Annotated in this window: 92 protein-coding genes and 4 pseudogenes; 42 read left to right on the top strand and 54 right to left on the bottom strand. The window is 71.7% G+C overall.

Going from position 1 to position 108,220, the window contains the following annotated elements:
* From JS756_RS27685 to glgB, 3 genes are all read left to right on the top strand, one after another.
* The coding region (locus tag JS756_RS27685) for an alpha-glucosidase C-terminal domain-containing protein (protein ID WP_205385947.1) at window positions 1-212 on the top strand (212 nt) is incomplete at its 5' end.
* A 91-nt stretch (window positions 213-303) separates the two neighbouring features.
* Complete coding sequence (locus JS756_RS27680) at window positions 304-1,710, top strand: maltokinase N-terminal cap-like domain-containing protein (protein WP_205385946.1); 1,407 nt, start codon at window positions 304-306, stop codon at window positions 1,708-1,710.
* 27 nt (window positions 1,711-1,737) lie between these two features.
* Window positions 1,738-4,287: a 1,4-alpha-glucan branching enzyme gene (gene glgB / locus JS756_RS27675; protein ID WP_205385945.1), complete on the top strand. Its 2,550-nt coding sequence runs from the start codon at window positions 1,738-1,740 to the stop codon at window positions 4,285-4,287.
* 366 nt (window positions 4,288-4,653) lie between these two features.
* Here the strand turns inward: glgB and JS756_RS27670 are convergent, their stop codons facing one another.
* The 4 genes from JS756_RS27670 to JS756_RS27655 form a co-directional block, all read right to left on the bottom strand.
* Window positions 4,654-6,945, bottom strand: a complete 2,292-nt coding sequence (locus tag JS756_RS27670; RefSeq protein WP_205385957.1) for a HelD family protein — start codon at window positions 6,943-6,945, stop codon at window positions 4,654-4,656.
* Between the two features lie 132 nt (window positions 6,946-7,077).
* Window positions 7,078-7,410: a thioredoxin gene (trxA, locus tag JS756_RS27665; RefSeq protein WP_307791104.1), complete on the bottom strand. Its 333-nt coding sequence runs from the start codon at window positions 7,408-7,410 to the stop codon at window positions 7,078-7,080.
* The gene (locus JS756_RS27660) at window positions 7,407-7,835 is read right to left on the bottom strand and encodes a MerR family transcriptional regulator (protein ID WP_205385944.1); all 429 of its coding nucleotides are present in this window, start codon (window positions 7,833-7,835) and stop codon (window positions 7,407-7,409) included. Before JS756_RS27660 ends, trxA begins: the two co-directional genes overlap by 4 nt.
* A 200-nt stretch (window positions 7,836-8,035) precedes the next feature.
* Complete coding sequence (locus JS756_RS27655; protein WP_205385943.1) at window positions 8,036-9,709, bottom strand: MFS transporter; 1,674 nt, start codon at window positions 9,707-9,709, stop codon at window positions 8,036-8,038.
* A 119-nt stretch (window positions 9,710-9,828) separates the two neighbouring features.
* Between JS756_RS27655 and JS756_RS27650 the strand changes: the two genes are divergently transcribed.
* Complete coding sequence (locus JS756_RS27650) at window positions 9,829-10,458, top strand: TetR/AcrR family transcriptional regulator (protein ID WP_205385942.1); 630 nt, start codon at window positions 9,829-9,831, stop codon at window positions 10,456-10,458.
* 96 nt (window positions 10,459-10,554) lie between these two features.
* Here the strand turns inward: JS756_RS27650 and JS756_RS27645 are convergent, their stop codons facing one another.
* Window positions 10,555-12,006: a cation:dicarboxylate symporter family transporter gene (locus JS756_RS27645; protein WP_205385955.1), complete on the bottom strand. Its 1,452-nt coding sequence runs from the start codon at window positions 12,004-12,006 to the stop codon at window positions 10,555-10,557.
* Window positions 12,007-12,128: 122 nt separating this feature from the next.
* Here JS756_RS27645 and JS756_RS27640 point away from each other — a divergent pair, with 122 nt between their 5' ends.
* Both JS756_RS27640 and JS756_RS27635 read left to right on the top strand, forming a co-directional pair.
* Complete coding sequence (locus tag JS756_RS27640; protein ID WP_205385941.1) at window positions 12,129-13,751, top strand: sensor histidine kinase; 1,623 nt, start codon at window positions 12,129-12,131, stop codon at window positions 13,749-13,751.
* Entirely contained in the window at window positions 13,748-14,464 is a 717-nt protein-coding gene (locus tag JS756_RS27635; RefSeq protein WP_307791103.1) for a response regulator, read from the top strand. The genes JS756_RS27640 and JS756_RS27635 overlap by 4 nt, the downstream gene beginning before the upstream one ends.
* Before the next feature lie 291 nt (window positions 14,465-14,755).
* Here JS756_RS27635 and JS756_RS27630 read toward each other — a convergent pair whose 3' ends face one another.
* On the bottom strand, window positions 14,756-15,181 hold the full coding sequence (locus tag JS756_RS27630) for a hypothetical protein (RefSeq protein ID WP_205385940.1): 426 nt from the start codon (window positions 15,179-15,181) through the stop codon (window positions 14,756-14,758).
* Window positions 15,182-15,551: 370 nt separating this feature from the next.
* Here JS756_RS27630 and JS756_RS27625 point away from each other — a divergent pair, with 370 nt between their 5' ends.
* Window positions 15,552-15,941 (top strand): hypothetical protein, encoded by a 390-nt coding sequence (locus tag JS756_RS27625; RefSeq protein WP_205385939.1) that lies wholly within the window; start codon window positions 15,552-15,554, stop codon window positions 15,939-15,941.
* 257 nt (window positions 15,942-16,198) lie between these two features.
* Here JS756_RS27625 and JS756_RS27620 read toward each other — a convergent pair whose 3' ends face one another.
* Complete coding sequence (locus JS756_RS27620; protein WP_240204449.1) at window positions 16,199-16,705, bottom strand: ATP-binding protein; 507 nt, start codon at window positions 16,703-16,705, stop codon at window positions 16,199-16,201.
* A 292-nt stretch (window positions 16,706-16,997) separates the two neighbouring features.
* On the opposite strand from JS756_RS27620, the gene JS756_RS27615 reads away from it, so the two are divergent.
* The 3 genes from JS756_RS27615 (at window position 16,998) to JS756_RS27605 (ending at window position 18,981) form a co-directional block, all read left to right on the top strand.
* Complete coding sequence (locus JS756_RS27615; protein WP_205385938.1) at window positions 16,998-17,852, top strand: helix-turn-helix domain-containing protein; 855 nt, start codon at window positions 16,998-17,000, stop codon at window positions 17,850-17,852.
* Between the two features lie 16 nt (window positions 17,853-17,868).
* Window positions 17,869-18,060, top strand: coding sequence for a hypothetical protein (locus tag JS756_RS27610; RefSeq protein WP_205385937.1), 192 nt, complete (start codon window positions 17,869-17,871; stop codon window positions 18,058-18,060).
* 204 nt (window positions 18,061-18,264) lie between these two features.
* On the top strand, window positions 18,265-18,981 hold the full coding sequence (locus tag JS756_RS27605) for a helix-turn-helix domain-containing protein (protein ID WP_205385936.1): 717 nt from the start codon (window positions 18,265-18,267) through the stop codon (window positions 18,979-18,981).
* Window positions 18,982-19,164: 183 nt separating this feature from the next.
* On the opposite strand, the gene JS756_RS27600 is transcribed toward JS756_RS27605, so the two are convergent.
* Window positions 19,165-20,190, bottom strand: a complete 1,026-nt coding sequence (locus tag JS756_RS27600) for an ATP-dependent 6-phosphofructokinase (protein WP_205385935.1) — start codon at window positions 20,188-20,190, stop codon at window positions 19,165-19,167.
* Window positions 20,191-20,424: 234 nt separating this feature from the next.
* Here JS756_RS27600 and pta point away from each other — a divergent pair, with 234 nt between their 5' ends.
* The 12 genes and pseudogenes from pta (at window position 20,425) to JS756_RS27540 (ending at window position 36,331) form a co-directional block, all read left to right on the top strand.
* Window positions 20,425-22,545, top strand: coding sequence for a phosphate acetyltransferase (gene pta, locus JS756_RS27595; RefSeq protein WP_205385934.1), 2,121 nt, complete (start codon window positions 20,425-20,427; stop codon window positions 22,543-22,545).
* 74 nt (window positions 22,546-22,619) lie between these two features.
* Window positions 22,620-23,810, top strand: a complete 1,191-nt coding sequence (locus JS756_RS27590; protein WP_205385952.1) for an acetate kinase — start codon at window positions 22,620-22,622, stop codon at window positions 23,808-23,810.
* An 83-nt stretch (window positions 23,811-23,893) separates the two neighbouring features.
* Entirely contained in the window at window positions 23,894-25,324 is a 1,431-nt protein-coding gene (pyk, locus tag JS756_RS27585) for a pyruvate kinase (protein WP_205385933.1), read from the top strand.
* 779 nt (window positions 25,325-26,103) lie between these two features.
* Window positions 26,104-30,834: a ricin-type beta-trefoil lectin domain protein gene (locus JS756_RS27580; RefSeq protein ID WP_438817348.1), complete on the top strand. Its 4,731-nt coding sequence runs from the start codon at window positions 26,104-26,106 to the stop codon at window positions 30,832-30,834.
* A 3-nt stretch (window positions 30,835-30,837) separates the two neighbouring features.
* On the top strand, window positions 30,838-31,503 hold the full coding sequence (locus JS756_RS27575) for a hypothetical protein (RefSeq protein WP_205385931.1): 666 nt from the start codon (window positions 30,838-30,840) through the stop codon (window positions 31,501-31,503).
* Window positions 31,504-31,805: 302 nt separating this feature from the next.
* A complete protein-coding gene (locus JS756_RS27570; protein WP_205385930.1) occupies window positions 31,806-32,021 on the top strand; it encodes a hypothetical protein in 216 nt (71 codons plus the stop codon).
* A gap of 76 nt (window positions 32,022-32,097) precedes the next feature.
* A complete protein-coding gene (locus tag JS756_RS27565) occupies window positions 32,098-32,268 on the top strand; it encodes a hypothetical protein (protein ID WP_205385929.1) in 171 nt (56 codons plus the stop codon).
* 404 nt (window positions 32,269-32,672) lie between these two features.
* Window positions 32,673-32,771: pseudogene (locus tag JS756_RS37050) on the top strand (helix-turn-helix domain-containing protein); the annotation flags it as partial.
* A gap of 234 nt (window positions 32,772-33,005) precedes the next feature.
* Window positions 33,006-34,164: pseudogene (locus JS756_RS27555) on the top strand (virulence factor); the annotation flags it as partial.
* A 134-nt stretch (window positions 34,165-34,298) separates the two neighbouring features.
* Window positions 34,299-35,045 (top strand): immunity protein CdiI family protein, encoded by a 747-nt coding sequence (locus JS756_RS38850; protein WP_205385951.1) that lies wholly within the window; start codon window positions 34,299-34,301, stop codon window positions 35,043-35,045.
* A gap of 76 nt (window positions 35,046-35,121) precedes the next feature.
* Complete coding sequence (locus JS756_RS27545; protein WP_205385928.1) at window positions 35,122-36,072, top strand: hypothetical protein; 951 nt, start codon at window positions 35,122-35,124, stop codon at window positions 36,070-36,072.
* Window positions 36,073-36,136: 64 nt separating this feature from the next.
* A complete protein-coding gene (locus tag JS756_RS27540) occupies window positions 36,137-36,331 on the top strand; it encodes a hypothetical protein (RefSeq protein WP_205385927.1) in 195 nt (64 codons plus the stop codon).
* 105 nt (window positions 36,332-36,436) lie between these two features.
* On the opposite strand, the gene JS756_RS27535 is transcribed toward JS756_RS27540, so the two are convergent.
* From JS756_RS27535 to JS756_RS27520, 4 genes are all read right to left on the bottom strand, one after another.
* Complete coding sequence (locus JS756_RS27535) at window positions 36,437-37,846, bottom strand: hypothetical protein (protein WP_205385926.1); 1,410 nt, start codon at window positions 37,844-37,846, stop codon at window positions 36,437-36,439.
* Window positions 37,836-38,516, bottom strand: a complete 681-nt coding sequence (locus JS756_RS27530) for a DUF6114 domain-containing protein (protein ID WP_205385925.1) — start codon at window positions 38,514-38,516, stop codon at window positions 37,836-37,838. Before JS756_RS27530 ends, JS756_RS27535 begins: the two co-directional genes overlap by 11 nt.
* A gap of 135 nt (window positions 38,517-38,651) precedes the next feature.
* On the bottom strand, window positions 38,652-39,296 hold the full coding sequence (locus tag JS756_RS27525) for a DUF6230 family protein (protein ID WP_205385924.1): 645 nt from the start codon (window positions 39,294-39,296) through the stop codon (window positions 38,652-38,654).
* 714 nt (window positions 39,297-40,010) lie between these two features.
* On the bottom strand, window positions 40,011-40,982 hold the full coding sequence (locus tag JS756_RS27520) for a tetratricopeptide repeat protein (RefSeq protein ID WP_205385923.1): 972 nt from the start codon (window positions 40,980-40,982) through the stop codon (window positions 40,011-40,013).
* Window positions 40,983-41,227: 245 nt separating this feature from the next.
* Here JS756_RS27520 and JS756_RS27515 point away from each other — a divergent pair, with 245 nt between their 5' ends.
* Window positions 41,228-41,854 carry a TetR/AcrR family transcriptional regulator gene (locus JS756_RS27515; protein ID WP_205385922.1) on the top strand — a complete coding sequence of 209 codons (627 nt, stop codon included), beginning with the start codon at window positions 41,228-41,230 and terminating at the stop codon, window positions 41,852-41,854.
* A gap of 35 nt (window positions 41,855-41,889) precedes the next feature.
* Here the strand turns inward: JS756_RS27515 and JS756_RS27510 are convergent, their stop codons facing one another.
* From JS756_RS27510 to JS756_RS27470, 9 genes are all read right to left on the bottom strand, one after another.
* Window positions 41,890-42,204, bottom strand: a complete 315-nt coding sequence (locus tag JS756_RS27510) for a hypothetical protein (protein ID WP_205385921.1) — start codon at window positions 42,202-42,204, stop codon at window positions 41,890-41,892.
* A gap of 176 nt (window positions 42,205-42,380) precedes the next feature.
* Window positions 42,381-44,081: a coenzyme B12-dependent isobutyryl-CoA mutase large subunit gene (icmA, locus tag JS756_RS27505; protein WP_205385920.1), complete on the bottom strand. Its 1,701-nt coding sequence runs from the start codon at window positions 44,079-44,081 to the stop codon at window positions 42,381-42,383.
* A gap of 120 nt (window positions 44,082-44,201) precedes the next feature.
* Window positions 44,202-44,540 (bottom strand): DUF3817 domain-containing protein, encoded by a 339-nt coding sequence (locus JS756_RS27500; RefSeq protein ID WP_205385919.1) that lies wholly within the window; start codon window positions 44,538-44,540, stop codon window positions 44,202-44,204.
* Between the two features lie 280 nt (window positions 44,541-44,820).
* On the bottom strand, window positions 44,821-45,330 hold the full coding sequence (locus JS756_RS27495; protein WP_205385918.1) for a MarR family winged helix-turn-helix transcriptional regulator: 510 nt from the start codon (window positions 45,328-45,330) through the stop codon (window positions 44,821-44,823).
* A gap of 476 nt (window positions 45,331-45,806) precedes the next feature.
* Window positions 45,807-46,457, bottom strand: a complete 651-nt coding sequence (locus JS756_RS27490) for a TetR/AcrR family transcriptional regulator (protein WP_205385917.1) — start codon at window positions 46,455-46,457, stop codon at window positions 45,807-45,809.
* Window positions 46,454-47,134, bottom strand: a complete 681-nt coding sequence (locus JS756_RS27485; protein WP_205385916.1) for a DUF4166 domain-containing protein — start codon at window positions 47,132-47,134, stop codon at window positions 46,454-46,456. Before JS756_RS27485 ends, JS756_RS27490 begins: the two co-directional genes overlap by 4 nt.
* Window positions 47,131-47,883, bottom strand: coding sequence for a hypothetical protein (locus JS756_RS27480; protein ID WP_205385915.1), 753 nt, complete (start codon window positions 47,881-47,883; stop codon window positions 47,131-47,133). Before JS756_RS27480 ends, JS756_RS27485 begins: the two co-directional genes overlap by 4 nt.
* A gap of 255 nt (window positions 47,884-48,138) precedes the next feature.
* Window positions 48,139-48,432 (bottom strand): MTH1187 family thiamine-binding protein, encoded by a 294-nt coding sequence (locus JS756_RS27475; RefSeq protein WP_205385914.1) that lies wholly within the window; start codon window positions 48,430-48,432, stop codon window positions 48,139-48,141.
* Window positions 48,429-48,776, bottom strand: a complete 348-nt coding sequence (locus tag JS756_RS27470) for a DUF3817 domain-containing protein (RefSeq protein WP_205385913.1) — start codon at window positions 48,774-48,776, stop codon at window positions 48,429-48,431. The genes JS756_RS27475 and JS756_RS27470 overlap by 4 nt, the downstream gene beginning before the upstream one ends.
* Window positions 48,777-49,014: 238 nt before the next feature.
* Here JS756_RS27470 and JS756_RS27465 point away from each other — a divergent pair, with 238 nt between their 5' ends.
* The 4 genes from JS756_RS27465 (at window position 49,015) to JS756_RS27450 (ending at window position 51,671) form a co-directional block, all read left to right on the top strand.
* Entirely contained in the window at window positions 49,015-49,647 is a 633-nt protein-coding gene (locus JS756_RS27465) for an AIM24 family protein (protein WP_205385950.1), read from the top strand.
* A 1-nt stretch (window position 49,648) separates the two neighbouring features.
* Window positions 49,649-50,299, top strand: a complete 651-nt coding sequence (locus JS756_RS27460) for an AIM24 family protein (RefSeq protein ID WP_205385912.1) — start codon at window positions 49,649-49,651, stop codon at window positions 50,297-50,299.
* The gene (locus JS756_RS27455) at window positions 50,296-51,102 is read left to right on the top strand and encodes an AIM24 family protein (RefSeq protein WP_205385911.1); all 807 of its coding nucleotides are present in this window, start codon (window positions 50,296-50,298) and stop codon (window positions 51,100-51,102) included. Before JS756_RS27460 ends, JS756_RS27455 begins: the two co-directional genes overlap by 4 nt.
* 92 nt (window positions 51,103-51,194) lie before the next feature.
* Window positions 51,195-51,671, top strand: a complete 477-nt coding sequence (locus tag JS756_RS27450) for a MarR family winged helix-turn-helix transcriptional regulator (RefSeq protein ID WP_205385910.1) — start codon at window positions 51,195-51,197, stop codon at window positions 51,669-51,671.
* A 408-nt stretch (window positions 51,672-52,079) separates the two neighbouring features.
* Here JS756_RS27450 and meaB read toward each other — a convergent pair whose 3' ends face one another.
* Window positions 52,080-53,036, bottom strand: a complete 957-nt coding sequence (meaB, locus tag JS756_RS27445) for a methylmalonyl Co-A mutase-associated GTPase MeaB (protein ID WP_205385909.1) — start codon at window positions 53,034-53,036, stop codon at window positions 52,080-52,082.
* A 69-nt stretch (window positions 53,037-53,105) separates the two neighbouring features.
* Window positions 53,106-54,305: an acetyl-CoA C-acetyltransferase gene (locus tag JS756_RS27440; protein ID WP_205385908.1), complete on the bottom strand. Its 1,200-nt coding sequence runs from the start codon at window positions 54,303-54,305 to the stop codon at window positions 53,106-53,108.
* A 149-nt stretch (window positions 54,306-54,454) separates the two neighbouring features.
* Between JS756_RS27440 and mce the strand changes: the two genes are divergently transcribed.
* The 7 genes from mce (at window position 54,455) to JS756_RS27405 (ending at window position 64,449) form a co-directional block, all read left to right on the top strand.
* On the top strand, window positions 54,455-54,895 hold the full coding sequence (gene mce, locus JS756_RS27435) for a methylmalonyl-CoA epimerase (RefSeq protein ID WP_205385907.1): 441 nt from the start codon (window positions 54,455-54,457) through the stop codon (window positions 54,893-54,895).
* 211 nt (window positions 54,896-55,106) lie between these two features.
* The gene (scy, locus tag JS756_RS27430; protein WP_205385906.1) at window positions 55,107-59,207 is read left to right on the top strand and encodes a polarized growth protein Scy; all 4,101 of its coding nucleotides are present in this window, start codon (window positions 55,107-55,109) and stop codon (window positions 59,205-59,207) included.
* 183 nt (window positions 59,208-59,390) lie between these two features.
* A complete protein-coding gene (locus JS756_RS27425; RefSeq protein WP_205385905.1) occupies window positions 59,391-60,329 on the top strand; it encodes a coiled-coil domain-containing protein in 939 nt (312 codons plus the stop codon).
* Between the two features lie 145 nt (window positions 60,330-60,474).
* A complete protein-coding gene (locus JS756_RS27420; RefSeq protein WP_205385904.1) occupies window positions 60,475-61,425 on the top strand; it encodes an ABC transporter ATP-binding protein in 951 nt (316 codons plus the stop codon).
* A gap of 3 nt (window positions 61,426-61,428) precedes the next feature.
* A complete protein-coding gene (locus JS756_RS27415; RefSeq protein WP_205385903.1) occupies window positions 61,429-62,199 on the top strand; it encodes an ABC transporter permease in 771 nt (256 codons plus the stop codon).
* A 127-nt stretch (window positions 62,200-62,326) separates the two neighbouring features.
* Window positions 62,327-63,580, top strand: coding sequence for an ABC transporter ATP-binding protein (locus JS756_RS27410; RefSeq protein ID WP_205385902.1), 1,254 nt, complete (start codon window positions 62,327-62,329; stop codon window positions 63,578-63,580).
* On the top strand, window positions 63,577-64,449 hold the full coding sequence (locus JS756_RS27405) for an ABC transporter permease (protein ID WP_205385901.1): 873 nt from the start codon (window positions 63,577-63,579) through the stop codon (window positions 64,447-64,449). The genes JS756_RS27410 and JS756_RS27405 overlap by 4 nt, the downstream gene beginning before the upstream one ends.
* 218 nt (window positions 64,450-64,667) lie before the next feature.
* Here the strand turns inward: JS756_RS27405 and JS756_RS27400 are convergent, their stop codons facing one another.
* Window positions 64,668-65,000, bottom strand: a complete 333-nt coding sequence (locus JS756_RS27400; protein WP_205385900.1) for an Rv1322 family protein — start codon at window positions 64,998-65,000, stop codon at window positions 64,668-64,670.
* 232 nt (window positions 65,001-65,232) lie between these two features.
* Here JS756_RS27400 and JS756_RS27395 point away from each other — a divergent pair, with 232 nt between their 5' ends.
* Window positions 65,233-66,261: an LLM class flavin-dependent oxidoreductase gene (locus JS756_RS27395; protein ID WP_205385899.1), complete on the top strand. Its 1,029-nt coding sequence runs from the start codon at window positions 65,233-65,235 to the stop codon at window positions 66,259-66,261.
* Between the two features lie 83 nt (window positions 66,262-66,344).
* Here JS756_RS27395 and JS756_RS27390 read toward each other — a convergent pair whose 3' ends face one another.
* Complete coding sequence (locus JS756_RS27390) at window positions 66,345-66,737, bottom strand: SCO5389 family protein (RefSeq protein ID WP_205385898.1); 393 nt, start codon at window positions 66,735-66,737, stop codon at window positions 66,345-66,347.
* Between the two features lie 307 nt (window positions 66,738-67,044).
* Between JS756_RS27390 and nucS the strand changes: the two genes are divergently transcribed.
* Window positions 67,045-67,716: an endonuclease NucS gene (gene nucS / locus JS756_RS27385; RefSeq protein ID WP_205385897.1), complete on the top strand. Its 672-nt coding sequence runs from the start codon at window positions 67,045-67,047 to the stop codon at window positions 67,714-67,716.
* A gap of 106 nt (window positions 67,717-67,822) precedes the next feature.
* Here nucS and JS756_RS27380 read toward each other — a convergent pair whose 3' ends face one another.
* The 3 genes from JS756_RS27380 to JS756_RS27370 form a co-directional block, all read right to left on the bottom strand.
* Complete coding sequence (locus JS756_RS27380) at window positions 67,823-70,459, bottom strand: ATP-binding protein (RefSeq protein ID WP_205385896.1); 2,637 nt, start codon at window positions 70,457-70,459, stop codon at window positions 67,823-67,825.
* 234 nt (window positions 70,460-70,693) lie between these two features.
* On the bottom strand, window positions 70,694-71,017 hold the full coding sequence (locus JS756_RS27375; RefSeq protein ID WP_205385895.1) for an STAS domain-containing protein: 324 nt from the start codon (window positions 71,015-71,017) through the stop codon (window positions 70,694-70,696).
* 178 nt (window positions 71,018-71,195) lie between these two features.
* Complete coding sequence (locus JS756_RS27370; protein WP_205385894.1) at window positions 71,196-72,044, bottom strand: 3-hydroxyacyl-CoA dehydrogenase family protein; 849 nt, start codon at window positions 72,042-72,044, stop codon at window positions 71,196-71,198.
* Window positions 72,045-73,141: 1,097 nt separating this feature from the next.
* Between JS756_RS27370 and JS756_RS27365 the strand changes: the two genes are divergently transcribed.
* Entirely contained in the window at window positions 73,142-74,392 is a 1,251-nt protein-coding gene (locus JS756_RS27365) for a peptidoglycan recognition protein family protein (RefSeq protein ID WP_205385893.1), read from the top strand.
* Here the strand turns inward: JS756_RS27365 and JS756_RS27360 are convergent.
* On the bottom strand, window positions 74,350-74,781 hold the full coding sequence (locus JS756_RS27360) for a hypothetical protein (protein ID WP_240204447.1): 432 nt from the start codon (window positions 74,779-74,781) through the stop codon (window positions 74,350-74,352). The genes JS756_RS27365 and JS756_RS27360 overlap by 43 nt on opposite strands.
* A gap of 603 nt (window positions 74,782-75,384) precedes the next feature.
* Here JS756_RS27360 and JS756_RS27355 point away from each other — a divergent pair.
* The 5 genes and pseudogenes from JS756_RS27355 to JS756_RS27340 all read left to right on the top strand — a co-directional run bounded on the left by JS756_RS27355 (window position 75,385) and on the right by JS756_RS27340 (window position 80,030).
* A complete protein-coding gene (locus tag JS756_RS27355) occupies window positions 75,385-76,395 on the top strand; it encodes a L,D-transpeptidase family protein (RefSeq protein ID WP_307791099.1) in 1,011 nt (336 codons plus the stop codon).
* Between the two features lie 96 nt (window positions 76,396-76,491).
* Window positions 76,492-77,064, top strand: a complete 573-nt coding sequence (locus tag JS756_RS27350) for a cob(I)yrinic acid a,c-diamide adenosyltransferase (RefSeq protein WP_205385891.1) — start codon at window positions 76,492-76,494, stop codon at window positions 77,062-77,064.
* 168 nt (window positions 77,065-77,232) lie between these two features.
* Window positions 77,233-77,508 (top strand): annotated as a pseudogene (locus JS756_RS37045) (ATP-binding protein); the annotation flags it as partial.
* A pseudogene (locus JS756_RS27345) lies at window positions 77,454-78,091 on the top strand (response regulator). The pseudogenes JS756_RS37045 and JS756_RS27345, both read left to right, overlap by 55 nt.
* A gap of 115 nt (window positions 78,092-78,206) precedes the next feature.
* Window positions 78,207-80,030, top strand: coding sequence for a glycoside hydrolase family 18 chitinase (locus tag JS756_RS27340; protein WP_205385890.1), 1,824 nt, complete (start codon window positions 78,207-78,209; stop codon window positions 80,028-80,030).
* A 156-nt stretch (window positions 80,031-80,186) separates the two neighbouring features.
* Here the strand turns inward: JS756_RS27340 and JS756_RS27335 are convergent, their stop codons facing one another.
* The 25 genes from JS756_RS27335 to nrtL form a co-directional block, all read right to left on the bottom strand.
* Window positions 80,187-80,633, bottom strand: a complete 447-nt coding sequence (locus JS756_RS27335) for a DUF2550 domain-containing protein (RefSeq protein ID WP_205385889.1) — start codon at window positions 80,631-80,633, stop codon at window positions 80,187-80,189.
* 148 nt (window positions 80,634-80,781) lie between these two features.
* Entirely contained in the window at window positions 80,782-81,156 is a 375-nt protein-coding gene (locus JS756_RS27330) for a F0F1 ATP synthase subunit epsilon (protein ID WP_037680582.1), read from the bottom strand.
* Between the two features lie 120 nt (window positions 81,157-81,276).
* Window positions 81,277-82,725 carry a F0F1 ATP synthase subunit beta gene (gene atpD, locus JS756_RS27325; RefSeq protein ID WP_205385888.1) on the bottom strand — a complete coding sequence of 483 codons (1,449 nt, stop codon included), beginning with the start codon at window positions 82,723-82,725 and terminating at the stop codon, window positions 81,277-81,279.
* On the bottom strand, window positions 82,725-83,642 hold the full coding sequence (locus JS756_RS27320) for a F0F1 ATP synthase subunit gamma (RefSeq protein ID WP_205385887.1): 918 nt from the start codon (window positions 83,640-83,642) through the stop codon (window positions 82,725-82,727). The genes atpD and JS756_RS27320 overlap by 1 nt, the downstream gene beginning before the upstream one ends.
* Window positions 83,643-83,663: 21 nt before the next feature.
* Window positions 83,664-85,253 carry a F0F1 ATP synthase subunit alpha gene (atpA, locus tag JS756_RS27315; protein WP_205385886.1) on the bottom strand — a complete coding sequence of 530 codons (1,590 nt, stop codon included), beginning with the start codon at window positions 85,251-85,253 and terminating at the stop codon, window positions 83,664-83,666.
* Window positions 85,254-85,401: 148 nt separating this feature from the next.
* Complete coding sequence (locus JS756_RS27310; protein ID WP_205385885.1) at window positions 85,402-86,217, bottom strand: F0F1 ATP synthase subunit delta; 816 nt, start codon at window positions 86,215-86,217, stop codon at window positions 85,402-85,404.
* Window positions 86,214-86,771 (bottom strand): F0F1 ATP synthase subunit B, encoded by a 558-nt coding sequence (locus JS756_RS27305; protein ID WP_205385884.1) that lies wholly within the window; start codon window positions 86,769-86,771, stop codon window positions 86,214-86,216. The genes JS756_RS27310 and JS756_RS27305 overlap by 4 nt, the downstream gene beginning before the upstream one ends.
* A gap of 40 nt (window positions 86,772-86,811) precedes the next feature.
* Window positions 86,812-87,048 carry an ATP synthase subunit C-like protein gene (locus JS756_RS27300; protein ID WP_205385883.1) on the bottom strand — a complete coding sequence of 79 codons (237 nt, stop codon included), beginning with the start codon at window positions 87,046-87,048 and terminating at the stop codon, window positions 86,812-86,814.
* A 70-nt stretch (window positions 87,049-87,118) separates the two neighbouring features.
* Entirely contained in the window at window positions 87,119-87,937 is an 819-nt protein-coding gene (gene atpB, locus JS756_RS27295; RefSeq protein ID WP_498063053.1) for a F0F1 ATP synthase subunit A, read from the bottom strand.
* Between the two features lie 225 nt (window positions 87,938-88,162).
* Window positions 88,163-88,600 (bottom strand): Cg1360 family ATP-synthase-associated protein, encoded by a 438-nt coding sequence (locus JS756_RS27290; protein ID WP_205385882.1) that lies wholly within the window; start codon window positions 88,598-88,600, stop codon window positions 88,163-88,165.
* Window positions 88,601-88,900: 300 nt separating this feature from the next.
* Window positions 88,901-90,232 (bottom strand): MraY family glycosyltransferase, encoded by a 1,332-nt coding sequence (locus JS756_RS27285; RefSeq protein ID WP_205385881.1) that lies wholly within the window; start codon window positions 90,230-90,232, stop codon window positions 88,901-88,903.
* Window positions 90,233-90,396: 164 nt separating this feature from the next.
* Window positions 90,397-91,647 (bottom strand): serine hydroxymethyltransferase, encoded by a 1,251-nt coding sequence (gene glyA / locus JS756_RS27280; RefSeq protein WP_205385880.1) that lies wholly within the window; start codon window positions 91,645-91,647, stop codon window positions 90,397-90,399.
* 430 nt (window positions 91,648-92,077) lie between these two features.
* On the bottom strand, window positions 92,078-92,755 hold the full coding sequence (locus tag JS756_RS27275; RefSeq protein WP_205385879.1) for an arsenate reductase/protein-tyrosine-phosphatase family protein: 678 nt from the start codon (window positions 92,753-92,755) through the stop codon (window positions 92,078-92,080).
* Window positions 92,752-93,399, bottom strand: a complete 648-nt coding sequence (locus tag JS756_RS27270) for an L-threonylcarbamoyladenylate synthase (RefSeq protein ID WP_205385878.1) — start codon at window positions 93,397-93,399, stop codon at window positions 92,752-92,754. The genes JS756_RS27275 and JS756_RS27270 overlap by 4 nt, the downstream gene beginning before the upstream one ends.
* Before the next feature lie 52 nt (window positions 93,400-93,451).
* Entirely contained in the window at window positions 93,452-94,297 is an 846-nt protein-coding gene (prmC, locus tag JS756_RS27265; RefSeq protein ID WP_205385877.1) for a peptide chain release factor N(5)-glutamine methyltransferase, read from the bottom strand.
* Between the two features lie 31 nt (window positions 94,298-94,328).
* Window positions 94,329-95,396: a peptide chain release factor 1 gene (gene prfA, locus JS756_RS27260; RefSeq protein WP_205385876.1), complete on the bottom strand. Its 1,068-nt coding sequence runs from the start codon at window positions 95,394-95,396 to the stop codon at window positions 94,329-94,331.
* A gap of 108 nt (window positions 95,397-95,504) precedes the next feature.
* Window positions 95,505-95,729 (bottom strand): 50S ribosomal protein L31, encoded by a 225-nt coding sequence (rpmE, locus tag JS756_RS27255; RefSeq protein WP_031039396.1) that lies wholly within the window; start codon window positions 95,727-95,729, stop codon window positions 95,505-95,507.
* 122 nt (window positions 95,730-95,851) lie between these two features.
* A complete protein-coding gene (locus tag JS756_RS27250) occupies window positions 95,852-96,976 on the bottom strand; it encodes an LCP family protein (protein ID WP_205385875.1) in 1,125 nt (374 codons plus the stop codon).
* 257 nt (window positions 96,977-97,233) lie between these two features.
* Window positions 97,234-99,027, bottom strand: a complete 1,794-nt coding sequence (locus JS756_RS27245) for a trypsin-like serine protease (protein WP_205385874.1) — start codon at window positions 99,025-99,027, stop codon at window positions 97,234-97,236.
* A 223-nt stretch (window positions 99,028-99,250) separates the two neighbouring features.
* Window positions 99,251-101,251: a transcription termination factor Rho gene (gene rho / locus JS756_RS27240; protein WP_205385873.1), complete on the bottom strand. Its 2,001-nt coding sequence runs from the start codon at window positions 101,249-101,251 to the stop codon at window positions 99,251-99,253.
* Between the two features lie 400 nt (window positions 101,252-101,651).
* Window positions 101,652-102,569 carry a homoserine kinase gene (gene thrB / locus JS756_RS27235; RefSeq protein WP_205385872.1) on the bottom strand — a complete coding sequence of 306 codons (918 nt, stop codon included), beginning with the start codon at window positions 102,567-102,569 and terminating at the stop codon, window positions 101,652-101,654.
* Window positions 102,570-102,880: 311 nt separating this feature from the next.
* Window positions 102,881-103,939 (bottom strand): threonine synthase, encoded by a 1,059-nt coding sequence (thrC, locus tag JS756_RS27230; protein WP_205385871.1) that lies wholly within the window; start codon window positions 103,937-103,939, stop codon window positions 102,881-102,883.
* A 6-nt stretch (window positions 103,940-103,945) separates the two neighbouring features.
* Window positions 103,946-105,238 carry a homoserine dehydrogenase gene (locus tag JS756_RS27225; RefSeq protein WP_205385870.1) on the bottom strand — a complete coding sequence of 431 codons (1,293 nt, stop codon included), beginning with the start codon at window positions 105,236-105,238 and terminating at the stop codon, window positions 103,946-103,948.
* A 168-nt stretch (window positions 105,239-105,406) separates the two neighbouring features.
* On the bottom strand, window positions 105,407-106,798 hold the full coding sequence (gene lysA, locus JS756_RS27220) for a diaminopimelate decarboxylase (protein WP_205385869.1): 1,392 nt from the start codon (window positions 106,796-106,798) through the stop codon (window positions 105,407-105,409).
* A gap of 19 nt (window positions 106,799-106,817) precedes the next feature.
* The gene (gene nrtL / locus JS756_RS27215; protein ID WP_205385868.1) at window positions 106,818-107,792 is read right to left on the bottom strand and encodes an ArgS-related anticodon-binding protein NrtL; all 975 of its coding nucleotides are present in this window, start codon (window positions 107,790-107,792) and stop codon (window positions 106,818-106,820) included.
* Window positions 107,793-108,220: the final 428 nt, after the last annotated feature.

Genomic DNA, 108,220 nt, shown 5'->3' with positions numbered 1-108,220 from the left:
TGCGCGAGTACGAGGACGACCTCGTCCTGTGCGTCCACAACTTCTCCCGCTTCGCCCAACCCACCGAACTCGACCTGCGCACCTTCAACGGCCGCCACCCGGTCGAACTCTTCGGCGGAGTGCGGTTTCCGGCCATCGGCGATCTGCCCTACTTGCTGACCCTGGCCGGGCACGGCTTCTACTGGTTCCGGCTCCGCAAGGACGCCCCCTAGGAACCCGGGGCGGGGCGGTTTCCCCCGTCCCGCCCGGGGCACGCATGAGTAAACCCCGACGGCCTTCCCTCGGGGAAAGGACGTGACGCCCATGGCGGAAACGGTCACACTCTCGGGCACTGCCAGCCGCGGTCTCCTCGCATCGCTGGATCCCCTGCTGCGGGAGTGGATGCCGCGGCAGCGCTGGTTCGCGGGCAAGGGACGACCGGTCACCGGGTTCTCGCTGGTGGCAGCCACGGAGCTGCTGCCGCTCGGCGGGCGGCTGGGCCTGTACCACCTGCTGGTGCGCGCCCATCAGCCCGCCGTCCCGCTGCCGGCCACGGCCCCCCGTCCCGCGGACTGCTACCAGCTGCTCATAGGGGTGCGCGAGGCGCTGCCGCCCCGGCTGGCGCCCGCGCTGATCGGGCACGTGAGCGAGGGCCCGCTCGCCGGAAGCACGGTGTACGACGCCCTGTACGACCCCCGGCCCGCCGAGGTGCTCCTGGAGGCGATGCGCTCCCGGGCACGCATCGGCGGGCTTCGCTTCGACCGGGAGCCGGGCCGCAGGATACGCCCGGGCCTGGTGCCCCGCCTGATGACCGCCGAACAGTCGAACTCGTCCGTCGTCTACGGCGACACGTTCGTCCTCAAGCTGCTCCGCCGGGTGGTTCCGGGCGTCAACCCCGACCTGGAGCTTCCGCTCGCCCTGGCCCGCGAGGGCTGCGCCCGGGTGCCCGCGCCCGCCGCCTGGATGCAGGCCGAGGTGCACGGGGAATCGTACGTCCTCGGTGTGCTGCAGCCCTTCCTGCAGGGCGCCACCGACGGCTGGGAGCTGGCGCTGCGGGAGCTGGCCAAGGGCGAGGACTTCGGCGCCGACGCGCGGGCGCTGGGGCGCGCGACCGCGGAGGTGCACACGGCGCTGGCCCGCGCCCTGCCCCGCGTCACGCTGGGCCACGCCCAGCTGGAATCGCTGGTCGGCGGCATGATCGAGCGACTGGAGGCGGCGGCGCACACGGTGCCGGCCCTGCGGCCGTACGCGCCGGGGCTGCGCACGGCGTTCGAGGCGGTGGCCGACCTGGCCGCCGAGGGCCGCAGTGTCACCGCCCAGCGCATCCACGGCGACCTGCACCTGGGTCAGTGCCTGCGGGCGCCCTCCGGGGAGTGGTCGCTGATCGACTTCGAGGGGGAGCCGGCCCGCCCACTGGCCGAACGGCGGATGCCGCAGCCGGTGGTGCGGGACGTCGCCGGGATGCTCCGTTCCTTCGACTACGCGGCGCACTCGGTGCACCCGGCCGACCCGGAGTGGGCCCGGACCTGCCGGGCGGAGTACTGCACCGGGTACGGCGAGGTGAGCGGCAGCGACCCGCGCACCGACCCCGTACTGCTGCGGGCCTTCGAGACGGACAAGGCGATCTACGAGGTCGTCTACGAGGCCCGGCACCGCCCCGACTGGCTCGCCGTGCCGATGGCGGCGATCGAGAGTTACGCCGACCTGGGCACGGCATCCGATCCGATCTGACCCACCTTCGCCGAGGAGGCTCCCCCCGTGACCCCCCGCCCCCCGTCCAGCGGTCCGGATCCGAAGAAGACGGCAGAGGAGGACAGCGCAGACAAGAGCGCGCTGCAGAAGACGCCTGCGAAGAAGGCGGCGCAGAAGGCGGCGACCGCGAAGAAGACGGTGGCGAAGACCGCGGCCGAGAGGACCGCGGCGAAGAAGGCAGCGGCGAAGAAGACGGTGCCGGAGGCGGCCGCGGGGAAGAAGAAGACAGCGGCGAAGAAGGCCGCGCCCGCCCGGAGGACCGCGCCGAAGGGCAGCACCGGGAGGGCCGCGCCCGCGGCGAGGACCCCGGCGCGCCCGGCGCCGGCGCCCGTGGCACCACTCGGCCCTGCGGGCCCGGCCGCCGTCGCCGTGTCCCCCGCGCTGGACGCCGCCGACCGCGAGCGGCTGCTCGCCGGCACGCACCACGCACCGCACTCCGTCCTCGGGGCGCACCCGGTGCCCGGCGGAGTGGTCTTCCGGGCGTTCCGGCCGTACGCGCTGAGCGTCACGGTGGTCGCCGGAGAGCTGCGGGCCCGGCTGCACGACGACGGGGACGGATTCTTCTCGGGCCTGCTGCCCCTGCGGGAGATACCGGAGTACCGGCTGCTCGTGGCATACGAGGGGGCGGAGCTGGACACCGAGGACATGTACCGGTTCCTGCCGACGCTGGGCGAGCTGGACCTGCATCTGATCGGTGAGGGGCGGCACGAGCAGCTGTGGCGGGTCCTCGGAGCGCATCCGATGACGCACCAGGGGGCGACCGGCACCCGCTTCTCGGTGTGGGCGCCCAACGCGCGGGGGGTGCGGGTGGCCGGCACCTTCAACTACTGGGACGGCACGGGCTGGCCGATGCGCTCCCTGGGCTCGACCGGGGTGTGGGAGCTGTTCGCGCCCGGGGTCGGCGAGGGCGAGCTGTACAAGTTCGAGATCACCCGGCCGGACGGCTCCCGGACGCTGCGCGCCGACCCGCTGGCCCGCCGCTCCCAGGCACCGCCGGACACGGCGTCCGTCGTGACGTCCTCGCAGTACGAGTGGGGTGACGGGGAGTGGCTGGAGCGGCGCGCGGACCGCCCCGCTCACGAGGCGCCGTTCTCGGTGTACGAGGTGCATCTGCCGTCCTGGCGACCGGGACTGACCTACCGCCAGCTGGCCGAGCAGCTGCCCGCCTACGTCAGGGACCTGGGCTTCACCCATGTCGAGCTGATGCCGGTGGCCGAGCATCCCTTCGGCGGCTCCTGGGGCTACCAGGTCACCGGGTTCTACGCGCCGACGGCCCGGATGGGTGCCCCGGACGACTTCCGGTACCTGGTGGACCGGCTGCACCGGGCGGGCATCGGGGTGCTGATGGACTGGGTGCCCGCACACTTCCCACGGGACGACTGGGCGCTGGCGGAGTTCGACGGGCGTCCGCTGTACGAGCACGAGGACCCGCTGCGGTCGGCGCACCCCGACTGGGGGACCCTGGAGTTCGACTTCGGCCGGCGCGAGGTGCGCAACTTCCTCGTGGCCAACGCCGTGTACTGGTGCGAGGAGTTCCACATCGACGGGCTGCGCGTGGACGCGGTGGCGTCCATGCTGTACCTGGACTACTCGCGGGAACCGGGCCAGTGGCTGCCCAACGAGCACGGCGGCCGGGAGAACCTGGACGCGGTGGCCTTCCTCCAGGAGATGAACGCCACCGTCTACCGCCGGGTCCCCGGTGTCGTGACGGTCGCGGAGGAGTCGACGGCCTGGGACGGCGTCACCCGGGCCACCCACCACATGGGACCGAGCGGCTTCGGCGGGCTCGGGTTCGGGCTGAAGTGGAACATGGGCTGGATGCACGACTCGCTGCAGTACATGAGCCACGAGCCGGTGCACCGCCGGTACCACCACCACGAGATGACGTTCTCGATGGTGTACGCCTACAGCGAGAACTATGTGCTGCCGATCTCCCACGACGAGGTCGTCCACGGCAAGCGGTCGCTGGTGTCGAAGATGCCGGGCGACTGGTGGCAGCAGCGTGCCGACCACCGCGCCTACCTCGGCTTCATGTGGGCCCACCCCGGCAAGCAGCTGCTGTTCATGGGGCAGGAGTTCGCGCAGGGCGCCGAGTGGTCGGAGGCGCACGGGCCCGACTGGTGGCTGCTGGACCCGCACTACGGGGCGGAGGCCGACCACCGGGGCGTCCGCGATCTGGTGCGGGACCTGAACGCGGTGTACCGCGGCACGCCCGCCCTGTGGGAGCGCGATGCCCACCCCGACGGCTTCCAGTGGGTCGTCGGGGACGCCGTCGAGGACAACGTCTTCGCGTTCCTGCGGTACGACGCCGAGGGCACGCCGCTGCTGGCGGTCAGCAACTTCTCCCCCGTCGTCCGCCACGACTACCGCCTCGGCGTCCCCGACGACGTCCCGGCCTGGCACGAGGTCGTCAACACCGACGCCGTACGCTACGGCGGCAGCGGTGTCGGACTGCCCGACCCGGTCAAACCGGAGGCCCAGGGGTGGCACGGCCGTCCGGCGAGCATCCGGCTGACCCTGCCGCCGCTGGCGACGGTCTGGCTGCGCCCGGCGTGACGGCGGTGGCACCCGGGGCTTGACGTCCCCGGGCGCCGAGGGACTCCCGGCGCCCGGGGGCGGGAAGCGGCGGGCCGGTGCGCCGCCCGTAGGGCCGCGCACCGAGCCGGGGCCCGGACGCGGTCCGCCCGGCCGGCTCGGCCACGCCCGTCGTCCGCCGTCCGCCGTCCGCCGCCTGAAAGGGTGCACCGTGGCACGCGGCGCTCCCCCGGGCCCCCGGCCGGGAGACGGAACGGCGCGGTGCGGTGCGAAGCGCGGCCAGGCCCGGAGGCCTGCGCCCCGGAGCCGTCCGCCGCCCGTCTTCCGGGCCCCTGGGCGCCGTCCGGCCCAACCGAGCCCCGCGGTCGCATGCGCCGCGGGACGTCGTCAGGCCCGCCCGGCGTCCTGTTCGGCCAGCGCGTCGGAGAGCGCCTTCGGCAGCTCCCGCCGGTGGACCACGCCCAGCCGCTGGGTGGCGCGGGTGAGGGCCACGTACAGGTCGCTGGTGCCGTACTCGGCAGGCTCGACGACGAGCACCGAGTCGAACTCCAGGCCCTTGGACTGGCGGGGGTCGAGGAGGACGACCGTCCGCGTCAGGTCGGGCTCGGCCCCCGCCGTGACGCCGTCCAGGCGGGCGGCCAGCGCGCGGTGCAGGGCGCGCGGGGCGATCACCGCGAGCCGTCCCTCGGCGGGGGTCAGTTCGGCCACCGCCTCGGCGACCGCGCGGGGAAGGTCGTCCGCGGCGCGCGCCCAGGGCGTCACGCCGGTGGAGCGGACGGAGCCGGGCGGTTCGAAGTCCGGGTGCTCGGCCCGCACGACCGCCGCCGCGAGCTCCATGATCTCGGCGGGGGTGCGGTAGTTGACGCCGAGCCGGGCGTGGGCCCAGCGGTCCTCCACATGGGGGTGGAGGATGTCCGCCCAGGAGCCGGCACCGGCCGCGTCCGCGGTCTGCACGGGGTCGCCGACCAGGGTCATCGAGCGGGTGGGGCTGCGCCGCATGAGCAGCCGCCAGGCCATCGGCGCCAGCTCCTGCGCCTCGTCGACGATGATGTGCCCGAACGCCCAGGTGCGGTCGGCCGCGGCGCGTTCGGCGGCGCTGCGGTGGTCGTCCTCCTGCTGGCGTTCGGCGAAGCGTTCGGCGTCGATGACGTCGTGCGCCGACAGCACCTCCGAGTCCTCGTCGTCCTTGTCGTCGAACTCGTAGGTGCGGGAGGCGTAGGAGACGTCCAGCACGCCCTGCGCGTAGGCGACCTGGGTCTCGCGTTCCCGTTCGGCTCGGGCCCTGGCCGGCCGGTCGTCCTCGCCGAGCAGTTCGGCGGCCTCGTCCAGCAGCGGCACGTCCGCGGTGGTCCACGCCCGGGTCACCGGACGGCGGACGGCCGCGGCGTCCTCGGCGCAGAGGTACCCGTCGGGGTCGGCGAGGAAGCCGGCGACGAGCAGCTGCGGGGTCAGGGGCGGCCACAACCGGTCGATGGCGTCCCACACGTGGGGGTTGTCGGCCAGTTCGTCGCGGATCTGTGTGATGTCGGCGGCGTCCAGCAGACTCGTCCCGTCGTAGGGGTCGGTGCCGACGCGCTCGGCGTACAGGTCGGTGAGCGTGTTGAGGATGTGGCCCTCGAAGTGCTCGCGGGCCGCGTTGTGCGGCAGGCCCGTGGCGCGGGTCCGCTCGCGGGCCACGCGTACCAGTCCGTCGTCGAGCATGAGGACCTCCCGGTCGTGCTCGACGGTGAGGACCGGATCGGGCAGCGTCTGCCGGTCGCGCACGACCGTGGCGAGCACCTCCGCCATCGCGGCGCGGCCCTTGACCGCCGCCGCCGCGGGGGTGTCCGCGGCGGTGGCCCGCACGCCGGGGAACAGTTCGCCGACGGTGGCCAGCAGTACGCCGGTCTCGCCCAGGGACGGCAGCACCTCGCCGATGTAGCCGAGGAAGGCCGGATTGGGGCCGACGATCAGCACGGCCCGCTTGGCCAGCAGGTCGCGGTGCTCGTACAGGAGGTAGGCGGCGCGGTGCAGGGCGACCGCCGTCTTGCCGGTGCCCGGTCCGCCCTCGACCACGAGCACGCCGCGGTGCGGGGCGCGGATGATCTCGTCCTGCTCGGCCTGGATGGTCTGCACGATGTCGCCCATGCGGCCGGTGCGCGCCGAGTCGAGGGCCGCGAGCAGCACGGCGTCGCCGGTCGGGTCCTCGTGGCCGGTCCGCTCCCGGTCGCCCAGGTCGAGGATCTCGTCGTGCAGCACGGTGACGGTGCGGCCGTCGGTGGAGATGTGCCGGCGGCGCCGGAGGCCGAGCGGGGTGTGGCCGGTGGCCAGGTAGAAGGGCCGGGCCACGTCGGCACGCCAGTCGATCAGGACGGGGGTGCGGGCGGCGTCGTCGGCGCGCAGTCCGATCCTTCCGATGTGGTGGCTTTCACCGCCGGTGAGGTCGATGCGGCCGAAGCACAGGGAGCCGTCCACCGCGTTCAGCGCGGCCAGCAGACCCGAGCGCTCGGCGACCAGGATGTCCCGCTCCAGTCTCGCCTGCATCGGCTTGTCGCCCTGGGCGAGCGCCCTCGCGACGGAGTCCTCGGTGTCGCCGCGCAGGGCGTCCACCCGCGCGTACAACCCGTCGATGAATTCCTGTTCGCGGCGCAATTCATCGTCCGGAAATTCGGTGTTTGACAATTCCACTCCCGCCCGGATATACTCTGCTTCACCAGCACTTCTTCGCGCCCGAATACCGGAAGTAGCGAAACGTCGAATATACGCAGAGAAATCCCCCGAGCGCAATTGCTCGGGGGATTTCTCGTGTGCGGGCCCCGCACGCGGGTGGGGTCACAGCACGTCCGACAGCTCCTGGAGCAGCCTGCGCTTGGGCCGGGCGCCCACCATCGACTTCACGGGCTCGCCCGCACGGAAGACCATGAAGGTCGGCATCGACAGCACCCGGTAGGCGTTGGTGGTCTCCGGGTTGGTGTCCACGTCCAACTGGACCACCTTCAGCCGCTCCCCCTCCTCGGCGGCCACGGCGCTGAGCACCGGGCCCATCTGCCGGCACGGCGGGCACCAGTCGGCGGTGAACTCCACCAGCACCGGCCGGTCCGCCCCGAGCACCTCGGCCTCGAAGTCCGCGTCGGTCACCTCGTCCACTCCCGCCGCCTTGATCACAGTCCCTGCCCTCCCAGTTCGCACGTCGGCTCCGGACCTCCCGGAACCAGCGCGTCGGCGGCCAGCGCGTCCCTCGCCCGCTCGGCCCGCTCCAGCTGTGCGGCGACCGTGGCCCGCACGCCCCGCAGCTCGCCGATGAGCGAGTCCAGCTCGGCCAGCTTGCGGCGGTAGACCGTGAGCGAGGCCGGGCACGTGTCCCCCTCGGCGTGCCCGGCGCGCAGGCATTCCACGAAGGGCCGGGTCTCCTCCAGCTCGAACCCGAAGTCCCGCAGCGTCCGGATCTGCTCCAGGAGCTTCAGGTCCCGCTCGTCGTAGGTGCGGTGCCCCTTGCCGTCGCGCCGTGCGGGCAGCAGGCCCCGTGCCTCGTAGTACCGCAGCGTCCGGGTGGTGGTCCCGGCCCGTGCGGCCAGTTCGCCGATGCGCATGTCCTCGACGGTAGGTCCTGACGTGGGCGTCAAGGCAAGAGCGGCGGCAGGGGCTCGTACCGGACGGATTCGCTCGGCTCGACCCGCCGTCGGCCGGGACGGGCGCCCGCCACGCCTCCGGGGGCCGTACCGCACCTCGCGGCGCGGTACGGCCCCCGAGCCCGGCAGCGGCGGGCGGGTTCCCGGCGGGCTCGGCCGGGTCAGAGCGCCCCGCTGAGCTCGGGCTCCCGCGCCTCGACGGGTTCCTCCGCCCTCACCCGCTCCTTGCGCGGCAGCAGCAGGGCGACGATCACCGTGCCGGCGCCGAGGACGACGGCGCCGACCAGACTGGTGTGGGCGACGGCGTCGGAGAAGGAGGAGCCGACGGCGTCGGCCATCTGACGGGCGCCCTGGGCGAGTTGGTCGGCCTGGGCCTTGAGCTGGGCGGCCTGCTGCGGGTCGCCCGCCTGCGCCGCCTGCTCGGCGGCCTGCCGGGCCTTGTCGCCGATGCCCTGCGCGACGGCGTACCCGGCGCCGACGGAGTCCTGCGCGGTGCTCAGTGCCGAGGCCGGCAGCTTGCCGCCCTGTGTGGCGTCGGCGAGGTGGTCGGAGTAGGACGTCCCCAGCAGCGAGCCGAGGATGGCGATGCCGAGCGAGCCGCCGAGTTCCAGCGAGGTGTCGTTCACCGCGCCGCCGACGCCCAGTTCGGACTCGGGGAAGGAGCCCATGATCGCGTCCGTGCAGGGCGAGAGCGCGAGCCCGATGGCCAGGCCCAGCACGACCAGCGGCGGCACGAAGTCGCCGTACGACGATCCCGCGTCCACGCGGGTCAGCAGCGCCAGCGCGGCCGTGCCGCCGACCATGCCCGCGCTGACCGTCCACTTCATGCCGACGCGCGGGGTGAGGTAACCGGTCAGCGCCGAGCCGACGAAGACGGCGCCGGCCAGGGGCAGCATGCGCAGGCCGGTGTCCAGGGCGTCGTAGCCGAGGACGAACTGCAGGTGCTGGGTGAGGTAGTAGAAGGCGCCGAAGACGGCCAGGAAGAACAGGGCAACGGCGAGGTTGGACCCGGCGAAGCGGCGGCCGGTGAACCGGCGGACGTCCAGGACGGGGCGCGGGTGGCGCAGCTCCCACAGGACGAAGGCGACCAGGCCGACGCCCGCGACGGCTGCGGCGCCGATCGCCTTGCCGTTCCAGCCGAAGTGCGGCCCCTCGATGATCATGTAGACCAGCGCGCCGATCCAGGCCACGGACAGCAGGCCGCCGACGTAGTCGATGCGGTCGTGGTGGGCCGCCCTGGACGGTGGGACGAGCACGAGGGTGCCGACGACGGCGAGCGCGGCCACCGGCACGTTGATCAGGAACGTCGAGGACCAGCCGTGGTTCTCCAGGAGGGCGCCCGCGACCAGCGGTCCGGCGGCGATGGCGAGTCCGGCGGTGGCGGTCCACAGGGTGATGGCCTTGGCACGCTCGGCGCGCGGGAAGGTCGCCGCGAGCAGGGAGAGCGTGGCGGGCATGATCAGGGCCGCTCCGACGCCCATCACGGCACGGGCGGCGATGACGGCCGTGGAGCTGTCGGCGAGGTAGCCGGCGACGGCACCGCCCCCGAAGACCACGAGGCCGAGGATCAGCGCCCCGCGGCGGCTGTACTTGTCGCCGATGGCGCCGAGCAGCAGCATCAGCGCGGCGTAGGGGACGGTGTAGCCGTCGATGACCCACTGGAGGTCGGCGCTGGACAGGCCGAGGTCCCGGGTCATGTCGGGCGCGGCGACGGTGAGGGCGGTGTTCGCCATCACGATGATCAGCAGGCTCAGACAGAGCACGAGCAGGGCCCACCAGCGCCGCCGGTAGGGGCCCTCCGTCCGCTCGACCGGTTCGGTCACGACGAGTCGCATGGTCAGGGATCGCCTTCCTCGACGAACAAGCACACCTCATTTGCACAGCAGCGTGCAAATGCACAACAATGTGCAAGGTACGTCGTTGCACAGCGCTGTGCAAGTCGATGGAGGGCAGAATGGCCGTCATGACCACGGGTAACACCACGGGTAGTCCCTCGCGCGCCGATGCCAACCGCCGCCGCATCCTCGACGTGGCCCTCACGGAGCTGCTGCGCGACCCGGATGCGTCCATGGACCAGATCGCGCGCGCCGCGGGCGTCGTACGACGGACCGTGTACGGCCACTTCCCGAGTCGAGAGGCGCTGATCAGCACGCTGGTCGACGAGGCGGTGGAGGCGTTGGCGGCGGCGCACGCGGCGGGCCGCGAGGGGGTGGAGGACCCCGCGGAGGCGGTGGCCCGGTCGGTGCTCGCGGTGTGGGCGATCGCCGACCGCTACCGACTGCTGGTGGCACTGGCCCAGCGCACGGTCACCATGCAGGGCATCCGCGAGCGCCTGGCCCCGGTGCGGCACAACAGCGTCCGCATCCTGCAACGCGGCCTGGACCGAGGCGTCTTCACCTCGCCGCTACCGGCGCCGGCGCTGGCGTACGTGCACGAGCAGGTGCTGTTCGCGCTGATGGAGGCCGTGAACGACGGCCTGCTGGCGACCCGGGAGGCGGGCCGCTCGGCCGCGGTCACGGTGCTCACCACGGCGGGCGTGCCCACCCCCGCGGCCACCGCGCTGGTGGCCGAGCTGAGCGCGTAGGAACGGCCGGGACGACGGCCGGACGCCCGGCCCCGGTTCAGGCGGGGCCGGGCGTCCGGAGTGTGGCGCCGTCCGGCGCGGGGGCGTGGATCGGGCTCAGGCCGGGGCCAGTTCCTTGTCGCCGCCCTCCGGCCGCTCCGGCAGGCCGGCCTCCGACGCCGGCGCGTTCCCGCCGGCGCTCCCGGTCTCGGTCTCGGTCTCGTCGAGCAGGGTCTTCTCGTCGAAGGGCAGTTCGCCGGCGAGGACCTGCCGGACCCGGTCCTTGTCGATCTCCTTCGTCCACGTGCCGACCAGTACCGTGGCCACGGCGTTGCCGGCGAAGTTGGTCAGGGCGCGGGCCTCGCTCATGAAGCGGTCGATGCCGACGATCAGCCCGATTCCGTCCACCAGGGCCGGCTTGTGCGACTGGAGCCCGCCGGCCAGGGTCGCCAGGCCCGCGCCGGTGACGCCCGCCGCGCCCTTCGAGGCGACCAGCAGGAACAGCAGCAGCGGGATCTGCTCGCCGACCGACATCGGTGTGCCCATGGCGTCGGCGATGAACAGGGAGGCCATGGTCATGTAGATCATGGTGCCGTCGAGGTTGAAGGAGTAGCCGGTCGGGACGGTGATGCCGACCACCGGCTTGCTGACGCCCAGGTGCTCCATCTTCGCGATCAGGCGCGGCAGCGCGGACTCGGAGGAGGACGTGGACAGGATCAGCAGGAACTCGCGGGCCAGGTACCGGAACAGGGTGACGACGTTCAGGCCGGCGACGATCCGCAGCAGCGCGCCGAGCACGACGAACACGAAGAGGAAGCAGGTGGCGTAGAAACCGAGCATCAGCACGGCCAGGCTCTTGAGCGCCTCCAGGCCGGCCGAGCCGACGACCGCCGCCATGGCGCCGAACGCGCCGATCGGCGCCGCCCACATGATCATGGCGAGCACGCGGAAGACGAGTCGCTGGATGTGCTCGACACCGCGCAGGACCGGCTGCCCGGCCCTGCCCATGGCCTGCAGCGCGAACCCGCACAACAGCGCGATCAGCAGCGTCTGCAGCACCTCGCCCTCGGTGAACGCCGAGACGATCGTCGTCGGGACGATCCCGAGCAGGAACTCCGTGGTGTCCTTCGCCCCCGCGTCGACCTGCGCGTGCCCCACGTTCTTGACCGCGTCGGTGACCGCGAGTCCGCTGCCCGGCTCCAGGATGTTGCCGACGACGAGACCGATGCCGAGCGCGACCAGCGACATGGCGAGGAAGTAGCCCAGGGCGATCCCGCCGACGGCGCCCACCTTGGCCGCCTTCCGCACGGAGCCGATGCCCAGCACGATCGTGCAGAAGATGATCGGCGAGATCATCATCTTGATCAGGTTCACGAAGCCCTTGCCGAGCGGCTTGAGCTGGACGGCGAAGTCGGGCGCGGCCAGGCCGACGACGACGCCGAGGGCGACCGCGAGGATCACCGCGATGTACAGATAGTGGGTGCGGTCCCGCTTCCCAGCGGGACCGGCAGGTGCCGTTTCGGGGGTACTGGCGGCCACGGCTGCCCTCCTTGACGTCTTCGTCGGCATGACCGGCGTGCGGCTCACGTCCGGATCGGTGGGGGGAATGCAGGGACTATCTCCCGCCGTGTGAGGGCGGTCACCCTTCCGTTCATTGAGTTCACGCCGGAGCGGAGAGGCACACTGACGGCATGCGCCTCCCGCCCCTCCCCCGACCCCGCAGCCTGGCGGGACAGCTGTTCGCCATGCAGGCCGTACTGATCACGGTCGTCGTGGCGGGGTACGCGCTGTTCACGTACATCAGCGACCGCAGCCAGGCGGAGGCCGCCGCGGGCCGCCAGGCCAGGGCGGTCGCCCGCACCGTCGCGGACTCCCCGTCGGTGCACGCCGCGATCCGCACCGCCGACCCGACCGGCCGGCTCCAGCCGTACGCGCTGCGGGTCATGCACGACACCGGCGTCGACTTCATCACGATCATGGATCCCCAGGGGATCCGCTGGACCCACCCCGACCCGCAGCGGATAGGCGGCCACTTCCTCGGCCACATCGGACGGTCGCAGAACGGCGAGACCTTCACCGAGACCTACACCGGCACCCTCGGCCCGTCCGTCCGCGCCGTCACCCCGATCGAGGACGGCGGCCGGATCGTCGGACTGGTCAGCGCCGGAATCAAGGTCGAGGCGATCAGCGCCCGGCTGCAGGACCAGGTGACGGCCCTGTTCGGCGTCGCGGCGGGCGCCCTGGTGCTGGGCGCCGTCGGGACGTACGTGGTCAACGCCCGGCTGCGCCGCCACACCCACGGCATGAACGCCGCCGAGCTCAGCCGCATGCACGACTACCACCAGGCCGCCCTGCACGCCGTACGCGAGGGGCTGCTGCTGCTCGACGGGCAGTACCGTGTGGCGCTGATCAACGACGGCGGACAGGAGCTGCTGGGGGTGACGGGCGACGTGGTGAGCCGATCGGTGGCGGACCTCGGGCTGCCGGCGCCCCTGACGGGCGTGCTGCTGTCGTCCGAGCCGCGCGTGGACGAGGTGCACCTCACCGCGGACCGGGTGGTGGCCGTCAACACCTCCCCGGTGTCCGGCGGGGAGCGCCGCGGCACCATAGTGACCCTGCGGGACGTGACCGAACTCCAGTCCCTGATGGGCGAGCTGGACTCCGAACGCGGCTTCACCCAGGCGCTGCGCTCCCAGGCCCACGAGGCGGCGAACCGCCTGCACACCGTGGTGTCGCTGATCGAACTGGGCCGCGCCGAGGAGGCGGTGGAGTTCGCCACCGCGGAACTGGAACTGGCCCAGGCCCTCACCGACCAGGTGGTCGCCGCGGTGGGCGAACCGGTGCTGGCCGCCCTCCTGCTGGGCAAGACGGCGCAGGCGAACGAGCGGGGCGTGGAGCTGGTCGTGTCCGGGGACAGCCGCCTCGACGACGGCGTGCTGCCGGAGCACCTTCCGGCCCGGGACCTGGTGACCCTCCTCGGCAACCTCGTCGACAACGCCGTGGACGCGGCGCAGGGCAGTGTCCCGGCGCGGGTGACGGTGACGGCCTACACCGAGGGGGACGCGGAGCTGGTTCTGCGGGTCGCCGACTCCGGTCCGGGTGTGGCCCCCGCCCACTCCGACGCCGTCTTCCGGCGCGGCTTCTCCACCAAACCGGCCGGCCCCGGCGGACGGGGCCTCGGCCTGGCCCTGGTCCGGCAGACCGTGCAGCGCCACGAGGGCGCGCTGTCGGTGGCGCGGTCCGCAGACGGCGGCGCGGAGTTCGAGGTGCGGCTGCCGCTGCGGGTGGGCGCGGTGTCCGGAGGCGGCGCGTGACGGCGAGCGGCGCGGGGGGCACGCAGCCGCCGATCCGGGTGCTGATCGTCGAGGACGACCCGGTCGCCGCGGACGCGCACGTCATGTACGTCGGCCGGGTGCCGGGCTTCGTCGCCGTCGGCACCGCGCGCACCGGAGCGGAGGCGCGCAGGGCGCTGGAGCGCACGCCGGTCGACCTGCTGCTCCTGGACCTGCACCTGCCGGACGTGCACGGCCTGCAGCTGGCACGGTCGCTGCGGGCCGCCGGGTACCACACGGACGTGATCGCGGTGACCTCGGCGCGCGACCTGGCCGTGGTGCGGGAGGGCGTGTCGCTGGGCGTCGTGCAGTACGTCCTGAAGCCGTTCACCTTCGCCACCCTGCGGGACCGGCTCGTCCGGTACGCCGAGTTCCGCGGCGCCGCGGGCGAGGCGAGCGGCCAGGACGAGGTGGACCGTGCGCTGGCCGCGTTGCGGGCACCGGGCCCTGCGGCCCTGCCCAAGGGGCTGAGCGCGCCGACCCTGGAGCGGGTCACGGGGGCCCTGCGGGAGGCGGAGACCGGGCTCACCGCGGCCGGCGTGGCCGAGGCGGTCGGCATCTCCCGCATCACGGCCCGGCGGTACCTGGAGCACCTGGTGGACGCGGGAAGGGCCGGCCGGGAACCGATCTACGGCCAGGTGGGCAGACCGGAGCTGGTGTACCGGTGGGTGCCGGGGACGGGCCGGGGGCGGTAGGCGGGCGGGGCCGTCGATGGCGGCGGCGCGGGCGCCGCGGCCGGCCGGTGGTCGCGGTCGGCAACTTCGCCGCGGGCGGCGGCCGCGGGGGCCTCGGCACGCAGGGGCCGCCGACAGCGGCGGAGGCGGGGACTCGCTCCGGCGACTCGGTCGGGGGCACCGGCTCGGGTGAAGGCGCCCGAAGCCGCGTCGGCATAGCACCGGCACCACCGAACTCCCGGCACGACTCACACCCTCGAACCCGCCCTCCCCCGCGACACCGTGGGCGACGGCGCCGGGCGGCCGAGCCCGTCAGCAGTCGGTGACTCCCGGAACGCTGACTTCGTAGGTGTTCAGCATCCGGACGGTGCGTTCCCACGTCGCCTTCCGCATGTAGGGGAAGGCTTTCTGGAAGGGCACGTCCTCACCCAGGAGAGCCTCGATGACCTGGAAGTAGACGGCCTCCCTGAGGGGTGAGCTCGGGCTGGTGATGAGCTGTTCCGTGTAGTCGAAACAACGCTGCAGCAGACCGGAGTCCGGGGACTCCGACCTCAGCTGGGGAATGATGATCGGATCCGCGAGCGCCGCGGTCAGCAGATCGAACATGTCCACCCAAGGGTGGTCGGTCCTGACCGCATCGGCTGCCGGCATCTCGTACAACTCGGAGATGTAGTCGGCCGACTCGGGAACCATGGCGAGGAGGAGAGCCGGGGCGTCCTCCGTGCAAAGCTCATTCATGGCGGGTTGAGGCTCGTTTCTGGTGGGTGGTGGCCAATCCAAGGGAGCCTGCCACGTACCTCAGAGGGCAGGCCCCGGATCACGTCGGTTCGACGTTGCTTCAGCGGCGCACGACCGCCCGCGTGGGGCCAGGTGCAACCGGGCTCGGCGCGTGCCGACGTCCCCCGTCGTCGCCGCTGTCATCCGCTTGGATCCACTTGGATCGGAGGGTTCTCGGGACGGTCGTAGGGATCTCGGCCGTCGCTGACGCCGAGCGGGTCGAAGACGTCCTTGAACAACTCCCACGCGCCTCGTTTCCACGCGTATCTTGGACACCCTCGTTCTCGTCTCCGCAGGCACGCCCCTTGGACCACGCCACCAGGAGGAACCAGTGTCATACCCGCAACTACTCACCCCCGAGGAGAAGCTCGCCGACGCGAAGAAGCTGTCGAACCTCCCGCGTATCGTCGTGATCTGCGGCTCCACCCGCTTCATGACCGAGATGAACGAGGCCGATCTGCGGGAGACCAAAGCCGGAAAGATCGTCGTCAAACCGGGCTGTGACATGAAGTCGCCGCACGAACTTTGGTCCGATCCTGTCGAGGCCGAGGCGCTGAAGGTTCGACTCGACGATCTGCACCGGGCGAAGATCCGGCTCGCTGATGAGGTGCTCGTAGTCGGCGACTACATCGGAGACAGCACCCGAGCCGAAATCGCCTACGCCCGGTCGCTGGGCAGGCCCGTGCGGTTCACGCACCCCGAAGTCGACCCTGGCGCCTGACCGCCCGCTGCCACCTCGACAACCAGGGCCGACAGCCCGCCGCCTGACCGTCTCGCGGTGGCTTCGGCCGCCGCCCACCCCACACCCTCCGCAGGCATCCCTTGGAATTGATCATCCAGGGGATGGGCTGACAGCAGCGGCGCCGGGCGGCCGCAGGGTCACGGCGCCGACCCGCCCACGGCCCGCAGATGGTGCCACCGCCTGCCTTCCCGCATCACCGGACCGGAACTTCCGCACGGCGAGGCCGGATCAGACGCTCACACCCGCCCCGACCCCGCGTACCCCCGAGCCCCCCGCCACGGCACCACCGCCCACATCCGCGTCCCGCCCCCGGGTTCACGCGCCTCCCCGAACCCCCAGTCCCCCTCGCAGGCCCGCACCACGCACCCGAGGACCCTCAGAGCGGCGCGGCGCCGTGCGTCGCAGGCCCCGGCGAGGCGGGGATGGGAGTGCCGGGCATGCCCCTCGTGGACGACGACCCGCAGCTCCCCGTCCCGATACCGCAGGGACAAGTACATCTCGCTTCCGGACGTGAACCGGCAGGCGCAGGCGGCCAGTTCGCCCACCACCTGCACCACCGCGTCCGTCACGTCGGCCAGCCCGTGCGCCCGGAGCGCGACCCGCACGGCCGCGCGGGCGACACGGGGACCGGCCGGCCCGGCGGGCAGCGTGAAGCTGTACGCGAGCGTGCCGGGGGACGGCAGCGGCATCGTGCGTTCGTCGGTGGAGATCGGACAGGCCGAGACGGCCACGGGTGCGGACATGGGGACCCCTTCGCTTGTTCCTGGCGTGCGTGATGCCGAACGAGCCGACGGCTCGGCGGCGGCCGGTGGCCTGTCTCCCCGGCGCGGGCCCGCCCTCCCCGGGGAAGGAGGACGCGGGCAGGCTCGCGCGATGCACTTCCGGCGGCCTCACGCCGTAAGCGGCTCATCACCGACTGTAGAGACAGATGTGGCACTCGTGCCACCTTCTACCTTGAATTGCCCCTTTCGGATTGGACCGGCGCCATCCGCGCGATGCAGACTGGCCCCGATCCGAAGGGGAGAAGGGGCACCGATGCCGACCAGGCCCGCGCCAACGGAACGTCAGAAGCGCCTGGGCGCTGAACTGCGCAGGATGCGACTCGACGCCGGGCGGACCACGGAGTACGCCGCCGGACTGCTGGGACTGGACCGCACCAAGGTGTCCAACATGGAGTCCGGAATCCGTGGCGCCTCACCGGAACGTATTCGAACGCTGGCCAGCAATTACGAGTGCGCGGACGAGGCGTACATCGAGGCGCTGGTCGCCATGGCCGACACGCGTAAACGGTGCTGGTGGCATCAGTTCAGGGGAGCGCTGCCGCAAGGACTCCTGGACGTAGCCGAATTGGAGTGGTTCGCCACGCGGCTCCGGAGCTACCAGACGGTACATGTCCCGGGACTGCTCCAACTCGGGGCGTATGCCCGCGCCGTCTTCGCCGCCGCGCTGCCGCCGCTACCCCCGTCAGAGGTCGAACTCCGCGTCGTACAACGACTGCGGCGGCAACAGGTACTCGACCGCGACCCCGGACCCGTCGACTACGTCGCGTACCTCCACGAGTGGGCACTGCGCATGCAGTTCGGCGGGCGCCGCGCCATGCGGGAGCAGCTACTGCACCTCTGCGACGCCTCAGAGCGACCCAACGTCGAGATCCGCGTCCTCCCCGTCGAGGTGGGGGCCTTCCCCGGTGCGGGGCACGCGGTCCTCTACGCCCATGGTGCCGTCCCCCAGCTCGACACCGTGCAGCTCGACTCCGCGCACGGCGGGGAGTTCACTCATTCCGAGGCCCAGCTGACCAAATACCGTTCACACATGGACTGGTGGCACGCGCACACGCTGGGCTCCGAGCGCTCCCGGGACCTGATCCGCTCCATCGCCCACCAGCTCTGAACCGGAAGGAAGCACGATGATCGACATCACGTGGGAAGAACCCTTCTGCGCCGAAGGCAACAACTGCTTCCGGATAGGCACCGACCCCGCCGGCAACGCCTACATCGCGGTCTCCGGCCAGGAGGACCGTCCGCTCGCCGACTCCCGCGACGCGCTCCGCGCGCTCGTCCGGGACATCAAGGCCGGCAAGGTCGACCATCTCCTGTAGGGCGCCCCGCACGCAGGCACTGCGGCAGGCGGCGAGGCACGAGCGGCTTCGTGGCCGGGTCAGGCCGGCCCGCCGCGCCCCGCTCCCCCGCGTCCGCCCCCGCCCTGCCCCGCCCAAGGCGCACAACCTACGGAACCGTAGGTTCCTACAATCCGTGATCCTGGCAGAACGCCCCGTAGTACTCACCGTGTCCCCACCCCTACGTTGTGGCAGGTGCACCAGAGCTCAGCTCCACCGAACCAGCCCGGCCCCCCGTTCAACGCCCCGGCCGCCCGCCGACTCCGCGCCGCCCTCGGCATGGGGCCCGAGCACGTGGCCCACGGCATGCGCGTGTCGTACGGGCTGACGTACGTCACCCCGGACCTCGTCGTCGCCTGGGAGCGCGGCATCGCCCAGCCCGGGAACCCCGAACTCACCGCGCTCGCGGGCGTGCTGTGGTGCGCTCCGGGTGAACTCATCGGCCGTCCGCGCTCGCTGCGCGAGCACCGCATCGCGGCCGGTGTGGCGCCGGAGGACGTGGCCCGCGCGGCCGGCATGGATCTGCGCTCGTATCTGCGGATGGAGGAGAGCGACCAGTGGCGCGGCAACGAGCGCCAGGCGGCGGCCCTCTCCCAGGTGCTGCGGCTGTCGCTGCCGGACTTCGTGGCGGTCACGGGGCGCGAGCAGCGGCTGGCCGAACTGCTGCGCAGCGCGGCGACCACGCGCTGGCAGGGGTACGTGAAGCCGGTCGGCAAGGTGGCGCCGGTGGCCCGGGGTGTGCTGGAGCAGGTGCTCCAGGGGTTGCACGAGGACTACCAGGGCCACATGGCCGCCACCCTCAGCTGGGGTGGCGGCAGCAGCGAGGCCAGCGAGTCCGGCCGGGTCTTCCTCGACCGGATCGTGGAGAACTTCTGGACGGCGGTCCGGCAGCGGACCGGCTGAGCGGTCCGGGTGAGGAAACGGCTGAGCGGTCCGGGGGAGGGACCACCGCGGTCCGGCAGCGCCTCCCAGAAGGCGCGGGGAACGGCGCGCCCGGCCACGACGGTGCCGCGGACGACGGACGACGGCCCGTCGCGGCACTGCGGGCGGAGCCCTCGGCGGGGCCGCGCGGCCGCGGACTGCGGCCTAGAAGACCGACTCGGCCTCGTCCATCCGGTCCTTCGGCACGGTCTTCAGCTCGGTCACGGCCTCCGCGAGCGGCACCATCACGATGTCGGTGCCGCGCAGGGCGGTCATCCGGCCGAACTCGCCGCGGTGCGCGGCCTCGACGGCGTGCCAGCCGAAGCGGGTGGCGAGGACGCGGTCGTACGCGGTGGGCGTGCCGCCGCGCTGGACGTGGCCGAGGATGACCGGCTTGGCCTCCTTGCCGAGGCGGCGCTCCAGCTCGTGGGCGAGGGCGGTGCCGATGCCCAGGAAGCGCTCGTGGCCGAACTTGTCGATCTCGCCCTTGCCGTAGTCCATGGTGCCGTCGGCGGGGTGGGCGCCCTCGGCGACGCAGACGACGGCGAACTTCTTGCCCCGGGCGAACCGCTCTTCGACCATCTTGACCAGATCCGCGGGGTCGAAGGGACGTTCCGGCAGGCAGATGCCGTGGGCGCCGGCGGCCATGCCGGACTCCAGGGCGATCCATCCGGCGTGCCGGCCCATGACCTCGACGACCATCACGCGCTGGTGGGACTCGGCGGTGGTCTTCAGGCGGTCCATCGCCTCGGTGGCGACGCCCACGGCCGTGTCGAAGCCGAAGGTGCGGTCGGTGGAGGAGATGTCGTTGTCGATCGTCTTCGGCACGCCGACGACGGGCAGGCCCGCGTCGGAGAGCATGCGTGCCGCGGTCAACGTGCCCTCGCCGCCGATCGGGATGAGGGCGTCGATGCCGAAGTCGCGAACGATGTCGGAGGCGTTCTCGCAGGCCTCGCGAAGCCGGTCGCGCTCCAGGCGGGAGGAGCCGAGAACGGTGCCGCCGCGGGCCAGGATGCCGCTGACCGCGTTGAGGTCGAGGGTGCGGTAGCGGCCGTCGAGGAGGCCGGCGTACCCGTCCTCGAAGCCGATGACCTCGTCGCCGTACTGGGCGACCGCGCGGTGCACGACCGACCGGATCACGGCGTTCAGGCCGGGGCAGTCGCCGCCTGCGGTGAGAACTCCGATGCGCATCGTGCTGTGTCTCCTGCTCGCTGTGGGTACCGGTGAGCCTGCCGCCGATTCTTTCACGTCCCGCAGGCCGGTGGCGCGCACCGCTCCTGGCGGGTGCCATATCTAGCGACAGGGGTATTGTCAAGAGGGTTCAGCTCACCTCGGTGGGCGATTTTTGTGAGCCTGCGTACCGGCGAAGCCGCCGTCCCCCCACACCGAACCGTCGAACCGTCCGAGAAGAAGTGGAGAGCCCGCGTGACGCGCAGCGTGTACGTGACCGGTATCGATCGCGGCGACGGCCGCCAGGTCGTCGAGCTGGGGATCATGGAGCTTCTGACCCGGCACGTGGACCGTGTGGGGGTGTTCCGTCCGCTGGTCCACGACGGGCCCGACCGGCTTTTCGAGCTGCTGCGGGCCCGGTACCGGCTCGCACAGGACCCGGTGACCGTCTACGGCATGGACTACGCGGAGGCGTCCGCGCTGCAGGCCGAGCGTGGGACGGACGAGCTGGTGTCCACCCTCGTCGACCGGTTCCACCTGGTGGCGCGGGACTACGACGTCGTCCTCGTCCTCGGCACCGACTACGCCGACACCCAGCTCCCGGACGAGCTGGCGATGAACGCGCGGCTCGCCAACGAGTTCGCGGCGTCGGTGATCCCGGTGGTCGGCGGGCGCAAGCAGAGCGCGGAGGCGGTGCTCGCCGAGACCCGCAACGCCTACCGGGCCTACGACGGCCTGGGCTGCGACGTGCTGGCCATGGTCACCAACCGGGTCGCCCGCGAGGACCGCGACCATATCGCGGAGCGGCTCGCCGACCGGTTGCCGGTCCCCTGCTACGTGCTGCCGGACGAACCCGCCCTGTCCGCGCCGACCGTCGCGCAGATCACCCAGGCGCTGGACGCCGAGGTGCTGCTCGGCGACGACTCCGGGCTGGCCCGGGACGCGCTCGACTTCGTCTTCGGCGGCGCCATGCTGCCGAACCTGCTCAACGCCCTGACCCCGGGCTGCATGGTCGTCACCCCGGGCGACCGCGCCGACCTCGTGGTGGGTGCGCTGGCCGCGCACAGCGCCGGCACCCCGCCGATAGCCGGCGTGCTGCTCACCCTGAACGAGCGGCCCAGCGACGGGGTCCTCACCCTCGCCGCGCGCCTCGCCCCCGGCACCCCGGTGCTGTCGGTGAGAGGCCTGAGCTTTCCGACCGCCGAGCAGTTGTTCGCCCTGGAGGGCAAGCTGAACGCGGCCACCCCGCGCAAGGCGGAGACCGCGCTCGGCCTGTTCGAACGACACGTCGACACCGGCGACCTGCTCAAGCGGGTCTCCGCGCCGAGCAGCGACCGGGTCACCCCGATGATGTTCGAGCACAAGCTCCTGGAGCAGGCCCGCGTCGACAAGCGCAGGGTCGTGCTGCCGGAGGGCACCGAGGAGCGCGTGCTGCACGCCGCCGAGGTACTGCTGCGCCGGGGGGTCTGCGACCTGACGCTGCTCGGGCCTGAGGACCAGATCCGCAAGAAGGCCGCCGACCTGGGCATCGACCTCGGCGACACGCGGATCGTCGACCCGGCCGTGTCGGAACTGCGGGACGCCTTCGCCGAGCGGTACGCCAAACTGCGCGCCCACAAGGGCGTGACGGTGGAACTGGCCTACGACGTCGTCTCCGACGTGAACTACTTCGGCACGTTGATGGTGCAGGAGGGCCTGGCCGACGGCATGGTGTCGGGGTCGGTGCACTCCACGGCCGCCACGATCCGCCCGGCCTTCGAGATCATCAGGACCCGGCCCGGGGGCGCCGCACCGGGCGGGGCGTCGATCGTGTCGTCCGTGTTCTTCATGTGCCTGGCCGAGAAGGTGCTCGTCTACGGCGACTGCGCGGTCAACCCCGATCCGGACGCCGAGCAGCTCGCCGACATCGCCATCCAGTCGGCGGCGACGGCCGAGCAGTTCGGTGTGGAGCCGCGGATCGCGATGCTGTCGTACTCCACCGGGGACTCCGGCTCCGGCGCCGACGTGGACAAGGTGCGCGAGGCCACCGAGCTGGTCCGGCTGCGGCGGCCCGACCTCAAGATCGAGGGGCCCATCCAGTACGACGCCGCCGTGGAGCCGACGGTCGCGGCGACCAAGCTGCCCGGTTCCGAGGTCGCCGGGCAGGCCACCGTGCTGATCTTCCCCGACCTGAACACCGGCAACAACACCTACAAGGCCGTGCAGCGCTCGGCCGGCGCGATCGCCGTCGGCCCGGTCCTCCAGGGCCTGCGCAAGCCGGTCAACGACCTGTCCCGGGGCGCGCTGGTCCAGGACATCGTCAACACCGTCGCCATCACGGCGATCCAGGCCCAGTCCCCCACCCCGTCCCCGACCGACAAGGCGACCCAGCAGTGACCGCCCAGCAGCCCTCCACCCCCGCCACCGCCGCGTCCGACGGGCCGCACCGCCCGCCCGCCTCACGGGTCCTCGTGCTCAACTCCGGCTCGTCGTCGGTGAAGTACCAGCTGCTCGACATGCGCGACAGCAGCCGGCTGGCGGTGGGGCTCGTCGAGCGGATCGGCGAGCAGACCTCCCGTCTGAAGCACACCCCGCTCGCCGCGGGCGGCGACAGCCGCGAGGTCACCGGCCCGATCGCCGACCACGACGCCGCACTGAAGGCCGTCGCCGAGGAACTGGCCAAGGACGGCCTGGGCCTGGACTCCCCCGAGCTGGCGGCCATCGGCCACCGGGTGGTGCACGGCGGCAGGCGGTTCACCGAGCCGACGATCATCGACGACGCGGTGCTGGCGGAGATCGAGCGGCTGATCCCGGTCGCCCCGCTGCACAACCCGGCCAACCTGACCGGCATCCGCACCGCGCAGGCCCTGCGTCCTGACCTGCCGCAGGTCGCCGTCTTCGACACCGCGTTCCACACGACGATGCCGGAGTCGGCGGCCCGCTACGCCATCGACGTCGAGACCGCCGACCGGTACCGCGTGCGCCGGTACGGCTTCCACGGGACCTCGCACGCGTACGTCTCCCGGGCGACGGCGAAGCTGCTCGGCAAGGCACCCGAGGACGTGAACGTCATCGTGCTGCACCTGGGCAACGGGGCGTCGGCGTCCGCGGTCAGGAAGGGCCGGTGCGTGGACACCTCCATGGGGCTGACGCCGCTGGAGGGGCTTGTGATGGGCACCCGCTCGGGGGACATGGACCCGGCCGTCATCTTCCATTTGATGCGCGTTGGCGGAATGTCCGCCGACGCGATCGACACTCTCCTCAACAAGAGGAGCGGACTGATCGGCCTGTGCGGGGACAACGACATGCGGGAGATCCGGCGCCGGATCGACGAGGGCGACGAACAGGCGCGGCTGGCCTTCGACATCTACATTCACCGGCTGAAGAAGTACATCGGCGCCTATTGCGCCGTGCTCGGCACCGTGGACGCCGTCGCGTTCACCGCCGGGGTCGGCGAGAACGCGGCGCCGGTGCGGGAGGCGGCCGTGGCGGGCCTGGAGGGGCTGGGACTGGCGGTCGACGCCGAGCTGAACGCCGTCCGCGGCGACGCGCCGCGCCTGATCTCGCCGGAGCACGCGCGGGTCGCCGTGGCCGTGGTACCGACGGACGAGGAACTGGAGATCGCGACTCAGACCTACGCGCTGGTCGGAAAGAACAACTGAGCCCAACTGAGCGGGCACTTCCTCATTTGTACTTTCCACCAGACGGAATATTCCGGAGCGAAACAAACCGATAGGATCGCCCCATGCGCCGTTCGAAAATCGTCTGTACTCTCGGCCCCGCGGTCGACTCCCACGAGCAGCTCGTCGCGCTGATCGAGGCCGGCATGAACGTGGCCCGCTTCAACTTCAGCCACGGCACTCACGCCGAGCACCAGGGCCGCTACGACCGTGTCCGCGCCGCGTCCAAGGAGACCGGCCGCGCCATCGGCGTCCTCGCCGACCTGCAGGGCCCGAAGATCCGCCTGGAGACCTTCGCCGAGGGTCCGGTCGAGCTGGAGCGCGGTGACGAGTTCGTCATCACGACCGAGGACGTACCGGGCGACAAGCAGATCTGCGGGACCACGTACAAGGGCCTGCCCGGCGACGTCACCAAGGGCGACCAGATCCTCATCAACGACGGCAACGTCGAGCTGAAGGTCACCGAGGTCGACGGCCCGCGGGTGCGGACGATCGTCATCGAGGGCGGTGTCGTCTCCGACCACAAGGGCATCAACCTGCCCGGCGCGGCCGTGAACGTGCCCGCGCTCAGCGACAAGGACGTCGAGGACCTCCGCTTCGCCCTCCGCATGGGCTGCGACCTGGTCGCCCTGTCCTTCGTCCGCGACGCCAAGGACGTCCACGACGTGCACCGCGTCATGGACGAGGAGGGCCGCCGCGTCCCGGTCGTCGCCAAGGTGGAGAAGCCGCAGGCGGTCGAGAACATGACGGACGTCGTCATGGCGTTCGACGGCGTGATGGTGGCCCGCGGCGACCTGGCCGTCGAGTACCCGCTCGAAAAGGTCCCCATGGTGCAGAAGCGCCTGATCGAGCTGTGCCGGCGCAACGCCAAGCCGGTGATCGTCGCGACCCAGATGATGGAGTCGATGATCACCAACTCGCGTCCGACCCGCGCCGAGGCCTCCGACGTGGCCAACGCGATCCTGGACGGTGCCGACGCGGTCATGCTGTCCGCCGAGTCGAGCGTGGGCGCGTACCCGATCGAGACGGTCAAGACGATGTCGAAGATCGTCTCCGCGGCCGAGGAGGAGCTGCTGAGCAAGGGCCTGCAGCCGCTGGTGCCGGGCAAGAAGCCGCGCACCCAGGGCGGCTCGGTGGCCCGCGCGGCCTGCGAGATCGCCGACTTCCTCGGCGGCAAGGGCCTGGTCGCCTTCACCAAGTCCGGTGACACCGCCCGCCGGCTGTCCCGCTACCGGGCCACGCAGCCGATCCTCGCCTTCACCACCGACGAGGGCACCCGCAACCAGCTGGCTCTCAGCTGGGGCGTGGAGTCGCACGTCGTGCCCTTCGTCAACACCACCGACGAGATGGTCGACCTGGTCGACCAGGAGGTCATGAAGCTCAACCGCTTCGACGAGGGCGACGTCCTGATCATCACGGCCGGCTCCCCGCCCGGCGTGCCCGGCACCACCAACATGGTCCGGGTCCACCACCTGGGCAGCGGCGAACGGGACTGACCCCGACGACTCCGCCACGGCTTCCGCGCACCACCGAGGGCACCCCTTCCGAGGGGTGCCCTCGGTGGTGTGCGGCACCGGCGCGGCGGCCCCCTCCCCTCACGCACGAAGAAGGGCCGAGCGCCCCCGCCGACCCGACGGGGTGGTGCAGTCCCACGTCGCGGGTCGACACCGCCGCAGCCTCGTCGGCGAGGCGGGCCGGGGGCGACCAGCCTTCGGCCGCTGTGACCTCGGTCTCATGGTGACGTTGCGTGCGCGGAGTGGAACTCGCGTGAAGTGGTCCTTCACAGGGTTTGCACAGCCGCCGTCCGGTCGCCGTCGTGACCGTCGGTAACTACTGCTAGGAGAAACGCTCTTGCTCTGTGGATCTCCGGTGTGCCTAGGGTGGTGACCGCTCCCGGACGGACCTGACCAGTCCGTACGTGTCCGGGTGCACGACCGAGCGGCGTACCGGGGGGAAGCGCCACGCACCATCACCGTGCCCGAGACCTCGCGGGCCCGGTCGCCTCTCTCCCGTCTGCGCTGCGAACCACCTCTTCTTGCAGAGGAGAGGGATACGCGTGTCGCATAGAGGACGCGTAGCGAAACGGGGCAGAACTCCCGGGTGGGCGAGGAGGTTGACGGCTCCGGTCGTCTCCCTCGCCTCGATCGCCTTGATTGCCACCGCCGTACATCCGGAGCCGGTCACCGGCCAGAACCCGCGCACCGCCCCGGTCGCCGATTCGTATGACGGCTTCGACGCCGGGAGTGCGGAGCAGGTCCGGCAGGATCAGTGCCTGATGGCCGGTGTGCTGCGCAGGGGCGGGCCGCACATGTTCGCGATCGGGCAGAAGGCTTTGGGCCAGCCCCCGTTGCCCGCCGACGAACTGCATGCGCTGGCCGACCGCCAGTACTGGAACGACACACCGCTGAGCAAGGCGTTCGAGGAGGACCGGGACGGCTGGGACGAGAAGGCTGCCAAGCTCGGTGCCCGCAAGGATGTGTGGCAGGAGGCGCTGAGCGGCCTGGAGACCCCCGGCGGCTACACCGTCGCCGGTTTCCATCGGCCGCCCGGCTCGCCGAACGACGGCAAGGAGGACTTCTTCACCCAGACGGGGTTGGGTCCGTGGATCGGTCAGCGCTGGTGGACTGCCGAGGACTCCTACTACGCCGACCCGACGACGAAGGCGGACGACAAGACCAAGGCGGCGTTCCTGGCGCTGGGTACCAAGCTCTACGGCGGCAAGGACGACTGGTCGCCGGGGGGTGTTCCGTACGAGGAGTGGCGCGGGTGGCAGGACTACGTCACCTCCGGTCATCGTGTGTGGGCGGATGACGCCCGGATCTTCCTGGGTTCCGGGGGGTTCCCGAAGGCCGCTCCCCGGCCGGGGACGTTGCCGTTCCGGGTCGCGGTGGAGGACCTCAAGGCCCGCTTCGCCGGCTGCAACTGGCACAACCCGGTCGATCCCGACAAGGTGCTGGGCAAGGAGGTCAGGGCGGCCTCCGAGGAGTGGCAGAGCGAGGTCGCGGACCAGGCCACGCAGCGCAAGTGGATCCTGGCTGCGAACAGGAAGGCCACCGATGCGCTGGCCGCGGGTGCGCAGAATCTGGGTGAGGCGATCGCGCAGTCCTGGATCGCCGACCACCTGACGCACTGGCTGGACTACTGGTCACCGGGCGGGGCCGGCTGGCTGGGCGACGCGCCGGTGGTGATGGAGTTCCACGCCGCCAAGGGCAAGTGCCTGGACGTGGAGGGCAACAACCCGAACAACGGCACGCCGGTGCAGATCCACACCTGCAACGGGACCGCAGCGCAGAAGTGGGTCGTCTACGGTGACGACTCGGGTCTGCACGTGCGCAGTGTGGGCACGCAGAAGTGTCTGGACGTGCGGGGCAACAACGCGGCGAACGGCACGAAGATCGAGATCTGGTCGTGCAAGAACAACCCGCCGCAGACGTGGAAGTTCAGCCTGAACGGCACCACCAGCCTCAAGAACGTCGGTACCGGCAAATGCCTCGACGTCCACACCTACGACCAGGGCTACAACGCGTGGCTGTGGGGCTGCAACGGCACCGGCCCGCAGCAGCTCGACGTCAAACCGACCGGCCACAACGGCACCGATGGGCTGGGCTACCCGGACAAGGCCCAGTTCACCAAGGCCAACACGGGCATCACCCGGACCCAGGCGGCGGCGAAGAAGCAGCTCGACCTGATCAACGCCCAGGTCAAGGTCGCCGACCAGGCGGTCAAGGACACCGACGCCAACCTCGCCGAGGCCTACCGCAAGGCCGACGCCAGAGGGGTCCCCCGAGGCCGCGGCCTGATCGTCGGCATGCAGAAGGCGCAGGTCACCAAGGCGTCCGCGGCGGCCCTGCACGCGATGGCGAAGGCCGCCGAGACCGCCTACCAGGCGACGAAGGCGTCCGCCGGGGACAGCACCACCGTCGCCGACCGGGCCAAGGCGCAGGCCGCGGCCAGCAAGGCCGCGTTCCGTCGCGCCGCCGCGCAGGAAGCCGACGCGCAGGCCAAGGCCGCCGCCGACGCCGCCGCCCACCAGGCCGAGACCGCCAAGGACCAGGCGGGCATCGCCAAGGCGAAACTCGCCGACGCCACCCAGGCGGAAGCCGACGCCAAGGCCGCCGCGGCCACCGCGCACGCCAAACGACTGGCCGCCGAGGCCCAGGAGAAGACGGCGAAGGCGCAGAAGGCCACCGCCGCGGCGAAACAGGCCGAGGCCGCCCAGCACAAGAAGAACGCCCAAGCGCAGGCCACGGCGGCGCAGCAGGCGCAGACCAGGGCCGAGCAGGCGCAGGCGACCGCCGCCACCAGGCGCGGCGAGGCGGAGAAGGCCGCCGACCATGCCAGGGCCAAGCGCGACGACGCCTGGGACGCCGAGCAGAAGGCGGACGCGGCCCGCGCCAAGGCCGATGCGAAGGCCGCCTACGCCGACTCGCTGGACGCCTCGGACGCCGCCACCGCCGCCCGCGAGGCGGCCGACGCCGCCGACGCGGCAGCCACCACCGCCGAGACGGCCGCGGGCAAGGCCCGCACCGAGGCCGACGCCGCCACCAAGGCCGCGGCGGACGCGGACGCCGCCGCCACCCGCGCCGAAGCAGCAGCGAAACGCGCCCGCTCCGACGCCGACGCGGCCCAGGCCGCCAAACTGAAGACGGACGCGGCGGTAGCGACCGCCACCAGCGCCGCCGCCGACGCGATCAAGGCCGCCCAGACGTCCGCGACCTCGGCACGCACCGCCGTCCACCTCGCCGACGAGGCCGAACAGCACGCCAAGACCGCCACCACGCAAGCCGACGGCGCGAAGGCCGAGGCCGCCAAGGCCCTGACCGCCTCCGCCCAGGCCGCCGGCCACGCCTACATCACCGCCCAAGCCGCCGACGACGCCCGCCACTCCGCCGCGCAGGTCGCCGCACCGGCCAACGACGCCGTCGAACTCGGCTCCCCCTACGCGGACACCGACAGCGCGGCCGGACTGGCGGTCCTGACCGGCCAGGCCTCGAAGACGATCGCCGAGCAACAGCTCGCCGTCGCCCAGGCCCACGCCGACAACGCCGCCCAGGCCGCCTCCGCGGCCCAGGCCCTCGCCGACAAGGCCACCGGAGACACCAAGGCCGCCTACACCGCCGCCGCCTCCGCAGCCCGGCACGCGGTCGACGCCCGCAAGTCCGCCAAGGCGGCGCTCGGCTACGCGGCCGACGCCGCCGACTACGCCGCCCAAGCCTCCGACTCCCTCACCCGCACCCTCGACTACCAGCACAAAGCCTCAGCCGACGCAGACGCCGCCGACAAGGCCGCCACCGGCGCCGAAGGCTACGCGAAGCAGGCCCGCGACTCGGCCGACCAGGCGGCAACGGACGCGGCCGCGGCCCGAGAAGCGGCAGCCGCAGCCGAACAGGCCGCCAAGGACGCCCGCGCCGCAGCCAAGCAGGCTGACGCCGACGCCACCGCCGCCGAACAAGCCGCCAAGGACGCCGCGAAATACGCCGAGGAAGCCCAGGAAGCAGCCGAAAAGGCGGAACGAGCGAAGGCCAACCAACAGGTCAGCAGCGGCGCGGGCACCGGCATCGGCGGCGTGTTCTACGTCGTCGACGAGGACACCATCGAGATCACCGAGGCCAAGCAGCTCAACGACTGCGTCATCGACATCGGCCTCACGGGCTGCAAGGTCTCCTTCGATGTGACGTTCGACGTCAAGGTCGACTTCTACCTGTGCACCAACGCCGACGTACCGGCGACCGAGTCGGGCTGCCCGGTGGAGGACACCCTGCACCTCAGCAGGGAACCCTTCAAGGGGCTGCAGAAGAAGGTCACCCAGTACTTCAGCAAGCTCGACCTGATCAAGCAGACCGTCGTCTACCAGATCCTCAAGGCAGTACTCGTCCAGGACTTCGTCGACTGCTGGCACGGCAGCGTCAGTGGCTGCGCCTGGGCGGCAAGCAACTTCATCCCCGGCAAGGCGTTCGGCAAGGTCGCCGAGGCGATGCGCGCCCTGGACGCGGCGCTGCGCACCGGCGTGGGGGTTCGCGACGCGCTTAGGGCCCTGAAGGCCCTGGAGGAGATCGACCCCGCGACCATCGCCAGGATCGAGGGCACGGTCAACACGTACGAGGACGTGCTCGCCGCCTGCCGGGTGAACAGCTTCCCGGGTGACACCCGGGTGCTGATGGCGGACGGCAGCCACAAGGCGATCCGGGACGTACGGACCGGTGATCTGGTTCTCGCCGACGCCCCCCAGACCGGGCGCGGAAGCGCGCAGCCGGTGACCGACACGTTCCGGCACCGGACCACGCTCCTGGTGGACGTCACCCTGGCCGACGGTGCCCTCACCAGCACGGCGGGCCACCGCCTCTGGGTGGACGGCGATGGCTGGACCCGGGTGTCCGAGCTCCGAGCGGGCGACCGGCTCCGCACCCCGGACGGCACGCGGCACACGGTGAGGTCACTGCGGACGCGGAGCGACCTCGCGCCCCGTGAGGTGTTCGACCTGTCGATCGACGGGCTGCACAGCTTCTACGTCGGTACCGCGGGCGCCCGGTCGTATGACGTCCTTGTCCACAACTGCACAGACATCCTGGCGGACGAGGACATCGCAGGTGCCCACACCCTGCGGGAGCATGTGCGGAAGACCGACGAGGAGATGGTGCGGAAGGCGCTGGACACGCCGGGCGGTGTGGCGACGCGGTGGGCTGACGAAGCAACCGCCGCACGCGCCGTCGACCAGGCCATGAAGGAGTGGATCAAGAACCCGAAGAACGCGCAGAAGCTGGAGGACTGGAAGGTCCGGCAGGCCCAGCGCATCGGGAAGAAAATCGGCTTCGACCCGAACAGGGATCTTCTGCCCGTCACCTGGACGCTGAAAGACGAAGGATCCTTGGGCACCAAGTGGGTGAAGGACGGTGACCGGGCGCGCACGTCCCCCGCCGGGAACAAGGTGGTGATCAAGCTGAAGTACGTGGGGAAGATGCACAAGCCGACCAAGTACGTCGTCTACACCTCCTTCCCGGAAGGCTGACGCGTGACAGAGGACATCGGGCTGTCGTGGATGGCCGCACAGTGCGACGATCTGGAGGACCTTCCTCCGGACGAACTCGACTGCCTGGCCGAACACGGGCCCGTCGCGGCGACGCTGCGTATCGCCGCGCGGTCGGTGACGGACCTGGACCGGTCGGGGGCCCTGCGATTCGGGCAGGATGTGCGGCGTCTGTCGCAGTCGCCTCTCTCGGACGGAACACTTCGCACGGTGTGGGTGGGAGCCACCGATCATGTCTTCGATCCCGCGAAGGACGGCGTGCGGGCCCGTGACTGGCTCGGGTTGCTCGAGGAGGCATGGCTGTCGGCGGAACGGCGTGCGCACCCCGCGTTCGTTCCGCCCGCCGCCGCCCCGGTTACGGACTGCGAGTCGCGGCGGGCCGTACTCCGCGCGATGTGCCCGCTTGCCGACGGCCTGACGGACGCGGCCGAGAAGCACGTCTATCCGCTGCCGCTCCCCGGTCTGGTCCCCGCACTGGAACAGGTCGTCGTCCACGCCTGCGCCGATCTGGGCTACAGGCTGTTCCTGCGCGCTCTGAAGGCGTACTTCGTACTGATCGACAAGACGAGTCATGACGCGTTCATCGTGCTCGGGAGGCGGTTCGGCTATCCGGCGTTGCTGGTGGAGGACAACCTCAACTACCAGGAGTGATCCAGGGCGCTGTGAGGGGCCGGGGGACACGGGGACATGTCTTCCGGCCCCTCTCGGCGCCGGCCAGCCGGCCGCACCGTCCCCAGCCGCGCGTGCAGGCCCCGCGACAGGGAGAGGGGAGGACAGCTCGCCAAGCAGGCACATTCCCGTGAGCGGAGTCCGCCTTTGCCGGTGCGTCGGAAGGTGGACGGTCGGTGGCCGGACCCGGGCCTTGGCCGGCGTGCCGTCTCGGGTGCGGCTGCGGCCTGCATATCCTCGGCAGCGACGGCACGGCGAGGCGCACGGCACGGCGGAGGAGACGAGTGGCCCACGAAGAGCAAGGTGAGCCCGAGACCCCTTCCCTACGCGGGCTCCTCGCCTTCGACGACCGGGACACCCTGCGCCTGCTGCGCGCACCGCGCACGCACGACGTTCCCGTGACGCGGCTCGCGATCGGCCTCGACGACCTCGAGGCAGCGGCCGGCCGGGAAGAACCGGAAGGTTCGGGAACAATCCGAAGGCAGAGAGGGGCCGGGTGACCGAGGAGGCCTCGGTGGTCTTGAGGAGTCGGGTGGCCGCCCGGCCGCGGGAACGTCCGGCACACTGCTGCTCGCGGTGGGGGCCGCCGCCGAGGGGGCCACGGTGTGCGAGGCCGCGCGGCGCGGCGCGGGGGCACTGGTGCTCGCCGACGCACCGTCCGACGCGGGCGAGAACTGGGCGGGAGTGCTGGCGGCTGTGGAGCGGACCGGGATCGGACTGCTGGCGCGTGCCCCGGGCACCGACTGATCGCGCGCCGCCGAACTGGTCCGCTCGTACCTGTCGTTCGCGCATGCCGGAACCGCGGGCGGCGCCGCCGGCAACGGAGTGGACGCGCCGGCCGCGTTCGCCGCTCGGGTGGCCGACTACGTGGGCGGCTCGATCACCGTCGAGGACACCCAGCTGCCGGTGCTGGCCCATTCCGCGACCGGCCCCGGAGCGGACCCGCTGCGGCGCACGACCATCCTGGGCGGGCGCGTGCCCGCGGAGCGCATCGCCGAGCTGCGGCGCAGCGGGCTGCTGCGCGCGCTGTGGACTTCCGAAGACGTCATCCACCGGCCGGCCGACGACGGCAGCCCGGAGCGCTTGGTGGTCGCAGTCCGCAGTGGCCAGGAGGTACTCGGGTCGATCTGGGTGGCGGCCGACGGCGGTGGATGCGCACCCTCGTCGCGTACCTCGACACCGGCGGCGACACCGCGACGGCGGCCCGACGGCTCGTGCTGCACCCCAACACGCTCCGCTACCGGCTGCGCAGGATCCGCGAACGTCACCGGGTCGACCTGGAGGCCCCGGACACCCGCCTGCTGGTGACGCCGGCGGCCCGCCTGCTGCCGCCGACCGCGGGGGTCGGCTCCGGCGCGGGCGCCGGGACGGGGACGGGCGCCGGGACGGGGACGGGCGCCACCGAGGAGCAGGGACGCCGGGCGGACAGTGGTGCCGCGGCGACCGGGTACCGCGGTACGGGTCGCGGCAGGGTAGCGGGTGAGGCGGAGAAGGCCGCCGACCATGCCAGGGCCAAGCGCGACGACGCCTGGGACGCCGAGCAGAAGGCGGACGCGGCCCGCGCCAAGGCCGATGCGAAGGCCGCCTACGCCGACTCGCTGGACGCCTCGGACGCCGCCACCGCCGCCCGCGAGGCGGCCGACGCCGCCGACGCGGCAGCCACCACCGCCGAGACGGCCGCGGGCAAGGCCCGCACCGAGGCCGACGCCGCCACCAAGGCCGCGGCGGACGCGGACGCCGCCGCCACCCGCGCCGAAGCAGCAGCGAAACGCGCCCGCTCCGACGCCGACGCGGCCCAGGCCGCCAAACTGAAGACGGACGCGGCGGTAGCGACCGCCACCAGCGCCGCCGCCGACGCGATCAAGGCCGCCCAGTCGTCCGCGACCTCGGCACGCACCGCCGTCCACCTCGCCGACGAGGCCGAACAGCACGCCAAGACCGCCACCACGCAAGCCGACGGCGCGAAGGCCGAGGCCGCCAAGGCCCTGACCGCCTCCGCCCAGGCCGCCGGCCACGCCTACATCACCGCCCAAGCCGCCGACGACGCCCGCCACTCCGCCGCGCAGGTCGCCGCACCGGCCAACGACGCCGTCGAACTCGGCTCCCCCTACGCGGACACCGACAGCGCGGCCGGACTGGCGGTCCTGACCGGCCAGGCCTCGAAGACGATCGCCGAGCAACAGCTCGCCGTCGCCCAGGCCCACGCCGACAACGCCGCCCAGGCCGCCTCCGCGGCCCAGGCCCTCGCCGACAAGGCCACCGGAGACACCAAGGCCGCCTACACCGCCGCCGCCTCCGCAGCCCGGCACGCGGTCGACGCCCGCAAGTCCGCCAAGGCGGCGCTCGGCTACGCGGCCGACGCCGCCGACTACGCCGCCCAAGCCTCCGACTCCCTCACCCGCACCCTCGACTACCAGCACAAAGCCTCAGCCGACGCAGACGCCGCCGACAAGGCCGCCACCGGCGCCGAAGGCTACGCGAAGCAGGCCCGCGACTCGGCCGACCAGGCGGCAACGGACGCGGCCGCGGCCCGAGAAGCGGCAGCCGCAGCCGAACAGGCCGCCAAGGACGCCCGCGCCGCAGCCAAGCAGGCTGACGCCGACGCCACCGCCGCCGAACAAGCCGCCAAGGACGCCGCGAAAGACGGCCCTGACCGAGGGGACGAGGGTAGGCACCAGCAAGGGAAGGCCGATCGTCGAAGTCGTCTTCCAGGGCAAGACCCAGCGCCTGGCCATTACTGTGGGCGACAACGGATTCGTGGTAGGAGCAAACCCTGTATGACCGGTGAAGAACCGCAGCATCTGCTGGTGCAGGCCCGGGGTGAGCCGTCCCCGCTGTACCAGCCGCCCGAAGGCGGCTGGTGGGAGGAGGACGTCGTCGCGTTCACCGTCAACGTCCCGCTGCAAGATGCTGCCCTCGGTCTGCCCGAGGACCTCTCCGACGAGCTCCGCTCCTGGTCGTTGTCCTACCCACCCGGGGCGTTCATCTCCCGACCGGACCTGCGGAAGCACGTCACGCGAGGCTTGATCGCCGCGCAGCGTCTGGCCCGGTACCTCGGCCCGTCCTGGGTGGTCCGCTACTGGGACGAACGCCATCGTACGGTGAAGTGGGTGTGCTGGGGCTGCGACCGCCTGCACTGGGAACGCGACAGCCACGGCACCCCGCCGCACCCGGTCGGCATCACGGTGGAGGGCGAGTTCAAGTTCGGTCCGCTGCGCTCCGACGGTTTCGGCGACTTCTTCCCTGATGACCCTGCCGCCGCTCTGGACCTGTCCGACGACCTCGCCGCCGCCCTGTACCGGTGGGCACAGGACATCGACACCACGCTGAACCTGGAGTTGCGGGACCGGGAGGACGGCAAGTACGACGCCGAATGGCAGCGGTTGTTCCAGGAGGGAATGGACCTGGCGCGGCAAGTCGCACACGAGCTCGGTCCGGCTCGGAAGGTGACCTACAAAGGCCTGGCCCATGGGGGTCTCACCGCACTGACGTCGGTCACCTGGCAGGGTGACCGGCAACTGTAGACACGCGCCGACCTTGACCGGCGGAGCGGGGAGCGTATGCAGGTCCCGCTCCGCCGGTGTCAAGGGCACGACACGGATGCCCGGCACCTCATCGCGGCCGACGATGCGCCGCGCCGATACCAGAACGTCGCAGCAAAGAGGTTCCGATGTGAAAGTCGTGTCCCTGCCCGGCGGCAAGGAGCCGGAGGGGTTCAACTGGTTCGCCACTGGTGCTCTGTTCAGCGAGGCAGCCGCATTCATCATGCAGCGCGTTCAGGACGAGCACGCAAGAGCGGAAGTAGTCGGCAGCATGCAGTCGGGCTACGTCTTTTGGGAAGATCTGCCGGAACCGGACCTCACAGGCGTTCTGACCGCTCTGCGTGACGAATTCCCGTCGTTCGTCGATTCCGTCGTCTACCCACCGCAGGCCGCCCTGGCCATGGACCACCCGGAGATCTTCATCGCGCGCGCCAAGTCGCTCGCTTACCTGGCAGGTCGAAGTCTCACCCTCCGCGACACTCCCGGGGCGGCGCCGCCCGAGAGCGGCGGGCAGGTCGAGGAGGTATCCGCGCGGGTCGCAGCGGGGGTGCCGCTGCGGGGACACGCAAGGTACGAGGCACCCGGCGGGATCGACTTCCACTGCGCGGCCGAGGACCGCGCTGAAAAGCTTGCACGGGCGGGCTCGGACGGGTCGGTCAGCGTGTGCATCGGTACACTCCGCCTGGAGACGGGCGTCACCACTCACCAGCTGCTCTATGCAAGGGGATACAGCCCGCGTTCCGCTTGGGGCGCGTCGTCTCTGCCCGCCCCGGATGCAGCACCGGGAGCCGTGTTCCTCCTCCCGGAGCGCACCCTGGTGCCCGGTGCCCCGGTCGAGGTCGCCGGGGGCGAGCAGTGGGGGGCCGACTACGACGCGCGGACGGGATGGCTCAGGGTGGGGGCGCGGCGCGGCCGGAGCGGCGACCTCGTCCGGGTCGCCGACGACACCGTGGTCGAGGTGGTGGACGGATTCCTCGCCTCCGTCTGGCTGTACCTCCCGTCGGCCTGACGTCTGTGCCGCGGATGACCGCTTCCGCGGCACAGGCGGGGCCGGCGACGCTCCGTTCGGTGCCGTGGCGACCGGCCTCGTTCGCGCCCTGGAGCGGGTGGTCACCGACTGCTGCGCGGACCTCGGCCACCGGCTGTTTCTCCGCGCAATGAAGGCGTACCACGTGCCAGCCGACAGGCCGCGCCTCGTCGCACTCGGTGAACGGTTCGGCTATCCGCAGTGGGTCGTACCCGAAGGGCTCGACGACCGGACCGGCTGACGCTGAACCCGATCGGCCGCCCCAGGACGGTACGCGGCTGAGGGCGCCCCCTGCAGGGGGCGCCCTCAGCTCTTGTGCGGCTCCCGAACGGGTCTGCGGGAATGCTCAGTCGGTGGTGTAGACGTGCATGCCGGGCACGGTCAGCGTCCCGCCGAACTGGGCGGCCTGGACGACCTTCACATGGGTGAAGTAGATCAGCGGGATGTTCAGCGGCGGCGGGTTGTCCGGGCTGAACGTGATGGGTATCAGACCGAAGAGGTTGCCGGAGATGCTCTGGGTGTACATCACCGTGGAGCCCTGGCGGATGGTGGACGTCGACCCCTTGGAAGCCTGCACGTGGTAGGTCTTGCCGGACTGCTTGTCCTTGACCGTCTGGTGCAGGTCGCCGATGTCGGTGCCGTTGTTGATGACGTACTTCAGGACCTTCTTCGTCGTCCCGTTGGCCGTCCGCACCTCGACGATGCCCTGGTAGTCGGCGCCCTTCAGCAGCAGCGAGCTGGCGTCCAGGTACCACGGGTCGTCGGCCACGAGGATCTTGTTGTCGACGCCGCTGAGGGCGTCGGTCGCCGCCTCGCAGTCGGCCGGGACCGGGGTGGAACTCGCCGACGGGCTCGGGGACGCGGCGACCGCGGGCGCCTCGGTGGTGCCCGGGGTCGTCTCCGCCGCCTTCTGGGTGGTGCCCTGGGCGGCGTCCCGGACCGTGTCGGTCACCTTGCCGGCCGTCTTCCCGGTCGCGCCGGAGGCTCCGGACGAACCGGAGGTAGCGCCGCCGCCTTCGGTACCGGAACCCGCGGTGTCCGTGGCACCGCCCGATCCGGTCGCGGCGGAGGCGGTCGGCGTGGGAGTCGCGGTGGGCTCCGGGCTCGATGCCTCGGTGCCGCCGCCTCCGCCGGTGAAGACCCCGGATATCGCGTCGCCGAGAGCCTCCAGCAGGCCCTTGTCGGTCTCGGACGGCGACGGGGCGGGCGTCGGCGCGACGGTGGCGGTCTCCGCCGTCTTCGCCGTGTCCGTACCCGTCCCGGTGGAGCCGGAGCCGGACCCCTCGGAGGTGGGGGACGAGGAGGACGTCGCGGTCGGCGTGGGCTGGGCGCTGTCGCCGGAACCTGAATCCGGCGAAGAGGCCCCGCCCGAACCGGAGTCCGACGACGGCGTCTGCTGTGCGGAGTCCTGCGCGCCCGGGCCCGCCTCGGCACCGGAGGTGCCCGCCGAGGCGGAGGGCTCCGGAGTGGTGGAGGCGTCCTGCCCGCCGCCGTCCAGGGCCGCCACACAGTCCTGGTACTCGTCGGCCAACTCCGAGGACTGCGCCGAGGAGGGGTTGTTGTCGGCCATGGCCAGCGAGGCCGTGAAGCCCATTCCCATCAGCACGGCGGTCGGCATCGCGACCGAGGCGATGGCTCGCCCGGCCGGCATGTGGAACCTGGTGAACAGCGGCTTCTTGGGTGCCGCGTGGCGCGGCCCGGTTCTCACACGGGACGCGTCCGCGTCCACCTCGTGAGTCACCTCGTCAGCCGGCACTGTGCCTCCCGTTCGCCCCGTTGCCCGGGCTCGTTCCTGACAGATCGTTGGGTGCGTTCCCCTCGTCCGCCGGCTGCGGGACCGCGGCGTCCGGGGCGGCAGGCGCCGTGGCCGCGTCACCCTCGGTCGCGGTGGCCTCCTGCGCCGGGGCCTCGCCCGCAGGGGCGCCCTCCTGCGGCGCGGGGGCCTCGCCCGTGGGGGCGGCGGTCTCCTGCTGCGGTGCCGGGGCGGCCTCCGCGGGCGCGGCGGCGACCTCGGCGGACTCCTCCGCGGGCGGCGCACCCGGTGCCCAGGCGACGGCCATCGCGCCACCGATGAGGGCGAACAGGAAACCGACGACGAAACCGCCGAAGTTGGACACGGGGATCGACACCAGGGCCAGCAGGATCGCCGCGACGCCCGCGAAGACGCGGATGTGCATCTGGACCCAGAGGCTGACGCCGAGGACGACGAGCAGCACGCCGATGATGAGAGAGCCCGCGCCGGCGGTGGTCGACATCGCCAGCGTCAGGTGCCCGAACTGCAGGTGCGCGTAAGGGAAGTACATGATCGGCACGCCACCGAACATGACGAACAGTCCGGCCCAGAACGGCCGCGTGCCCCGCCAGGCGCGGAACTGCAGCCTCCAGCGATGGGGCTGGCTCAATGCGGCAGGAGTCTCGGCGCTCATGGAAAACAGCTCCCTGGTGCGGCGTTGCTGTGGTGAGGGGTGGTTCTGCGGTGGTGGTGTGGGGGGTGTGTGAAAGCACGCGGAGAGCGCGCGGGCGGGGGGCGCCTGAGCATCCCCCCGCCCGTCACCGAGTGCCTAGTAGCACTCGTGGGTGCCCGTCTGGAGCTTCATCTTCAGACCCGGCAGCTTGAAGGTTCCGGCGGTGGTCGCCCACGCCGTCTGCTGCACACCGGTCAGGTGGGCCTTCTCGGCCTGCTGGGCGAAGCCGTAGGGGTTGGCCTGCTCGCTGCCGCCCTTCATGCCCGGACCCTGGCTGATGTCCTTGCCGGCCACGCCGATGTCCATGTTCGTGAACTCGGCGTCCGCGTTCAGATCCTCGACATCGATGTAGAGGTTCTTGGCGTAGACCTGCTTGGCCTGGTCGGTGCTGTCACCCGCCGTCAGCATCAGGCTGACGGATCCCAGCAGGGGGATGTTCGGGGTGACCACGGACTGGCACATCTTCTGGATGTGGGCCTCGTCGAAGACCGACACCGCGACCGGGTGCGCCGTCTTCTCACCGGTGAGGGTGTACCCCTGGTCGATGGCTCCGTACTGCGAGAAGCCAGTGCCGTTCAGGTCCTCCGCCGTGACCTTGAACGACTGACCCGACACGCTGAAGGACGCGGCGAGCGCGCCCTGCGCGAGGGCGACGCCTATCGCGGCCGTCGCGGCGACGCTGGGCACCATGACCACAGCGAACCGCTTCCATCTGGTCCCGCCACGCACCTGGGACTCCATATTTCCTCCTTCTCGGACGTACATCTCCTGACCGCCTGGCCCCAGTCGGCGGCTCAGCCGGGCAGGGATGGGAGAAGTGCTACGTCCTCGGGAAGGAGAGCGCCCGTACTCGAAGGCGCACAACGCACCCGAATCACCGGCGATCACCCCCGAGCGACAACCACTGGTCGCGCCTGACACGCATCACGCACAACCTTGCGGACAGGCTTCGCCTGGTTGGACGAAGACCCCCCTGTCCTAGAGACGGCGCCACTGCCGCCGGCTCTGCTCGGTGGGGACCCTGGAACTCCCGTGGCCCGACCGGCTGTCGGGTGGTGGGAACGGACCGAGCGTGGCCGATCGTGGTGCATTCTGGCCGCCCGCACAAGGGGGTTCGTTACTCGCTAGTAACGGCTGGATCACCGGCCGACGACCCACTGACCCCGGGTGACGACGCACCGTGCCGCTTCGGGGGTGGACAAAGTCATTGACCGCTGGACATAACCCGACAGAGGAACGGCTCCGACTTACTCGCAGTAACAGCGGTCGCGATTACCAAGATTTGGCAAAGCGCGACCGCGTTGAAGGCATCTCGCCGAAATCTTTCACTCGGGCACCACGTGCCCGAGTGATCGACGGCCGGTCGGAAACGGGGCTCTCACCCCGCTCGGAACAGGTCTTCCGCCCCGCTCGGAACAGGCCTTCCGCCCCGCTCGGAACGGGTCTTCGGCCCGCTCAGAACAGTGCGCGTGCCAGTGCCCGCCGAGCCGCCGTCACGCGTGGATCCTCGGATCCCACGACCTCGAACAGCTCCAGGAGCCGCAGGCGCACGGCGTTCCGGTCGTCGCCCGCCGTGCGCTGCACGGTCTCGATCAGCCGCCCGAAGGCGTCCTCGACATGCCCCCCGACCAGGTCCAGGTCGGCGGCGGTGATCTGTGCCTGCACGTCGGCCGGCTTCTCGGCGGCCTCCTTGCGCACCTGCTGCGAATCCACGCCCTGCACCCGCTGGAGCAACTCGGCCTGGGCGAGACCGAGTCGGGCCTCGGGGTGAGTCGGGTCCTCGGCGAGCACGTTCTTGTACGCCTGGACGGCACCGCCCAGGTCACCGGCGTCCAGTGCCTGCGCGGCGGCGTTCAGCACCGCCTCGTGCGGGCCGGCCGGGGCGGCCTGCGGGGCAGGAGCACCCGGTTCGGCGTCCGGGTCGACGGTCAGACCGGTCAGACCGAAGCGCTGCTCGCCCACCTGGATCAGCTGGTCGAGCGTCTGGCGGATCTCCGTCTCGGCGGCGACCCCCTGGAAGAGCGGGAGCGCCTGGCCGGCGACCACCGCGAAAACGGCCGGGATGCCCTGGATCCCGAACTGCTGCATCAGCATCTGGTTGGCGTCTACGTCGATCTTGGCAAGCAGGAACCGCCCGTTGTACTCGACGGCGAGCCGCTCCAGGACAGGGCTCAACTGCTTGCAGGGCTGGCACCATTCGGCCCAGAAGTCGATGACGACGGGCACTTCGGCCGAGCGCTGGACGACCTCGCGCTCGAAGCCGGCCTCGTCGACGTCGATGACGAGATCGGCGGGCGACACCGCGCCGACCCCGCCCTGCCGGGCGGCTTCGGCGCGCGCCTGCTCCGCCTTGGCCTTGGCCTCCTGGGCCGCCTTCACCGCGGCGAGGTCGACGACGCCGCTCATGGACATGTTCCGTGGCTGCATGCGTCTATCCTCCCCCGTTCCCGCCCATGCACGAAAAGCGCCGTCGAAGCGGGCTTGACGGCGTGCTGTCGGCGCCGGGTCCCCACCCGCGCCTGTGGTCGTCGCCCGTGTACGTCCGTCACGAGCTTTCGCTACGAGTCGTAGCGTAATGCCAGTCGGCATCCTGTCCACACCGCCCCCCGGTGATCTCGCTCACGGTCACCCGCCGACCACGGGTTTCGGTCACCGGCGGATATCGTCGAGGCATGCAGAGCCGCAGCCCCGCCGCCAGCCGCCCCGGGCGCCCCCGCAGTGCCGCCGCGGACACCGCGATCCTGGCCGCGACCCGGGCCGCGCTGGTGGAGCTGGGCTGGTCCAAGCTCACCCTGGGGGACGTGGCGACGCGGGCGGGCGTGGCGAAGACGACCCTGTACCGCCGCTGGTCGGGCAAGAACGAGCTGGTGGTCGACGCGGTCGCGGAGCTCTTCGACGAACTGGAACTGCCCGACCGGGGCAGCCTGGCCGCCGACATCGAGGGCGTGGTCCTGCAGTTCGCCGCGATCCTGGCCCGCCCGGAGGCCAGAAGCGGCCTGATGGCCGTGGTCGCGGAGTCGACCCGCGACGACGCGCTGCGGGAACGGATCCGCGAATCGATCGTCGAGCGCCAGAAGGGGCTGGTCCTCGCCGGGCGCGCCCGCGCCCAGAGCCGCGGTGAGCTGCCCCCCGAGACCGATCCCGCAGAGGCGGCCCGCACCGCCGACCTGATCTTCGATGTGGTGGCGGGCGCCGTGGTGCACCGCGCCCTGGTGAGCGCCGAGCCCGTCGACGCGGAGTGGGCCCAGGGCTTCACCCAGCTCCTGCTGGGCGGGCTGGCGGCGTCCGCGTCGACCTGATCCGCCGCCTCCGCCGGTGCCGTGGCCGGACTGGTTCACCGGCTCGCGGCGCCCGGAACGGCCTCGGAAGGGCCCCAGGTACCGGTGCCGTTCGTCACCGGGGAGGACGTGGAGCCGCCGTCGCGGACCTGCCACTCGACCGGCTGGTCGACCTCGTGCGTCAGCAGGAACAGTCCCTGCACGCCGGGGTCGTCCTCGTCGGCGGCCGGCAGAGCGGCGATGCCCGACAGCTGGTCGCGCAGCCAGGGCGCCTCCGCCTCCTGGAGGTCGCCGCCGTAGAGAGCGGCGCGGCGGTTGCCGGACGCGCCGAGCACGACGGGCGCGCGCGTCGTCCGCCCGGCTCCTCCCACCTGCGTGCGTCACCCTCCGTCGACGCCACTCGCCGATCGGAAGCGCGTCGGGGGCGCGGGACCCCGGGGCGACCGTTCGGTGAAGTTCCCGTCACCGGCGCACCGCGAGAGGGCGAAGCACCGGTTCGTACACCTGGCGGCAAGGTGCCCGACACCGGTGCGACGCCCGCCGCGTCTCAGAAGCCCGCCGGCTCCGTGTACACGCCCCATTCGTCACGCAGCACTCCGCAGATCTCGCCGAGCGTGGCCTCGGCGCGGACGGCGTCGAGCATGGGCTCGATCATGTTGCCGCCCTCCCGGGCGGCCACCAGCATCGCGTCCAGGGCGGTCCGCACCCGGGTGTCGTCCCGCCGCGCCTTGCGCTCGGCGAGCGCCCGCACCTGCTCCCGCTCCACCTCGTGGCTGACCCGGAGGATCTCCAGGTCCCCGGTGACCGATCCGGTGTGGACGTTGACGCCGACGACCCTCTTGTCGCCCTTCTCCAGGGACTGCTGGTAGCGGAAGGCGGACTCGGCGATCTCGCCGGTGAACCAGCCGTCCTCGATGCCGCGCAGGATCCCGGAGGTGATCGGCCCGATGGGGTGCTGCCCGTCGGGGTGGGCCCGCAGTCCCCGCTCCTTGATCTGGTCGAAGATCTTCTCGGCGTCGGCCTCGATGCGGTCCGTCAACTGCTCGATGTACCAGGAACCGCCGAGCGGGTCGGCGACGTTGCCGACGCCGGTCTCCTCCATCAGCACCTGCTGGGTACGCAGGGCGATCTCGGCGGCCTGCTCGCTGGGCAGCGCCAGGGTCTCGTCGAGGGCGTTGGTGTGCAGGGAGTTGGTGCCGCCCAGCACCGCGGCGAGCGCCTCGACGGCCGTGCGCACCACGTTGTTGTAGGGCTGCTGGGCGGTCAGTGAGACACCGGCGGTCTGGGTGTGGAAGCGCAGCCACTGCGCCTTGTCGCTCTTCGCGCCGTAGACGTCCCGCATCCAGCGGGCCCAGATCCTGCGGGCCGCGCGGAACTTGGCGATCTCCTCGAAGAAGTCCACGTGCGCGTCGAAGAAGAAGGACAGGCCGGGCGCGAAGACGTCCACGTCCAGGCCGCGGCTGAGGCCCAGCTCCACGTACCCGAAACCGTCGGCCAGGGTGTACGCCAGCTCCTGTGCGGCCGTCGCACCGGCCTCGCGGATGTGGTAGCCGGAGACGGAGAGCGGCTTGTAGGCGGGGATGGCGGCGCTGGTGTGCTCCATCAGGTCGCCGATGAGCCGCAGGTGCGGCTCGGGCTGGAAGAGCCACTCCTTCTGGGCGATGTATTCCTTGAAGATGTCGGTCTGGAGGGTCCCGTTGAGCACCCCCGGATCGACGCCCTGCCGCTCGGCGGCGACGAGGTACATGCAGAAGACGGGCACGGCGGGCCCGCTGATGGTCATGGAGGTGGTGACGTCCCCGAGGGGGATGTCCCGGAACAGCACCTCCATGTCGGCGGCGGAGTCGATGGCGACACCGCAGTGCCCGACCTCGCCGAGCGAGCGGGGGTCGTCGGAGTCGCGGCCCATGAGCGTCGGCATGTCGAAGGCGACGGACAGGCCGCCACCGCCGTTGCCGAGGATCATCTTGTAGCGCTCGTTGGTCTGCTCGGCGTTGCCGAACCCGGCGAACTGGCGGATGGTCCACGTACGCCCCCGGTAGCCGGTCGGATACAGACCGCGGGTGAAGGGGTACTCACCGGGCCAGCCGATCCGGTCGAAGCCCTCGTACGTGTCCCCGGGCCGGGGCCCGTACACCGGCTCCACGGGGTCTCCGGAGAGCGTGGTGAAGTCAGCGTCGCGCTTGCGTGCGGCGTCGTACCGGGCCTGCCAGCGGCGGCGGCCCTCCTCGATGGCGTCAGCGTCCATACCACCGAATTTACTTGGACGTCCTAGTAAATGTCGACGGTTGACAGCGGTCAATCGGGAGCCGGGGCCCGAACGGGTGAGGAGACCGCCGTACGCGCCTGGCGTACGGCGGTACGGCGGCTACGCCTCGGCGACCGCGGGCGCACTCTGCGCGACCGTGGCCTCCAGCTCGTGGCTGACCCGGCGCTCGACGAAGAAGGCGGCGGTCGGGATCGTCCCGGCCAGCAGCACCCACAGCTGCTTCTTCACCGGCCACTTCGCCTTGGAGCCGAGGTCGAAGGCGAAGATCAGGTAGATGACGTAGAGCCAGCCGTGCGCGATGCCGACGACGCTCGTGAAACCGTCGGCGCCGTTCACGTCCAGGAGGTACTTGGCGATGACGCCCAGCGTGAGCAGGACGAGTAGCACACCGGTCACGTAGGCCATGACGCGGTAGCGCGTCAGCACGCTCTTCTTCATGCGTACGAGCGTAACCGGGCGTTCCGGGAGATCTTGCCGGGGGTCGGCCCGGGGCCGGCCGGGGGAACGGCCCTGCACCCGGGAGGAGCGGATCCGGGGAGAAGCAGGGCCCCCGAGAAGCCACGGCCGGGGAGCGGCCGGTGCCCGGAGGATGCCGGGGCGACCGGGGGGAAGCCGGAAGGCTCGGGCCGGGCGGCCGCCGGGCCCGAGCCCGCCCCGGGGGAGCCGGCCCGGCCCGCTCGATCCCGACCCGGGTCGACCCCGGGGCCGATGCGGTGGTTCAGTCCTCGTCGAAGTCGTTCGCCGCGACCCGGAGCGGGCGCAGCAGGGCGAAGATCTCCCCGCACTCCTCGGCGTCGTAGGCGCCCAGGCCGAAGTCCATGGCCATCAGGTCCCGGGTGGCGGCCTCGACCACCTCGCGCCCCTTGCCGGTGATGGAGGCGAGGGTGCCGCGGCCGTCGTTGGGGTTGGGGCGCTTGCCCACCAGGCCCGACCGCACCAGGCGGTCGACGGTGTTCGTCACGGAGGTGGGGTGGACCATGAGGCGCTCGCCGATCTTGGACATCGGCAGCTCCCCCTCCTTGGAGAAGGTGAGCAGCACCAGCGCCTCGTAGCGCGCGAACGTCAGCCCGTAGGGCTTCACCACCGCGTCGACCTCGGCGAGCAGGATCTGGTGCGCCCGCATGATCGAGGTGATCGCGGCCATGGACGGCACGTTCCCCCAGCGCTGCTTCCAGAGCTCGTCGGCGCGGGCGATGGGGTCGAAGGGAAGACTGAGCGGCTTCGGCACGCCCTCGACCTTACCGGCCGGTCACATGCTGGTCAGCCCTGTCTCGCCTTTCGGTCCCCCGGGCTTCGGATCCGCAGGGTCCCGGCTCGGCGGTCCTGCCCGCGAGGGGCACCGCGGGGGTCGCGTGCTCCCGGCAGCCTGCACGCCCTCGCGCGCCCCAGGGGTCCCGCATCGCCCGGGCCGCTCCGGGCAAGGGCGGGCGCGGTACTCCCCCGGTGCTGCACGGAGTCTCCGCGCAGCCTGGCGGCGCGGGGCCCGGGCACATGCTCGGCGCGACGGCCCGCCGCGCGCCCAGCGCGCGCCCGGCGCGACGGATCGTCGTTCCAGCGCGGGACGACCGCCTCGGACCACGGCGAGCCGGGATCGGGCGGCGCCGGAACCGGCAGGGCGGGAACCGGCGGGGCGGCACGTCCGGGCCGGGCCGCCCCCTGCCCGGCGCGCGGGCACGTCCGGGCCGCGCCCGGCCGCGCCGCGGACTACCGGCGGCCGGATCTGCGCAGGTGGTGCCGCACCGCCCGCTGGGCGACGGGCCCCAGTTCCTCCAGCGCCGCGACGAGCGCCCCCAGCTGGTCCAGGGCGTCGAGGGCCGCGCCCGCCCCGGCGACGTCCACCTGCTCGTACAGCTCGATCCCGACGAACGACGCGGCCACCGCACGGGCCAGCCCCGCCGGATCGGCGCACTCCGACAGGGGCGTGCCCACCAGCACGCGCCGCAGCACCTTCTCGATCTCGGCGATCCACAGATCGAGCCCCGCCGCGGTGGCCGGGCCGACCGCCGCGTGCGTGGGCGCACCGGCCAGCAGCTGGCCGAGGAGGGAGACGTGCCCGTCGGCGCGCTCCTGCTCGTGGATCTCTCGTCCTACGGCGAGGAGTTCGGACAGCGAGGAGACCGCGGCGAGCCGGGGCCGGTACGCCGCCACCGCCTGCTCCGCCCCGTACCGGCAGGCCGCCGCGAGGAGTGCGTCCACCGAGCCGAAGTGGTAGAACACCAGCGCCTGATTGACCCCGGCCGCCGCCGCCACCGTCCGTGCCGACGTCTTCGCGATGCCCTGCTCGGTGAGCGTGCGCAGCGCGCCCTCCAGCAACTTGGTCTTGGTCTCCAGGGACTTCGCGGTCTCGGGGCTCACGTGCGCGACTCCTCCCGCACCGGACGCAGCCCCGCCCGCACGCCGCAGCGCCGTACGTCGGTGTAGGACGCGGTGAAGGAGCCCTCGTACCCGAACAGCGGCCCGAAGCGGCGGTTGACGACCCGCACCCGGATCCGGAAGCGGCCGGCGGTGTCGTCGTACGACTCGCGCACCTCGGCCGTCGCGCCGATCAGTTCGGGCACCCGCACGTCCACCCTGCCCTCCCGGAAGCGGTGTTCGCCGGAGCGGATGAGCAGGGAGCCGTCGGGTTCGGCCCGGAGGTACAGGTCGCTGGCGAGGTGCTGGTGGGTGCCGAGATAGTCGACGATGCGGTCGCCTCGGGGTCCGAGCACCATCTGGGCGTCGAACCGGCAGGCACGGCCGGGTAGTTGGAAGGTACGCACGAAGGTCACCGTCTCACGCCCGAAGGAGTCGGCGTACGGCACGTTCTCGATGGTGAAGGGGACGTGCCGCCCGGTGCGCGGGACGAGGATGTTGCGGGTGGCGCCCAGGGCGAGGAACGGCTTCACGAAGGCGGGCCCGTGCCAGATCCGGTCCATCACGCCCCGGCCCGTGCAGGCCTCGCCGCTCTCCAGGCCGACGGAGAAGCGGCGCCGCAACTGCGGGTGGAGGCGGTCGAAGCCGTCACCCAGCACGGTTCGGAAGATCGAGTTCATCGCGGCGTCTCCAGGGTGCGCAGCAGGCGCGGCGCGCGCACGCGGGTCGGCGGGCGGCGCAGGCAGCGGCGGGCGGCGGGGGTGCAGGGCAGAGGGGAGGCGAGGAGCGCCGCGCAGAGGGCGGCGGCCAGCAGCAGCGGGCACAGGTAGGCCGTGGACGCCGCGAAGGGGCCGAGCAGGGACAGCGCGGAGCCCGTGACCAGGCCGGCGCAGCAGCCGGTGACGACGAGGGCACGCACCAGCAGTTCCAGCAGCCAGTTCAGCCGGGCCCGCTCGGGGGTGATGCCGCGCTCCAGCCACAACCGCAGCCGGTCGAACGACCAGGCAGTGGCCCAGCCCATCAGGGGGCGGAACAGCCATCGGTCGGCGTGGGCGCCGAAGCGGCCCCAGCGGGGGCGGTAGTCGTAGCCGGTGAGGAACCGGATGCCGTCGCCGTCGGGGACGTAGCGCCAGTAGCCGCTGCCCTCCGCGAGCAGCGAGAGCGGGTGCGGGCAGACGAACCGCAGGGCGGAGGTGCGGGTGCCGTCCGGGCGCTCCTTCTCACCGGCCGACACCCCGGTCCCGGCGATGGTCAGCAGGGGCAGCACGCGGGTGGCGTAGCGGAAGCGCTGCGGTTCGCCCGCCGCGCACGGAAGGTGGGCGATCTCGGTGAAGCGCAGGTCCCAGCGTTGGTGCCGGTCCGGTTCCTGTGTGTGCGACCACAGATCGTCGAGGTCGGCACGGATCCGTGCCTCGATGTAGAGCCCCATGTGTTCCCCCAGCCGAGCCCGGCGTTTGAGCGATCGCTCAAATCATCTGACCAGGACGGTACACGGATTTGAGCGATCGCTCAAAGGCGAGGGACGGAAAAACCCCGGCCCGTACGGGACCGGGGTTGTCGACGGCACGGCCGGCGCCGGTCCGGCCGAGCGGCCGCCGGAGCAGCCGACGGCGATCGGACCGGGGAGCCGGCAGGGATCCGGCAGAGCAGCCGGCGGGGCTGCCCGGCGAAGGGGCCCTGGCGCCTATTCGGCGAGGTGGCGCTCGATGGTCTCCACCTTGGAGGTGAGACCGTTCGCCACTCCGGGGCGGATGTCGGCCTTGAGGACGAGCGACACCCGCGGGGCGCGCTCCTCCACGGCGGCGACGGCCCGCCGGACGACGTCCATGACCTCGTCCCACTCCCCCTCGATCGAGGTGAACATGGCGTCCGTGCGGTTCGGCAGACCGGACTCCCGCACGACGCGCACCGCGTCGGCGACGTACTCGCCCACGTCCTCCCCGACCCCCAGCGGCGTGACGGAGAATGCGACGATCATGCGCTGACGGCCCCTTCCTCCCGGCGGGCGCGGGAGGCGATCACCGCGTCCTCGGCCTCGCGCCTGAGCCTGCGCTCGGCGAAGAAGCCGCCGGTGGGCAGGACCGAGAGCACGAAGTAGAGGGCGGCGGTCCGCAGATCCCACCGGGCACGGTTCCAGGCGTCGGCCCAGAAGATCACGTAGAGGACGAACAGGACACCGTGGACCGCGCCCATGACGGGCACCGCATTGAAGTCGGTGGTCCGCTTCAGCACCGAGCAGACGAGCAGGATGAGGAAGGAGACCGCCTCGGGAGCGGAGACCAGGCGGAGGCGGCGGAGGGCGGAGGCTGTCTTGATGTCCACGGATCACCTTCGGTGGGAGGTTCGTCGTCAGCGGTCCGCCGATTTGTGAACGGACGCACAAGCGTGCGTCCATTGTGGCAAACGGTGGCCCCGGAAGGCGCTCAGGGTCTGCTCCGGGGGTCCGACCGAGGTCCGGTCGGGGTGGACTCGGGGTCCGGTCGGGGTCCGGTCGGGGTCGGCCTCCGCCTCCGGGCCCTGTCCCCTGACGTCGCCCGGCGGCTACCTTCACCACGTGGCGATGTTCCGACTGCAGGGCAGCAAGGTGCTCGCCGTCGACATGACCGGGGATGCCGTCAAGGCGAAGAACGGCTCGATGGTCGCGTACGACGGGCAGATGGCCTTCAAGAAACTGACGGGTGGCGGTGAGGGCCTGAGGGGGATGGTGACCCGGCGGCTCACCGGCGAGCAGATGACGCTGATGGAGGTGAGGGGGCAGGGGACCTGCTGGTTCGCGGACCGCGCGTCCGAGATCAACCTCGTGAGCCTGCGCGGCGAGAGACTGCACGTGGAGTCGAGCAACCTGCTGGCGACCGACAGCGGGCTGAGGACGGGCACGACCTTCACCGGGCTCCGCGGCGCCTCCCAGGGCAACGGCCTCTTCACGACGACCGTCGAGGGGCACGGCCAGGCGGCGATCATGTCGGACGGGCCGGCGGTGGTGCTGAAGGTGAGCGGGCGGTACCCGCTGACCGTCGACCCGGGGGCTTACGTCGCCCACCAGGGCGAACTGCGGCAGTCCTTCCAGTCCGGCGTGACCTTCCGCACACTCCTCGGGGAGGGCGGCGGCGAGGCGTTCCAGATCCGGTTCGAGGGGGAGGGCCTGGTGTACGTACAGCCGAGCGAGCGGAACACGATCGCGGGGGACCTCTGACATGGCCTTCCGCGAGATCAACTCGAAAATGGTGGAGGCCGCGGTCGTCCCCGGGCAGCGCCTGTTCAGTCAGCGCGGCGCGATGCTCGCGTACCGGGGCGAGGTGTCCTTCACCCCCAGCATCCAGGGCGGCCAGGGCGGGGTCATGTCGATGATCGGGCGCCGGGTCGCCGGTGAGGCGACGCCGCTGATGACCGTGGAGGGCAGCGGCACCGTGCTCTTCGGGCACGGCGGCCATCACGTGCAGGTCATCCACCTCGCGGGCGACACGCTGTATGTGGAGGCCGACCGCCTGCTCGCCTTCGAGGGCACGCTCCGGCAGGGCACGATGTTCCTGGGCGCTCAGGGCGGCGTCATGGGCATGGTCCGGGGGCAGGTCACCGGCCAGGGGCTGTTCACCACCACCCTCGACGGTCACGGCGCGGTCGCCGTGATGGCGCACGGCGGCGTCCTGGAGATCCCCATCACCCCTCAGCGGCCGGTCCACGTCGATCCGCAGGCCTACGTCGCCCACCACGGCGACGTACGCAACAAGCTCTCCACCGCCCTCGGCTGGCGGGACCTGGTGGGCCGCGGCTCCGGCGAGGCCTTCCAACTGGAGCTCAGCGGCAGCGGCGCGGTGTACGTCCAGGCCTCGGAGGAGAAGCTGTGAGCACCCCCTACGACCCCTCCGGCGCCGGCCCCAGGGTCCTCGACCCCGCAAGCTTGCCGGTCGACGACAACGTGAACGCGTACACCTTCTGCGTGGAGCTCAAGGGGAACCAGTGGTTCCTGCAGAAGGGGAAGATGATCGCCTACTACGGCTCCATCGATTTCAACGGCGTCGGGCACGGCCGACTGGACCGTCTCGTCCGCACGTCCTTCCATTCGCCACTGCACGCGAGCGACTGGGTGGTGGCCGAGGGCTCGGGCAAGATGCTGCTGGCCGACCGGGCCTTCGACGTGAACTCCTATGACCTGGACGAGGGCAACCTGACCATTCGCTCGGGCAATCTCCTCGCTTTTCAGCCAAGTCTCGCGCTCAAGCAATCGATCGTGCCGGGTTTTCTCACACTGATCGGAACCGGAAAGTTCGTGGCCGCATCAAACGGACCGGTGGTGTTCATGGAGCCACCGATCCGGGTGGATCCGCAGGCGCTCGTCGGCTGGGCCGACTGCCCCTCGCCCTGCCACCACTACGACCACGGCTACCTGACGGGCGTCATGGGCGGTCTACGTGCGATGACGGGCCTCGGCGGAGCCTCCGGCGAGGAGCATCAGTTCGAGTTCGCCGGCGCCGGGACGGTGCTGCTGCAGTCGACCGAGACCCTGATGGCCGAGCAGGCCACGGGTGCGGTCCCGCGGCAGGCGGGGGTACCCGGCGCAGAAGGGGCGCACAGTACACAAGGACCGCAGTCGGGGGTACCGCGCCTTCCCGGACAGCTGGGAGACCTCCAGCGTCGCTTCGGGCTGTGAGCGGTAGTCTGCGGAGTGTGACGTCGAACGCGTGCGCACCGTCACACCATCCCGATTAGTTCGCCTTTCAACTTCTTAGGTAGACTTCATTCATGGAGACCGAGACGGCCACGCGCTGGCTGACCGATGCGGAGCAGTGCGCCTGGCGCACCCACCTGGAGGTCAACAGGCTGTTGACGTACCAGCTCGAAAAGGACCTGCAGCCGTTCGGCCTGACAATGAACGACTACGAGATCCTGGTGAACCTGTCCGAGTCGGAGGATCTGCGGATGCGAATGAGCGATCTCGCGTCCGCCACCCTCCAGTCCAAGAGCCGGCTCTCGCACCAGATCACCCGCATGGAGAACGCCGACCTGGTGCGCCGCGAGAACTGCGAGTCCGACCGCCGCGGGCTCTACGCGGTGCTCACCGAGCACGGTATGGAGACCATGCAGAAGGTCGCACCGCACCACGTGGCGTCCGTGCGCCGGCACTTCATCGATCTCCTCTCCCCGGACTCCCTGGCGGAGCTCGACAAGGCCCTGAAGCCCATCGCGGACCACCTGCGGGCCCAACGCGGCCGGCCCTGACCGGCCCTCCCGACCAGTGCTGTGACCGCGCACCGGCCCGGTGTCACAGCCGGGCACGGCGCTGACGGCGGGCCCGCGCAACCGCCGGTGCCGCGGGCCCGGTCCGGGTCGGGCCCGGGCAGGGAGGTGCGGCTCCAGGTGGTCGACGGGGGCGCGCAGTCACACATCCGGTCGCGGCTCCGCGCTCCGATGCGCCGCGGCGAAGCGCCTCGCGGACGCCGTGCGGCACCCTTGACGTCCGGGCCGGGGACAGCACCCCGAGCCGCGGCTGGACGCCCCGGGGCACGGCCCCGGACCCCGCGACCGGCACCGACCGTGTTCGGCGGGCGCTCCCCCGCCCCCGAACGCCGCCGCCCGCGGCCACCGAGGTGGCCGCGGGCGGGCACGGATCGCGGGGTCGAGCGCGGGTCAGGACTCCGTCAGGCCCGCCACCAGCTCGTCCGCCGCACGATAGGGGTCGAGGTCACCGTTGACGATCCGCTCGGCCAGCGTGCTGAGGCGGCGATCGCCGTGCAGGTCGCCGATGCGCTCCCGCAGCGCCGTGACGGCGATGGTCTCCACCTCTCGGGCGGCGCGGGCGAGCCGCCGTTCGGCCAGCACCCCGCGCTCCTCCATCCAGGCGCGGTGCTTCTCCAGCGCCTCCACCACCTCGTCGACGCCCTCGCCGCGGGCCGCCACCGTCTTCACGATCGGTGGCCGCCAGTCGCCCGGGCCGCGGGACTCCCCGAGGCCGAGCATGTGGTTCAGCTCGCGGGCGGTGGCGTCGGCACCGTCCCGGTCGGCCTTGTTGACGACGTACACGTCGCCGATCTCCAGGATGCCCGCCTTGGCCGCCTGGATGCCGTCCCCCATGCCCGGGGCGAGCAGCACCATGCTCGTGTCCGCCTGGGAGGCGATCTCCACCTCCGACTGGCCCACGCCGACCGTCTCCACCAGGATCACGTCGCACCCCGCCGCGTCCAGCACGCGGATCGCCTGCGGGGCTGCCCACGCGAGGCCGCCCAGGTGGCCGCGGGTGGCCATGGAGCGGATGTAGACGCCCGGATCCGAGGCGTGGTCCGACATGCGCACCCGGTCGCCGAGCAGGGCGCCGCCCGAGAAGGGCGACGACGGGTCGACGGCGAGGACGCCGACCCGTTTGCCCTGCTTGCGGTACGCCGTCACCAGCGCGGACGTCGATGTCGACTTGCCGACGCCGGGCGAGCCGGTCAGGCCGACCACGTACGCATGGCCGGTCAGCGGGGCCAGCGCCGCCATGACCTCCCTGAGCTGCGGAGACGCCCCCTCCACCAGGGAGATGAGCCGGGCCACGGCCCGCGGCCGGCCTTCCCTGGCCTGGGCCACCAGCATGGAGACGTCCTGCATCACAGCTCCGTTCCGAGTTGTTGTGAACCGGGGTTCGGGCCGCGGATCACCACGTCCCGAACCGGGGGGTCAGGCCTTGGGGACCCGCACGATCAGCGCGTCGCCCTGCCCGCCGCCACCGCACAGCGCGGCGGCGCCGACACCGCCGCCGCGGCGCTTCAGCTCCAGCGCCAGGTGCAGCACGAGGCGGGCACCGGACATGCCGATGGGGTGGCCCAGGGCGATGGCACCGCCGTTGACGTTCACCATTTCTGTGGACACGCCCAGGTCCTTCATTGACTGCACGGCAACCGCGGCGAAGGCCTCGTTGATCTCGACGAGGTCGAGGTCCTCCACGCCCAGGCCCTCCTTCTTCAGGGCGTGCTGGATGGCGTTCGACGGCTGCGACTGCAAAGAGTTGTCCGGGCCGGCCACGTTGCCGTGGGCGCCGATCTCGGCGATCCAGTCCAGGCCCAGCTCCTCCGCCTTGGCCTTGCTCATCACCACCACGGCCGCAGCGCCGTCGGAGATCTGCGAGCTGGAGCCCGCCGTGATCGTGCCGTCCTTGGCGAAGGCCGGGCGCAGCTTGCCCAGCGACTCCGCCGTGGTGTCGCCGCGGATGCCCTCGTCCTTGCTGAACAGGACCGGGTCGCCCTTGCGCTGCGGAATCTCGATCGGGGTGATCTCGGCCTCGAAGACGCCGTTCTTCTGCGCGGCGGCTGCCCGCTGGTGGGACAGGGCGGCGATCTCGTCCTGCTCGGCGCGGCCGAGGCCGAGGCGCGTGTTGTGCTTCTCCGTGGACTCGCCCATGGCGATGCCCTCGAAGGAGTCGGTCAGGCCGTCGTGGGCCATCGCGTCGAGCATCTGCACCGCGCCGTACTTGAAGCCCTCGCGGGACTTCGGCAGCAGGTGCGGGGCGTTGGTCATGGACTCCTGGCCGCCGGCCACGACGATGTCGAACTCGCCGGCGCGGATCAGCTGGTCCGCCAGCGCGATCGCGTCGAGGCCGGACAGGCACACCTTGTTGATGGTCAGCGCGGGCACGCTCATCGGGATGCCGGCCTTGACCGCGGCCTGGCGGGCCGGGATCTGGCCCGCGCCGGCCTGGAGCACCTGGCCCATGATCACGTACTGCACCTGGTCGCCGCCGATGCCCGCGCGGTCGAGGGCGGCCTTGATCGCGAAGCCACCGAGGTCGGCTCCGGAGAAGGACTTGAGAGAGCCCAGCAGTCGTCCCATGGGCGTGCGCGCGCCCGCGACGATCACCGAACTGTTCGTTGCAGTTGCCATGAGCTGCGATCCCCTTACCGGCCTGCACAGCCGAGGAGTGAACGAGGGTTTACTTCGAATGTACTGAGTGGCACTCCGTGCCGTCACCGGCCCGTCGGTGTGATCGCGCGCACGTTGCGTAACCATGCCGGGAGCGCTGCACTGACAGCATGCTGACGCGAATCGACCACATCGGGATCGCCTGCCACGACCTCGACGCCACCGTCGAGTTCTACCGGGCCACCTACGGCTTCGAGGTTTTCCACACCGAGGTCAACGAGGAGCAGGGCGTGCGGGAGGCCATGCTCAAGATCAACGAGACCTCCGACGGCGGCGCCTCCTACCTCCAGCTCCTGGAACCCACCCGCGAGGACTCCACCGTCGCCAAGTGGCTCGCCAAGAACGGCGAGGGTGTGCACCACATCGCCTTCGGTACGGCGGATGTCGACGGTGACGCGGCCGCCGTACGCGACAAGGGCGTACGCGTTCTGTACGACGAGCCCCGACGCGGCTCGATGGGATCACGGATCACCTTCCTGCATCCCAAGGACTGCCACGGTGTCCTCACCGAACTGGTCACTTCGGCGCCCGTTGAGTCACCGGAGCACTGACCCTCGTACATAAGGGCCGGTAGGGTTGGGTGCGGTCGCCGCCCAACCCGGTGGTGACCGCATTCCGGGGTCCAGGTTTCGGGGAGGGAGCGCCGGGTCAGCAGCCCGTGCTCCGTCGCTGATCTGTCACCATTTCCCCGGGGGCCCCGTTCGGCGGATGGACGGAGCTCGTTGGAGAGACTTGCGACCAGGGGACGGATGGGACCGCGCAGTGCGGGGCTACGAGAGCCAGGAGCGGGAGCCGGCGGCTGACGTCGACCACCTCACTCGGTTCGAAGCCGAGATGAAGCGGCTGAAGACCGAGCGGGAAAAGGCGATCCAGCACGCCGAGGACCTCGGCTACCAGGTCGAGGTGCTGCGTGCCAAGCTGCACGAGGCACGGCGCACCATCATGTCCCGGCCTGCGTTCGACGGGTCGGACCTCGGCTACCAGGCGGAGCAGCTGCTCCGCAACGCGCAGACGCAGGCCGACCAACTGCGTGCGGACGCCGAGCGCGAGCTGAGCCAGGCACGGGCGCAGACCCAGCGGATCCTCCAGGAGCACGCCGAGCAGGCTGCGCGGCTCCAGGCCGAGCTGCATCAGGAGGCGGTCACCCGCCGCCAGCAGCTGGACCAGGAGCTCGCCGAGCGCCGGGCGACCGTGGAGTCGCACGTCAACGAGAACGTGGCGTGGGCCGAACAGCTGCGCGCCCGTACCGAGCAGCAGGCCCGCCGCCTGCTGGAGGAGTCCCGCGCCGACGTCGACCAGGCGATGTCCGCCGCCCGCGCGGAGGCCGAGCGGCTGACCTCCGAGGCCCGCCGGCGCCTGGAGAGCGAGGCGGAGGCCGCACGCGCGGAGGCCGAGCAGTTGCTGCGGCGGGCCCGCGCCGACGCCGAACGGCTGCTGAACGCCGCCTCCACGCAGGCCCAGGAGGCCACCGACCACGCCGAGCAGGTACGCAGCTCGACCGCCACCGAGTCGGAGGACGCCCGCCGCCGGGCCCAGGAGCTCAGCCGGGGCGCCGAGCAGCGCATGGCCGAGGCCGAGGAGGCGCTGCGCAAGGCGCAGTCCGAGGCCGACAAGGTCCTCACCGAGGCCAAGGACGCCGCCGCGAAGACCCTCGCGGGCGCCGAGACGGCCAACGAGACCCGCACGCGTACGGCGAAGGAGCAGGTCGCCCGGCTGGTCAGCGAGGCCACCAAGGAGGCCGAGGGGGCCAGGGCCGAGGCCGAGCAGGTCGTCGCCGACGCCCGTGCCGAGGCCGAGAAGATCGTCGCCGAGGCCTCGGAGAAGGCCCGCACGATCACCGCCGAGGAGTCCGCCACCCAGCTGTCGAAGGCGGCCAGGACGGCGGAGGACGTCCTGAACAAGGCGTCCGAGGAGGCCCGGAGCACCACCCGGGCCGCCGCCGAGGAGGCCGAGCGGATCCGCACCGAGGCGGAGGCGGAGGCGGACCGGCTGCGGGCCGAGGCGCACGACATCGCCGAGCAGCTCAAGGGCGCGGCGAAGGACGACACCAAGGAGTACCGCGCCAAGACGGTCGAGCTGCAGGAGGAGGCCCGCAGGCTGCGCGGCGAGGCCGAGCAGTTGCGTGCCGACGCGGTCGCCGAGGGCGAGAAGATCCGCGCCGAGGCCCGCAAGGAGGCCGTCGCGCAGATCGAGGAGGGGGCCCGGTCCGCCGAGGAGCTGCTGTCGAAGGCGAAGGCCGATGCCGACGAACTGCGGCAGACCGCCACCACGGACAGCGAGAAGGTCCGCACCGAGGCCATCGAGCGGGCGACCTCGCTGCGCCGGCAGGCCGAGGAGACCCTGGAGCGCACCCGCAAGGAGGCCGAGCGGCTGCGCACCGAGGCCGCCGAGGAGGCCGACGGAGTCAGGGCCGACGCCGAGCGGGCCGCGCGGGAACTGCGCGAGGACGCCGAGCGTGCCGTCGCCGCCCGGCAGTCCGAGGCCCAGCAGGAGCTGACCCGGCTGGCCGCCGAGGCCGAGCAGCGGCTCGCGGACGCCGAGCAGGCGCTGACCGAGGCCCGCGAGGAGGCCGAGCGGATCCGCCGCGAGGCCGCCGAGGAGGCCGAGCGACTGCGGACGGAGTCGGCGGAGCGCGTCCGCACGCTCCAGCAGCAGGCCGAGGAGGAGGCCGAGCGGCTGCGCACCGAGGCCGCTTCGGACGCCGCCGCGTCCCGCGCCGAGGGCGAGTCCGTCGCGCTGCGGCTCACCTCCGAGGCCGCGAGCGAGGCGGAGCGGCTGAAGTCGGAGGCTCAGGAGAGCGCCGACCGGGTGCGGGCGGAGGCGCAGGCCGCCGCGGAACGGCTCGCCGCCGAGGCGTCCGAGACACTGGCCGCCGCGCAGGAGGAGGCCACCCGGCGTCGCCGCGAGGCGGAGGAACTCCTCGGCGCCGCCCGGCAGGAGGCCGACCAGGAGCGCGAGCGGGCCCGCGAGCAGAGCGAGGACCTGCTGGCCAGCGCCCGCAAGCGGGTCGAGGACGCGCAGGCCGAAGCGGTCCGTCTGGTGGAGGAGGCCGACCGGCGCGCGGACGAGATGGTCTCCGCGGCCGAGCAGCACGCACAGCAGGTCCGCGATTCCGTGGCCGGACTGCACGAGCAGGCCCAGGAGGAGATCACCGGACTGCGCTCGGCCGCCGAGGTGGCGGCGGAGCGCACCCGCCGGGAGGCCGAGGAGGAGGCGGACCGGGTCCGCGCCGACGCCTACGCCGAGCGGGAGCGGGCCAGCGAGGACGCCGGCCGGGTGCGGCGCGAGGCGCAGGAGGCGGCGGAGGCCGCCGAGGCCCTCGCCGACCGCACGACGAGGGAGGCCCTCGCGGAGGCCGAGCGGCTGCGCGCGGACGCCTCCGAGCACGCGCAGCGGCTGCGCACGGAGGCCTCGGACACGCTGGCGCAGGCCGACCAGGACGCGGCCCGCACCCGGGCGGACGCCCGCGAGGACGCCAACCGCATCCGCTCCGACGCCGCGGCCCAGGCCGACACCCTCATCACCGAGGCCCGCAACGAAGCCGAACGCCTCACCACCGAGACCGTCGAGGAGACCGACCGGCTGCGCACCGAGACGGCCGCCGAGGCCGACCGCGTCCGCACGGAGGCGCTGGAGGAGGCCGGCCGGCTGCGCACGGAGGCCTCGGACACGCGCGCTCAGGCCGACCAGGACGCGGCCCGCACCCGGGCGGACGCCCGCGAGGACGCCAACCGCATCCGCTCCGACGCCGCGGCCCAGGCCGACACCCTCATCACCGAGGCCCGCAACGAAGCCGAACGCCTCACCACCGAGACCGTCGACGAGGCCGACCGGCTGCGCACCGAGTCCGTCGCCCAGGCCGAGCAGCTCGTCGCGGACGCCACCGACGAAGCGGAGCGGCTGCGCGCCGAGGCCGCCGAGACGGTCGGGTCCGCCCGGCAGCACGCCGAGCGGGTGCGTACCGAGGCGGAGCGGGTCAGGACGGACGCGGCGCAGGAGGCCGAGCGGGTGGTCTCGGCCGCCCGCGCGGAGGCCGAGCGCATCCTGGACGAGGTCCGCAAGGACGCCAACAAGCGGCGCAGCGAGGCGGCCGAGCAGGTCGACACGCTCATCACGGAGACCACCGCGGAGGTCGACAAACTGCTGGCGGAGGCCCAGGAGCAGGCACTGAAGACGACCGCGGACGCGGAGTCGCAGGCGGACACGATGGTCGGCGCGGCCCGCAAGGAGGCCGACCGGATCGTCTCCGAGGCGACCGTCGAGGGCAACGCGCGGGTGGAGAAGGCCCGCACGGACGCGGACGAGCTGCTCGTCGGCGCCCGCCGGGACGCCACGCAGACAAGGGAGCGCGCGGAGGAGCTGCGCAACCGCATCACCTCCGAGATCGAGGACCTGCACGAGCGGGCCCGCCGCGAGTCCGCCGAGACGATGAAGTCGACCGGCGACCGCTGCGACGCGCTGATCAAGTCGGCGGAGGAACAGCTGGCCAAGGCGCAGGCGAAGTCCAAGGAGATCGTCTCGGAGGCCAACTCGGAGGCGGGCAAGGTCCGCATCGCCGCCGTGAAGAAGGCCGAGGGCCTGCTGAAGGAGGCCGAGCAGAAGAAGGCGCGGCTCGTCAAGGAGGCCGAGGAGCTGAAGGCCGAGGCGGTCCGCGAGGCCCGCCGCACGGTCGAGGAGGGCAAGCGCGAGCTGGAGGTCCTGGTGCGCCGCCGCGAGGACGTCCAGGCGGAGATCTCCCGTGTCCAGGACGTGCTGGAGGCGTTGGAGTCCTTCGAGGCGCCGGGTGCGGGCAAGGACGGTGGCGTCAAGGCCGGCGCCACGGTCGGAGCCCCTCGTTCGGGTGGCAAGTCGTCAGACGGCTAGCCAACCGGACGGGTTCGGGTGTGTTCTGAGACCTTTGTCCCGGTCTTTGGCAAGCCCTGTGCCGCTTAGCCACTCAAAAGGGGTGTCATTCTCCAGATCAAACACGCATCCGCTCGATGACACACCGCTTCGGCGCCTAGGATTCCACCTATCACCTCACCGGTCTCTTTCGACAGGAACCCCATGAGCGACACTTCCCCCTACGGCTTCGAGCTTGTGCGGCGTGGGTACGACCGCGCTCAGGTGGACGAACGGATCTCCAAGCTCGTCTCCGACCGTGACAGCGCTCTCGCCCGCATCACCGCTCTGGAAAAGCGCATCGAGGAGCTGCACCTCGAGACGCAGAACGCGCAGGCGGCGGTCACCGACGCCGAACCGTCCTACGCCGGTCTCGGCGCCCGCGTCGAGAAGATCCTGCGCCTGGCCGAGGAAGAGGCCAAGGATCTGCGCGAGGAGGCGCGCCGCGCGGCCGAGCAGCACCGTGAGCTCGCCGAGTCGGCGGCCCAGCAGGTGCGCAACGACGCCGAGACGTTCGCCGCGGACCGCAAGGCCAAGGCGGAGGACGAGGGCGTCCGCATCGTCGAGAAGGCGAAGAGCGAGGCCTCCCAGCTGCGCGCCGAGGCGCAGAAGGACGCGCAGTCCAAGCGGGAGGAGGCCGACGCGCTCTTCGAGGAGACCCGCGCCAAGGCCGCCCAGGCCGCCGCCGACTTCGAGACGAACCTGGCCAAGCGCCGCGAGCAGTCCGAGCGCGACCTCGCCTCCCGGCAGGCCAAGGCCGAGAAGCGCCTCGCCGAGATCGAGCACCGCGCGGAGCAGCTGCGGCTGGAGGCCGAGAAGCTGCGCACCGACGCCGAGCGCCGCGCCCGCCAGACGGTGGAGACGGCTCAGCGCCAGGCCGAGGACATCGTGGCCGACGCCAACGCCAAGGCCGACCGCATCCGCTCGGAATCCGAGCGCGAGCTGGCCGCCCTGACGAACCGCCGCGACTCCATCAACGCCCAGCTGACGAACGTCCGCGAGATGCTCGCCACGCTCACGGGTGCCGCGGTGGCCGCCGCCGGCGCGCCGGCCACGGACGACGAGCCGATCTCCCGCGGGGTTCCGGCGCAGCAGTCCCGGTAGGTCCGGACGTCCGGTTGCCCGGCATGACGGGCAACCGGTGCGCACCGAACCTGCGGTGCATCATCGGGGTGTTTCGGACGAACAACGCACGAAGCCCTCTGCCCAGCGGTGGCAGAGGGCTTCGGTGCGTTCTAGCGTGGCCTGCATGATCGAGCTGGAGGGGCTGACCAAGCGCTACGGCGGGAAACTCGCCGTCGACAACCTCACCTTCACCGTCAGACCGGGTGTGGTCACGGGCTTCCTGGGTCCCAACGGCGCGGGCAAGTCCACGACGATGCGGATGATGCTGGGGCTCGACCGGCCCACCGCCGGCGACGTGCGCATCGACGGCAGGCACTACGACCGGCTGACGGACCCGCTGAAGTACATCGGGGCCCTGCTGGACGCCAAAGCGGTGCACGGCGGCCGCAGCGCCCACAACCATCTGCTGTGCCTCGCGCAGAGCAACGGCATCCCCGCCCGGCGGGTGCACGAAGTGCTGGACGCCGTCGGACTCACCGCGGTCGCCCGCAAGAAGGCCAAGGGTTTCTCGTACGGCATGGGGCAGCGGCTCGGCATCGCCGCCGCCCTGCTGGGCGACCCGCAGATCCTGATGTTCGACGAGCCGGTCAACGGCCTCGACCCCGAGGGCATCCACTGGATCCGCCATCTGATGAAGTCGCTCGCCGCGCAGGGCCGTACCGTGTTCGTCTCCTCGCACCTGATGAGCGAGATGGCGCTCACCGCCGACCACCTCGTCGTCATCGGCCAGGGCAGGCTGCTGGCCGACACCTCGATGGCCGGGTTCATCGCCCAGAACTCGCGGTCCTACGTGCGCATCCGCACCCCGCAGCGCGAGCGGCTGCTGGACGTGCTGCACGAGGCCGGCATCACGGCCGTCGAGAGCGGCAGCGGGGTGCTGGAGATCGACGGCGGCAAGCCCGAGCGGATCGGCGAGCTGGCGGCGCAGCACCACATCGTGCTGCACGAGCTGAGCCCGCAGCAGGCCTCCCTCGAGGAAGCGTTCATGCAGCTGACCGCGGAGTCGGTCGAGTACCACGCCCACACCGACACCCCGGCCCGCCCCTGGGGCGCGGACTGGCAGAAGGGGGACTGAGCCGTGGCGGCGACCCAGGTCATCCGTTCCGAGTGGACCAAGATCCGGTCGGTGGCGTCCACGGTGTGGACGCTGTCGCTGGCCGTCGTGGTGACGCTGGCCCTGAGCATGCTGATCTCGGCGCTGTCGGCGAACGAGTTCGACAAGCTGAACGCGCAGGACAGGTCCGACTTCGACCCGACTTTCATCAGCTTCGCCGGGATGACTCTCGGCCAGCTCGCGATGATCGTGTTCGGAGTGCTCGTCGTCTCGAACGAGTACAGCTCGGGCATGATCCGCACCTCGCTGGCCGCCGTCCCCCAGCGCGGCACCTTCCTGTTCAGCAAGGTCGCGGTCGCCACGGGCCTCGCCCTCGTCGTCGGCATGGCGACCAGCTTCGCCGCGTTCTTCCTCGGGCAGGCCATGCTCGGGGAGCACCGCGCGCAGCTGGGCGACACCGGGGTGCTGCGCGCGGTCGTCGGCGGCGGCCTCTACATGACGCTGATCGCGATGTTCTCCATGGGCGTGGCCGCGATGCTGCGCTCCCCCATGCTCGGCCTCGGCATCCTGATGCCGTTCTTCTTCCTGATCTCCAACATCCTCGGCAACGTCGACGCCACCAGGAAGGTCGGCCGCTTCCTGCCCGACCAGGCCGGCAGCCGGATCATGCAGGTGGTCACCCCCGTGGGCGACGACACCCCGTACGGCCCCTGGGGCGGACTGGGCATCATGGCGCTGTGGGTGATCGCGGCGCTCGGCGGCGGCTACGCGCTGCTGAAGCGGCGGGACGCGTGATGCGGCAGGGATCGGCCGGATCACGCTTTTACCTCCTCTTGAGCGGAACCGTCAGCGCCTGGATATCCTCCTAACCCTTACGGGGGCGTGTGCCCCGCTGTCCTGATCCTTCCGATGGGTGCGGAGCATGATCGAAGCAGTCGGCCTGACCAAGCGCTACGGCGACAAGACCGCTGTGTACAACCTGTCCTTCCAGGTGCGGCCCGGTGCGGTCACCGGCTTCCTGGGCCCCAACGGCTCGGGCAAGTCCACGACCATGCGGATGATCCTGGGGCTCGACAACCCGACCGCGGGAACGGTGACGATCGGCGGCCATCCCTACCGGCGGCTGCCGAACGCCCCCCGCCAGGTGGGGGCCCTGCTGGACGCCAAGGCGGTGCACGGCGGGCGGTCCGCGCGCAACCACCTGCTGAGCCTGGCGCAACTCTCGGGCATCCCGGCCCGCCGGGTGGACGAGGTGCTCGGCGTGGTCGGCCTGCAGGACGTGGCGAAGAAGCGGTCCAAGGGCTTCTCCCTCGGCATGGGGCAGCGCCTGGGCATCGCCGCGGCGCTGCTCGGCGACCCGCAGGTGCTGCTGTTCGACGAGCCGGTCAACGGGCTGGACCCCGAGGGCATCCTCTGGGTGCGGAACCTGATGAAGGCGCTGGCGGCGGAGGGGCGTACCGTCTTCGTCTCCTCCCACCTGATGAGCGAGATGGCGCTGACCGCCGACCATCTGATCGTCATCGGCCGCGGACAGCTGCTGGCGGACATGAGCATCACGGACTTCATCTCCGCGAACTCCGCGGACTTCGCGCGCGTCCGCACGCCGGACAGCGACCCGCAGTTGCGGGAGAAGCTGTCGTCCGCGCTGACCGAGGCGGGCGGCCGGGTGCTGCCGGAGCAGGACGGCGCCCTGCGCATCATGGGTCTGCCGCTGCCCCGGATCTCCGACATCGCGCACGACGCCGGCGTACGGCTGTGGGAGCTGTCCCCGCACCAGGCCTCGCTGGAGGAGGCGTACATGCGGATGACGCAGGGGGCGGTCGACTACCGCTCGACGATCGACCAGAAGAGCGGTCTCCAGCAGCCGCTGCCGCCCGGCGCCCAGCCGCCGATGCCGGTTCCGGGACAGGGCCAGCCCGGCTGGTACGCCCCGCCGCCGCCCCAGGCGGGCGGGCAGCCGCCCACCGTGCCGCAGGGCCCCTACGGCGCGCCGGCGGGCGCGTCGCCCGCGGGACCCGCCGCGGGACAGCCGAACCCGTACGCGCAGGCTCCCGCAGCCCCGCAGCAGCCGGCCGCGCCCGCGCCGGCGGCCCCGCCCGCGGGCGGGGCGCCCGCCCCCGCCCCGCAGACCGCCCCGCAGCCCGCCGCCGAACCGAAGTCCGAGGACGCCCGATGAGCACGCCCCAGTCCCCCATGCCGCAGGCCGCGCCGCCGAACTGGCAGGCGGCGGCCGGACCGTCGCACCCCGGCTACACCTCGCCGATCCCCGTGGTGCGCACGCACCTCGGGCATGCTCTCGCCTCCGAGTGGACGAAGATCCGCTCGGTGCGCTCCACGATGTGGACGCTGGGCGTGTTCGTGCTGCTGGTCGTCGGGATCGGGCTGCTGGCCGGCGCGGCGATCGCCGCCAACGCCTCCGACGGTGATCTGAACGGCGAGAACCCGCTGTCCTTCGGCTTCTTCGGGCTGCTGCTGGGCAGCATGTGCGTCATCACGCTCGGCGTGCTGACCACGGCCTCGGAGTACGGCACGGGCATGATCAGGACCACGATGGTGGCCTGCCCGTCGCGCGGGCGGGTGCTCACCGCGAAGGCGATCGTGTTCTTCGCGGTGGCCTTCGTGGTGACGCTGGTGTCCGCGTCGCTCGTCGCCGTCGCCCAGGTGGGCATGCTCGACGGCGCCCGAGAGCCGTCCGGTGCGGAGTGGTTCAAGGGCACCGTCGGGGTGTCCCTCTACATCGCCCTGCTGGGGCTGCTCTCGCTCGTCGTCGGCTCGATCATCCGGCACTCGGCCGGCGCCATCACCATCATGATCGGACTGGTGCTGGCCCCGCTGGTGATCGCGCTGTTCATGTTCTCGGAATCGCTGTCGGACCTGCGCCAGGCGCTGTTCGAGTACTCGATCCCGAACCAGCTGAGCGTCTTCTACTCCAACTCGCTCACCGATTCAGGCCCGTCCGGCTGGGACCCGCTGTGGATCGCCCTCGGGGTGACGGCGGTGGCCTTCGCCGGTGCCTACGCGCTGCTGCAGAAGCGGGACGTCTGAGGGACGGACCAGGGCGTGTCCCAGTGCCGCGGCAGGCGGCGTTCGCCCGTTGAGGAGCGGCGTCCGGTGCGTGCTCTCGGTGTGCCGGCCGGAAGCCCTCGTACTGGGCGTACTCGGCCTTCCGGCCGGTGCGGCGGGTGGGGGCACCGCCCGCGCCCTCGGGGCAGCGAGGGAGCGTGCCGGGCGTCGCGGCGGGGCGAACGTTGCCTGCCGCGGCACTAGAATCTCGGGGCCTGACGGGACCGCTGCACCCGCGTGGTGCGGCGGTCCCGTGCGTTCCAGCACGCCTTGTGCCAGTGCCGGCGTTCGTCGACGCCGGAGTGCTCGGGCCAGGCCACGACGTGCGGGACGCCGTCCGGAATCAGCTGGTCGCAGCCGGGGCACCGGTAGGACTTGCCCTGGGCGCTCGCGCCGGCCACATGCCGCACACTCCATTCCTCGCCCTGCCACTGCACCGAGGACTGCCAGCCGCCGTAGCGTCCGGAGCGGTCCTCCTCGGCGCTCCGGCCCGATCCGTCGGAGCCCTTGGGACGGTTGCGGCGCGGGGACACGGAACACCTCACGGAGCTGAAGGGGAGCAGGGGCCGTATCCAGCGTACGCGGCCCGGCACCGGGTACGCGTAGGGGACCAAACCCCACAAGTCCCCCTGCGGGAAAGTCCGTTCCCGGAGCATTCTCCAGACAATCGGCAAATTACTCCGTCAGGCCGTGTCCTCGGCACGTGTCGGACGGTTATGCCGGGTGGGGGAGCTCCGTGTCGGAGCCAGGAAGCAGGAAAAGCGCATGCGTGTTGGAAGTTTTGTGTTGGCGGCCCAGTTCCCCGGCCAGGGCCATGGGGAGGCTCTGCACCGCGCGGTCCGCTCCGCCGAGGTCGCCGAGGAGGCCGGGCTCGACGCCGTCTGGCTGGCCGAGCACCATTTCGTACCGTACGGCACCTGCCCGTCGGCGATCACTCTGGCCGCTCTGCTGCTGGGCCGCACCCGGCGCATCCGGGTCGGCACGGCGGTGTCCGTGCTGCCGGCCCAGCACCCGGTCGCGGTCGGCGAGCAGGCGGCCCTGCTGCATCTGACGAGCGGCGGGCGGTTCTCGCTCGGTGTCGGACGCGGCGGGCCCTGGGTGGACCTGGAGGTGTTCGGCGCGGGCCTGTCCGCGTACGAGGAGGGGTTCCCCGAATCACTCGATCTGCTGATGCGGTGGCTCGGCGAACCGTCGGTGGGGGCCGACGGCGAGCGGTTCCGATTCCGGGAGGTCCCCGTCGTGCCGCGCCCGTCGGAGTCGCTGACGGACACCGCGGGTCCGGAGGTGGTCCTGGCGTGCACGTCCCCGGCGAGCGTGCGGCTGGCCGCGGAGCGCGGGCTGCCGATGCTGCTCGGGATGCACGTCGGGGACGAGGAGAAGGCGGAGATGATCGCGCTGTGGCGGTACCGGGCGCGCGAGGCCGGGCGCCCCGAGGACGAGATCCGCGCGGCGGCGCACGTCTCCGCGGGTGTCTGCCAGATCGCGGACCGGCGCACGGACGCCGTGGAGACTTTGACGAAGGCAATGCCGGGTTGGCTGAAACAGGGGCTCGACGCGCATGTCACGGTCGACGGCCGCGCCCGGATGATGCGCGACCCGCTGGCGTACACCGAGCTGCTCTGCGGGCTGCATCCCGTGGGCACCCCCCGGTTGTGCGCCGACCGCCTCTCGGCGACGAGCGAGCGCACCGGCATCTCCCGCTTCGCCCTCGTGGTGGAGGGGTCGGGAGACCTCGCGGCGACGGAGGAGAACGTGCGGCGGCTGGGCGCCGAGGTCCTGCCGCACCTGAGCTGAACACCCCCGCCACACGGAGGGCTTGCCGCTCCAGTACTGATTGCACCTCCCGCGTACGGAGCGGCAAGCATGCGGCTCGCTGCTCAGCAGTCCCGGAGTTCCGGAGACTGGTTGAGCAACTGGCTGCGGATCGAGGTGAAGCGCGCCAGCGTCCCGTCGACCGAGTCGTCCAGCGGGAACACCGCCACGCGGTGGCAGTTCTGGAAAGCCAGTCGCACACCGAAGTGCCGCTGGAGCGCACCGCGGATCGCGTCACTCGCGAGCGCACGCAACAACTGACCGCGCGCCTGCTCGTCCGGCGGGGGCGTCTGGTTGTCGGCGAACTCACCGCCGTCCACCTTCAGCTGTGCCACCAGGGAGCTGACCATCTCCCACGCATAGGGCAGGGAGGTCCGGACGCAGTCGACGAAGTCAGCTTCGTCGACCTCGCCTCGCTCGGCCTGTTCGAGTAGGGCCGGTGAGACGTCGAGCGACATGGGTTCTCCTCTCGCACCCCCGCACAGCAGGGGTTGCCGGACAGGGAAAGGGAGTTCGCCATGCACAGACACCGGACACGCTGAGTGCATGCATCGCGACCTCCCGTTCCTACGGTAGGCAACGGACCGTGACGGCACCAGGAGAATGCCGACAAAGAGACTTGCTGTTGTGCATACAATCGGCCACGTCGGAACGCGTGCTTTCCAGGATCAAGGGGACGGCCCGCAGGGCCTTTGCCCGGGGTTCCGGCGGGCGGCGGGTGGGCGAATCGCGTGACGGTGGGCCCTTCGAGTAGCGTTGCCGACCATGCGTCTCGTCATCGCCCGGTGCTCCGTCGACTACGCGGGCCGGCTCACCGCCCACCTCCCCTCCGCCCCCCGTCTGATCCTGGTGAAGGCGGACGGCAGCGTCTCCGTCCACGCGGACGACCGGGCCTACAAGCCCCTGAACTGGATGTCGCCGCCGTGCACGCTCAAGGAGGGCTCCGGCGAGGACGCGGGTGTCTGGACCGTCGTCAACAAGGCGGGCGAGAAGCTCATCATCACGATGGAGGAGATCCTCCACGACTCCAGCCACGAACTCGGCGTCGATCCCGGCCTGATCAAGGACGGCGTGGAAGCGCACCTCCAGGAACTGCTCGCCGACCGCATCGAGACGCTCGGCGAGGGCTACACCCTGATCCGCCGCGAATACATGACCGCCATCGGCCCCGTCGACATCCTGTGCCGGGACGCCGAGGGGCAGACGGTCGCCGTGGAGATCAAGCGGCGCGGTGAGATCGACGGTGTGGAACAGCTCACCCGCTACCTGGAACTGCTCAACCGCGACCCGCATCTGGCACCGGTGCGGGGCGTCTTCGCCGCGCAGGAGATCAAGCCGCAGGCCCGCGTCCTGGCCACCGACCGCGGCATCGGCTGCCAGGTCCTGGACTACGACGCGCTGCGCGGCATCGTGGACGACAAGCTGCGCCTGTTCTGAGCAGGCGGTTCGTCCCGCCCTCGTGCGGCACGGCATCCCGGAGCACAGGGCCGGGTCCGCGGAAGCGGGCCCGGCCTTTTCGTGCCGTGCGCGGCGTGCGGGTTGGTCAGATCACCGACTCGGTGCTGCTCGGGCTCCCCGCCTCACCGGTCTGCGGGGCGCTCGCCGAGTCGGCCGTCTGCACCGGGGAGGAGGAGGCGGGCAGCCCGCTCGCGGCGTCCGGGGTGGTGCTCGGGGAGCCGGTCGGGCTCCCCCCGGTTCCCGTGGGCGAGCCCGAGGGGCTCGTCTCGGTCGAGGTCGTCGGCGACGTCGGCGCCCACGTCGAGGACGGCGAGGTGGTGGGGCTCGTCACCGACGCGGACGGGGACGTCGTCGGCGAGGCGGAGGGGCCGCCGGATCCCCGCGTCCCGCTGGGCCGGGGAGCCTTTCCGGTGCTGCTCGGCGTCGGGTCGTCGGACGTGCCCAGCGTGCCGTCGGGGCCCGGGTTCGAGGGGCGGGCGGTGGCGGAGCCGGTGTCGCCGTCCTCGGCGTCGCCCTCCGGGGTGTCGGCGCCGAGGCTGCCGCCGTCCACGCCCTGGCTGGCCGACGGGTTGACGCCGACCTGCTCGGAGGGGGTGGTGGCGTCGTTGCTGGAGGTGGCGCCGAGCGTCACCACCGTGCCCAGCACGGCGACGAGCAGCGCGCCCGCACCGGCGGCCACGAGGTTGCGCCGGGCCAGACCCCGGATGCCGCCCCCGTCCTTGGGCACGGGTGAAAAGCCGGGGACCTGGTGGGTGACCAGGGGGGATGCCTCGATGCCCGGACGCGCCAGAGCCGGGAAGGCCGCGGGAACGCCACCGGGCGGTGAGGCCGACTCGTCGCGCCGGGCGTCGGACACCTCCTCGCCCGCCGTCGCGCCGGCCGTGCTCCCGGCCGGCAGACCGGGCAGGTCGCCCGCCCGGTCGGCGACCAGGGCGAGGGCGCGGCGGCCGGAGACGGTGCCGCGCTTGTCGGAGAGGGCGCCGCGCAGGCCGATGGAGGCCTCCAGTTCGGCGCGGGCCCGGTCGAGCTGTCCGCCGCACAGCGCGAGGATGCCCAGCTCGTGGTGGAAGTAGGCCTGTTCGGCGACCTCGCCGGCGAGCCGGGAGGCCTCGGTGCCGGAGCGCAGCGCGCGCTCCCAGGCACCCCAGTGCAGTCCGGCGGCGAAGGCGGGCGCGGCGGTGCGGGCCAGCCGTACGGCGAGGCTCTCCTGCTCCTCGTCGTCCGCGGCGTCCTCGCTCGACGGCCTGGTGAGCGGCACCAGGACGCCCAGCGCGGCGAGCACGGCGTCGGCCTCGGCGCACACCCGCTCGGGGGTGACCGAGGGGTGCCCGGTCCACCAGGCGTAGTGCCGGGCCGCGTTGCGGGCGTGCTCCTCGACGTCGTCGGCGTAGTCGGCGGCCTCCAGCTGGGCCGGCACGCCGGCGGCGAGCCGGTAGCGGGGGCCGACGGGTGAGACCAGCCCACAGCCGGCGAGTTCACCGAGGGCGGCGTCGGCGTGGGTGTCGCCGATCAGCGCGGGCAGGTGCGCCTGGTGGGGCACCTCGCCGCCGAGGGCGACGGCGATCCGCAGGGTGGCGCGGGCGGAGGAGCTCAGCCGGGAGGCGAGCAGCGGCGCCGGGGCGGCGGCCTCCCCGAGGGAGGGCAGGGGTATGTCGTCCTCGTCGCCGGCGGCCAGGACGGGCTCGTCGGTGGGCGGGGCGTCCTCGAAGACGCCGAACTCGTCGACGGCGTCGGCGCCGGCACGCAGCCGGTCGCGCTGGCGCAGCAGGGCTCCGGCCTGGACGAAGCGCAGCGGCAGCCCCTCGGACTCGAACCACAGGTCGCCCGCCCAGTTGGACTCGTCCTCGGTGAGGACGCGGTCGAGGGAGCGCTCGATGAGTTCGATGCCGCCGGCGCGGTCGAGACCGTCGAGGGTGACCTCTTCCACGGCGGAGTCGGCGGACGGGGCGGGGACGTCGGGGGTCGCGGAGATCAGGAAGGCGCACTCGGGGGTGGCGTCCAGCAGTTCCTCCAGCGCGCTGCCGCCGAACTCGACGTCGTCGACGACGACGACCGCGCCGATCTCGCCCACACAGGCGAGCAGTTCGTCCCGGTCCGGGCGGTATCGGGGCGCACGGTACACGGCGTGGAAGAGGTCGTGCAGCAGTTCGCCCGGGGTGCGGTGGAAGCCGGTCAGACGGACGACGCCGTCGGGGGCGAGGTCGGTGCAGTCGTCGGCGACGAGGTCGAGGAGGCTGGTGCGGCCGGAGCCGCCCGGGCCGGTCAGGCGGACGGAACGCCCCCGGGCGAGCAGCCGCACCAGGTGCTCCCGCTCGTCCTGGCGGCCGATCAGCCCGAGCGCCGGCCGGGTCGGACCGGCCGGTACCGGCGGCCTGGTGGCGCGGGCGGACTCGGCGCGCTGCGCCGGGGTGAGCTTCTCGGGGCGGCCGGGCCGCTCGGTTCCCTGTTCCCGGCCGGACTCGGCCGGCACGGCGCTCCCCTGCGGGGACTGCTCTATCTCACTGCCGTCGACGGGGTTGACGGTGAGCTGGAAGTCGCCGGAGACGAGCTGCACCGTGCGGGCGGGCGCAGGTGCCGTGTGTGGAGCGAAGTCGGGTGCGAGGGGGTCTCTGGCCGGGCGCGGGCGCGACGAGTGGCCTGCCCCGGTCTCGAAGTCGCCGGACCGGGAGGTGTCCCGGGCGTCGTGGCCGTGCTCCTCGGGTCCCCGGTTGTTCGGGTCCATAGGTCTCAAGCCCCCAAAAGCGTCGTGTGGCGGTAGCCCCTCCCGGCCTTGCTGCACACTGCGCTGTCGCTTCTGGTCCGGTGCCCGGTCGAGGGTTGCGGGCGGCGGGCAGTCGAACCGTAAACCTTCGCTCAGTATCTACGACAGCCCGGGGTACCGCGCCGTCCGAGACATCACGGTCTCGTGAGGATTGGGTGCGTGGCACGTTTCGCCGGAAGCCGCCGGAGTGCGCCGTCACACGCGGGGGAGGGACTCCACGGCGAGGCCGCCCTCGATCGCCAGGATGCGGTGCAGCCGCGTCGCCACCAGCAGCCGCTGCATCTGCGGGGGCACGCCGCGCAGCACGAGGCGCCGTCCGCAGCGGCCGGCCCGCCGGTGGACGCCCATGATCACCCCGAGTCCGGTGGCGTCCCAGGAGTCCAGTTCGGACAGGTCCAGCACCAGGTCGCCGACTCCGTCGTCGACGGCCGAGTGCAGGACCGTACGGGCGTCCGCCGCGCTGCGGACGTCGAGGCGGCCCCCGACGACCAGCTCGGCGTGGTCGCCCCTGATGTGCATATGCGCTCCCCGAGAGTGCGTGGCGTACTCCATGACGGTGGCTGTGCAACCTCTGACTGCATCGACGGCAGTCGGGTTGCTACCTGTAAGCGAACCGATACCGAATTCACCCCGAAGGGTGATCTGGTGTGGCGGGCGCCCGTTTCGGCACCCGGCCAGGACCCGGTGCCGCGGTGGATCAGTACGTGTAGAAGCCCTGCCCGCTCTTGCGTCCGATGTCACCGGCATCAACCATCCGGCGCATCAGCTCGGGCGGGGCGAACTTCTCGTCCTGGGTCTCGGTGTAGATGTTGCCGGTGGCGTGCAGCAGGATGTCGACACCCGTGAGGTCGGCGGTGGCCAGCGGCCCCATGGCATGACCGAAGCCCAGCTTGCAGGCGAGGTCGATGTCCTCGGCGGTCGCGACGCCCGACTCGTACAGCTTGGTGGCCTCGACGACGAGGGCGGAGATGAGACGGGTCGTCACGAAGCCGGCGACGTCGCGATTAACGACGATGCAGGTCTTGCCGACGGACTCGGCGAACTCGCGGGCGGCGGCGAGGGTTTCGTCACTGGTCTTGTGTCCGCGGACGAGCTCGACGAGCTGCATCATCGGCACCGGGGAGAAGAAGTGCACGCCGACGACCCGCTCGGGGCGCCCGGTGACCGCCGCGATCTTGGTGATGGGGATGGCGGAGGTGTTGGAGGCGAGGACGGCGTCGTCCTTGACGAGCTTGTCGAGCGCGCGGAAGATCTCGTGCTTGACGTCGAGCTTCTCGAAGACGGCCTCGACGACGACGTCCGCGTCGGCCGCGGCCTCCAGTTCGGTGGTGGCGGTGATGCGGCCGAGGGCCGCCTCGGCGTCCTGCGCCGCCAGCTTGCCTTTGCTCACGAACTTGTCGTACGACGCCTTGATGCCGTCGGTACCGCGCCGGAGCGCCTCGTCGGTGACATCGCGCAGGACGACGTCCCAGCCCGCCTGCGCGGACACCTGGGCGATGCCGGAACCCATGAGGCCGGCGCCGATGACGGCGAGCTTCCGTGCCACTTCCACTCCCCTGATGGACGAATGCTGAACGAAGGAAGGAGCGCGCCGACCCGCGGTCGCCCTGCGCTCTCGGGCGGACACTAGCGGCCGTGAGGGGCCCTGCGGCGGCGTTAGTAACGCGTTTCACGTCTCAGCGGGTGAGACGCCGGTCACGTCAACTCCCGCCGTGCGGACTCACGAAGCGGCAGGGCCTTGCGTACGGCCGCGTCCGCGGCGCGGGCCGGGCGCGGAGGCCCGGTCGAGCCCTCACCCCGCCCGTCGCGCGGGGGCCCGTGGCGGCCCGCGGCGGGCTCGGAACGCGTCCTACGGCCGTGCCCGGCGCGCCGGGCGGACCCTTGAGGGGCGGTCAGGTGCACGGGAGAACACGAAGCGCCGACGGTCCGGGCGAACCGGGGCGAACGGGACGCCGACTGCCCGAGGTTGACCAGCGGTGCGCGGGGTGGCCGGGGGCCGGGGGCCGCCGAGCCGGTGGCCGATCACCGGGCAGCGGCAGCGGCAGCGGCAGCGGCAGCGGCCGACGGTCCGTCGGGGAGCAGGGGCCTCGGGGAGCAGGGCCCCGCCGGCCGGACTGCGGGCGCGCCGGACGGTCGGCAGGGACGCCGGACGGCCCGGCGAAGCGGACTCGTCCGCTGAAACCGGTCGACCTCGGCAGCGTCCCGGACGCGCCCGACCCTTCACACACGGCCGCAAAGCCCCTCCCTTCCTCCCTTCCGCCCGGCCCGCAGGGCCGGCCCCTTCCCTTCGGGCCTCTCACCCGGGACGGCGGAACCGCACCTCACCGCCCCCTGGCCCTTCGCCCGGCCCTCGGGCACCCTCCCCCGCACCCCGGACCACCACCGCAACCCCCGGGCCCACGGCACCCCCATACACCGTCCCGCATCCCGAACCCCGCATCGGACCCGCGCGCCCTGGAATCGTCGCCCTTCCGGCGGACGCGAACCGATCATCATCTCTGAGACCGTAGTCCCTGAACGTCCCCATATGTCCACTCGTTGGGCAGACCTGAGGGCAGGTGGCGCTCACCGCGGCTGGTTCCCGGACTCCGGGACCCCCGTCCCCCTCGCAGCGCCCCCGCCCCCGATCGAGAAGGAACGTGCATGAGCCCGAGCAGATGTCGCGCCCGCCGGACCCACGTCGGCGGGCGCAGGGCCCCCTCGGCCGTCGGCACCGCCGTCGCCGCCGCCGTAGGACTGGCCGCCACGGCCGTCGCCGCCTCCCCCGCCCGTCCCCAGGCCGTCGAGGAGAGGCGTCCCCCGACCGCTCACACGATCGAACTCTCCGGCCCCGGCGCCTCCCGGCGCTCGCTGCCGCGCATCGGCACCGAGGCCTTCTCCCTGATCGGCGTCACCTGGAAGGACCACACCCGGGCCTTCCACGGCACCGCGCAGATCCGCACACGCAGCTCCGCGACGGGCGAGTGGAGCGGCTGGCGCGATCTCGACTTCGACACCCCGGCGCCGGAGAACCCCGAGGACCGGGCCCCCGACGTCCGCGGCGCGTCCGATCCGCGGTGGGTGGGCCCGTCCGACGCCGTCGAGGCCCGCGTCACCGCCGACACCGGGGAGGCGGACCTGCCCGTCGGGCTGCGTCTGGACCTGGTGGACCCGGGCACCGTGCCCACCACACCCACCGCACCCGGTGTACCGACGGAGTCCACCGGCGGCGAGCCCGCTGCGAAGGCCCCGGCCGTCGTCGCACGGTCCGGCTGGGGCGCGGACGAGTCCCTGGTGAAGAACGCTCCCCAGTACATCGCCAAGGTGCAGGCGGTCTTCGTCCACCACACCGCCGGCAGCAACGACTACACCTGCGCCGACTCCGCGGCCGTCATCCGCGCGATCTTCGTCTACCACGTCCAGCAACTGGGCTGGAACGACATCGGCTACAACTTCGTCGTCGACAAGTGCGGCACCGTCTTCGAGGGCCGGGCGGGCGGTACGGGCGAGCGGGTGCGCGGCGCCCACACCTACGGCTTCAACGGCGTCTCCTCCGGCGTCTCCCTGCTGGGCGACTACGAGAACGGCGGCACCCCGACGGCCGCCGCCGAAGTGGCCATCGCCGACCTCGCCGCCTGGAAACTGGGCCTGGACGGCGCCGACCCGCAGGACCAGGTGACCCTCACCGCGGGCGGCGACACCGGCGTGTACGACAGCGGGGAACGCGGCACGTTCCACACCATCTCCGGCCACCGCGACGGCTACGCGACCCTCTGTCCCGGCCAGACCCTGTACGACGCCCTTCCGGCGATCCGCGCGGTGGCGGGCGTGGCAGCGGGCACCACGAAGAGCGCACCCGGCACGGCCTGGGCTCAGGCCGCGGCCCTGCGCGCCCGTCCGGGCATGGTCAGGTAGAACCGGTGCAGGGACTCCTCGGCCTCGCCCGTCGTGAAGCGGTTGAGCACCTTGCCGAGGGGGTTCCACACGCGCCCGTCGGGCATCCGCACCCCGACCGCCTGCCCGAAGTAGGTGCGCTGGTCGGGGTCCAGATCCACCCACACCGCTCCCGCCCGCCGTACGAGGACCTCGCCCACGTAGGCGCCGAGGCCGAGCAGCGTGCCGGCGACCCGCTCGCGGTCGGCGCCGCCCTTGCGCAGACCGTCGACGAGGAAGTCGGCGACGCGCAGGCTGCGCACGGAGTAGTCCAGCGGCAACCGGTTCCGGGCCGTGACGTGGACGACGAACCCGGCGGCACAGGCCCGCATCTCCATGGCGCGCGGCATGCGGCCGTCTGCTGCACCCATGGGCTCCCCCCTTCGGTCGGCGGCGGGAGAACAGGGGATGCTCCCCCTTTGATCAAGCGGACCCCGCCTCCGCAGCGTCACGCGCCCCGGACGTGTCGATCGCCACAGGGAGCCTCCGCGGCAGACGTACAACCATCGACGGGCTCGTTCGTCGCCCCCGGGCCTGCTCCGCGCCGTGCCGGGTGCCGCCGTGCACGCGGGCGCGCCCCGGGCCGGAACGGCAGCACCCGGTGGTCCCGCCGCGCCCGGGGGCGGCGGCCGGCCCTCCCGGCCGGGCCCGGGGACCGGCGTCGCCGCCGACCGGGGTCGGCGGGACCGCCCGCCGGACCATCTCCGCCGTGGCGCGGCACCCCAACACGCCGTCGCCGGAGGCGACTTCGGCGGTGCATCCGCTCCGGCGCCCGCCCGCCACGGAGCGCCCGCCGCATCAGGCCGCCGCCCCTCGCGGAGACGGTTCGCACGAATTGTCCCACCGGTCGCGACGCGATGACTCGCTGTTGTATAACGACGCCGGCTTGGCGGGCCGTGCCGCCTCCGCGGCGACGCGTGCCGGTCGCGCCCCGCCGCCCGGTCCTGACTCCGCACCCGACGAAGGGTTCCCTCGTGCTGCCCGACACCTCTGCCCTGTCCGTTCACACCCGCAGACTGCTCGTCGCGGCGGCGGCCGGCGGGGCGCTCCTCCTGGCCTCCGGCTGCGGGTCGGGCGGGGGCGACGGCGCGGCCGAACCCGTGGCGGCGGACTCCGGCGGCGCCACGGCCGCGTCGAGCGCGCCACCGAGCGCCACCGTGAGCGCCTCCGCGTCCGCCTCCGCGTCCGCCTCCGCATCGGCGTCCCCGTCCGCGTCGTCCTCGACGTCCACAGCGCCGAGCGGGAGCGCCGCGCCGGGCGCGAGCGCGTCCGGCGCCGCGGGCTCCGGGGGGACGGGCGGCGGCGCGGCCGGGAGCACGGCGACGTCGTCCGGCTCCGGTTCGAACTCCGGCACCGCGACGCAGCAGGCCTCGGGCGGCACCGCCGGCACCCCCGACTTCCCTGTACCGGTCCAGGTCGGTGACGCCACGCAGCTCATCACCGTCGAGGCCGCCGGTTCCTACGCCACCGTCACGGCCTGGGCCAAGGGCTCCTCCGGCTGGAAGGCCCAGTTCAGCACGAGCGCCGGGCGCGTCGGCTCCCGCGGCGTCACCGACGGTGCCACCCGACAGCAGGGGACGTACACCACGCCGTCCGGGACGTACACCATCACCGAGGGGTTCGGCATCGAGGCGGGCGGCACGAGCATGCCGTACCACCAGGTCACCTCGGACGACTGGTGGGTGGAGGACCCGGAGTCGAAGTACTACAACTCCATGCACGGTGAGGCGGGCGCCGACTTCCCGCTCACCGAGGCCGGCGACCGCGGCAGCGAGCACCTGATCAACTACACCACGCAGTACGCCAAGGCCCTGGTCATCGACTTCAACCGGTGGCCGGCCGTCCCGGGCCGGGGAGCCGGGATCTTCCTCCACGTCAACGGCAGCGGTGCGACAGCCGGTTGCGTGTCCGTGCCGCGCGCGACGATGGACCGGATCATGTCCTGGATCAAGCCCGGCACCCATCCGCGCATCGCCATCGGCTGACGCACGCCCCGTGCGCCCGGCGGGGGCGCGGTGGCCTCTCGTGACGGTGGGCACACGGGCGCCCCGGACCGCCCTCGGCCTCACTACGCTGGGCCCATGGTCAATCTGACGCGTATCTACACCCGGACCGGCGACCAGGGCACGACCGCCCTCGGCGACATGAGCCGCGTACCCAAGACCGACCTGCGGATCGCCGCGTACGCCGACGCGAACGAGGCGAACGCGGTGATCGGTACCGCGCTCGCCCTCGGCGGGCTGGGCGAGGAGGTCTCCGCTGTCCTCACCCGGGTCCAGAACGACCTGTTCGACGTGGGCGCCGACCTGTCCACCCCGGTGGTGGAGAACCCCGAGTTCCCGCCGCTGCGGGTGGAGCAGTTCTACATCGACCGCCTGGAGGCGGACTGCGACCGCTTCAACGAGCAGTTGGAGAAGCTGCGCTCCTTCATCCTGCCCGGGGGCACCCCGGGCGCGGCCCTGCTCCATCAGGCCTGCACGGTGGTGCGCCGGGCCGAGCGGTCCACCTGGGCCGCACTGGAGGTGCACGGCGAGACCATGAACCCGCTGACGGCGACCTACCTCAACCGCCTGTCGGACCTGCTGTTCATTCTCGCCCGGATCGCCAACAAGGAGGTCGGGGACGTGCTGTGGGTGCCGGGCGGGGAGCGCTGAGCCGTTCCGCCGTCCCGGCGGGCGCCTTCTTCGGCCGGATGACGTAGGTCAGCGCGATCAGCCCGTTGGATCACGACGATCCGCAGCGCCAGGGCGCGGACGGAGCGCAGGGACGAGGCGTCCCCCTCGCCGACGTACCCGATGGCGCCCTGGAGCAGCGCGCACGCGCCGGTCCGCGTCGGCGTCGAACGGCACGACGGCGCCCTGCGGGTGCGGGTCACCAGTCGCTACGACGGTCGCGGCGCTCCCCGCGCACCGGGATCCGGCGCCGGGCTCGTGGGCATGCGCGAGCGGGCCGCCCTGCTGGGCGGGAGTTTCGGCGCCGGACCGGAGGGCGCGTTGTGGGCCGTGCGCGCCGAACTGTCCTTGACGGAAGGAGATCCCCCACGATCCGCGTCCTCGTCGCCGAGGACCGGTCCGCGGTCCGCGCCGGGCTGGTGCTGATCCTGCGCAGCGCGCCCGGCATCGACGTGGTCGGGGAGGCCGCGGACGGGCGGGAGGCGGTGGCACCGGCCCGGGAGCTGCGGCCGGACTGGTGCTGATGGACGTTCAGATGCCGCTTCTGGACGGAGTGTCGGCGACGCGGCAGGTGGTGGACGAGCGGCTTGCCGACGTGCTGGTGCTGACCACGTTCGACCTCGACGCATATGTGTTCGGGCCGCTGCGGGCGGGCGCGGCCGGGTTCCTGCTGAAGGACGCCGAGGCGAAGGACCTCATCGAGGCGGTGCGGACGGTGGCGCGCGGCGAGGGCACCGTCGCCCCGGCCGTCACCCGGCGGCTGCTGGCGGAGTTCGCGGCGAGGCCGGTGCGGGAGTCCCGGGCCGATCCGGCGGTCCTCGACGGTCTCACACGGCGGGAACGGCAGGTCCTCGGCCGCCTCGGGGAGGGGCTGTCGAACGCGGAGATCGCTGAGCACCTGTGCATGGCGGAGGCGACCGTGAAGACGCACGTCAGCCGGTTGCCGGGGAAGCTGGGGCTGCGTAGTCGGGTGCAAGCGGCGGTGCTGGCACAGGAGTTGGGGATCTGAAACCACCAGGAGCAGTGGTCCAGACCTATTGACCTATGGTCCAGACCTTTCTATTCTCGCGGCACCGTGGGCGTGAAGGCTCAGTCATGCCCCTGACACCCCCGAGGAGGCGCACATGCGCTTCAGACACCGGGCCGCGGCCGGATTCGCGACCCTGTTGCTGCCCCTGGCCGGCCTCGTCGGCCTCGCGAGCAACGCCGAGGCCGCCACGAACGCCACCGCCACCTACACCAAGACCCAGGACTGGGGTACCGGTTTCGGCGCGCAGTGGACGGTCAAGAACACCGGCACCGCCGCCATCAGCTCGTGGACGATCGAGTGGGACTTCCCCTCCGGCACCTCCGTGACCTCCGCCTGGGACGCCGACGTCACCTCTTCCGGCACCCACTGGACCGCCAAGAACAAGTCCTACAACGGCTCCATCGCCCCCGGTGCCTCCGTCAGCTTCGGTTTCAACGGCGCCGGCAGCGGCTCTCCGTCCCACTGCAAGCTCAACGGCGGCGGCTGCGACGGCACCACCGTCCCCGGCGACACCGCCCCCTCCGCCCCCGGCACGCCGACCGCCTCCGGCGTCACCGACACCTCGGTGACGCTCAGCTGGGGCGCGGCCACCGACGACAACGGCATCAAGAACTACGACGTCCTGCGCGACGGCGCCACGGTTGCCACGGTCACGACGACCTCGTACACCGACAACGGCCTCACCGCCGGCACGGACTACTCCTACACCGTCCAGGCCCGTGACACCGCCGACCAGACCGGCCCGGTCAGCGGCTCGGTCGCCGTCCACACCACCGGCGGCGGCACCACTCCCCCGCCCAGCGGCGACACCGTCAAGCTCGGCTACTTCACCGAGTGGGGCATCTACGGCCGCAACTACAACGTCAAGAACCTCGTGACGTCCGGCTCGGCCGCGAAGATCACCCACATCAACTACGCCTTCGGCAACGTCACCAACGGCAAGTGCGCCATCGGCGACTCCTACGCCGACTACGACAAGGCCTTCACCGCCGACCAGTCCGTCAGCGGCGTCGCCGACACCTGGGACCAGCCGCTGCGAGGCAACTTCAACCAGCTGCGCGAGCTGAAGGCCAAGTACCCCCACATCAAGGTGCTGTGGTCCTTCGGCGGCTGGACCTGGTCCGGTGGCTTCGGGGCGGCTGCCCAGAACCCGGCTGCCTTCGCCCAGTCCTGCTACGACCTGGTCGAGGACCCGCGCTGGGCCGACGTCTTCGACGGCATCGACATCGACTGGGAGTACCCGAACGCCTGCGGCCTGAGCTGTGACACCAGCGGCAACGCCGCCTTCAAGAACCTGATGTCCGCCCTGCGCGCCAAGTTCGGCTCGAACAACCTGGTCACCGCCGCGGTCACCGCCGACGGCTCGGCCGGCGGCAAGATCGAGGCCGCGGACTACGCGGGCGCCGCCCAGTACGTCGACTGGTACAACGTGATGACGTACGACTTCTTCGGTGCCTGGGACGCCAAGGGCCCGACCGCCCCGCACTCCCCGCTCACCTCGTACTCCGGCATCCCGAAGGCGGGCTTCACCACCGCCGACGCGATGGCCGCGTACAAGGCGATCGGCGTGCCCGCGAAGAAGCTCCTGATCGGCATCGGCTTCTACGGACGCGGCTGGACCGGCGTCACCCAGGACGCCCCCGGCGGCACCGCCACCGGCCCCGCGGCCGGCACGTACGAGCAGGGCATCGAGGACTACAAGGTCCTCAAGTCCTCCTGCCCGGCCACCGGCGCCGTCGCCGGCACGGCGTACGCGCACTGCGGCAGCAACTGGTGGTCGTACGACACCCCCGCCACCATCGCCTCGAAGATGACCTGGGCCAGGAACCAGGGCCTGGGCGGTGCGTTCTTCTGGGAGTTCAGCGGAGACACCAGCAACGGTGAACTCGTGAACGCGATCAGCAACGGCCTGTCGTAGGGCAGGCCGCGCCGGAACACGCTCCCCCCGGGCCGAGTCCGGGGGGAGCCCCCGTCACCGGCCCGCCGAAGACGGCGAAGGGCCCGGTGCGTCGTCCCCCCTCCACCCCGCGGGGTGGAGCGGACGGGATCTTCGCACCGGGCCCTTCGCACGGTCCTATGCCACGTTCACCCGCTGGCCGGGCGGGGCCGCCTCCAGCCACGCCAGGAAACCGGTCAGCGCGTCCTCGCTCATGGCCAGCTCCAGGCGGGTGCCCCGATGGCGGCAGGCGAGGATCACCGCGTCGGAGAGCAGCGCGAGTTCCTCCTCGCCCTCGGGCAGGCGGCGTCCGGCCACCTCGATCGAGGAACGCTCCAGGATGCGCCGCGGCCTGGGTGCGTAGGAGAAGACCCGGAACCACGCCACACGGTCGCCGCTGTAGCGGGCCACGCCGTAGCTCCAGCCCTTGCCGCCGGTGTCGGGATGCTCGGGGACGTCCCAGCGCAGGGAGCAGTCGAACGTACCGCCGGAGCGCTGGATGAGTCTGCGACGCAGACCGAAGACGAACAGTCCCAGCACCACGAGGGCGACGACGATTCCGCACACAGACAGAGCGAGGACCATCGACTACCGACCTCCTCGTCTCTCGGGTTCAGCCTGCGGAACAGGTAACGGAACGGAAAAAACATCCAGATCTGCCTCAGCCGCGGCCGGCTCCGGATCGCTCCGGTGCCGGCCGCGGCTGAAGTGGGTCATCCTGCGCGCGCTGGGTTCAGCGCGCCGCCGCCGCACGCAGTCGTACGTCCGCGCGGCGCTCGGCGGCGGCATCGCCCTCCGCCTTCGCGCGCTCGAGCTCCCGCTCGACGCGCTGGACGTCGATCTCGTCCGACAGCTCGGCGATCTCGGCCAGCAGCGACAGCTTGTTGTCGGCGAACGACACGAAACCGCCGTGCACCGCGGCGACGACGGTTCCACCGTCGCTCGTCCGGATGGTCACCGGGCCCGACTCCAGCACACCGAGCAGCGGCTGGTGACCGGGCATGACGCCGATGTCGCCGGACGTGGTGCGCGCGACGACCAGGGTGGCCTCGCCGGACCAGACCTCTCGGTCGGCCGCGACCAGCGCGACGTGCAGCTCAGCAGCCAAGGGTGGCTCCTCGGGTCACCACCCGGCGGGAGTGCCGGGTGTGGGTTACAAGTCTAGTAGGCGTGGGAGAGGGGGCGGGACGTGCCCGCCCCCTCACACCCGTCACACGGGGAACCGGCGTCAGGAGACGCCGAGCTCCTTCGCGTTCTTCTTCAGGTCCTCGAGACCACCGCACATGAAGAACGCCTGCTCCGGGAAGTGGTCGAACTCGCCGTCGCAGATCGCGTTGAACGCGGTGATCGACTCGTCCAGCGGCACGTCCGAACCGTCCACGCCGGTGAACTGCTTGGCGACGTGGGTGTTCTGGGACAGGAAGCGCTCCACGCGACGGGCACGGTGGACGACGAGCTTGTCCTCCTCGCCGAGCTCGTCGATACCGAGGATCGCGATGATGTCCTGGAGGTCCTTGTACTTCTGCAGGATGTTCTTGACGCGCATGGCGGCGTCGTAGTGGTCCTGCGCGATGTACCGCGGGTCCAGGATCCGGGACGTGGAGTCCAGCGGGTCCACGGCCGGGTAGATGCCCTTCTCGGAGATCGGACGGGAGAGAACCGTCGTCGCGTCGAGGTGGGCGAACGTGGTGGCCGGGGCCGGGTCGGTCAGGTCGTCCGCGGGGACGTAGATCGCCTGCATCGAGGTGATCGAGTGACCACGCGTCGAGGTGATGCGCTCCTGGAGGAGGCCCATCTCGTCGGCCAGGTTCGGCTGGTAGCCCACCGCGGAGGGCATGCGGCCGAGCAGGGTCGAGACCTCGGAACCGGCCTGCGTGAAGCGGAAGATGTTGTCGATGAAGAACAGCACGTCCTGCTTCTGGACGTCACGGAAGTACTCGGCCATCGTCAGGCCGGCCAGCGCGACGCGCAGACGGGTGCCCGGGGGCTCGTCCATCTGACCGAAGACCAGCGCGGTCTTGTCGATGACGCCCGACTCCGACATCTCCTCGATGAGGTCGTTGCCCTCACGGGTGCGCTCACCGACACCGGCGAACACGGAGACACCGTCGTGGTTGTTGGCGACGCGGTAGATCATCTCCTGGATGAGCACCGTCTTGCCGACGCCGGCACCACCGAACAGACCGATCTTTCCACCCTTGACGTACGGGGTGAGAAGGTCGATGACCTTGACGCCGGTCTCGAACATCTCGGTCTTCGACTCGAGCTCGTCGAAGTTCGGGGCCTTGCGGTGGATGGACCAGCGCTCGCCCTCGTAGGACTCGTCGACGTTCAGCACCTCACCGAGGGTGTTGAACACCTTGCCCTTGGTGAAGTCGCCGACCGGGACGGTGATGCCCGTGCCCGTGTCGGTGACCGTGGCCTGGCGGACCAGACCGTCGGTCGGCTGCATGGAGATCGTGCGGACCAGGCCGTCACCCAGGTGCTGGGCGACCTCCAGGGTCAGCGTCTTCTTCTCGCCCGCGTTGGCCGGGTCGGCCACGTCGACGTGAAGGGCGTTGTAGATGTCCGGCATCGCGTCGACGGGGAACTCCACGTCGACGACCGGGCCGATGACCCGCGCGACGCGGCCAGTGGCCACGCCAGCAGGAGCGGTCGGCTCAACAGTGGTGGTCATTAGTTGTCACTCCCCGCGGTCGCGTCGGCCAGGGCGCTCGCGCCACCGACGATCTCGCTGATTTCCTGGGTGATTTCGGCCTGGCGGGCCGCGTTGGCAAGCCGGGAGAGGGTCTCGATGAGCTCTCCGGCGTTGTCGGTGGCCGACTTCATCGCGCGCCGCGTGGCGGCGTGCTTGGAGGCGGCCGACTGGAGCAGCGCGTTGTAGATGCGGCTCTCCACGTAGCGCGGCAGCAGGGCGTCGAGGACGTCCTCCGCCGAGGGCTCGAAGTCGTACAGCGGGAGGATCTCGCCCTTGGGGGCGGCCTCCTTGGCGACCTCTTCGAGGCTGAGGGGCAGCAGACGGTCGTCGAGCGCCTGCTGCGTCATCATCGAGACGAACTCGGTGAAGACGATGTGGAGCTCGTCCACGCCGCCGTCGGCGGTGTCCTTCTCGATGGCCTCGATGAGCGGTGCCGCGACCTTCTTGGCGTCCGCGTACGTCGGCTCGTCCGTGAAGCCCGTCCACGACTCCGCGACCTTGCGCTCGCGGAAGTTGTAGTGGGCCAGACCGCGCCGGCCGACGATGTACGTGTCGACCTGCTTGCCCTCGCGCTCCAGGCGCTCGGTCAGCTGCTCCGCCGCCTTGATGGCGTTGGAGTTGAAGGCACCGGCGAGACCACGGTCGCTCGTCAGCAGCAGGACCGCGGACCGGGTGACCGTCTCGGCCTGCGTGGTCAGCGGGTGCTTGGTGTTCGAGCCGGCACCCACCGCCGTCACCGCGCGGGTGAGCTCGGTCGCGTACGGCGTGGAGGCCGCCACCTTGCGCTGCGCCTTGACGACGCGCGAGGCGGCGATCATCTCCATCGCCTTGGTGATCTTCTTGGTCGCGGTGACGGATCGGATGCGACGCTTGTAGACCCGGAGCTGAGCTCCCATGAGTCAGGTCCCTTCCTTACGTCACTTGGCGGCGGCCGGGGCGTCCTCGCCGAGAAGCTTGCCGTCCGAGGTCTCGAACTGCTTCTTGAAGTCGGCGATCGCGTCGGCGACAGCGGTGAGGGTGTCGTCCGACATCTTGCCGCCCTCCTTGATGGAGGTCATGAGGCCCTGCTCCTTGCGGTGCAGGTACTCCAGCAGCTCCTTCTCGAAGCGGCGGATGTCGGCGACGGGGACGTCGTCCATCTTGCCGGTGGTGCCGGCCCACACCGAGACGACCTGGTCCTCGGTCGACATCGGCTGGTACTGGGCCTGCTTCAGCAGCTCGACCATGCGCTGGCCGCGCTCCAGCTGCGCCTTCGACGCGGCGTCCAGGTCGGAACCGAAGGCGGCGAACGCCTCCAGCTCACGGAACTGGGCGAGGTCCACGCGGAGACGGCCCGAAACCTGCTTCATCGCCTTGTGCTGCGCGGAACCACCGACTCGGGAGACGGAGATGCCGACGTTCAGCGCGGGGCGCTGACCGGCGTTGAACAGGTCCGACTCCAGGAAGCACTGGCCGTCGGTGATGGAGATGACGTTGGTCGGGATGAACGCCGAGACGTCGTTGGCCTTGGTCTCGACGATCGGCAGACCGGTCATCGAACCGGCGCCCATCTCGTCGGAGAGCTTGGCGCAGCGCTCCAGCAGACGGGAGTGCAGGTAGAAGACGTCACCCGGGTAGGCCTCACGGCCCGGCGGGCGGCGCAGCAGCAGCGACACGGCGCGGTAGGCGTCGGCCTGCTTCGACAGGTCGTCGAAGATGATCAGGACGTGCTTGCCCTCGTACATCCACTGCTGGCCGATGGCCGAGCCGGTGTACGGGGCCAGGTACTTGAAGCCGGCCGGGTCGGACGCCGGGGCGGCGACGATGGTCGTGTACTCCAGCGCGCCGTTCTCCTCCAGCGCGCGGCGGACCGACGCGATGGTGGAGCCCTTCTGGCCGATGGCGACGTAGATGCAGCGGACCTGCTTGTTCGGGTCGCCGGTGCGCCAGTTGTCACGCTGGTTGATGATCGTGTCGACGGCCAGGGCGGTCTTGCCGGTCTGGCGGTCACCGATGACCAGCTGACGCTGGCCACGGCCGATCGGGGTCATCGCGTCGACGGCCTTGTAGCCGGTCTCCATCGGCTCGTGCACCGACTTGCGCTGCATGACCGTGGGGGCCTGCAGCTCGAGGGCGCGACGACCGCTGGTCTCGATCTCGCCGAGGCCGTCGATCGGGTTGCCGAGGGGGTCGACGACGCGGCCGAGGTAGCCCTCGCCGACGGCCACGGAGAGAACCTCGCCGGTGCGGGTGACCGGCTGCCCCTCCTCGATGCCGCTGAACTCACCGAGGACGATCGCACCGATCTCGCGCTCCTCGAGGTTGAGGGCGAGGCCGAGGGTGCCGTCCTCGAACTTCAGCAGTTCGTTGGCCATGGCCGAGGGCAGGCCCTCGATCTTCGCGATGCCGTCGCCGGCAAGGGTGACCGTACCGACCTCCTCGCGCGAGGCCGCGTCCGGCTTGTACGACTGGACGAAGGTCTCCAGTGCGTCCCGGATCTCCTCCGGCCGGATCGTGAGCTCCGCCATCTGGGTTCCCTGCTCTCCTTGTTGGGCCCGAAGTTTCACTTGGGGGGTATGGGGGACACCCCCCGTCAGGAGGTGAATCCTCTGCACGGCCCAACCAGGGCCGTAAGTACGTACTGCGTGTTCAGTTGCCGTGCCTCGCGCGAAGCGGTCAGCTGGCCATCCGGCGCTCGGCGTCCGCGATGCGGTCCGCGAGGGAGCCGTTGATGACCTCGTCACCGACCTGCACGCGGATCCCGCCGAGGACCTCGGGGTCCACGTCGAGGTTGAGGTGCATCCGGCGGCCGTAGAGCTTCGCCAGGGCCGCGCCCAGGCGCTGCTTCTGCGTGTCGCTCAGCGGCACCGCCGAGGTGACGACGGCGACCATGCGGTCCCGGCGCTCGGCAGCCAGCTTCGACAGGGACTCGAGTCCTGCCTCCAGGCTACGTCCCCGCGGCGCGGTCACGAGGCGCGTGACCAGACGCTCGGTGGTCGGCTTGGCCTTGCCGCCGAGAAGGGTGCGCAGCAGCTCCTTCTTGGCGGACGTGCCGGCCTTGCGGTCGGTGAGGGCGGCGCGCAGCTCGGTGGAGGAGGAGACGATCCGGCCGAACCGGAACAGCTCGTCCTCGACGTCGTCGAGCGTGCCGCTCTTCTGCGCCGCCGTGAAGTCGGCGGTGCTCGCCAGCTCCTCCAGCGCGTCCACCAGGTCGCGGGACTGCGACCAGCGGGAGCGCACCATTCCGGCCACCAGGTCGGCGGTCGCGCCGCCGACCTGGGTGCCGAGCAGACGCTGGACCAGCTCGGCCTTGGCCTCGCCGGCCTGCGCCGGGTCGGTCAGGACCCGACGCAGCGACACCTCGCGGTCGAGCAGCGCGGTGACGGCCGCCAGCTCGTCGGCGAGCTGCGCCGCGTCGGCCGCCGTGTTGTCCGTGAGGGCGTCGAGACGCTCACGGGCGGCTGCCAGTGCCTCGCGGCTCGCTCCGTTCATCGCGCGGCCTCGGCCTTCGTCGCCTTGTCCTCGATCTCGTCGAGGAAGCGGTCGATGACGCGGCTCTGGCGGGCGTGGTCCTCCAGGGACTCACCGACGAGCTTGCCGGCCAGGTCGGTGGCGAGCTTGCCGACGTCCTGACGCAGCGAGGACGCGGCGACCTTGCGGTCGGCCTCGATCTGCGCGTGACCGGCGGCGACGATCTCCTCGCGCTGCCGCTGGCCCTCGGCCCGCATCTCGGCGATGAGCGTGGCACCCTGCTCCTGCGCCTCCTGGCGCAGACGCGCGGCCTCGTGCCGAGCCTCGGCGAGCTGAGCCTTGTACTGCTCAAGGACGCTCTGGGCCTCGACCTTCATGGCCTCGGCCTCTTCGATGCCGCCTTCGATCGCCGCTCGGCGCTCCTCCAGAACCTTGTTGATGTTCGGAAGCAGCTTCTTCCAGAAGAAGAAGAACACGATGGCGAAGGCGATGGTGCCGACGAGCAGCTCGGGGCCGGCCGGGATGAGCGGGTTCTGCTTCTCCTCGGCCGCCAGCTGTGCCAGGTTGGCGATCACATCAGTGCCTTTCGTCGATGCGTGTAGCGGTAAGTAGGTATTACTGACCGAACACGAACGGCATAACGATGCCGATGAGGGCGAGCGCCTCACAGAACGCGAAGCCGAGGATCTGGTTGGCACGGATCAGGCCGGCGGCCTCGGGCTGGCGGGCCAGGGCCTGGGTGCCGTTGCCGAAGATGATGCCGACGCCGATGCCGGGGCCGATGGCCGAGAGGCCGTAACCGACGGAACCGATGGAACCGGAGACAGCGGCGAGGGTCTCAGTGGCAGCCATGCTGAATCTTCCTTTTCTTTACGGACCGGTGGGGGTTGACCACCGGACGACCAGGGGGTGGGGGAGGGGCTCAGTGGTGCTCGGCGAGAGCGCCCTGAATGTAGGAGCAGGCCAGCAGGACGAAGACGTACGCCTGGACGGCCTGGACGAAGAGCTCGAAGACGATCATGGCCATCGTCATCACGAAGGAGACACCGGCGGCCGGGATCATCCAGCTGTTCAGCAGGTACCAGGAGGCGACGGTGAACATCACCAGCATCAGGTGACCGGCGAACATGTTGGCGAACAGTCGCACCGCGTGCGTGAACGGGCGGACGAGCAGATTCGAGAAGAACTCGATGACCATGACGAGCGGCAGCACCGCGCCGAGCGACTTGTCGTAGCCCGTGATGTTCTTGAAGAAGCCGACGAAGCCGTGGCGCTTGAAGGTCAGCCCGACCCAGAGGACCCACACGACGAGGGCCAGCACGAGCGGGAAGGAGAAGACCGAGGCGACCGGGAACTGGGCCAGCGGGATCACGGACCAGATGTTCATGATCCAGATGAAGAAGAAGAGGGAGACCATGAACGGCACCCACTTCTCACCCTCGCGCTTGCCGAGCGTCTCGTAGACGATGCCGCGGCGCACGAAGTCGTAGCCGGCCTCGCCGACCATCTGCAACTTCCCCGGGACGACCTTGGCCTTGCCGAAGGCGGCCCAGAAGAAGGTGACGACGACGAGAGTGGTGACGAGCGCGAGCAGCATCACCTTGTTGAATTCGTATCCGCCGACCGTGAACATCGGCTGGAACAGGAACGAGTGCAGGCCCGGAGCCGGGAAGCCGCACCCGTTGTCGGACATGATCCGGCAACTCCAGTCGAAGGCGAGCTGGGTCTGGTCAGCACTCACCGCGGGCTCCTTCGGCGTGACGCATGGGTACGGCAACCTCGTTGTGTCGGCGCGGCACACGGCCGCGGATCGGCACCGGACAGGTGTAACGGATGTGGGGGCGGCTGGAGGGCATCGAGCCTCGCGTTCGAACAGGCGTCAGCTCGGATGCCCGCGCCCGCGATGCCGCAGTTGGCACCGGACGATAGCAGGAGATCTCACAGGCCCTTATCCCGCCCCTACCCCTCACGACGACGGCCCCGACTTCTCGGACTTGTCACTCTCGGCGGAGTCCGGGTCGACATAGAAGAGCTTGGCCTTCATGTGCGCCCGGGCCTGCGCGGCCATCCACACCACGGTCGCGACGACGAGCGAGACCGCGAATGCCTTGGCATTGAAGAGGGAGGTGTCCTTGAAGACGGCGACGAAGATCAGGAGCAGCAGGAGCTGGGCGACATAGAGCATCAGCCCCATGGCCTGGAACATCTGCGGGAGCGTTTTTGCCGTCCACTGCAGAACATAGAGGCCGATCCCCATGAAGAGGATCGCCAGCAGTGCGCCGACGGCGGCTCCCAGAGCGCCCTTGCCTCCGGCCACCGCGCCGCTGACGGCGACGGCGACCACACCGGCAGCGGCCGTGGGTACGGCGCACTGCGCAAGGTTCCGGGCGTCTTTGGACGGCATGGCGGCAACTCCGCTTTCACAGGGGGCAGGGGTGTCGTCATGGACGAGCGTAGTCCCGGTCGGAGTGGTGGAAACCTCACGGCCAAGAGGCCGTCGCACTGCGACCCCTCGACTCTGTCCGGGTTCTCGTGAACGGTATCACAAACTATTTGATGCAGTCTTTACCTGCCGAGTGTGCCCGGTGTCACACATGAGAGTGAAGCTGCGCGTCTGTGCGGAAACAGGGCCAATTTGTCTGATATTGGGGAGCTTTGCTCCCCCACGACTTGGCAATGCTCTCGTCAGATTCTTACCTTGCCGTCAGCGTGACGTTCCCGCTTTACCCCGGTCCAGGACGCGCGAACGGGCGCTGAGAGCGGTCGCTCCGTTGACCGACGCCGCTCCGGCCGCGACCGGGTCGCGGGTGTCCTGGTCGGCCGGGGCGTCGGCGGATCCGGCCGAGCCGGCCGGCTCGGCCGCCCTGCGGCGCCGCCGGTACCGCGGCGGCACGAAGCGCTCCGCCCAGCGCGGAGCGCGCGGCCTGAAGCGCGGCAGCAGGAGCAGCAGCAGACCGATGGCACTGAGGACGACGACGCCCAGCACGATCCACATCGAGGCGGAGTTCACCGAGTAGCCGAGCGCGCCGAAGGCGATCAGCGCCGACCAGAAGTACATGATCAGCACCGCGCGGCTGTGCGAGTGACCGATCTCCAGCAGGCGGTGGTGCAGGTGCCCCCGGTCGGCCGCGAACGGCGACTGACCACGCCAGGTGCGCCGGACGATCGCCAGGATCAGGTCGGCCGCCGGGATCGCGATGATGGTGAGCGGCATCACCAGCGGGATGTAGACCGGCACCATCTGGTGCACGGAGTTCCGCTCGGACCCGGAGAACAGCTTCATGACGTCCGGATCGATCTGGCCGGTGACCGAGATGGCGCCCGCCGCCAGCACGAGCCCGATGAGCATCGAGCCGGAGTCGCCCATGAAGATGCGCGCGGGATGCATGTTGTGCGGCAGGAAGCCCAGGCACATGCCCATCAGGACCGCGGCGAACAGGGTCGCCGGGGCGGCCTCCTCGATGTTGTAGCCGTACCAGATGCGGTAGGCGTACATGAAGAACGCGGCCGCCGCGATGCACACCATTCCGGCCGCGAGGCCGTCCAGACCGTCGACGAAGTTCACCGCGTTGATCGTGATGACGACCAGCGCGACCGTCAGCAGGGTGCCCTGCCACTGCGTCAGCGCCACGGTGCCGACGCCCGGGATGGGCAGCCACAGGATCGTCAGACCCTGCACGACCATCACGCCGGCGGCGATCATCTGCCCGCCCAGCTTGATCAGGGCGTCGATCTCGAACTTGTCGTCCAGGACGCCGATCAGCCAGATCAGCGCTGCGCCCGAGAGCAGGGCGCGTGGTTCGTTGGACTTCTCGAAGACCTCGTTGAGGTTGGTGAGGTGGTCGGCGACCAGCAGCCCCGCGCACAGGCCGAAGAACATCGCGATCCCGCCGAGCCGCGGAGTGGGTTCCCGGTGCACGTCACGTGCCCGGATCTCCGGCATCGCCCCGGCCACGATCGCGAACTTCCGTACCGGCCCTGTCAGCAGATACGTCACCGCGGCCGTGACGCAGAGCGTCAGCAGGTATTCACGCACGGGCTTCCCCACAGGTCTCGCTGGCCATATCAGCCCCACACCCTAGCGACTGCGCGCACAGGGGACGCATATGGTGAAGGACTTCCGGGTAGCGACGATGGTTGCACGGGAGCCTGTGCGCACGCGGCACACCCGGCGCACGGGGCGTCCGCCGCCCGTCCCGCTCACCCGGGATACGGCGGGAAACGCTCCGCCAGCTCGCGCGCCTCCGCGCGGGCCCGCCGGGTGTCGATCTCGCCGCGCAGCACGCCTGCGAGCAGGGCGGCGACCGATGTCATCTCCTTCTCCCCCATGCCCTGGGTGGTCAGTGCCGCGGTGCCCAGGCGCAGTCCGCGCTCGGTGCCGTGCGGCAGGGCGCAGCAGTCCATGACCAGGCCGGCGGCGGCGAGCAGGCCGCGGGCGGTGCGGCCGTCCGGGCCGAGGGGTGCCGGGTCGGCGGTGATCAGGTGGGTGTCGGTACCGCCGGTGGTGACGACGAGCCCCTCGGCCGTCAGAGCGGCGGCGAGGACCTTGGCGTTGGCCACCACCCGATGGGCGTACGCGGCGAACGCCGGGGTCGCGGCCTCGCCGAAGGCGACGGCCTTGGCGGCGATCGTGTGCATCTGGGCGCCGCCCTGGGTGAAGGGGAACACGGCCCGGTCGACCCGTTCGGCCAGTTCCCCGCCGCACAGGATCATCCCGCCGCGCGGACCGCGCAGCACCTTGTGCGTGGTGGCGCAGACGATGTCGGCGTACGGCACCGGGTTGGGTGCCGCTCCCCCGGCCACCAGGCCGATGGGGTGCGCGGCGTCCGCGATGAGACAGGCGCCCGCCTCGTCGGCGACCTCGCGGAAGAAGGCGTGGTCGATGTGGCGGGGGTAGGCGATGGATCCGCAGACGATCGCCTTGGGGCGGTGGCTGCGGGCGAGGGTGCGGACCTGGTCGTGGTCGATGAGCCCGGTCTCCGCGTCGACGCCGTAGCCGACGAAGTCGAACCAGCGGCCGGAGAAGTTCGCCGGCGACCCGTGGGTGAGGTGCCCGCCGTACGGCAGCCCGAGGGCCAGGACGGTGTCGCCGGGGCGCAGCAGCGCGGCGTACGCGGCGAGCACGGCGGAGGACCCGGAGTGCGGCTGGACGTTGGCGTGGGCGGCGCCGAACAGGGCCTTCGCCCGGTCGACGGCGATGCGCTCGGCGACGTCGACGATCTCGCAGCCGCCGTGGTGGCGGGCGCCCGGGTACCCCTCGGCGTACTTGTTGGCGAGCGGTGAGCCGAGCGCGGCGAGCACGGACGGCGACGTGAAGTTCTCCGCGGCGATCAGCTGGAGCGTCGTCGACTGCCGACGGCGCTCGCCGAGCAGGATGTCGGCGAGCTCGGGGTCCTGCCGGCGCAGGACCCCGAGCCCGCCCTCGGCGTCGAGGCTGTGGATGACCGACATGGTGGGCTCCGGGCGTGCGTCGACGGTGACGTACGTCCAATGTAGGTCCGGGGTCCGTGGGGTGCGCGGTACCTGCGTCCGCGCGGGTGCCGGCCGCCGTCGGCGGCCCGGGCCGGTCCGGTGGCGGTGCTGCGGGACGGCGGGCGGTGCAGGGACGGCGGTGCGGCGGCGGGCGCGGTACCCGGGCAGGTGCCGTCGAGGCCGCCGTCGCCCGGCGGGCAGGCGGGTGCAGGCGGGACGGCACCGTCACAGCGCCGCAGGGCCCGCGGCGGTCACCGGGCGGGCGCGGGCAAGCGGGCGACGGCGGCGAGGATCGTCGGTCCTGCCTCGGAAGCCGGAGGCAGGCAGCGGGGAGTCGGACGTCCCGGTGGCGCGGGCGTGCGGCCGGGCACGGACCGGCACCGGGGCGCCGGGGGGCCCGGAGGCGTCCTCACGCCCGGGCCGCGACCCCCGTCAGAGCCGTGACGACGGGGTCCAGGGCCTCGTGGATCTCCTCGCCTATCGAGCGGAAGAAGGTCAGCGGCGCACCGTAGGGGTCGTACACCTCGTCGGCCTCGGCCGTGGGAGCCAGCAGCCACCCGCGGAGCGCGGCGGCGGCGCGGACCAGGGCGCGGGCGCGCGTGACCAGGCCGTCCTCCAGCGGGGGCAGAGTGGCCGGATCTATCGCCTTCACCAGGCGGGTGAACTCCTTCAGGGTGAAGGTGCGCAGCCCTGCGGAGTGGCCCATGGAGATGACCTGGGCCCGGTGGTCGCGGGTGGCGGTCAGGACCAGGTCGGCGCATATGACGTGCTCGTCGAGCAGTTCCCGGCCCACGAAGCCGGAGGCGTCCGCGCCGAACTCCGCGAGGACGGTCTCCGCGTGGGACTCCATGGCCGCGCCCTCGTGGCCCCAGGTGCCGGCGCTCTCCACGACGAGGCCGCCGCCCAGGATGCCGAGCCGCTCGGTCACGAAGTGGCGGTTCAGCCGCTCGGTGATGGGCGAGCGGCACACGTTTCCGGTGCTGACGTGGAGGATGCGGAAGGTGTCACGCGGAAATCCGAAGGTCGTCGTCTCCTCCGCGCCGCTCTCCCCGCCGCCTATGCCACGCCCCACATCGGGGGCCGTCAATTCGCCACCTCGAGGTCGGGTACGACCTTCCGCAGCTCCTCGGCGGACAGGGCGCCCTCGCGCAGCAGCATCGGCACCTCGCGGGTGACGTCGACGATGGAGGAGGGGACGTTGCCCGGGGTCGGGCCGCCGTCGAGGTAGACGGAGACGGAGTCGCCGAGCATCTCCTGGGCGGCGTCGCAGTTCTCCGGCGCCGGGTGGCCGGTGAGGTTCGCGGAGGAGACCGCCATCGGGCCGACCTCCGTGAGCAGTTCGATGGCGACCGGGTGCAGCGGCATGCGCACGGCAACCGTGCCGCGGGTCTCGCCCAGGTCCCACGTCAGCGACGGCTGGTGCCGGGCGACCAGGGTCAGCGCGCCCGGCCAGAAGGCGTCGACCAGCTCCCAGGCCAGCTCGGAGAAGTCCGTGACCAGGCCGTGCAGCGTGTTCGGGGAGCCGATCAGGACGGGCGTGGGCATGTTCCGGCCGCGGCCCTTGGCCTGGAGCAGATCGCCCACGGCCTCCTTGGAGAAGGCGTCGGCGCCGATGCCGTAGACCGTGTCCGTGGGCAGCACCACGAGTTCGCCACGGCGGACGGCGGACGCGGCCTCGCGCAGACCGGTCACGCGGTCGGTCGCGTCGTTGGTGTCGTATCGCCGTGCCATAACTAGCGGGCCTCCTCGTACACGTACTGCGGGGTCGAAGTCGGGTGGGGGGTCACGGCAGCGCCCTGCGGGCGGTCGCGAACCGGGGTCGGTTGTTGAGGTCGGGGTGGTCGGCCGCGTCGGCCCAGCCCTTCTCCTCGGTGAAGATCCACGGCACCTGGCCGCCCTGGGTGTCGGCGTGCTCGATCACGACGACGCCGCCGGGCCGCAGCAGGCGGTGCGCGGTGCGTTCCAGGCCGCGGATGAGGTCCAGGCCGTCCTCGCCGGAGAAGAGCGCCATGTCGGGGTCGTAGTCCCGGGCCTCCGGGGCGACGTACTCCCACTCGGTGAGCGGGATGTACGGCGGGTTGGAGACGACCAGGTCGACCTGGCCGTCCAGGTCCGGGAAGGCGGTGCGGGCGTCGCCCTGCCGCAACTCGACCCGGGAGCCCTCCACGTTCTTGCGGGTCCAGTGGAGGGCCTCGTCGGACAGCTCGACGGCGTACACCCGCGAGCGGGGCACCTCTTGGGCCAGGGCGAGCGCGATGGCGCCGGAACCCGTGCACAGGTCCACGATGCACGGCTCCACGACGTCCATGGCACGTACGGCGTCTATGGCCCAGCCGACGACCGACTCGGTCTCCGGGCGGGGCACGAAGACGCCGGGGCCGACCTGGAGCTCCAGGTAGCGGAAGAAGGCCCGCCCGGTGATGTGCTGCAGCGGCTCGCGCTGCTCACGCCGGGCGATGACCTCCCAGTAGCGGGCGTCGAAGTCGGAGTCCCGCACGGAGTGCAACTCGCCCCGCTTCACGCCGTGCACGAACGCGGCGAGTTCCTCCGCGTCGGTGCGCGGCGAGGGCACGCCGGCGTCGGCCAGCCGCTGGGTGGCCTGGGCCACCTCTGCGAGCAGCAGGTTCACGCAAGTCCTCCGGTACTCGGTCGTCCGTGCCTTACGCGGCTGCGAGCTTCGCCGCCGCGTCCGCGTCCACGCAGGCCTGGATCACCGCGGCGAGGTCGCCGTCCAGGACCTGGTCGAGGTTGTACGCCTTGAACCCGACGCGGTGGTCCGAGATGCGGTTCTCCGGGAAGTTGTAGGTGCGGATCTTCTCGGAGCGGTCGACGGTGCGGACCTGGCTGCGGCGGGCGTCGGCGGCCTCCTTCTCCGCCTCCTCCTGCGCCATGGCGAGCAGCCTGGAGCGCAGGATACGCATCGCCTGCTCCTTGTTCTGCAGCTGGCTCTTCTCGTTCTGGCAGGAGGCGACGACTCCGGTGGGCAGGTGCGTGATCCGGACGGCGGAGTCGGTGGTGTTGACGGACTGGCCGCCGGGGCCGGAGGAGCGGTAGACGTCGATGCGGAGGTCGTTGGCGTTGATCTCGACGTCGACCTCCTCGGCCTCCGGGGTGACGAGCACGCCGGCGGCGGAGGTGTGGATGCGGCCCTGGGACTCGGTGGCGGGCACGCGCTGCACGCGGTGCACGCCGCCCTCGTACTTCAGGCGCGCCCACACGCCCTGGCCCGGCTCGATCTGCCCGCGGGCCTTCACGGCGACCTGGACGTCCTTGTAGCCGCCCAGCTCGGACTCGGTGGCGTCGATGATCTCGGTCTTCCAGCCCACGCGCTCGGCGTAGCGCAGGTACATGCGCAGCAGGTCGCCCGCGAAGAGGGCCGACTCGTCGCCGCCGGCGCCGGCCTTGATCTCCAGGATCACGTCCTTGTCGTCGCTGGGGTCCCGCGGGACCAGCAGCAGGCGCAGCTTCTCGGTGAGCTCCTCGCGCTGCTGCTCCAGGTCCTTGACCTCGGCGGCGAAGTCGGGGTCGTCGGCGGCCAGTTCACGGGCGGCCCCGATGTCGTCGCCGGTCTGCTTCCAGGAGCGGTACGTGGTGACGATCGGGGTGAGCTCGGCGTAGCGCTTGTTCAGCCGGCGCGCGCCCGCCTGGTCGGCGTGGACCGACGGATCGGCGAGCTTCTTCTCCAGGTCGGCGTGCTCGGCGACGAGTTCCTCGACGGCCTCGAACATCTTGGGCTCCTGATACTGCGGACGAAGGGAAGGGCGGGCGACCAAAAACGCCGGTCCCGGCGCACGCCTTGCGGGGCGTACTGCCGTGGACCGGCGAAATGGGGCTCGCTACTTCTTGGAGCCGGCGGCAGCCTTGCCGAAGCGGGCCTCGAAGCGGGCCACACGGCCACCGGTGTCGAGGATCTTCTGCTTGCCCGTGTAGAACGGGTGGCACTCGGAGCAGACCTCGGCCCGGACGGTACCGGACTCGATGGTGCTGCGGGTGGTGAACGACGCGCCGCAGGTGCAGCTGACCTGGGTCTCGACGTACTCGGGGTGGATGTCGCGCTTCAAGGTGTCTCCTATGTCGGGGAGGGCGCCGGGTCGCAGCCGCGGGATGCGGGAGCGTGAACCGGAGCCGACGTACCAGTCTGCCAGGACTGGCGCCTTCTCCCCAAACCGGGGGCCCGCGTGATCTATTCCCCCGGTGCGGCGCCCGGGGTCACCACGCCCTGGGCCTCGCCGGTGGCGGTCCCCTCGGTCGCCGCGGCGGGGATCGGCCGGTCGTTCTTCAGGGCCGCGAAGACCTCCCGGGCCTTGGCCTCGGCGACGACGACGCGGTTGGGGTCGGCCGGGTCGTACCGCACCGGCAGGGTCACCATGTGCAGTCCGGAGGCGCCGATGCCCTTCAGGCCGCCCGCGAAGGACATCAGGGAGTTCACCGAGCCGAGGTCGGAGTCGGTGGTCACGGCCCGGGTCGCGGTGTCGGCGAGGTCGTAGAGCTTCTTGGGGTTGGTGAAGACGCCGATGTGCCGGATCCGGTCGACGAGCGCCTTCATGAAGGCCTGCTGGAGCTGGATGCGGCCCAGGTCGGAGCCGTCGCCGACGCCGTGCCGGGTCCGGACCAGGCCCAGGGCCTGCTCGCCGTCGAGCCGGTGGGTGCCGGCCTCGAGCGTGAGGTGGCTCTTGGGGTCGTCGATGTCCTCGCTGGTGGTGACCGTCACGCCGCCGAGTGTGTCGACGAGCTTCTGGAAGCCGCTGAAGTCGACCTCCAGGTAGTGGTCCATGCGCAGGCCGGTCAGGGTCTCGACCGTCTTGACGGCGCAGGCGGCGCCGCCGGTGGAGTAGGCGGAGTTGAACATCACGCCGTGGACGGCCGGGTGTGTGGTGCCGCGGTCGTCGGTGCAGGCGGGGCGGTCGACGAGGGTGTCGCGCGGGAGCGAGACGACGGCGGCCCGCCGGTGCCCCTGGTAGACGTGGACGATCATGGCCGTGTCCGAGCGGGCGCTGCCGTCGTCGGGGCCGCCGCCCAGTTTCCGGTTGCCCCCGGAGCGGCTGTCGGAACCGAGCACGAGGATGTTCTCGGAGCCGTTGCCGGCCCCCTTCGGCCGGTCGGTGCCGAGGGCCTGGTCGATGTCGACGCTTCTGATGTTGCCGTTGAGCTTGAAGTAGACGTAGCCGATGCCGGTGCCGCCGAGGACGACGATGCCCGCGGCGGTCCAGGCCGCGACGCGCAGCGCCTTGGAATGCCTGCGGGGCCTGCGTCGGCGGCCCCGGGCTCGGTGTCGTATGCCGGACTCCGGCGTGCGATCGGCGGTCATGCGCACCTCGGCTCTCTACGTCTCCATCATCACTCCGTTCGGCCGGACGGGCTTTCCGTGCCAAAGGGTTGCACAGCGTGACATCCCCCCTGTGTGATGATTCACACGGAGAGGCACCGAAGGTCACGGATGGTGACGGCCGGGCCGGGCGCCGGGGTCCTTCCCGTCCGAGGCGCGGCGGGCAACGGGAAGGGCCGCCTCCGGAGACCGGAGGCGGCCCGTCTCACGCCCGTGGGACGCGATGTGGTGCGCGATGCTCAGCCGAGGAGGTCGAAGACTCCCCAGCCGCCACCGACGCGGACGCGCGACTCGAACACGGAGGACGAGACGCCGCGGCCCTTGTACAGCCACAGGACGCCGGAGCCGTCCCGCGCGAGCAGGTCGGGCTTGCCGTCGCCGGTGAGGTCACCGGGAGAGGCGAAGGCGTTGTAGATGTACCAGCCACCGCCGACCCGGATCCGGGTGCCGAGCGCCGGCGACGCCTTGCCCGTGCCCGGGTAGAGCCACAGCACGCCGGAGCCGTCCCGCGCGAGCAGGTCGGGCTTGCCGTCGTTGTTGTAGTCCCGCTTGCCCGTGATCGTGTAGCTGGACCAGCCGCCGCCGATCCGGACACGGGACCCGAAGGCGTAGTTGTTGCCCTGGCCGGGGTACAGCCACAGGACGCCGTACTTGTCCTGCGCGACCAGGTCGGGCTTGCCGTCGCCGCTGAGGTCACCGGGGACCGCGATGTTCTTCATCACGTTCCAGCCGCCGCCGATCCGGTACGCCTCGTAGCGGTCCGAACCGTTGAACGCCCAGTTGTACAGGACGCCGTCCGGGGTGCGGAACAGGTAGTCCTGGTAGAAGTCGCGGTTGAGGTCGGCCGTGCGCACCAGGCTCAGGCCGCCCCAGTCACCGAGGTCGACGCGGTTGGCCAGGTACGGCCACTTGTTGCCCAGGGAGTAGTACTCGTAGGCCGAGCCGCCCGAGGTGCGGGCGAACAGGTCCCCCAGGCCGTCGAAGTCCGCGTCGGTGTCGTCGATGCGCGCGTTGACCGCACCGACGTAGGTCCGCGTCTTGGCGTAGACGCTGTACGCGCCCGACTCCACGCAGTCCTTGACGCCCCACGACACCACACCGGCGATCCGCCCGTTGACCACGAGGGGACCACCGGAGTCGCCGTTGCACGGCGAGACCGTGCCGGCGTCCTCGCCCGTGGCGGGGTTGCCGGCGCAGGCCATCTGGCCCGGCACGAAGTCGCTGCCGTAGTACGACGTGCAGGCGGAGTCCGCCTGCATCGGAATGGTCGCCTTCTTCAGCGTCAGCGAGATGTCGCTGCCGGGAGAGCTGGTGGTGCGCCCCCAGCCGTAGACCGTCGCGGGAGTGCCGCTGTTGTAGGAGACGCTGTCGGAGCTCGACGTCACCTGCAGCGTCTTGTACGGCAGCGCCTCGGTCAGCGTCAGCACCGCGAGGTCGCCCCCGGCGATGGTGCTGTCGTTGTACGTGGGGTTGACCCACTGGCGCCACACGCCGGCGACCCGGCCGCCGTGCAGGTCGTTCCCGTCCGGCAGCTGGCTGGTGCCGGCCAGGACGGCGCCGTTCTTCGACCAGTCCAGGCCGTACACGCAGTGCGCGGCCGTGAGGACCTTCGTCGGGGCGACCAGGGTGCCGCCGCAGAAGTAGCCCTCGTCGTCGGAGGTGTCCGCGGTGCCCTTGTCGTCGTAGTAGTGCAGCTGCACCATCCACGGCGCCTCGGTGATACTCGCCTCCGTGCCACCGATGATCTTCGGATCGACGGTGGAGGACGACGAGGCCTCGGGGCTGTCGCCGCTCGTGGCGTCGGACGTCGACGCGGCGGCGCCGTCGTCCTGGAGGGCGGTCTGGGCGCCCTCGACACGGGCGAGCAGTTCGGACTGCGAGGCGCTGGGCAGCTTCTCGGCGGCCTTCGGGGCCGGAAGCGGAGCCGTGCCGGACGCCTCGGCCGGAACGGCTGTCAGAACCGCGCTTCCCAGCGCGAGTGCGGCGGCAGCCGCGGGAAGAGCGCGCCGCGCTCTTCGGTGTGTAGATGTCACTCAGATCTCCTGTCGCCGTAAGGGCTGCTCGCAGGAGAGAGAGAAAGAACCCCGCCGGGCCCCGGACGCTGTACGACGACAGCCCGGAGCGTCTCAGCAGGCGTATCCGAAAACACGTTCCCCCCCGCCTTCAGCTCGCCGATCTTACAAGGCGGAAGTCCCGCCCCGTCACCTGGGTGACGGAACGGGACTTCTGTACGGCGTGCGCGGAAGGGGACTCGACTCAGTCGCCGTTGCCCGGAGTCGGCGTCGTCTTCTGGATCTGCATCAGGAACTCGACGTTCGACTTGGTCTGCTTCATCTTGTCGAGGAGCAGCTCGATCGCCTGCTGCTGGTCCAGGGCGTGCAGGACGCGGCGCAGCTTCCAGACGATGCCGAGCTCCTCGGCACCGAGGAGGATCTCCTCCTTGCGGGTGCCGGACGCGTCGACGTCGACCGCCGGGAAGATGCGCTTGTCGGCGAGCTTCCGGTCGAGCTTGAGCTCCATGTTGCCGGTGCCCTTGAACTCCTCGAAGATCACCTCGTCCATGCGGGACCCGGTGTCCACCAGGGCGGTGGCGAGGATGGTCAGCGAGCCGCCGTCCTCGATGTTGCGGGCCGCACCGAAGAAGCGCTTCGGCGGGTAGAGCGCCGTGGAGTCGACACCACCGGACAGGATGCGGCCGGAGGCCGGGGCGGCCAGGTTGTAGGCGCGGCCCAGACGCGTGATCGAGTCCAGCAGGACGACCACGTCGTGGCCCAGCTCCACCAGGCGCTTGGCGCGCTCGATGGCGAGCTCGGCGACGGTGGTGTGGTCCTCGGCGGGGCGGTCGAAGGTCGAGGAGATGACCTCGCCCTTGACCGACCGCTGCATGTCGGTGACCTCTTCCGGACGCTCGTCGACGAGGACGACCATCAGGTGGCACTCGGGGTTGTTGTGGGTGATCGCGTTGGCGATCGCCTGCATGATCATGGTCTTGCCGGTCTTCGGCGGGGCCACGATCAGACCGCGCTGGCCCTTGCCGATCGGCGAGACCAGGTCGATGATCCGGGTGGTGAGGACGCCAGGGTCCGTCTCCAGACGCAGGCGGTCCTGCGGGTACAGCGGGGTCAGCTTGTTGAACTCCGGTCGGCCGCGGCCGTGTTCGGGCGCCATGCCGTTGACGGAGTCCAGGCGGACGAGCGCGTTGAACTTCTCGCGGCGCTCGCCCTCCTTGGGCTGACGGACCGCACCGGTGATGTGGTCGCCCTTGCGCAGGCCGTTCTTGCGGACCTGGGCGAGGGACACGTACACGTCGTTCGGGCCCGGCAGGTAGCCGGAGGTGCGGATGAAGGCGTAGTTGTCGAGGATGTCCAGGATGCCCGCGACGGGGATCAGGACGTCGTCCTCGGTGATCTGCGGCTCGGACACCTCGTCGCGGCCGCGACGGCCCCGGCGGTCGCGGTAGCGGCCGCGACGGCCACGGCGGCCACCCTCGAAGTCGTCGTCGTCCTGCTGCTGGCGGTCCTGACGGCCGCCGCCCTGCTGGCCCTGCTGCTGACCGCGCTGCTGGCCCTGCTGGTCGTCGCCCTTGCCGCGGCGGTCGCGGTCCCGGCCGCGGTCGCGGCCGCGGTCCCGGCGGCGGCCCTCGGCGCCCTCGCCGGCCTCGGACCTGCTCTCCTGCTGCTGCGAGGCGGCCGGGGTCTCGGCCTTGGGCTCGTTCTTGGCCTCGGCGGCGACCGTCTCGGGGCTGCCGGCCTCGGCGGTGGCGCGGCGGCGACGGCGCTCAGCGGCGGGCTCGTCGCCGGCGGCGGGCTGGCCCGGGATCTCGATCTGCTGCTGGGCCTGCGCCTTCTCGGCAGGGGCCTCGGCGGCCTTCTCGACCTTGTCCGCGGTGTCGCCCTTGTCGGCCTTGTTGGCCTTGTCGGCCTTCTTCACGGCGGAGGCCTCCTCGCCGGTGCGCGCCCGGGAGGTGGTGCGGCGCTTCGGCTTGGCCTCGGTGGCGGCCTCGGCCTTGGCCGGGGCACCGCCGCCGGCCTGCGCCTCCTTGATGACCTCGATCAGCTGGCTCTTGCGCATGCGCGCCGTGCCCCTGATGCCGAGGCCGGATGCGACCTGCTGCAGCTCGGCCAGCACCATGCCCTCGAGGCCGGTACCGCGGCGCCGCCGGGAGCCGGCACCGGCAGCAGGCGCGGAGGCGTCCGTGGCGGGCGCGGCAGCGGTCTCCTCGACACGTGCGCCCATCAGATCGGTGGTGTCGCTCACGAAGGGTCCTTCCCTGGAGCGGACGTCGGCCTGTCTGGCTCGGCGACCGGTTGTGCTGTCCGGCTTCGGTCCCATCCTTGTGGACCGTACCGGGGCGGTGGTCCGCCACAGCGGCGGAGGAAATAACTGGTGATGGCGCTTCCTGGAGCCGTGGCACCCGGTGTCACGTGGCGTGGTCGCACCGATTCCGGAGCGTGCCCGGCGATCCGCTCAGCCCCTCTGTACGGCGTACTGCCCAGGTACGGCGTACGAAACACTGTGCGGCGTGGGGAGCTCCCGGAAGAATGTCTGTCCCGGACGGGGACACGAGGCACCTCGCCATGGTGGGGTCGGGTGCAGACTTGAGGTTAACACTACCGGATCCAACAAACATTCCCCCTCTCCTAATCCGGCGACCGTGTCAGGTCGCCAGCGGGAGCACGACGGCTCCCTCCCGGTCCAGGCCCAGCCGGTTCGCGGCCCAGTCCGAGCCCGCCAGGGCCTCCACCTTGTCCGCGGTCTCCGCGTCGGCGAGCGCCATGACCGTCGGCCCGGCGCCGGAGATGACCGCCGGGATCCCGTCGGCCCGCAGCCGCTCCACCAGCGCCGTGCTCTCCGGCATGGCGGGCGCCCGGTACTCCTGGTGCAGGCGGTCCTCGGTGGCCGGCAGCAGCAGCTCGGGACGCCTGGTCAGCGCCTCGACGAGCAGGGCGGCGCGGCCGGCGTTGGCAGCGGCGTCGACATGCGGCACGGTGCGCGGGAGCAGACCGCGCGCGGTCTCCGTCAGGACCGGCTTCCCGGGCACGAAAACCACCGGAACGATGGAATCGGCCGGGTCCATCCTGATCGCCCGGGCGGCGCCGTTCTCCATCCAGGAGAGGGTGAAGCCGCCGAGCAGGCAGGCCGCGACGTTGTCGGGGTGGCCCTCGATCTCGGTGGCGAGTTCGAGCAGCGCCGCCTCGTCGAGCTTGGACTCGCCGCCTATGGTCACCGCGCGGGCGGCCACGATGCCGGCGCAGATGGCGGCGGAGGAGGAGCCGAGGCCGCGGCCGTGCGGAATGCGGTTGGCGCAGACGATCTCCAGGCCGCGCGGCTGGCCGCCCAGGGCGTCGAAGGCGGTGCGCAGGGAGCGGACGAGGAGGTGGCTCTCGTCGCGCGGCAGCGTCTCGCCGCCCTCACCTGCGATGTCGATGTGCAGCCCTGAGTCGGCCACCCGGACGACGACGTCGTCGTACAACCCCAGCGCGAGGCCCAGGGCGTCGAAGCCCGGACCGAGGTTGGCGCTGGTGGCGGGGACGCGCACCCGGACGGCGGCGGCGCGGAACGCTGGACCGGCCATCGCTCGTTGACTCTCCTTGAGCTGCGTGATGGTCGAATGACGTCGGACATCCGACAGGAGTCCGCGAACCCCCGGACCGCGCGGACGACGCGGAGCTGCGGCACATGCGCCTGGGGGCATATGCGGCGGGCGGGTTCGGTACAGCCTATCGAAGGAAGGTTCTGTGGCGACATAGGGCGCATGGGAGGCGCACGATGCGTGTCGCAAGCCCTCTGTGCACCCTCTGTAGGGAACTTCCCCAGGTGAGGGTCGGTTTACGCGGCCGTCCCGAGAACGGCCGCGTGCCCGCCCACCCCACCCGGGGACATCCGCTACACCAGGCCGAGACGCTCGGCCGCGGTGGCCGCGTCGACGGGGACCGTGACCGGCTGCGGTGCGCCGGCGACGGCCCAGTCGGGGTCCTTCAGGCCGTTTCCGGTGACGGTGCACACGATGCGCTGGCCGGGGTCGACCTTGCCCTGCTCGGCGGCCTTGAGCAGGCCGGCGACGGACGCGGCGGAGGCGGGCTCGACGAAGACACCCTCCTGCGAGGCCAACAGGCGGTAGGCGCGCAGGATCTCACGGTCCGTCACCTCGTCGATGAGGCCGCCCGACTCGTCGCGCGCGGCCAGGGCGTACTGCCAGGAGGCCGGGTTGCCGATGCGGATGGCGGTGGCGATGGTGGACGGGTCCTTGACGACCTCGCCGCGCACGATCGGGGCACTGCCGGAGGCCTGGAAGCCCCACATCCGCGGGGTCCGGGTCGACACGCCGTCGGCGGCGTACTCCCGGTACCCCCTCCAGTAGGCGGTGATGTTGCCGGCGTTGCCGACCGGCAGGACGTGGATGTCGGGCGCGTCGCCCAGCATGTCCACGATCTCGAACGCCGCCGTCTTCTGGCCCTCGATACGCACCGGGTTGACCGAATTCACCAGCGCCACGGGGTAGTTGTCGCTCAGCGCGCGGGCGAGCGTGAGGCAGTCGTCGAAGTTGCCGTCGACCTGGAGGATCTTGGCGCCATGGACGAGCGCCTGCCCCATCTTGCCGAGCGCGATCTTGCCCTGGGGCACGAGCACCGCGGACACCATGCCGGCGCGCACCGCGTACGCCGCGGCGGAGGCGGAGGTGTTGCCGGTGGAGGCGCAGATGACGGCCTTGGCGCCCTCCTCCTTGGCCTTGCTGATCGCCATCGTCATACCGCGGTCCTTGAAGGACCCGGTGGGGTTGGCGCCCTCGACCTTCAGGTGGACCTCGCAGCCCGTGCGCTCGGAGAGCACCTGCGCGGGCACGAGCGGGGTACCGCCCTCGCGGAGGGTGACGACCGGCGTCGTGTCGGACACCGGCAGCCGGTCCCGGTACTCCTCGATGATTCCGCGCCACTGGTGAGTCATTGCTGGTTACTCTCCTTCAACCCGCATGATGCTGGCGACACCCCGCACGGTGTCGAGCTTGCGCAGCGCCTCGACGGTCCCCGACAGGGAGGCGTCGGACGCGCGGTGGGTGACGACGACGAGGGAGGCCTCGCCGTCCTTGCCCTGCTGGCGAACAGTGTCGATGGACACCCCGTGCTCGGCGAACACGGTGGCGACCTGAGCGAGCACACCCGGTTTGTCGGCCACGTCGAGGCTGATGTGGTAGCGCGTGACGACGTCGCCCATCGGGGAGACAGGCAGGGCGGCATACGCCGACTCGCCGGGCCCCGTTGCCCCGCTGAGCCGGTTGCGGCAGACGGCGACGAGGTCGCCGAGCACGGCCGAGGCGGTGGGCGAGCCACCGGCGCCGGGGCCGTAGAACATGAGCTGGCCGGCCGCGTCGGACTCGACGAAGACGGCGTTGTACGCGCCGCGCACGGAGGCCAGCGGGTGGGTGAGCGGGATCATCGCCGGGTGCACACGCGCGGTGACGGAGCCGCCGTCCTCGGCCCGCTCGCAGATGGCGAGCAGTTTGATGGTGCAGCCCATCTCCTTGGCCGAGGCGAAGTCCGCGGCGGTGACCTCGGTCATGCCCTCGCGGTAGACGTCGTCCAGGCGCACGCGCGTGTGGAAGGCGATCCCGGCGAGGATGGCGGCCTTGGCCGCGGCGTCGAAGCCCTCCACGTCGGCGGTGGGGTCGGCCTCGGCGTAGCCCAGCGCGGTGGCCTCGTCGAGGGCCTCCTGGTAGCCGGCGCCCGTGGAGTCCATCTTGTCGAGGATGAAGTTGGTCGTCCCGTTGACGATGCCCATCACCCGGTTGATCTTGTCGCCGGCGAGGGACTCGCGCAGCGGCCGGATCAGCGGGATGGCGCCGGCGACGGCGGCCTCGTAGTAGAGGTCCTTGCCGTGCTGTCCCGCCGCGGCGTGCAGGGCGGCCCCGTCCTGGGCGAGCAGGGCCTTGTTCGCCGAGACGACGGAGGCGCCGTGCTCGAAGGCTGTGGTGATGAGGCTGCGGGCGGGCTCGATGCCCCCGATGACCTCGACGACGACGTCGATGTCCCCCCGTTTGACGAGGGCGGTGGCGTCGGAGGTGACGAGTGCCGGGTCGATGCCCTCGCGGACCTTGGAGGGCCGCCGTACCGCGACACCGGCCAGCTCGACCGGGGCACCGATCCTGGCGGCGAGGTCGTCGGCGTGCGTCGTCATGATGCGCGCCACCTCTGAGCCGACAACCCCACAGCCCAGCAGCGCCACCTTCAGCGGACGCGTACGCATCATCCGACCTCGTTTCCTCATACCGTCTACGGTTGGACCAGTCTCACTCACCGGACCGGACTTTCTGCCCCTGGTCCGGATCGTGAGACGTCTATTTCATTTTCCCACCGGGCGGCGACAGGAGATCTTCCGCCCGCCGCCCGGCCACCCGGTGTCCCGGTCCCCCGGCCCTCACCCCACGTCGAGACGCAGCAGGTCCTCCTCGGTCTCCCGGCGGACGATCACCCGGGCCTCACCGTCGCGGACGGCGACGACCGGCGGACGCAGCACGTGGTTGTAGTTGCTCGCCATGGACCGGCAGTACGCGCCGGTCGCCGGCACGGCGATCAGGTCGCCGGGCGCCAGGTCCGCGGGCAGGAACGCGTCCCGCACGACGATGTCACCGCTCTCGCAGTGCTTGCCGACGACCCGCGTGAGCATGGGCTCGGCGTCGGAGGTGCGCGAGACGAGGGCGACGCTGTACTCGGCGTCGTAGAGCGCCGTGCGGATGTTGTCGGACATGCCGCCGTCGACGGACACGTACGTGCGCAGCCCGTCGAGGGCCTTGACGGTCCCGACCTCGTAGAGCGTGAAGGCGGTCGGCCCGACGACGGCGCGCCCCGGCTCGACGGAGATCCGCGGGGTCCGCAGCCGCGCGGCCTCGCACTCGCGGGTGACGATCTCGGTGAGGGCCTTGGCGATCTCATGGGGCTCGCGCGGGTCGTCGCCGCTGGTGTAGGCGATGCCGAGGCCGCCGCCGAGGTCGATCTCGGGCAGCTCGACGCCGTGCTCGTCGCGGATGTCCCTGAGCAGCCCCACGACGCGGTGGGCGGCGACCTCGAAGCCCGACACGTCGAAGATCTGCGACCCGATGTGGGAGTGGATCCCGATCAGCTCCAGGCCCTCCAGCTGCAGCGCCCGCCGCACGGCCTCGGCGGCCTGCCCGCCGGCCAGCGGGATCCCGAACTTCTGGTCCTCGTGGGCGGTGGCGATGAACTCGTGGGTGTGGGCCTCGACGCCGACGGTGACCCGGATCTGCACCCGCTGGCGCCTGCCGAGGGACTGCGCGACGTGGGCGACGCGGACGATCTCCTGGAAGGAGTCGAGGACGATGCGCCCGACGCCGGCGCGCACCGCGCGCTCGATCTCCTCGGTCGACTTGTTGTTGCCGTGGAAGGCGATGCGGTCGGCCGGCATGCCCGCGGACAGCGCGGTGGTGAGCTCGCCGCCGGAGCAGACGTCGAGGTTGAGCCCCTCCTCGTGCAACCAGCGGACCACGGCACGGGACAGGAACGCCTTCCCGGCGTAGAAGACGTCGGCCTCCGTGCCGAAGGCGGTGCGCCAGGCGCGCGCCCGGGCCCGGAAGTCGGCCTCGTCGAGGATGTAGGCGGGGGTGCCGAACTCCTCGGCGAGCCGCTTGACGTCGATGCCGCCGACCGTCGCCACGCCCTCCCCGTTCCTGCCGACGGTCTGCGCCCACACCTTGGGGTCGAGGGCGTTCAGGTCGGCGGGCGGGGCGGAGTAGTGGCCCTCGGGCAGGACATCGGCGTGACGGGGCCCGGCGGGGTGTGCGGAACGGCTCATGTCTGGGTCTCTTCTTGGCTCAGAGGTGGTCGGGTGCGTCGATGCCGAGCAGGGACAGGCCGCCGGCCAGCACCGTCCCGGCGGCTGTGGCGAGGGCGAGCCGGGCACGGTGGGCGGCCGAGGGTTTCTCCGCACCGCGCGGGAGCACGGTGGGCAGGAACGGCAGGGCGGCGTCCGCGACGACGACCAGGTGCCGGGCGAGCCGGTCGGGGGCGCGGTGGGTGGCCGCGGCGCCGAGGACGCGGGGATGGTCGGCCAGCGCGCCCGGGAGTGCTGGGGCGACGGTGACGTCACCGGGCTCGGGGCCGAAGCCGAGGTCGGCGGCGTTGCGGTGCAGGGCCCGGGTGCGGGCGTGGGCGTACCGGACACGGAAGAGGGGGTTGCTCTCCCGCTGGACGAGATGCTCGGCGCCGATCCGGGGCCGGTCGTGCGGGGCCGGGTGCAGCAGGGCCCAGCGGGCGGCGTCGGGGCCGAGGGAAGCGGGGTCGCCGGGCGCGGGGACGGGCCGCAGATCGGCGACGCCGTCGCCCTCGGGGACGACGTCGAGGCGCCCGCCCTGGGAGGCGACGAGGCGGCCGAGGGCGTCGGCGACGACCCGGGCACGGATCTCGTCCGGGACGCGGACCCGCACGGTCTGCCCGGCGAGGGCGCCGGAGTGCCCGTACCGCGGCCCGTCCCGCAGGACGCGCCGCACGAGGTCCGCCGTACCGCCGCCGTCGAGGCTGATGTTGAGGAACCCGGGCCCGGTGATCTCGACCGCCGCGACGCCGTCGGCGCGGACGAGATGGCCGCGCAGGACCTCGGCGACCTGCCGGGACGGCCGCTTGGCGGGACGGGCCAGCTGGAGCGCGATGCCGGTGGCGTAGTCCCCGCACCCCCCGGGCCCGGGCGCCGCGACCACGGCCCGCTCAGGAACAGCCACGCTCAGCTCCCCCTCGTCGACAGCACGGCGCACGGCATGCAGCACGGTGCGCGAGAGCTCGACGGGGGTCACGGGACAAGCGTAGGGGAGGAGGGGGGTGGGTAGGCGAGCCGGTTTGCCGGAGGTCCCGGCATGTGGACGAGGCAGGGCGAGCTGCGGCGACCGGGGCGGGGCGGGGCGGCGCGGGTACGCCGACACGGGAAGGCCGGGCTCCACTTCCCCGACAGCTGCTGTGCGCGGCTTCGGGAGGGGCGCGGCGCATCGGCAGGCGGGGCGCGAGGTTTCGGGGGTGGGTGTGCGGCGCGTCGGGGGTGGGGGTATCAGGGTCGCCGCCGACTGTGCGGTGCGTCGGGTGCGGGTGTTTGGCAGGGATGCCGGGTGCGCGGCGCGACGGACGCGGGGAGGTGCGGCTTCGACGCCGGGTGCGCGGCGCGACGGACGCGGGGAGGTGCGGCTTCGACGCCGGGTGCGCGGCGCGACGGACGCGGGGAGGTGCGGCT

This window comes from Streptomyces actuosus, assembly GCF_016921115.1.
GTDB lineage: Bacteria > Actinomycetota > Actinomycetes > Streptomycetales > Streptomycetaceae > Streptomyces > Streptomyces actuosus_A.
Note: the sequence above shows the minus strand (reverse complement) of the source record. Positions and strands in the feature narration are given on the sequence as shown.

Bases quoted from the DNA above. Each gene is read 5' to 3' on its own strand.
- lysA (WP_205385869.1), bottom strand. From the start codon at position 106,798: ATGAGCCGTTCCGCACACCCCGCCGGGCCCCGTCACGCCGATGTCCTG.
- JS756_RS27440 (WP_205385908.1), bottom strand. From the start codon at position 54,305: ATGGCAACTGCAACGAACAGTTCGGTGATCGTCGCGGGCGCGCGCACG.
- JS756_RS27380 (WP_205385896.1), bottom strand. From the start codon at position 70,459: ATGGACCCGAACAACCGGGGACCCGAGGAGCACGGCCACGACGCCCGG.
- JS756_RS27365 (WP_205385893.1), top strand. From the start codon at position 73,142: ATGAGCCCGAGCAGATGTCGCGCCCGCCGGACCCACGTCGGCGGGCGC.
- JS756_RS27650 (WP_205385942.1), top strand. From the start codon at position 9,829: ATGGCCGTCATGACCACGGGTAACACCACGGGTAGTCCCTCGCGCGCC.
- JS756_RS27525 (WP_205385924.1), bottom strand. From the start codon at position 39,296: ATGGAGTCCCAGGTGCGTGGCGGGACCAGATGGAAGCGGTTCGCTGTG.
- JS756_RS27460 (WP_205385912.1), top strand. From the start codon at position 49,649: ATGGCCTTCCGCGAGATCAACTCGAAAATGGTGGAGGCCGCGGTCGTC.
- thrC (WP_205385871.1), bottom strand. From the start codon at position 103,939: ATGACTCACCAGTGGCGCGGAATCATCGAGGAGTACCGGGACCGGCTG.
- JS756_RS27545 (WP_205385928.1), top strand. From the start codon at position 35,122: ATGCCCGGCACCTCATCGCGGCCGACGATGCGCCGCGCCGATACCAGA.
- JS756_RS27520 (WP_205385923.1), bottom strand. From the start codon at position 40,982: ATGCAGCCACGGAACATGTCCATGAGCGGCGTCGTCGACCTCGCCGCG.
- JS756_RS27420 (WP_205385904.1), top strand. From the start codon at position 60,475: ATGATCGAGCTGGAGGGGCTGACCAAGCGCTACGGCGGGAAACTCGCC.
- JS756_RS27395 (WP_205385899.1), top strand. From the start codon at position 65,233: ATGCGTGTTGGAAGTTTTGTGTTGGCGGCCCAGTTCCCCGGCCAGGGC.
- JS756_RS27580 (WP_438817348.1), top strand. From the start codon at position 26,104: ATGGCCGGTGTGCTGCGCAGGGGCGGGCCGCACATGTTCGCGATCGGG.
- JS756_RS27645 (WP_205385955.1), bottom strand. From the start codon at position 12,006: ATGCCGACGAAGACGTCAAGGAGGGCAGCCGTGGCCGCCAGTACCCCC.
- JS756_RS27450 (WP_205385910.1), top strand. From the start codon at position 51,195: ATGGAGACCGAGACGGCCACGCGCTGGCTGACCGATGCGGAGCAGTGC.
- JS756_RS27405 (WP_205385901.1), top strand. From the start codon at position 63,577: ATGAGCACGCCCCAGTCCCCCATGCCGCAGGCCGCGCCGCCGAACTGG.
- JS756_RS27515 (WP_205385922.1), top strand. From the start codon at position 41,228: ATGCAGAGCCGCAGCCCCGCCGCCAGCCGCCCCGGGCGCCCCCGCAGT.
- JS756_RS27615 (WP_205385938.1), top strand. From the start codon at position 16,998: ATGCCGACCAGGCCCGCGCCAACGGAACGTCAGAAGCGCCTGGGCGCT.
- JS756_RS27410 (WP_205385902.1), top strand. From the start codon at position 62,327: ATGATCGAAGCAGTCGGCCTGACCAAGCGCTACGGCGACAAGACCGCT.
- JS756_RS27660 (WP_205385944.1), bottom strand. From the start codon at position 7,835: ATGCGCATCGGCGAACTGGCCGCACGGGCCGGGACCACCACCCGGACG.
- JS756_RS27270 (WP_205385878.1), bottom strand. From the start codon at position 93,399: ATGGCACGGCGATACGACACCAACGACGCGACCGACCGCGTGACCGGT.
- JS756_RS27480 (WP_205385915.1), bottom strand. From the start codon at position 47,883: ATGGGGCTCTACATCGAGGCACGGATCCGTGCCGACCTCGACGATCTG.
- JS756_RS27335 (WP_205385889.1), bottom strand. From the start codon at position 80,633: ATGGTCCTCGCTCTGTCTGTGTGCGGAATCGTCGTCGCCCTCGTGGTG.
- JS756_RS27360 (WP_240204447.1), bottom strand. From the start codon at position 74,781: ATGGGTGCAGCAGACGGCCGCATGCCGCGCGCCATGGAGATGCGGGCC.
- JS756_RS27290 (WP_205385882.1), bottom strand. From the start codon at position 88,600: ATGCCGTCCAAAGACGCCCGGAACCTTGCGCAGTGCGCCGTACCCACG.
- atpA (WP_205385886.1), bottom strand. From the start codon at position 85,253: ATGGCGGAGCTCACGATCCGGCCGGAGGAGATCCGGGACGCACTGGAG.
- JS756_RS27640 (WP_205385941.1), top strand. From the start codon at position 12,129: ATGCGCCTCCCGCCCCTCCCCCGACCCCGCAGCCTGGCGGGACAGCTG.
- pyk (WP_205385933.1), top strand. From the start codon at position 23,894: ATGCGCCGTTCGAAAATCGTCTGTACTCTCGGCCCCGCGGTCGACTCC.
- JS756_RS27320 (WP_205385887.1), bottom strand. From the start codon at position 83,642: ATGGGAGCTCAGCTCCGGGTCTACAAGCGTCGCATCCGATCCGTCACC.
- JS756_RS27465 (WP_205385950.1), top strand. From the start codon at position 49,015: ATGTTCCGACTGCAGGGCAGCAAGGTGCTCGCCGTCGACATGACCGGG.
- JS756_RS27610 (WP_205385937.1), top strand. From the start codon at position 17,869: ATGATCGACATCACGTGGGAAGAACCCTTCTGCGCCGAAGGCAACAAC.
- glyA (WP_205385880.1), bottom strand. From the start codon at position 91,647: ATGTCGGTCATCCACAGCCTCGACGCCGAGGGCGGGCTCGGGGTCCTG.
- mce (WP_205385907.1), top strand. From the start codon at position 54,455: ATGCTGACGCGAATCGACCACATCGGGATCGCCTGCCACGACCTCGAC.
- JS756_RS27225 (WP_205385870.1), bottom strand. From the start codon at position 105,238: ATGATGCGTACGCGTCCGCTGAAGGTGGCGCTGCTGGGCTGTGGGGTT.
- JS756_RS27350 (WP_205385891.1), top strand. From the start codon at position 76,492: ATGGTCAATCTGACGCGTATCTACACCCGGACCGGCGACCAGGGCACG.
- atpD (WP_205385888.1), bottom strand. From the start codon at position 82,725: ATGACCACCACTGTTGAGCCGACCGCTCCTGCTGGCGTGGCCACTGGC.
- JS756_RS27620 (WP_240204449.1), bottom strand. From the start codon at position 16,705: ATGTCCGCACCCGTGGCCGTCTCGGCCTGTCCGATCTCCACCGACGAA.
- JS756_RS38850 (WP_205385951.1), top strand. From the start codon at position 34,299: ATGACCGGTGAAGAACCGCAGCATCTGCTGGTGCAGGCCCGGGGTGAG.
- JS756_RS27310 (WP_205385885.1), bottom strand. From the start codon at position 86,217: ATGAACGGAGCGAGCCGCGAGGCACTGGCAGCCGCCCGTGAGCGTCTC.
- JS756_RS27375 (WP_205385895.1), bottom strand. From the start codon at position 71,017: ATGCACATCAGGGGCGACCACGCCGAGCTGGTCGTCGGGGGCCGCCTC.
- prfA (WP_205385876.1), bottom strand. From the start codon at position 95,396: ATGTTCGAGGCCGTCGAGGAACTCGTCGCCGAGCACGCCGACCTGGAG.
- JS756_RS27500 (WP_205385919.1), bottom strand. From the start codon at position 44,540: ATGAAGAAGAGCGTGCTGACGCGCTACCGCGTCATGGCCTACGTGACC.
- JS756_RS27425 (WP_205385905.1), top strand. From the start codon at position 59,391: ATGAGCGACACTTCCCCCTACGGCTTCGAGCTTGTGCGGCGTGGGTAC.
- JS756_RS27630 (WP_205385940.1), bottom strand. From the start codon at position 15,181: ATGAATGAGCTTTGCACGGAGGACGCCCCGGCTCTCCTCCTCGCCATG.
- thrB (WP_205385872.1), bottom strand. From the start codon at position 102,569: ATGGCCGGTCCAGCGTTCCGCGCCGCCGCCGTCCGGGTGCGCGTCCCC.
- JS756_RS27655 (WP_205385943.1), bottom strand. From the start codon at position 9,709: ATGCGACTCGTCGTGACCGAACCGGTCGAGCGGACGGAGGGCCCCTAC.
- meaB (WP_205385909.1), bottom strand. From the start codon at position 53,036: ATGCAGGACGTCTCCATGCTGGTGGCCCAGGCCAGGGAAGGCCGGCCG.
- nucS (WP_205385897.1), top strand. From the start codon at position 67,045: ATGCGTCTCGTCATCGCCCGGTGCTCCGTCGACTACGCGGGCCGGCTC.
- JS756_RS27390 (WP_205385898.1), bottom strand. From the start codon at position 66,737: ATGTCGCTCGACGTCTCACCGGCCCTACTCGAACAGGCCGAGCGAGGC.
- JS756_RS27250 (WP_205385875.1), bottom strand. From the start codon at position 96,976: ATGACCGCCGATCGCACGCCGGAGTCCGGCATACGACACCGAGCCCGG.
- JS756_RS27680 (WP_205385946.1), top strand. From the start codon at position 304: ATGGCGGAAACGGTCACACTCTCGGGCACTGCCAGCCGCGGTCTCCTC.
- JS756_RS27600 (WP_205385935.1), bottom strand. From the start codon at position 20,190: ATGCGCATCGGAGTTCTCACCGCAGGCGGCGACTGCCCCGGCCTGAAC.
- JS756_RS27475 (WP_205385914.1), bottom strand. From the start codon at position 48,432: ATGATCGTCGCATTCTCCGTCACGCCGCTGGGGGTCGGGGAGGACGTG.
- JS756_RS27340 (WP_205385890.1), top strand. From the start codon at position 78,207: ATGCGCTTCAGACACCGGGCCGCGGCCGGATTCGCGACCCTGTTGCTG.
- icmA (WP_205385920.1), bottom strand. From the start codon at position 44,081: ATGGACGCTGACGCCATCGAGGAGGGCCGCCGCCGCTGGCAGGCCCGG.
- JS756_RS27485 (WP_205385916.1), bottom strand. From the start codon at position 47,134: ATGAACTCGATCTTCCGAACCGTGCTGGGTGACGGCTTCGACCGCCTC.
- JS756_RS27530 (WP_205385925.1), bottom strand. From the start codon at position 38,516: ATGAGCGCCGAGACTCCTGCCGCATTGAGCCAGCCCCATCGCTGGAGG.
- JS756_RS27300 (WP_205385883.1), bottom strand. From the start codon at position 87,048: ATGGCTGCCACTGAGACCCTCGCCGCTGTCTCCGGTTCCATCGGTTCC.